Source organism: Aliiroseovarius subalbicans (genome assembly GCF_022678625.1).
Classification (GTDB): domain Bacteria; phylum Pseudomonadota; class Alphaproteobacteria; order Rhodobacterales; family Rhodobacteraceae; genus Aliiroseovarius_A; species Aliiroseovarius_A subalbicans.
Window position 1 is genome coordinate 960,773 of sequence record NZ_JALBYQ010000001.1, and the last position, 110,241, is coordinate 1,071,013.

The 110,241-nt window shown below is 62.9% G+C and carries 123 protein-coding genes and 5 tRNA genes (2 of these 128 only partly in view); 69 read left to right on the forward strand and 59 right to left on the reverse strand.

The genetic code is table 11. The annotated features are described in order from the left end of the window. On the reverse strand, positions 1-1,002 hold the 5' portion of the coding sequence (locus MN188_RS04730; RefSeq protein WP_242106441.1) for a LysM peptidoglycan-binding domain-containing protein. The gene continues 270 nt to the left of window position 1, outside the view; only the first 1,002 of its 1,272 coding nucleotides appear in the window; the start codon lies at positions 1,000-1,002; its stop codon lies beyond the left edge, outside the window. Positions 1,003-1,100: 98 nt separating this feature from the next. Between MN188_RS04730 and MN188_RS04735 the strand changes: the two genes are divergently transcribed. Continuing rightward, entirely contained in the window at positions 1,101-1,658 is a 558-nt protein-coding gene (locus tag MN188_RS04735) for an LOG family protein (protein ID WP_242106442.1), read from the forward strand. A 95-nt stretch (positions 1,659-1,753) separates the two neighbouring features. On the opposite strand, the gene MN188_RS04740 is transcribed toward MN188_RS04735, so the two are convergent. The 5 genes from MN188_RS04740 to MN188_RS04760 all read right to left on the reverse strand — a co-directional run bounded on the left by MN188_RS04740 (position 1,754) and on the right by MN188_RS04760 (position 7,642). Further along, positions 1,754-2,353: a superoxide dismutase gene (locus MN188_RS04740; RefSeq protein ID WP_242106443.1), complete on the reverse strand. Its 600-nt coding sequence runs from the start codon at positions 2,351-2,353 to the stop codon at positions 1,754-1,756. A gap of 139 nt (positions 2,354-2,492) precedes the next feature. Beyond that, positions 2,493-3,053: a sarcosine oxidase subunit gamma gene (locus tag MN188_RS04745; protein ID WP_242106444.1), complete on the reverse strand. Its 561-nt coding sequence runs from the start codon at positions 3,051-3,053 to the stop codon at positions 2,493-2,495. After that, positions 3,046-6,063 carry a sarcosine oxidase subunit alpha family protein gene (locus MN188_RS04750; RefSeq protein ID WP_242106445.1) on the reverse strand — a complete coding sequence of 1,006 codons (3,018 nt, stop codon included), beginning with the start codon at positions 6,061-6,063 and terminating at the stop codon, positions 3,046-3,048. The genes MN188_RS04745 and MN188_RS04750 overlap by 8 nt, the downstream gene beginning before the upstream one ends. Next, entirely contained in the window at positions 6,060-6,383 is a 324-nt protein-coding gene (locus MN188_RS04755; RefSeq protein WP_242106446.1) for a sarcosine oxidase subunit delta, read from the reverse strand. Before MN188_RS04755 ends, MN188_RS04750 begins: the two co-directional genes overlap by 4 nt. A gap of 11 nt (positions 6,384-6,394) precedes the next feature. Next, a complete protein-coding gene (locus MN188_RS04760) occupies positions 6,395-7,642 on the reverse strand; it encodes a sarcosine oxidase subunit beta family protein (RefSeq protein ID WP_242106447.1) in 1,248 nt (415 codons plus the stop codon). Positions 7,643-7,835: 193 nt separating this feature from the next. On the opposite strand from MN188_RS04760, the gene ccmI reads away from it, so the two are divergent. From ccmI to MN188_RS04780, 4 genes are read left to right on the forward strand one after another with little or no spacing between them, the layout of a single operon-like run. After that, positions 7,836-9,083, forward strand: coding sequence for a c-type cytochrome biogenesis protein CcmI (ccmI, locus tag MN188_RS04765; protein ID WP_242106448.1), 1,248 nt, complete (start codon positions 7,836-7,838; stop codon positions 9,081-9,083). Continuing rightward, positions 9,080-9,547: a Holliday junction resolvase RuvX gene (ruvX, locus tag MN188_RS04770; protein WP_242106449.1), complete on the forward strand. Its 468-nt coding sequence runs from the start codon at positions 9,080-9,082 to the stop codon at positions 9,545-9,547. Before ccmI ends, ruvX begins: the two co-directional genes overlap by 4 nt. Next, a complete protein-coding gene (locus tag MN188_RS04775; RefSeq protein ID WP_242106450.1) occupies positions 9,544-9,777 on the forward strand; it encodes a DUF1289 domain-containing protein in 234 nt (77 codons plus the stop codon). The genes ruvX and MN188_RS04775 overlap by 4 nt, the downstream gene beginning before the upstream one ends. Before the next feature lie 36 nt (positions 9,778-9,813). Then, positions 9,814-9,951 carry a hypothetical protein gene (locus MN188_RS04780; protein WP_242106451.1) on the forward strand — a complete coding sequence of 46 codons (138 nt, stop codon included), beginning with the start codon at positions 9,814-9,816 and terminating at the stop codon, positions 9,949-9,951. 115 nt (positions 9,952-10,066) lie between these two features. On the opposite strand, the gene ispG is transcribed toward MN188_RS04780, so the two are convergent. The 4 genes from ispG to MN188_RS04800 all read right to left on the reverse strand — a co-directional run bounded on the left by ispG (position 10,067) and on the right by MN188_RS04800 (position 14,620). Then, entirely contained in the window at positions 10,067-11,185 is a 1,119-nt protein-coding gene (ispG, locus tag MN188_RS04785; RefSeq protein ID WP_242106452.1) for a flavodoxin-dependent (E)-4-hydroxy-3-methylbut-2-enyl-diphosphate synthase, read from the reverse strand. A gap of 95 nt (positions 11,186-11,280) precedes the next feature. Further along, a complete protein-coding gene (locus tag MN188_RS04790; protein ID WP_242106453.1) occupies positions 11,281-12,477 on the reverse strand; it encodes a helix-turn-helix domain-containing protein in 1,197 nt (398 codons plus the stop codon). Between the two features lie 112 nt (positions 12,478-12,589). Further along, positions 12,590-13,813 carry a 5-aminolevulinate synthase gene (gene hemA / locus MN188_RS04795; RefSeq protein WP_242107405.1) on the reverse strand — a complete coding sequence of 408 codons (1,224 nt, stop codon included), beginning with the start codon at positions 13,811-13,813 and terminating at the stop codon, positions 12,590-12,592. Between the two features lie 177 nt (positions 13,814-13,990). Next, positions 13,991-14,620: a hypothetical protein gene (locus MN188_RS04800; RefSeq protein WP_242106454.1), complete on the reverse strand. Its 630-nt coding sequence runs from the start codon at positions 14,618-14,620 to the stop codon at positions 13,991-13,993. Between the two features lie 132 nt (positions 14,621-14,752). Between MN188_RS04800 and MN188_RS04805 the strand changes: the two genes are divergently transcribed. Together MN188_RS04805 and MN188_RS04810 are read left to right on the forward strand one after the other, a co-directional pair. After that, positions 14,753-16,126, forward strand: a complete 1,374-nt coding sequence (locus tag MN188_RS04805; RefSeq protein WP_242106455.1) for a M20/M25/M40 family metallo-hydrolase — start codon at positions 14,753-14,755, stop codon at positions 16,124-16,126. Further along, positions 16,123-16,989 (forward strand): alpha/beta fold hydrolase, encoded by an 867-nt coding sequence (locus MN188_RS04810; protein WP_420838963.1) that lies wholly within the window; start codon positions 16,123-16,125, stop codon positions 16,987-16,989. The genes MN188_RS04805 and MN188_RS04810 overlap by 4 nt, the downstream gene beginning before the upstream one ends. Here MN188_RS04810 and MN188_RS04815 read toward each other — a convergent pair. Next, positions 16,986-17,204 carry an RND transporter gene (locus tag MN188_RS04815; protein ID WP_242106456.1) on the reverse strand — a complete coding sequence of 73 codons (219 nt, stop codon included), beginning with the start codon at positions 17,202-17,204 and terminating at the stop codon, positions 16,986-16,988. The genes MN188_RS04810 and MN188_RS04815 overlap by 4 nt on opposite strands. Then, positions 17,204-18,079: a glycosyltransferase family 2 protein gene (locus MN188_RS04820; RefSeq protein ID WP_242106457.1), complete on the reverse strand. Its 876-nt coding sequence runs from the start codon at positions 18,077-18,079 to the stop codon at positions 17,204-17,206. The genes MN188_RS04815 and MN188_RS04820 overlap by 1 nt, the downstream gene beginning before the upstream one ends. Positions 18,080-18,160: 81 nt before the next feature. Between MN188_RS04820 and MN188_RS04825 the strand changes: the two genes are divergently transcribed. Continuing rightward, a complete protein-coding gene (locus tag MN188_RS04825) occupies positions 18,161-18,895 on the forward strand; it encodes a hypothetical protein (RefSeq protein ID WP_242106458.1) in 735 nt (244 codons plus the stop codon). A 25-nt stretch (positions 18,896-18,920) separates the two neighbouring features. On the opposite strand, the gene MN188_RS04830 is transcribed toward MN188_RS04825, so the two are convergent. From MN188_RS04830 to MN188_RS04840, 3 genes are all read right to left on the reverse strand, one after another. After that, entirely contained in the window at positions 18,921-19,145 is a 225-nt protein-coding gene (locus tag MN188_RS04830) for an RND transporter (RefSeq protein ID WP_242106459.1), read from the reverse strand. Positions 19,146-19,211: 66 nt separating this feature from the next. Further along, positions 19,212-19,288 (reverse strand) — tRNA-Asp (locus tag MN188_RS04835). A gap of 55 nt (positions 19,289-19,343) precedes the next feature. Then, positions 19,344-19,420 (reverse strand) — tRNA-Asp (locus MN188_RS04840). Between the two features lie 188 nt (positions 19,421-19,608). Between MN188_RS04840 and MN188_RS04845 the strand changes: the two genes are divergently transcribed. Continuing rightward, positions 19,609-20,616: a sterol desaturase family protein gene (locus MN188_RS04845; RefSeq protein ID WP_242106460.1), complete on the forward strand. Its 1,008-nt coding sequence runs from the start codon at positions 19,609-19,611 to the stop codon at positions 20,614-20,616. A 24-nt stretch (positions 20,617-20,640) separates the two neighbouring features. On the opposite strand, the gene MN188_RS04850 is transcribed toward MN188_RS04845, so the two are convergent. From MN188_RS04850 to MN188_RS04865, 4 genes are all read right to left on the reverse strand, one after another. Further along, positions 20,641-20,716: transfer RNA gene (locus tag MN188_RS04850), tRNA-Val, on the reverse strand. Between the two features lie 60 nt (positions 20,717-20,776). Beyond that, complete coding sequence (locus MN188_RS04855) at positions 20,777-21,355, reverse strand: histidine phosphatase family protein (protein ID WP_242106461.1); 579 nt, start codon at positions 21,353-21,355, stop codon at positions 20,777-20,779. A 67-nt stretch (positions 21,356-21,422) separates the two neighbouring features. Continuing rightward, positions 21,423-21,497: transfer RNA gene (locus MN188_RS04860), tRNA-Val, on the reverse strand. 21 nt (positions 21,498-21,518) lie between these two features. Then, a complete protein-coding gene (locus tag MN188_RS04865; RefSeq protein ID WP_242106462.1) occupies positions 21,519-22,058 on the reverse strand; it encodes an HU family DNA-binding protein in 540 nt (179 codons plus the stop codon). A gap of 197 nt (positions 22,059-22,255) precedes the next feature. Here MN188_RS04865 and MN188_RS17675 point away from each other — a divergent pair, with 197 nt between their 5' ends. Next, complete coding sequence (locus MN188_RS17675; RefSeq protein ID WP_338023234.1) at positions 22,256-22,684, forward strand: tail fiber domain-containing protein; 429 nt, start codon at positions 22,256-22,258, stop codon at positions 22,682-22,684. A 66-nt stretch (positions 22,685-22,750) separates the two neighbouring features. Here the strand turns inward: MN188_RS17675 and lon are convergent, their stop codons facing one another. The 5 genes from lon to phhA all read right to left on the reverse strand — a co-directional run bounded on the left by lon (position 22,751) and on the right by phhA (position 28,209). Continuing rightward, positions 22,751-25,159, reverse strand: a complete 2,409-nt coding sequence (gene lon, locus MN188_RS04875) for an endopeptidase La (RefSeq protein WP_242106463.1) — start codon at positions 25,157-25,159, stop codon at positions 22,751-22,753. A 222-nt stretch (positions 25,160-25,381) separates the two neighbouring features. Continuing rightward, positions 25,382-25,828, reverse strand: coding sequence for a hypothetical protein (locus MN188_RS04880; protein ID WP_242106464.1), 447 nt, complete (start codon positions 25,826-25,828; stop codon positions 25,382-25,384). 71 nt (positions 25,829-25,899) lie between these two features. Further along, complete coding sequence (gene tgt, locus MN188_RS04885) at positions 25,900-27,027, reverse strand: tRNA guanosine(34) transglycosylase Tgt (RefSeq protein ID WP_242106465.1); 1,128 nt, start codon at positions 27,025-27,027, stop codon at positions 25,900-25,902. A 39-nt stretch (positions 27,028-27,066) separates the two neighbouring features. After that, positions 27,067-27,354: a 4a-hydroxytetrahydrobiopterin dehydratase gene (locus MN188_RS04890; protein WP_242106466.1), complete on the reverse strand. Its 288-nt coding sequence runs from the start codon at positions 27,352-27,354 to the stop codon at positions 27,067-27,069. 3 nt (positions 27,355-27,357) lie between these two features. Continuing rightward, the gene (phhA, locus tag MN188_RS04895) at positions 27,358-28,209 is read right to left on the reverse strand and encodes a phenylalanine 4-monooxygenase (RefSeq protein WP_338023235.1); all 852 of its coding nucleotides are present in this window, start codon (positions 28,207-28,209) and stop codon (positions 27,358-27,360) included. 54 nt (positions 28,210-28,263) lie between these two features. On the opposite strand from phhA, the gene MN188_RS04900 reads away from it, so the two are divergent. The 6 genes from MN188_RS04900 to MN188_RS04925 all read left to right on the forward strand — a co-directional run bounded on the left by MN188_RS04900 (position 28,264) and on the right by MN188_RS04925 (position 31,296). Then, entirely contained in the window at positions 28,264-28,734 is a 471-nt protein-coding gene (locus MN188_RS04900; RefSeq protein WP_242106468.1) for an Lrp/AsnC family transcriptional regulator, read from the forward strand. 44 nt (positions 28,735-28,778) lie between these two features. Continuing rightward, the gene (locus MN188_RS04905) at positions 28,779-29,144 is read left to right on the forward strand and encodes an SUF system Fe-S cluster assembly protein (RefSeq protein ID WP_242106469.1); all 366 of its coding nucleotides are present in this window, start codon (positions 28,779-28,781) and stop codon (positions 29,142-29,144) included. 87 nt (positions 29,145-29,231) lie between these two features. Then, on the forward strand, positions 29,232-29,882 hold the full coding sequence (locus tag MN188_RS04910; protein ID WP_242106470.1) for a MarR family transcriptional regulator: 651 nt from the start codon (positions 29,232-29,234) through the stop codon (positions 29,880-29,882). Continuing rightward, a complete protein-coding gene (locus MN188_RS04915; RefSeq protein ID WP_242106471.1) occupies positions 29,875-30,582 on the forward strand; it encodes a DUF3307 domain-containing protein in 708 nt (235 codons plus the stop codon). Before MN188_RS04910 ends, MN188_RS04915 begins: the two co-directional genes overlap by 8 nt. Before the next feature lie 28 nt (positions 30,583-30,610). After that, a complete protein-coding gene (locus tag MN188_RS04920) occupies positions 30,611-30,973 on the forward strand; it encodes a HesB/IscA family protein (protein ID WP_242106472.1) in 363 nt (120 codons plus the stop codon). Continuing rightward, positions 30,970-31,296, forward strand: coding sequence for a TfoX/Sxy family protein (locus tag MN188_RS04925; protein WP_242106473.1), 327 nt, complete (start codon positions 30,970-30,972; stop codon positions 31,294-31,296). The genes MN188_RS04920 and MN188_RS04925 overlap by 4 nt, the downstream gene beginning before the upstream one ends. On the opposite strand, the gene MN188_RS04930 is transcribed toward MN188_RS04925, so the two are convergent. Continuing rightward, a complete protein-coding gene (locus tag MN188_RS04930) occupies positions 31,293-32,210 on the reverse strand; it encodes an isopenicillin N synthase family dioxygenase (protein ID WP_242106474.1) in 918 nt (305 codons plus the stop codon). The genes MN188_RS04925 and MN188_RS04930 overlap by 4 nt on opposite strands. 116 nt (positions 32,211-32,326) lie before the next feature. Here MN188_RS04930 and tpiA point away from each other — a divergent pair, with 116 nt between their 5' ends. From tpiA to MN188_RS04955, 5 genes are all read left to right on the forward strand, one after another. Continuing rightward, the gene (gene tpiA, locus MN188_RS04935; protein ID WP_242106475.1) at positions 32,327-33,073 is read left to right on the forward strand and encodes a triose-phosphate isomerase; all 747 of its coding nucleotides are present in this window, start codon (positions 32,327-32,329) and stop codon (positions 33,071-33,073) included. Between the two features lie 62 nt (positions 33,074-33,135). Continuing rightward, positions 33,136-34,533: a pyridoxal phosphate-dependent decarboxylase family protein gene (locus MN188_RS04940; RefSeq protein ID WP_242106476.1), complete on the forward strand. Its 1,398-nt coding sequence runs from the start codon at positions 33,136-33,138 to the stop codon at positions 34,531-34,533. Positions 34,534-34,631: 98 nt separating this feature from the next. Continuing rightward, complete coding sequence (locus MN188_RS04945; protein ID WP_242106477.1) at positions 34,632-35,465, forward strand: TPM domain-containing protein; 834 nt, start codon at positions 34,632-34,634, stop codon at positions 35,463-35,465. Between the two features lie 96 nt (positions 35,466-35,561). Continuing rightward, positions 35,562-36,206: a PAQR family membrane homeostasis protein TrhA gene (gene trhA / locus MN188_RS04950; RefSeq protein WP_242106478.1), complete on the forward strand. Its 645-nt coding sequence runs from the start codon at positions 35,562-35,564 to the stop codon at positions 36,204-36,206. 212 nt (positions 36,207-36,418) lie between these two features. After that, entirely contained in the window at positions 36,419-37,954 is a 1,536-nt protein-coding gene (locus MN188_RS04955) for a trimethylamine methyltransferase family protein (protein WP_242106479.1), read from the forward strand. A 155-nt stretch (positions 37,955-38,109) separates the two neighbouring features. Here MN188_RS04955 and MN188_RS04960 read toward each other — a convergent pair whose 3' ends face one another. Beyond that, the gene (locus MN188_RS04960) at positions 38,110-39,918 is read right to left on the reverse strand and encodes an ABC-F family ATP-binding cassette domain-containing protein (protein WP_242106480.1); all 1,809 of its coding nucleotides are present in this window, start codon (positions 39,916-39,918) and stop codon (positions 38,110-38,112) included. 102 nt (positions 39,919-40,020) lie between these two features. On the opposite strand from MN188_RS04960, the gene MN188_RS04965 reads away from it, so the two are divergent. Then, positions 40,021-40,824: a sulfotransferase family 2 domain-containing protein gene (locus MN188_RS04965; protein WP_242106481.1), complete on the forward strand. Its 804-nt coding sequence runs from the start codon at positions 40,021-40,023 to the stop codon at positions 40,822-40,824. Between the two features lie 3 nt (positions 40,825-40,827). Here MN188_RS04965 and MN188_RS04970 read toward each other — a convergent pair whose 3' ends face one another. Beyond that, positions 40,828-41,583, reverse strand: coding sequence for a GNAT family N-acetyltransferase (locus MN188_RS04970; protein WP_242106482.1), 756 nt, complete (start codon positions 41,581-41,583; stop codon positions 40,828-40,830). A 107-nt stretch (positions 41,584-41,690) separates the two neighbouring features. Here MN188_RS04970 and msrB point away from each other — a divergent pair, with 107 nt between their 5' ends. Beyond that, a complete protein-coding gene (gene msrB, locus MN188_RS04975) occupies positions 41,691-42,095 on the forward strand; it encodes a peptide-methionine (R)-S-oxide reductase MsrB (protein ID WP_242106483.1) in 405 nt (134 codons plus the stop codon). Here msrB and MN188_RS04980 read toward each other — a convergent pair. Then, on the reverse strand, positions 42,092-42,544 hold the full coding sequence (locus tag MN188_RS04980) for an outer membrane protein assembly factor BamE (protein WP_242106484.1): 453 nt from the start codon (positions 42,542-42,544) through the stop codon (positions 42,092-42,094). The genes msrB and MN188_RS04980 overlap by 4 nt on opposite strands. Before the next feature lie 80 nt (positions 42,545-42,624). On the opposite strand from MN188_RS04980, the gene MN188_RS04985 reads away from it, so the two are divergent. The 8 genes from MN188_RS04985 (at position 42,625) to MN188_RS05020 (ending at position 48,547) form a co-directional block, all read left to right on the forward strand. Beyond that, entirely contained in the window at positions 42,625-43,209 is a 585-nt protein-coding gene (locus MN188_RS04985; protein ID WP_242106485.1) for a YceD family protein, read from the forward strand. Between the two features lie 185 nt (positions 43,210-43,394). Continuing rightward, entirely contained in the window at positions 43,395-43,604 is a 210-nt protein-coding gene (gene rpmF / locus MN188_RS04990) for a 50S ribosomal protein L32 (RefSeq protein WP_242106486.1), read from the forward strand. 55 nt (positions 43,605-43,659) lie between these two features. Continuing rightward, positions 43,660-44,766 (forward strand): phosphate acyltransferase PlsX, encoded by a 1,107-nt coding sequence (gene plsX / locus MN188_RS04995; protein WP_242106487.1) that lies wholly within the window; start codon positions 43,660-43,662, stop codon positions 44,764-44,766. After that, positions 44,763-45,737, forward strand: coding sequence for a beta-ketoacyl-ACP synthase III (locus tag MN188_RS05000; RefSeq protein ID WP_242106488.1), 975 nt, complete (start codon positions 44,763-44,765; stop codon positions 45,735-45,737). The genes plsX and MN188_RS05000 overlap by 4 nt, the downstream gene beginning before the upstream one ends. Before the next feature lie 90 nt (positions 45,738-45,827). Then, a complete protein-coding gene (gene ihfA / locus MN188_RS05005; protein WP_242106489.1) occupies positions 45,828-46,130 on the forward strand; it encodes an integration host factor subunit alpha in 303 nt (100 codons plus the stop codon). Between the two features lie 29 nt (positions 46,131-46,159). Continuing rightward, on the forward strand, positions 46,160-47,266 hold the full coding sequence (locus MN188_RS17575) for a MerR family transcriptional regulator (RefSeq protein ID WP_275116081.1): 1,107 nt from the start codon (positions 46,160-46,162) through the stop codon (positions 47,264-47,266). A gap of 63 nt (positions 47,267-47,329) precedes the next feature. Continuing rightward, positions 47,330-47,406, forward strand: a tRNA-Pro gene (locus MN188_RS05015). A 61-nt stretch (positions 47,407-47,467) separates the two neighbouring features. Beyond that, positions 47,468-48,547, forward strand: a complete 1,080-nt coding sequence (locus MN188_RS05020) for a 2'-deoxycytidine 5'-triphosphate deaminase (protein WP_242106490.1) — start codon at positions 47,468-47,470, stop codon at positions 48,545-48,547. Between the two features lie 7 nt (positions 48,548-48,554). On the opposite strand, the gene MN188_RS05025 is transcribed toward MN188_RS05020, so the two are convergent. From MN188_RS05025 to argS, 7 genes are all read right to left on the reverse strand, one after another. Continuing rightward, positions 48,555-49,262 (reverse strand): hypothetical protein, encoded by a 708-nt coding sequence (locus MN188_RS05025; RefSeq protein ID WP_242106491.1) that lies wholly within the window; start codon positions 49,260-49,262, stop codon positions 48,555-48,557. Positions 49,263-49,332: 70 nt separating this feature from the next. Continuing rightward, positions 49,333-49,551: a hypothetical protein gene (locus MN188_RS05030; protein ID WP_242106492.1), complete on the reverse strand. Its 219-nt coding sequence runs from the start codon at positions 49,549-49,551 to the stop codon at positions 49,333-49,335. A gap of 157 nt (positions 49,552-49,708) precedes the next feature. Beyond that, positions 49,709-50,362 (reverse strand): SMC-Scp complex subunit ScpB, encoded by a 654-nt coding sequence (gene scpB / locus MN188_RS05035; protein WP_242106493.1) that lies wholly within the window; start codon positions 50,360-50,362, stop codon positions 49,709-49,711. Continuing rightward, a complete protein-coding gene (locus MN188_RS05040; protein ID WP_242106494.1) occupies positions 50,355-51,146 on the reverse strand; it encodes a segregation and condensation protein A in 792 nt (263 codons plus the stop codon). The genes scpB and MN188_RS05040 overlap by 8 nt, the downstream gene beginning before the upstream one ends. Next, complete coding sequence (locus tag MN188_RS05045) at positions 51,139-52,152, reverse strand: glycoside hydrolase family 3 N-terminal domain-containing protein (RefSeq protein WP_242106495.1); 1,014 nt, start codon at positions 52,150-52,152, stop codon at positions 51,139-51,141. Before MN188_RS05045 ends, MN188_RS05040 begins: the two co-directional genes overlap by 8 nt. Before the next feature lies 1 nt (position 52,153). Further along, positions 52,154-53,170, reverse strand: a complete 1,017-nt coding sequence (locus tag MN188_RS05050) for an SPOR domain-containing protein (protein ID WP_242106496.1) — start codon at positions 53,168-53,170, stop codon at positions 52,154-52,156. Between the two features lie 88 nt (positions 53,171-53,258). Then, entirely contained in the window at positions 53,259-54,980 is a 1,722-nt protein-coding gene (gene argS, locus MN188_RS05055; protein WP_242107417.1) for an arginine--tRNA ligase, read from the reverse strand. A gap of 97 nt (positions 54,981-55,077) precedes the next feature. Between argS and MN188_RS05060 the strand changes: the two genes are divergently transcribed. The 5 genes from MN188_RS05060 (at position 55,078) to MN188_RS05080 (ending at position 57,366) form a co-directional block, all read left to right on the forward strand. Then, positions 55,078-55,722: a prolyl hydroxylase family protein gene (locus MN188_RS05060; RefSeq protein ID WP_242106497.1), complete on the forward strand. Its 645-nt coding sequence runs from the start codon at positions 55,078-55,080 to the stop codon at positions 55,720-55,722. 70 nt (positions 55,723-55,792) lie between these two features. After that, positions 55,793-56,044 carry a hypothetical protein gene (locus tag MN188_RS05065; protein WP_242107476.1) on the forward strand — a complete coding sequence of 84 codons (252 nt, stop codon included), beginning with the start codon at positions 55,793-55,795 and terminating at the stop codon, positions 56,042-56,044. A gap of 236 nt (positions 56,045-56,280) precedes the next feature. After that, entirely contained in the window at positions 56,281-56,496 is a 216-nt protein-coding gene (locus tag MN188_RS05070; protein WP_242106498.1) for a hypothetical protein, read from the forward strand. Between the two features lie 225 nt (positions 56,497-56,721). Continuing rightward, a complete protein-coding gene (locus MN188_RS05075; RefSeq protein WP_242106499.1) occupies positions 56,722-56,934 on the forward strand; it encodes a hypothetical protein in 213 nt (70 codons plus the stop codon). Between the two features lie 225 nt (positions 56,935-57,159). After that, positions 57,160-57,366, forward strand: a complete 207-nt coding sequence (locus MN188_RS05080; protein WP_242106500.1) for a hypothetical protein — start codon at positions 57,160-57,162, stop codon at positions 57,364-57,366. Between the two features lie 79 nt (positions 57,367-57,445). Here the strand turns inward: MN188_RS05080 and MN188_RS05085 are convergent, their stop codons facing one another. After that, positions 57,446-58,582 (reverse strand): deoxyguanosinetriphosphate triphosphohydrolase, encoded by a 1,137-nt coding sequence (locus MN188_RS05085; RefSeq protein WP_242106501.1) that lies wholly within the window; start codon positions 58,580-58,582, stop codon positions 57,446-57,448. 71 nt (positions 58,583-58,653) lie between these two features. On the opposite strand from MN188_RS05085, the gene MN188_RS05090 reads away from it, so the two are divergent. From MN188_RS05090 to MN188_RS05120, 7 genes are read left to right on the forward strand one after another with little or no spacing between them, the layout of a single operon-like run. Beyond that, entirely contained in the window at positions 58,654-58,983 is a 330-nt protein-coding gene (locus MN188_RS05090) for a HesB/IscA family protein (protein ID WP_242106502.1), read from the forward strand. A 58-nt stretch (positions 58,984-59,041) separates the two neighbouring features. Beyond that, positions 59,042-59,569, forward strand: coding sequence for a cytochrome b (locus MN188_RS05095; protein ID WP_242106503.1), 528 nt, complete (start codon positions 59,042-59,044; stop codon positions 59,567-59,569). 36 nt (positions 59,570-59,605) lie between these two features. Then, positions 59,606-60,781 carry a BaiN/RdsA family NAD(P)/FAD-dependent oxidoreductase gene (locus MN188_RS05100; RefSeq protein WP_242106504.1) on the forward strand — a complete coding sequence of 392 codons (1,176 nt, stop codon included), beginning with the start codon at positions 59,606-59,608 and terminating at the stop codon, positions 60,779-60,781. 56 nt (positions 60,782-60,837) lie between these two features. Next, positions 60,838-61,617, forward strand: coding sequence for an exodeoxyribonuclease III (gene xth / locus MN188_RS05105; RefSeq protein WP_242106505.1), 780 nt, complete (start codon positions 60,838-60,840; stop codon positions 61,615-61,617). Positions 61,618-61,626: 9 nt separating this feature from the next. Beyond that, positions 61,627-62,562, forward strand: a complete 936-nt coding sequence (locus MN188_RS05110; protein ID WP_242106506.1) for a nucleoside hydrolase — start codon at positions 61,627-61,629, stop codon at positions 62,560-62,562. Next, positions 62,559-63,005: a GNAT family N-acetyltransferase gene (locus tag MN188_RS05115; RefSeq protein ID WP_242106507.1), complete on the forward strand. Its 447-nt coding sequence runs from the start codon at positions 62,559-62,561 to the stop codon at positions 63,003-63,005. Before MN188_RS05110 ends, MN188_RS05115 begins: the two co-directional genes overlap by 4 nt. A 3-nt stretch (positions 63,006-63,008) precedes the next feature. Then, positions 63,009-64,415: a protein adenylyltransferase SelO gene (locus tag MN188_RS05120; RefSeq protein WP_242106508.1), complete on the forward strand. Its 1,407-nt coding sequence runs from the start codon at positions 63,009-63,011 to the stop codon at positions 64,413-64,415. Between the two features lie 3 nt (positions 64,416-64,418). Here the strand turns inward: MN188_RS05120 and MN188_RS05125 are convergent, their stop codons facing one another. Then, complete coding sequence (locus tag MN188_RS05125; RefSeq protein WP_242106509.1) at positions 64,419-65,081, reverse strand: DUF2238 domain-containing protein; 663 nt, start codon at positions 65,079-65,081, stop codon at positions 64,419-64,421. Between the two features lie 47 nt (positions 65,082-65,128). Between MN188_RS05125 and MN188_RS05130 the strand changes: the two genes are divergently transcribed. Further along, on the forward strand, positions 65,129-65,809 hold the full coding sequence (locus MN188_RS05130; RefSeq protein ID WP_242106510.1) for an endonuclease/exonuclease/phosphatase family protein: 681 nt from the start codon (positions 65,129-65,131) through the stop codon (positions 65,807-65,809). Here the strand turns inward: MN188_RS05130 and MN188_RS05135 are convergent. Further along, positions 65,796-66,677: a DMT family transporter gene (locus MN188_RS05135; RefSeq protein ID WP_242106511.1), complete on the reverse strand. Its 882-nt coding sequence runs from the start codon at positions 66,675-66,677 to the stop codon at positions 65,796-65,798. The two genes, MN188_RS05130 and MN188_RS05135, sit on opposite strands and share 14 nt — an antisense overlap. Before the next feature lie 96 nt (positions 66,678-66,773). On the opposite strand from MN188_RS05135, the gene MN188_RS05140 reads away from it, so the two are divergent. The 3 genes from MN188_RS05140 to MN188_RS05150 all read left to right on the forward strand — a co-directional run bounded on the left by MN188_RS05140 (position 66,774) and on the right by MN188_RS05150 (position 69,035). Then, positions 66,774-68,027, forward strand: coding sequence for a cation:proton antiporter (locus MN188_RS05140; protein ID WP_242106512.1), 1,254 nt, complete (start codon positions 66,774-66,776; stop codon positions 68,025-68,027). Continuing rightward, complete coding sequence (locus tag MN188_RS05145; RefSeq protein WP_242106513.1) at positions 68,027-68,563, forward strand: DUF1697 domain-containing protein; 537 nt, start codon at positions 68,027-68,029, stop codon at positions 68,561-68,563. The genes MN188_RS05140 and MN188_RS05145 overlap by 1 nt, the downstream gene beginning before the upstream one ends. Before the next feature lie 64 nt (positions 68,564-68,627). Beyond that, positions 68,628-69,035 carry a Fur family transcriptional regulator gene (locus MN188_RS05150; protein ID WP_242106514.1) on the forward strand — a complete coding sequence of 136 codons (408 nt, stop codon included), beginning with the start codon at positions 68,628-68,630 and terminating at the stop codon, positions 69,033-69,035. 110 nt (positions 69,036-69,145) lie between these two features. On the opposite strand, the gene MN188_RS05155 is transcribed toward MN188_RS05150, so the two are convergent. Continuing rightward, positions 69,146-70,318: a glutaredoxin family protein gene (locus MN188_RS05155; protein WP_242106515.1), complete on the reverse strand. Its 1,173-nt coding sequence runs from the start codon at positions 70,316-70,318 to the stop codon at positions 69,146-69,148. A 153-nt stretch (positions 70,319-70,471) separates the two neighbouring features. Here MN188_RS05155 and MN188_RS05160 point away from each other — a divergent pair, with 153 nt between their 5' ends. From MN188_RS05160 to MN188_RS05175, 4 genes are all read left to right on the forward strand, one after another. After that, on the forward strand, positions 70,472-71,338 hold the full coding sequence (locus MN188_RS05160) for a DMT family transporter (RefSeq protein ID WP_242106516.1): 867 nt from the start codon (positions 70,472-70,474) through the stop codon (positions 71,336-71,338). 23 nt (positions 71,339-71,361) lie between these two features. Then, positions 71,362-72,237 carry a DMT family transporter gene (locus MN188_RS05165; protein ID WP_242106517.1) on the forward strand — a complete coding sequence of 292 codons (876 nt, stop codon included), beginning with the start codon at positions 71,362-71,364 and terminating at the stop codon, positions 72,235-72,237. Positions 72,238-72,361: 124 nt separating this feature from the next. Next, positions 72,362-73,636 carry a phosphopyruvate hydratase gene (gene eno / locus MN188_RS05170; protein ID WP_242106518.1) on the forward strand — a complete coding sequence of 425 codons (1,275 nt, stop codon included), beginning with the start codon at positions 72,362-72,364 and terminating at the stop codon, positions 73,634-73,636. A 97-nt stretch (positions 73,637-73,733) separates the two neighbouring features. Next, positions 73,734-74,354 (forward strand): DUF2238 domain-containing protein, encoded by a 621-nt coding sequence (locus MN188_RS05175; protein WP_242106519.1) that lies wholly within the window; start codon positions 73,734-73,736, stop codon positions 74,352-74,354. A 68-nt stretch (positions 74,355-74,422) separates the two neighbouring features. On the opposite strand, the gene MN188_RS17680 is transcribed toward MN188_RS05175, so the two are convergent. Further along, a complete protein-coding gene (locus tag MN188_RS17680) occupies positions 74,423-75,907 on the reverse strand; it encodes a divergent polysaccharide deacetylase family protein (protein WP_242106520.1) in 1,485 nt (494 codons plus the stop codon). 124 nt (positions 75,908-76,031) lie between these two features. Between MN188_RS17680 and MN188_RS05185 the strand changes: the two genes are divergently transcribed. The 6 genes from MN188_RS05185 to lexA all read left to right on the forward strand — a co-directional run bounded on the left by MN188_RS05185 (position 76,032) and on the right by lexA (position 80,971). Beyond that, a complete protein-coding gene (locus MN188_RS05185) occupies positions 76,032-76,613 on the forward strand; it encodes an anthranilate synthase component II (RefSeq protein ID WP_242106521.1) in 582 nt (193 codons plus the stop codon). After that, the gene (gene trpD, locus MN188_RS05190; RefSeq protein WP_242106522.1) at positions 76,610-77,626 is read left to right on the forward strand and encodes an anthranilate phosphoribosyltransferase; all 1,017 of its coding nucleotides are present in this window, start codon (positions 76,610-76,612) and stop codon (positions 77,624-77,626) included. Before MN188_RS05185 ends, trpD begins: the two co-directional genes overlap by 4 nt. Before the next feature lie 101 nt (positions 77,627-77,727). Further along, positions 77,728-78,528, forward strand: coding sequence for an indole-3-glycerol phosphate synthase TrpC (trpC, locus tag MN188_RS05195; RefSeq protein WP_242106523.1), 801 nt, complete (start codon positions 77,728-77,730; stop codon positions 78,526-78,528). Further along, a complete protein-coding gene (gene moaC / locus MN188_RS05200; RefSeq protein WP_242106524.1) occupies positions 78,525-79,007 on the forward strand; it encodes a cyclic pyranopterin monophosphate synthase MoaC in 483 nt (160 codons plus the stop codon). The genes trpC and moaC overlap by 4 nt, the downstream gene beginning before the upstream one ends. Next, positions 79,004-80,176, forward strand: a complete 1,173-nt coding sequence (locus MN188_RS05205; RefSeq protein WP_242107425.1) for a molybdopterin molybdotransferase MoeA — start codon at positions 79,004-79,006, stop codon at positions 80,174-80,176. Before moaC ends, MN188_RS05205 begins: the two co-directional genes overlap by 4 nt. A gap of 93 nt (positions 80,177-80,269) precedes the next feature. Next, entirely contained in the window at positions 80,270-80,971 is a 702-nt protein-coding gene (gene lexA / locus MN188_RS05210; RefSeq protein ID WP_242106525.1) for a transcriptional repressor LexA, read from the forward strand. On the opposite strand, the gene MN188_RS05215 is transcribed toward lexA, so the two are convergent. Then, complete coding sequence (locus MN188_RS05215) at positions 80,965-83,001, reverse strand: ComEC/Rec2 family competence protein (RefSeq protein WP_242106526.1); 2,037 nt, start codon at positions 82,999-83,001, stop codon at positions 80,965-80,967. The genes lexA and MN188_RS05215 overlap by 7 nt on opposite strands. A gap of 99 nt (positions 83,002-83,100) precedes the next feature. On the opposite strand from MN188_RS05215, the gene gltX reads away from it, so the two are divergent. The 4 genes from gltX to MN188_RS05235 all read left to right on the forward strand — a co-directional run bounded on the left by gltX (position 83,101) and on the right by MN188_RS05235 (position 88,034). Continuing rightward, on the forward strand, positions 83,101-84,507 hold the full coding sequence (gene gltX / locus MN188_RS05220; protein WP_242106527.1) for a glutamate--tRNA ligase: 1,407 nt from the start codon (positions 83,101-83,103) through the stop codon (positions 84,505-84,507). A gap of 48 nt (positions 84,508-84,555) precedes the next feature. After that, positions 84,556-85,851: a citrate synthase gene (gene gltA / locus MN188_RS05225; RefSeq protein WP_242106528.1), complete on the forward strand. Its 1,296-nt coding sequence runs from the start codon at positions 84,556-84,558 to the stop codon at positions 85,849-85,851. A gap of 132 nt (positions 85,852-85,983) precedes the next feature. After that, positions 85,984-87,129 carry an alkaline phosphatase family protein gene (locus tag MN188_RS05230; RefSeq protein WP_242106529.1) on the forward strand — a complete coding sequence of 382 codons (1,146 nt, stop codon included), beginning with the start codon at positions 85,984-85,986 and terminating at the stop codon, positions 87,127-87,129. Further along, positions 87,126-88,034, forward strand: a complete 909-nt coding sequence (locus MN188_RS05235) for a DUF4013 domain-containing protein (protein ID WP_242106530.1) — start codon at positions 87,126-87,128, stop codon at positions 88,032-88,034. Before MN188_RS05230 ends, MN188_RS05235 begins: the two co-directional genes overlap by 4 nt. On the opposite strand, the gene MN188_RS05240 is transcribed toward MN188_RS05235, so the two are convergent. From MN188_RS05240 to MN188_RS05250, 3 genes are all read right to left on the reverse strand, one after another. Next, the gene (locus MN188_RS05240; RefSeq protein WP_242106531.1) at positions 88,031-88,807 is read right to left on the reverse strand and encodes an enoyl-CoA hydratase-related protein; all 777 of its coding nucleotides are present in this window, start codon (positions 88,805-88,807) and stop codon (positions 88,031-88,033) included. The genes MN188_RS05235 and MN188_RS05240 overlap by 4 nt on opposite strands. A gap of 88 nt (positions 88,808-88,895) precedes the next feature. After that, positions 88,896-89,345, reverse strand: a complete 450-nt coding sequence (locus MN188_RS05245; RefSeq protein ID WP_242106532.1) for a cytochrome c-type biogenesis protein — start codon at positions 89,343-89,345, stop codon at positions 88,896-88,898. Then, positions 89,342-91,315, reverse strand: coding sequence for a heme lyase CcmF/NrfE family subunit (locus MN188_RS05250; RefSeq protein WP_242106533.1), 1,974 nt, complete (start codon positions 91,313-91,315; stop codon positions 89,342-89,344). The genes MN188_RS05245 and MN188_RS05250 overlap by 4 nt, the downstream gene beginning before the upstream one ends. 176 nt (positions 91,316-91,491) lie before the next feature. Here MN188_RS05250 and MN188_RS05255 point away from each other — a divergent pair, with 176 nt between their 5' ends. Then, positions 91,492-91,962: an outer membrane protein gene (locus MN188_RS05255; RefSeq protein WP_242106534.1), complete on the forward strand. Its 471-nt coding sequence runs from the start codon at positions 91,492-91,494 to the stop codon at positions 91,960-91,962. Positions 91,963-91,972: 10 nt separating this feature from the next. On the opposite strand, the gene MN188_RS05260 is transcribed toward MN188_RS05255, so the two are convergent. The 9 genes from MN188_RS05260 to MN188_RS05300 form a co-directional block, all read right to left on the reverse strand. After that, positions 91,973-92,395 carry a hypothetical protein gene (locus tag MN188_RS05260; protein ID WP_242106535.1) on the reverse strand — a complete coding sequence of 141 codons (423 nt, stop codon included), beginning with the start codon at positions 92,393-92,395 and terminating at the stop codon, positions 91,973-91,975. Then, complete coding sequence (locus MN188_RS05265) at positions 92,392-92,529, reverse strand: hypothetical protein (RefSeq protein ID WP_242106536.1); 138 nt, start codon at positions 92,527-92,529, stop codon at positions 92,392-92,394. Before MN188_RS05265 ends, MN188_RS05260 begins: the two co-directional genes overlap by 4 nt. Next, positions 92,526-92,714: a hypothetical protein gene (locus MN188_RS05270; RefSeq protein WP_242106537.1), complete on the reverse strand. Its 189-nt coding sequence runs from the start codon at positions 92,712-92,714 to the stop codon at positions 92,526-92,528. The genes MN188_RS05265 and MN188_RS05270 overlap by 4 nt, the downstream gene beginning before the upstream one ends. Further along, positions 92,704-93,231, reverse strand: coding sequence for a holin family protein (locus MN188_RS05275; protein WP_242106538.1), 528 nt, complete (start codon positions 93,229-93,231; stop codon positions 92,704-92,706). Before MN188_RS05275 ends, MN188_RS05270 begins: the two co-directional genes overlap by 11 nt. After that, positions 93,222-93,833, reverse strand: coding sequence for a holin-associated N-acetylmuramidase (locus MN188_RS05280; RefSeq protein WP_242106539.1), 612 nt, complete (start codon positions 93,831-93,833; stop codon positions 93,222-93,224). The genes MN188_RS05275 and MN188_RS05280 overlap by 10 nt, the downstream gene beginning before the upstream one ends. Before the next feature lie 66 nt (positions 93,834-93,899). Further along, positions 93,900-94,343 (reverse strand): cytochrome c maturation protein CcmE, encoded by a 444-nt coding sequence (gene ccmE, locus MN188_RS05285; RefSeq protein WP_242107427.1) that lies wholly within the window; start codon positions 94,341-94,343, stop codon positions 93,900-93,902. A gap of 22 nt (positions 94,344-94,365) precedes the next feature. Further along, on the reverse strand, positions 94,366-95,394 hold the full coding sequence (argC, locus tag MN188_RS05290; protein ID WP_242106540.1) for an N-acetyl-gamma-glutamyl-phosphate reductase: 1,029 nt from the start codon (positions 95,392-95,394) through the stop codon (positions 94,366-94,368). Between the two features lie 56 nt (positions 95,395-95,450). After that, a complete protein-coding gene (murI, locus tag MN188_RS05295; RefSeq protein WP_242106541.1) occupies positions 95,451-96,263 on the reverse strand; it encodes a glutamate racemase in 813 nt (270 codons plus the stop codon). 73 nt (positions 96,264-96,336) lie between these two features. Next, the gene (locus MN188_RS05300) at positions 96,337-99,735 is read right to left on the reverse strand and encodes an indolepyruvate ferredoxin oxidoreductase family protein (protein ID WP_242106542.1); all 3,399 of its coding nucleotides are present in this window, start codon (positions 99,733-99,735) and stop codon (positions 96,337-96,339) included. Positions 99,736-99,892: 157 nt separating this feature from the next. On the opposite strand from MN188_RS05300, the gene MN188_RS05305 reads away from it, so the two are divergent. Next, on the forward strand, positions 99,893-100,798 hold the full coding sequence (locus MN188_RS05305) for a LysR family transcriptional regulator (protein ID WP_242107436.1): 906 nt from the start codon (positions 99,893-99,895) through the stop codon (positions 100,796-100,798). A 103-nt stretch (positions 100,799-100,901) separates the two neighbouring features. Here MN188_RS05305 and MN188_RS05310 read toward each other — a convergent pair whose 3' ends face one another. Both MN188_RS05310 and MN188_RS05315 read right to left on the reverse strand, forming a co-directional pair. Next, entirely contained in the window at positions 100,902-102,173 is a 1,272-nt protein-coding gene (locus MN188_RS05310) for an RNA polymerase sigma factor (RefSeq protein WP_242106543.1), read from the reverse strand. A gap of 3 nt (positions 102,174-102,176) precedes the next feature. Continuing rightward, positions 102,177-102,533 carry a YciI family protein gene (locus MN188_RS05315; RefSeq protein ID WP_242106544.1) on the reverse strand — a complete coding sequence of 119 codons (357 nt, stop codon included), beginning with the start codon at positions 102,531-102,533 and terminating at the stop codon, positions 102,177-102,179. Between the two features lie 231 nt (positions 102,534-102,764). Between MN188_RS05315 and purL the strand changes: the two genes are divergently transcribed. The 5 genes from purL to grxD all read left to right on the forward strand — a co-directional run bounded on the left by purL (position 102,765) and on the right by grxD (position 106,373). Then, a complete protein-coding gene (gene purL, locus MN188_RS05320) occupies positions 102,765-104,924 on the forward strand; it encodes a phosphoribosylformylglycinamidine synthase subunit PurL (RefSeq protein WP_242106545.1) in 2,160 nt (719 codons plus the stop codon). Then, entirely contained in the window at positions 104,924-105,457 is a 534-nt protein-coding gene (locus tag MN188_RS05325; RefSeq protein WP_242106546.1) for a hypothetical protein, read from the forward strand. The genes purL and MN188_RS05325 overlap by 1 nt, the downstream gene beginning before the upstream one ends. A 63-nt stretch (positions 105,458-105,520) precedes the next feature. Continuing rightward, on the forward strand, positions 105,521-105,757 hold the full coding sequence (locus tag MN188_RS05330; protein WP_242106547.1) for a BolA family protein: 237 nt from the start codon (positions 105,521-105,523) through the stop codon (positions 105,755-105,757). Positions 105,758-105,760: 3 nt separating this feature from the next. Continuing rightward, on the forward strand, positions 105,761-106,000 hold the full coding sequence (locus tag MN188_RS05335; protein WP_242106548.1) for a hypothetical protein: 240 nt from the start codon (positions 105,761-105,763) through the stop codon (positions 105,998-106,000). A 10-nt stretch (positions 106,001-106,010) separates the two neighbouring features. Beyond that, on the forward strand, positions 106,011-106,373 hold the full coding sequence (grxD, locus tag MN188_RS05340) for a Grx4 family monothiol glutaredoxin (RefSeq protein ID WP_242106549.1): 363 nt from the start codon (positions 106,011-106,013) through the stop codon (positions 106,371-106,373). A gap of 139 nt (positions 106,374-106,512) precedes the next feature. Here the strand turns inward: grxD and MN188_RS05345 are convergent, their stop codons facing one another. Beyond that, positions 106,513-106,908 carry a cell division protein ZapA gene (locus MN188_RS05345; RefSeq protein WP_242106550.1) on the reverse strand — a complete coding sequence of 132 codons (396 nt, stop codon included), beginning with the start codon at positions 106,906-106,908 and terminating at the stop codon, positions 106,513-106,515. Further along, the gene (locus MN188_RS05350; RefSeq protein WP_242106551.1) at positions 106,901-107,401 is read right to left on the reverse strand and encodes a hypothetical protein; all 501 of its coding nucleotides are present in this window, start codon (positions 107,399-107,401) and stop codon (positions 106,901-106,903) included. The genes MN188_RS05345 and MN188_RS05350 overlap by 8 nt, the downstream gene beginning before the upstream one ends. Before the next feature lie 241 nt (positions 107,402-107,642). On the opposite strand from MN188_RS05350, the gene tkt reads away from it, so the two are divergent. Continuing rightward, positions 107,643-109,622 carry a transketolase gene (gene tkt / locus MN188_RS05355; RefSeq protein WP_275116133.1) on the forward strand — a complete coding sequence of 660 codons (1,980 nt, stop codon included), beginning with the start codon at positions 107,643-107,645 and terminating at the stop codon, positions 109,620-109,622. A gap of 81 nt (positions 109,623-109,703) precedes the next feature. Here the strand turns inward: tkt and MN188_RS05360 are convergent, their stop codons facing one another. Together MN188_RS05360 and MN188_RS05365 are read right to left on the reverse strand one after the other, a co-directional pair. Then, positions 109,704-110,117 (reverse strand): hypothetical protein, encoded by a 414-nt coding sequence (locus MN188_RS05360; RefSeq protein WP_242106553.1) that lies wholly within the window; start codon positions 110,115-110,117, stop codon positions 109,704-109,706. Position 110,118: 1 nt separating this feature from the next. Next, positions 110,119-110,241, reverse strand: partial view of a DUF808 domain-containing protein gene (locus MN188_RS05365; protein WP_242106554.1) — the 3' portion only. 840 nt of this gene lie beyond the right edge of the window; the window shows 123 of its 963 coding nt (coding positions 841-963); its start codon lies beyond the right edge, outside the window; its stop codon occupies positions 110,119-110,121.

Consider the following 110,241-nt stretch of genomic DNA (forward strand, 5'->3'; position numbering starts at 1 on the left):
GCCGTCAGCGGAAATCTCGTCTACCCGCAAGGTGTAAACACCGGTTTCGACGTCAGGCAACGGCACGCGCCAACCGCCATCCTCGGCGATGCGCGTGGTCTTGATCGGTACATTATCCAGATAGATCCGCACGTTGGCGGCCCCCTGCCCACGTCCCGTAAGCGCCACGCCGCCCTCTTCGTCATAGGCGATCGAGTCGATGGTAACATTTTCGATCGCCGCCGGGCCAGCGCTGCCATCCTGCAGCACGGTGATCCCTTCGTTGTCAGCCAGCAGAACCTGAGGCACAGCAGTGTCCGGTGCAGGGGATCCGGCTGGTGCAGGGTCGGGTACATTGGCCTCCGGTGTTGTCGTGGGATCGGCCTGAGTGGCATCGCCGGGGGCGGCTTCGGCGCTCTGTGTCGGCTCCGCGGTCTGTGTCGGGGTCGGGGTCGGGGTCGGTGTTGTTGGCGCAACAATCACGCTTTGCGAAGAGATTTCAACGGCTTCTCCCCCAGATGACAAGGTCATGACCCGTGGGACCTCATCCCCGTCCAAGGCGAACAGGGCGACGAAATTGCCGCTGGCATCCGGTTCGGCCACCGCGACCGAAATCCCGTCTACCAACACATGCACCGGCACGCCAGGCGTGCCCTGACCCGCGATCACCGCGTTACCGTCGCCGTCCACACGCACCACGTCGAAGAAAGGTGCGGCCACGGGCGGTGCTTCAGTTGTTGTTTCAGCCGTGGTGACAGGCGCCGCATCCGAGCTTTCGGTCATCTGCTCCGGCGCCGCAACGCCTTCGCCCCCTTCGGATGTCTCAGGCGGTGTTGGGATTTCTGGCGTCTCGGTGGGCGTTACAGGCTCAGCCACCTGAACCGCAGGCTCCTCGCCCGGCTTCCCCCGCCACTCTCCAGAGAAAAACACATAGGTCGCAGCGACCAAAACCAACGCCCCAATCCCACCGCCGGCCATCGCCAACCCGCTCGTCTTGCCCGTTCCAGGCGTCTCGGCAGCCATGTAGTCCCCCCTTGCACACGCTCTTCGTGGCCCGCGCTTGAGCGAGTTTAACAACAGGTCTATCACGGGTCAAAAGAGTTTCCTCGGAAAGGATCACCATGATTTCGCCCCATGCCTCTGTCTGCGTCTATTGCGGATCGCGCTTCGGCGCCAACCCGGCCTATGAGGCCGATGCCCGCGCCCTGGGCGCAAACCTGGCCCAGGAAGGCTGGCGCCTTGTCTATGGCGCGGGGGATGTGGGGCTGATGGGCGCGGTGGCGCAAGCCGCCCAGGACGCGGGCGGCACCACGTTCGGCGTGATCCCCGAACACCTTCTGAAATGGGAGGTTGGCAAACGCGACCTCACCCAATTCATCGTGACCGAGAACATGCACGAGCGCAAAAAGGTCATGTTCATGAACTCGGACGCCATCGTTGTGATGCCGGGCGGCGCAGGCTCGCTGGATGAGTTTTTCGAAGCCGTGACCTGGCGCCAGCTGGGGCTGCACGCGAAACCCGTGTTCCTGCTTAACACCGGGGGATATTGGAACCCGCTGGTGACGCTGATCGACCACGTGATCGAACAGGGCTTCGCCGAAGAAAGCCTGAAAAGCTACCTCACCCTTGTCGATGACGTGCCGGCGCTGACCTCAGCCTTGCGCGCCGCCCTGACCTGATCGCGCGTCCGGCGGCCCCGGGCGCCATTTAAAAAAACAAGCGGCCGCCCTTTCACAAGAAAGGGCGGCCACATTTTAACAACGTTCTTCAGTGCTTACAGGCGACCGGCCACGTTTTCCCAGTTCACCAGGTTGTCGAGGAAGTTCGACAGATAAACCGGGCGCTTGTTGCGGAAATCGATGTAGTAGGAATGCTCCCACACATCGCAGCCCAGCAGCGCGGTCTGGCCAAAGCACAGCGGGTTCACGCCGTTTTCGGTCTTGGTCACGGCCAGCGACCCGTCGGCGTTCTTGACCAGCCAGCACCAGCCTGAGCCGAACTGCCCCGCACCCGCGGCGGCAAACTGCGACTTGAACTCATCGACCGAGCCGAAGCTTTCGACGATGGCCTTTTCCAGTTCGCCGGGCATGGCGGATTTGCCGGGGCCCATCATTTCCCAGAACTGGTTGTGGTTCCACAACTGGCTGATGTTGTTGAAGATGCCGTTCTGCGCGACAGAAGACGCGTCATAGGTGCCGGTGATGATCTCTTCCAGCGACTTGTTTTCCCATTCGGTACCCGCAATGGCAGCGTTGCCATTGGTCACATACGCGTTGTGGTGCAGGTCGTGGTGGAATTCCATCGTTTCCGCCGACATGCCGGCATCGGCCAGCGCGTCGTGGGCATAGGGAAGATCGGGAAGTTCAAAAGCCATGGGTAAGCCCCCTGTTCATGCGTGTTTCATCTGGGTCGTAGATGGGCCGGACAGGCCCCGCGCGTCAAGGGTCAGTTCCGATTTCGGGGCATTTTCGCCTGCCCGCATGTGCTTTCAAACCCGACAAAAGAGCCTCAGGTCACAGCACGCCGACTTCGCTGCCCGGCTTGGCGGCATTTGCCAGAACGTCAAAGACATAGCCCGCGACCGAGCGAAAACAGACCACTTCGAACGTTCCCTCGTCCAGCATGTGGAACGCACCCGCAACCTGCGCCAGGCGGGTGCGCCGCATGATGCCCGGGGCCAGCGCACTGACGTCTGCCGGCGACAGTTTCGCCATCACCTCGCGCGCGGCCTGGCCGGTCACGTGGAACACCGCGCGGGCGTCCGACACGTTCACCGCCAGCGCATGTTCCTTCGCCAGCGCCTTTGAAAGCTTGGCCACAGCGGCATCTGCCCCCGCGTGATCAACCATCACAAGAAGCTCATCCGGCGACATCCAGGCAACTGTGCCGCCCTTGCCGGTGGTCACCGCGCCCTGCCCCGGCATCGCGACGCCGGTCACGGCTTTCACCGCTTTCGCCATCGCCGCCGCGCCCAGGTCGCCGCGCAGGGTGATCATGCCGACCAGCCCCATTTCCTGCACCTTGCAAAACCCTTGATACGTCGCGCCATCCAGCGCCGAAACTGCGTTAGACATTTCCCTTGGCCCCTTCCTTGTCATAGAAGACCTGATCCACGATCCGTGCCTTGATCACCGTGCCAGTGCCGTCGAGCGTGGGGAAATCCACCACCTCGCCCATCCGGTCCGGCCCGTGCTTGATCAGCCCCATCGCGATACCCTTGTTCAGGGTTGGCGAGAAATAGGTCGAGGTCACGCGCCCGATCACATTTTTCTGCCCGTTCGCGTTCACGCCCTCGCCCACCGCATAGGCCCCGTCAGGAATGACCGTGCCGTCCAGCGTCTCCAGCCCGACCAGTTTCCAGCGATCCGGGTCGACCATGTGGCTGCGCAATTGTGCGCGCTTGCCCAGGAAATCGTCCTTTTTCTTCGAAATCGCCCAATTCAGCCCCAGATCCTGAGGAATGATCGTGCCGTCGGTCTCATCCCCGATCATGATAAAGCCCTTCTCGGCGCGCATGATGTGCAGCGCCTCGGTGCCGTAAGGCATCACGCCGAACTCTTCCCCGGCCTCCAATAGCGCATCCCAAAAGGCGCGGCCCTGGCTGGCGGGCACCGCGATTTCATAGCTGAGCTCGCCCGAAAAACTGATCCGATACACCCGCGCGTCGAACCCGCCTATGGTGCCATCGGCCCATTGCATGAACGGCAGCGTTTCCTTGGACACATCCATGCCGCCCAGCTTTTCCAGCACCTTGCGCGCATTCGGGCCAACCACGGCGACCTGCGCCAGCTGCTCGGTCACGTTGGCAACGTGGACCTTCCAGTCCCACCATTCGCATTGCAGCCAATCCTCCATCCACGCATGGATGCGATCGGCCCCGCCCGAGGTCGTGTGGCACAGCCAGGTCGTCTCGTCGATCCGCGCCACCACGCCGTCGTCAGACAGAAACCCGTTTTCCGTGCACATCAACCCATAGCGGCATTTGCCTACCGGCAAGGTCGACATCAGGTTGGTATACATCATGTCCATGAAGCGCCCCGCATCGGGGCCGGACACGATCAGCTTGCCCAGGGTGGAGGCATCCAGCAGCCCCAGACGCTCACGCGTGTTCAGAACCTCGCGGTTCACCGCCTGCGCGTGAGTCTCATCGGGTTTCGGATAGGTATAGGGGCGGCGCCAGTGGCCGACCGGTTCGAAATAGGCGCCGGCCTCTTCGTGCCAGTCGTGCATTGGCGTTTTGCGGATCGGCTGGAACAGTTCGTCCTTAGCCTCACCCGCGATGGCGCCAAAGCTGATCGGCGTATACGGCGGGCGGAACGTGGTCGTGCCGGTCTGCGGGATCGGTTGATCCAGCGCATCGGAAAGAACCGCCAGGCCGTTGATATTGCTCAACTTGCCCTGATCCGTCGCCATGCCCAGCGTGGTATAGCGCTTGGTGTGCTCAACACTTTCGTACCCCTCGCGCGCGGCCAGCTGAACGTCCGAAACCTTCACGTCGTTCTGGTAATCCAGCCACATCTTCATGCGTTTCTGGATGCTGGCACCCTGCGGCATGATCCAGACCGGCTCCATCGCCTGATGGACCTCGGCCGCGGCCTTCGGCGCAGCTTTGCGCCCCGCCTTACCGCCAGCGGCCTTGCCCGCCGCCTTGCCCGCGGCATCGGCATCGGTCAGCACATCCGACAGCCCCAGCGCGCCCGAGGCGCTGCCTGCGGTCAGGACAAAGCCCTTGCCGTCATGGCTCAACGGCGGACGGGCAGGATCGGGCCGGAAGAAGGCCTGCACCTCGTCCCAGATCAGTTTGCCGCCGCAATGCGACCACAGGTGCACCACCGGGGACCAGCCGCCGGACATGGCAACCGCGTCGCATTTGATTTCCTCCAGCGACGATCCTTCGCCCGCCTGGGCACAGATCGACACGCCGGTGACGAACTTGCCGCCGTGGACCTTGGCGATCCCCTTGCCCTCGGCCACGCGGATACCCGCAGCCCGCGCCGCTTGGGCCAATGGCGACGTCACCGCAGCACGCGCATCGATGATGACCGGCACCTCCAACCCCGCCTCTTTCAACACCAAAGCAGTGCGATAGGCATCGTCGTTGTTGGTCACGACCACAGTCCGATCGCCCGCGCTCACGCCCCAATTCACGACATAGTCGCGCACAGCGCCCGCAAGCATGACCCCGGGAATGTCGTTGCCAGCAAAGGACAACGGGCGTTCGATTGCCCCGGTCGCGTTGACAATTTGCTGCGCGCGAATGCGCCACAGACGGTGACGCGGACGCCCGTCACCGGGCGTGTGATCGGCCACACGTTCGTATCCCAAGGCATATCCGTGGTCATAGATGCCCGATCCCTGCATGCGCAGACGCAGCGTGACATTGTCCATGTTTTCAAGTGCTTCGACCGTGGCTTCGATCCAGTCCGCAGCAGGGATTCCGTCGATCTCGCCACCATCCACCGGCGTGCGGCCACCCCAATGGGCGGTCTGTTCAACCACCATCACCTTGGCGCCCGAGGCCGCGGCGGCTTTCGCGGCTGCCAGCCCGGCAACCCCGCCGCCGACGATCAGAACATCGGTGTGGTGATAGAAATACTCATAGGTGTCGACATCGCGATCCTTGGGCACCTTGCCCAGCCCCGCCGACTGGCGCACGATCGGTTCGAACACGTGTTTCCACGCCGCCCTGGGCGCCATGAAGGTCTTGTAATAAAAGCCCGCCGGCAGGAAGCGCGCGACATAATTGTTCACCACGCCCACGTCGAATTCCAGGCTGGGCCAGTGGTTCTGCGAGGTGGCATAAAGCCCGTCGAACAGTTCCGTCGTGGTGGTACGCTGGTTCGGCTCGAACCGGCCGCCCTGCCCCATGTTCACCAGCGCGTTCGGCTCTTCGCCCCCCGACGCGATGATGCCGCGCGGGCGGTGATATTTGAACGAGCGGCCCACAAGGGTCTGCCCCGCGCCCAGCAGCGCCGAGGCCAGCGTATCGCCCTCATAGCCCTTCATGCGCTTGCCGTTGAACTCGAAATTCATCGGTTTCGAACGGTCGATCAGGCGACCGTGATCTGCCAGACGGGTGCTCATGCCCAGCCCTCCCATTCGGGGTGTTTCTTCTTAATCGCGTTGACCAGCGTCTTGGGCGGCGCCAGGGTTTGCGCCGAATAAGTGCCGTAGACCTCCAGCGTCATCGTGTTGCGCGCGGCGTGGAAATACTTGCCGCAGCCCGCCACGTGGCGCCAGCGCTCGAAATGCACGCCTTTCGGGTTCTTACGCTCGAACAGGTAATTCTCGAACTCTTCGTCCGAGGATCCGGGACCGAACCGCTTGATATGCGCTTCGCCCTCCGCATGGAGTTCCGTCTCATCGGCCATCACGCCGCAATTGGGGCAGTGTAGTGTCAGCATGTCCGGTCCTCCTAGTGCGCGACGCCAGCGGCGACGCTTTCGTCTATGAACCGGCCTTCGCGGAAGCGGTTCAGGCCGAAGTCGGCGGCCAATGGCCCCGGCTCGCCCTTGGCGACCAGTTCGGCCATGGCCCAGCCCGATCCGGGGATCGATTTGAACCCGCCGGTGCCCCAGCCGCAGTTGATGAAGGTGTTGCCCAGCGGCGTTTTCGAAATGATGGGCGAGCGGTCGCCGGTCACGTCCACGATCCCGCCCCATTGGCGCAGCATCTTCAACCGGCCGATGATCGGAAAGGTCTCGATCAGCGCGCGCACGGTTTCTTCCACGTGGTGGAACGATCCCCTCTGCGTGTAGTTGTTGAACCCGTCGGTGCCGCCGCCGATCACCATTTCACCCTTGTCCGACTGGGACATGTAGCCATGCACGGTGTTGGCCATCACGACCACGTCCATGCAAGGCTTGATCGGCTCGGATACAAGCGCCTGAAGCGCCACGCTGTCGAGCGGCAGGCGGAAGCCGGCCTGACCGGCCAGATCGCCGGCGTTGCCAGCGACGACCATCGCCAGCTTGTCACAGGCGATGTCCCCTTTGGTGGTCTGCACGCCGGTGACTTTGCCACCTTCCTGCATCACGCCGGTCACTTCGCATTTCTGGATAATGTCCATGCCCATGTCGCTGCACGCGCGGGCATAACCCCAGGCCACGGCATCGTGACGCGCGGTGCCACCGCGAGCCTGCCACAGCCCGCCCAGAACCGGATACCGCGGCCCATCCAGGTTAATGATCGGCACCAGTTCTTTCACCCGCGCGGGTTCGATCCACTCGGTCGTCACACCCTGAAGCGCGTTGGCATGGGCGGTGCGTTGATAGCCGCGGATCTCGGACTGCGTCTGCGCCAGCATGATCACGCCGCGCGGGCTGAACATCACGTTGTAATTCAGGTCCTGGCTCATCGTCTCATAGAGCGAGCGGGCCTTTTCATAGATCGCCGCCGAGGGATCCTGAAGGTAGTTTGAGCGGATGATCGTGGTGTTGCGGCCGGTGTTGCCGCCGCCCAGCCAGCCCTTTTCGATGATCGCCACATTGGTGATACCGAAATTTTTGCCCAGGTAGAAAGCGGTGGCCAGGCCGTGTCCGCCTGCGCCAACGATGATCACGTCGTATTTCTTCTTGGGCACGGGGCTGTTCCACGCCCGCTCCCATCCCTGATGATAGCGCGCGCCTTCACGCGCAATGGCAAATGCTGAATAGCGCCGCATGGCGATTCCCCTGTTCGGGTTCCTGATGTGCACATGTTTTACGCCCGCAGGCGAAAAATCCAAGGCGACCCAGCGCCGCTTGAGAGGAAAATCGCGACATCGTGTGGCGCGGCAATGTCGCAGGCGTGTCTTGGGGGTTTTGCAGACCGCCCCGGCACTATACATGGGGGGGAAGTTTACACGCGGAGGGATCATGGGGTTCTGGCTTATTGCAGGGCTGATAGCGCTGGTTATCGTGGGCGTTCTGATCGCCGTTCTCATGCGCAAGGGCGCAGACGGGGGCGATGCGGCGGCGGCCTATGACATGCAGGTCTATCGCGACCAATTGAAAGAGCTGGATCGCGACGTGGCGCGCGGCACGGTGACGGAAGGCGAAGCCGAGCGCACGCGCGTCGAGATCTCACGCCGGTTGCTTGAGGCAGATCGTAAAGCGCAAGCGGGCAGCGGCAGCGGCGAAGCCCCTTCGGGCCTGACCAAAGCGGTGGCTGCGGTCAGCGTGGCACTGGTGCTGGGCGGGGGCTATTGGCTGTATGACGACCTGGGTGCACCGGGCTATCCAGACATGGGATTAAAGGCGCGCAAAGCAGCCGCGCGTGAAACCCGCGAAACCCGTCCGTCGCAGGCCGCACTTGAGGCCAAGCAGCCCCCATGGGCCGGCCCGCCCCCTGAAGCACCAGCTGACTACGTTTCCCTCGTTGAGCGCTTGCGCGTGGCGGTAAAGGAAAACCCAGAAGACATGCAGGGGCTGACGCTACTGACCAGTCACGAGGCAGCTCTTGGCAACTACCGCGCCGCGGCCGTGTCGGCAGGACACCTGGCTGCGCTGAAGGGTGACACGGCCACGGCGGACGATCATACAAAGCACGCGGACCTTCTGGTGCTGGCCGCCGGCGGCCTTGTCTCGCCCGAAGCCGAAACCGCGTTGGAAGCAGCCCTCTCGATCAATCCGAAGGATGCGATCGCACGGTATTATTCCGGCCTGCTGTTTTCTCAGACCGGACGCCCTGATCTAGCTTTCCACCTTTGGAAACAATTACTTGAGGAAGGCCCGGGGACTGCCCCCTGGATCGGCCCGATTCGCGCGCAAATCGAGTTTCTCGCCGCTGCGGCCGGGGAGGACTACACCCCGCCCGCCGATACGGCACCGGCCATGCCCGGCCTCTCTGGCCCAACCGCTGAAGACATCGAAAACGCAGGCGACATGACGCCTGAGGAACGCCAGGAGATGATCCGCGGCATGGTCAGCCGTCTCATGGAACGCATGGCGGTTGAAGGTGGACCAGCCAGCGACTGGGCCCGCTTGGTGCGCGCCCTTGGCGTGCTCGGCGACACTGATCGTGCTGGCGCAGTGTACGAGGAAGCCTTGGGCGTGTTCGAAGGCCACCCGCAGGATCTGGCCCTGATCCGCGAGGCTGGCCAAGCCGCAGGGGTGGCAAATTGATCTTCGACGCGATCGAAGATTTCGCCGCCGCCCTACCGCCAATGACGGCGATCGCTGGGCTGGACCTAGGCGACAAGACGATCGGCGTCGCGGTGTCGGATGGGCTGCGCCAAATCTCGACTCCGTTGGAAACCATCCGCCGAAAGAAGTTCGGTCTGGACGCCGCACGACTGCTTGAAATCGTGGACGACCGCCGCTTGGGGGGGCTGGTGCTGGGATTGCCTCGCAACATGGACGGCAGCGAAGGGCCGCGCTGCCAATCCACCCGCGCCTTTGCCCGTAATCTGTCGCGGCTTACCGATCTTCCCATCGGGTTTTGGGATGAACGTCTGTCCACCGTCGCCGCTGAACGTGCGCTGCTTGAGGCGGATACGTCGCGAAAACGTCGCTCCGAGGTGATCGACCACGTGGCCGCGGGGTATATCCTGCAAGGTGTGTTGGACCGACTGAGGCATCTGGGATGAGCGACGATATCTGGAAACGGGATGAACCCGAAAGCCCTTGCGTCAACGTCTGCGTGGTGCATCCCGACGCGCGGCTGTGCACCGGTTGTCTGCGCTCGATCGACGAAATCACCAATTGGCGCACGATGACACCCGAAGCCCGGCGTGTCGTGATGGACGATCTGCCAACCCGCGCGCCTTTGATCGCCAAACGGCGCGGGGGCCGCAAAGCGCGCGTCTCGCAAACGTGACACGGTTGGGCGAGAAAGCCCCCCTGATCTAAGGCCATGCGCTTTCTGGCCCTTCCTGCGCAGATTGCCAGCCCGGCGCAGTCCAAGACCTGGGCCACGCGGGCCGATGTGGGGAATGACGAACGGATGGGGCTGATCACTGCGGACGGACAGTGCTTTCCCATACGACCCTGACCCCAGTTTTTCCTCTCAGAAACCACCTTCGCGCGCAGCGCGACCCGCTCTACGTTGAACTGTAAAAGGATTTTTTCACCTTCTGAGCGGAGGGCGATTTTCGAGGAAAGCCGGGTTAGCTTTCGGCCGCTTCCGCCTCGATTTCCGCCGCGCGCTGTTCGACCAGACCAACGATGTGATCCACCATCTTCTCGTTGTTCAGCTTGTGATCCTGCTTGCCCGAAACGTAAACCATTCCCGACCCGGCGCCGCCGCCGGTAAAGCCGACATCGGTCATCAGCGCCTCACCCGGCCCGTTCACCACACAGCCAATGATCGATAGTGACATTGGCGTGTGGATATGGGCCAGCCGGTCTTCCAATGTTGCCACAGTGGAAATCACGTCAAACCCCTGACGCGCGCAGCTGGGACAGGAAATGATGTTCACCCCGCGGTGGCGAAGCCCCAGACTTTTCAGGATTTCAAAGCCGACCTTCACCTCTTCGACCGGGTCCGCCGACAGGCTGACACGGATCGTGTCGCCGATCCCCGCCCACAGAAGACTGCCCAGGCCGATCGCCGATTTGATCGTGCCGGAAACGAAGCCGCCGGCCTCTGTGATGCCCAGGTGGATGGGCGCATCGGTCGCTTCAGCAATGCCGTGATAGGCGGCGGCGGACATGAAAACGTCGGACGCTTTCACGCTGATCTTGTAGTCGTGGAAGTCGTTGTCTTGCAGAATGCGGATGTGTTCCAGACCGGATTCCACCATCGCGTCGGGGCAAGGTTCGCCATATTTTTCAAGCAGATGCTTCTCTAAGCTGCCCGCATTCACGCCGATCCGGATCGAACAGCCGTGATCCTTCGCCGCAGCGATCACCTCGCGCACGCGACCTGCGTCGCCGATGTTGCCCGGATTGATCCGCAGACAGGCCGCGCCCGCCTCAGCGGCCTCGATGGCGCGTTTGTAATGGAAATGGATATCCGCGACGATCGGCACCGGGCTTTCGCGACAGATGTCCTTGAGCGCCTGCGTGGCCGCCTGATCCGGTGCCGAAATGCGCACGATATCCGCGCCGGCCTCGGCGGCGGCCAGAACCTGGTCCAGCGTCGCCTTCACGTCGCCGCTGTCGGTGTTCGTCATCGTCTGCACTGCAATGGGCGCATCACCGCCCACCGGCACGTTGCCTACCATGATCTGACGTGATTTGCGCCGCTCGATGTCGCGCCAGGGACGGATCGGATTATGGGTCATGCCGCGTGCCTTTCAGCCGGTTTCGCTTCCGCCTGATTACCGCGCCCGCGACGGGGCAACAAGCACCGCTTTGTGACTTGCAGGATCGAATGAGATTATTGCGCCAGCTGAAGCTCGGCCACATAAGTGGCCAGATCACGATCTTTGGCCAGGTCTGCGACCGAATAGGCCTCGGTCAATGCCTCCTGTGACAGTGCCACGTTCTTGACAACCGACGGACCATCGCCTGCCGGACCGTAAGCGGTGCCGTTCACAGCGAAATAGACCGATCCGGCATTACCCGAGCGCAGCAGCGGCGGGTTTTCGGTCTTGGGCAGAACATATTGTTCGCCCGATTCCAGGATCTTTTCGAAGATCACTGTGCCATCGGCGGCCTGCACCCGCACCCAGGATGGGCGCACGGCAAAGACCACGACATCGGGCGCATCGGCACCCAGAACCTGAACCGCGCTGGTCGTGCTGTCGGCCACAACGGCGTCAATGCTGGCTTGAAGGTTGCTGGGCGCGCCCAACCGGGGTGCGGTCGTGGCCACGGGGGCCGCCGCCAACACACCAACCTCGCGCGGGTCGAGTGTTGAGATCGGACCGTCGCGCGCCACCATTACCGGCACGTCCAGCGCCTGTGGGCGATACAGACGGTCCAGCGCATCTGCCGAGGGCGGCGTGTTAAGACCGGCGCCACCGGCATCCGCCACCGCGGTTGCATTGTCTTCGAATTCGGGCAGCGTGTCCAGCACGCCGGGGGTCTGTTCAACAGGGGCAAAATCGACGCGCTGCACTTCTTGCAACACGGAATAGCCACCAAATCCGATCACCCCGATCAGCGCCAGAAGGACCGCCACTGACCCGATCGCGCCGGGCTCGATCCCAGCAAAGACGCTTTCGCCCTGCGGCACGAAACTGGCATTCGGATTGGCCAACGGATCGCCGACATGCTCTTTGCGCGCCTGTTTGGCTGGCGACGCTTTGTCCGACAGGCCGTGGGCGGTGACAAAGCCCGCCTCGGTGCAGAACACGTCATAAGCCCATTCCGGGTCCAGCCCGAGGTAGCGCGCGTAGGAGCGGACATAGCCTGCGATGAAACCGGGTGTTTCGAACGCCGTGGGATCGGCGTTTTCGATCGCGGCGATATAGGTTGCCTTGATCTTCAGTTCACGTTGAACATCCAGAAGGGATTTGCCAAGCGTCGCACGCTCGCCGCGCATCACGTCGCCAAGGCGCAGGTCATAGCTGTCAAAGCCTGTTGGCTCTGCCTGCTCTTCGACCTTCGGTGAAATCCACCGCTTGATCATGCGCTGCCCCTGAACTGCTCAACTGTCCCCATTCGGCAACGATTCGTAAAAACCGTGCCCCATTGCGAAAAAGCTAGCACATCACAACGATTATTGCACCCGTCGAACCGGGTCAGGCAGACAGCTCGGCACGATTCAGCGCACAATGAGACCACAGGTTGTCCAGCGCATTCACCAGCTTGTCCATCTCGTCCGGCCCATGCACCGGCGACGGGGTAAACCGCAACCGTTCCGTGCCGCGCGGCACGGTCGGGAAATTGATCGGCTGCACGTAAATTCCGAACTGATCCAGCAGCATGTCAGACAGCGCCTTGGTGTGCACCGGGTCGCCCACGATCACCGGGACGATGTGACTGCCATGGTCGATGATCGGCAGGCCCAGCGCCTTCAGGCGGGTCTTGAGAATCTTCGCCTGGGTCTGCTGGCTGTCGCGCCGCGCCTGGTCGGTCTTCAAATGTTTCACCGAAGCCGCAGCGCCCGCCGCCACCGCCGGCGGCAGCGAGGTGGTGAAGATGAAGCCCGGCGCGTAAGAGCGGATGGCGTCACACATTTTCGCGCTGGCCGCGATATAGCCGCCCATCACGCCATAGGCCTTGGCCAGGGTGCCGTTGATGATGTCGATCCGGCCCATCAACCCGTCGCGCTCACACACGCCCGCCCCGCGCGGACCATACATGCCCACCGCATGCACTTCGTCGATATAGGTCAGCGCGCCAAACTCGTCGGCGAGGTCGCAGATCTCCTTGATCGGTCCGAAATCACCGTCCATCGAATAGATCGATTCGAAAGCGATCACCTTGGGCGCATGAGGGTCGTCGGCCTCCAGCTTGGCGCGCAGATCGGCGACGTCGTTATGCTTGAAAATCCGCTTTGCCCCACCATTGCGGCGCACGCCTTCGATCATGGAGGCATGGTTCAGCTCATCGGAATAGATGATGAGGCCGGGAAACAGCTTGGGCAGCGTCGAAAGCGTCGCATCATTGGCGATATAGGCAGAGGTGAACAGAAGGGCGGCTTCTTTCTGGTGCAGGTCGGCGATCTCGGCTTCCAACCGCTTGTGATACACGGTGGTGCCCGAAATGTTGCGCGTGCCACCCGAGCCCGCGCCGGTCGCCTCAAGTGCTTCGTGCATCGCGGTCAGCACCTCTTCCTGCTGACCCATGCCCAGATAGTCGTTGCCGCACCAGACCGTGACAGGCTGCTGCGAGCCATCAGGCTTGCGCCACATGGCGTGGGGAAAGTTGCCCTTCTCCCGCTCGATATCAATGAACGTCCGGTAACGTCCCTCATCATGCAAGCGCTGCAGCGCTGCATCCAGCTTCGCGTTGTAGTCCAAACCATCCCCTCCGAGGGCCGAGTCGATCCTGTTCGTCATGCCACAATACATATTTCAGAACGTGAACACATTCAAAAAACTGATACAGAATGCCGCAATCAACGCCCTTGACTTAGGTCAAGGCACGGTTTGTTTCCGATCGGCAAGAAAATCGCTACGTTAAGCCCCACGGGCGTGTCAGTCTTCGGCGATGGCCACCACGCAATCGGGCTGGCCTTTTTCGGAGGCCCGTGCGTTGCATCGCTCCAGCGCTGCCGCCGCGCTGCCTTCGCCTTTCGCCAACGCCGAGGCCAGCGTGCCGGTCGAAATTGCCAACACGCGCGGGCCATCTCCTTTGGTCCAGCTGTCACGGAACAATTGCGTCGTGGCTGCGTTCAGTGTCAGCGCACGGGGCTTGAACTTCTTGGGCAGCAGCAGAAGAATAGCCTTACACGCTTGGCTACCGGTCTGCGTGGCGCAGCTGTCTACGGCGGCGGTCTGCGCTGCCTCGGGGCTGTGCAACTGGGCGGCAAAAACCAAGCTTTCGATCGTCAACGCCTGATCCGTCGGCACCGCCAGCGCACCATAATAGCTGTATCCGGCCAACTCATACTGCTTCAAAACCTTGCGCTTGGATGCCTGGGCGACAATCGCCGCGATCTGGGCCTGCATCTGACCTGACAGGCCGGACACATCTAAGGCTTGAACTGACAAACCCTTGGGGCTGAACAGCACTTTCTTCGCCGCCGCGCCGTCCATCGGTTCGGCCATCGCCGCCCCGACCAGGCCACTTACTGCCACCACTACACTCAAGATCACATACCGCATGCCGCGCTCCTACACTCGTTCGGCTGCAGTCTACCCCGGTCGCCGCCGGGCTTCCAGACCCGCGCCGGAACCGCTGGACAGCCCGGCCCGGCCTGATACGCTCGCCGCAACCTGACAACATCGGAGCGCCCCATGACCCTTGACCCCGTCCTTGCCAAGATCGATGCAGACCTGCCGCAGGCCATCGACCGTCTGCTGGAGCTTCTGCGCATCCAGTCGGTGTCGACCGACCCGGCCTATGCCCCTGAGTGTGATCGCGCCGCCGATTGGCTGGTCGATGACCTGCAAAGCATTGGCATCGCAGCGGAAAAACACCCCACGACTGGCCACCCCATGGTTGTGGGCCATGCTGAGGGCTCCGGTCCGCATGTGCTGTTCTATGGCCATTATGATGTGCAACCGGTCGACCCGATCGAGCTGTGGGACAGCCCGCCGTTCGAACCCGCGCTGGAGGACACCGACGCCGGGCCGGTCATTCGCGGGCGTGGATCGTCCGACGACAAGGGGCAGCTGATGACCTTCGTCGAAGCCTGCCGCGCCTGGAAAGCGGTGCATGGCAGCCTGCCCGCGAAGATCTCGATCTTTTTCGAGGGGGAAGAGGAATCGGGGTCGCCGTCGCTGGTGCCCTTCATGAACGACAACGCGCCGGAGCTCACGGCGGATCTGGCGCTGATCTGTGACACCGGGCTGTTCAGTTCCAAGGTGCCCGCGATCGTCACTCAATTGCGTGGCATGGTCGGCGAGGATTTCACCATCACCGGCCCCGATCGTGACCTCCATTCGGGCATGTATGGTGGCATCGCGATGAACCCGATCCGCGTGCTGACCCGTATTCTGGCCGACCTGCACGACGACACCGGGCGCATCACTCTACCGGGATTTTATGACGGGGTCGAAGAGTTGTCGGACGATATCCGCAGCCAATGGCAGGGATTGAACTTCGATCACACCGAATTTCTGGGCGATGTCGGGCTGAAGGCCCCCGCCGGCGAAACGGACCGCACGCCGCTGGAGCAGATCTGGTCGCGCCCGACCTGTGACGTGAACGGCATCTGGGGTGGCTATACCGGGGACGGCTTCAAGACGGTGTTACCCAGCCAGGCCTCGGCCAAGGTCAGTTTCCGCCTGGTCGGCAAACAGGACCCCTTCGCGATCCAGAAGGCATTTCGGACGTATGTCGAAAGCCGCCTGCCCGATGGGTTCTCGATCGAGTATCGGTCCAAGGACGTGTCCGCCGCGTCGCAGATGGCCACCACCCACCCGGCGTTTGAGCAGGCGCGCAAGGCGTTGAGCGAGGAGTGGGGCATCCCCGCGGCCTATGTCGGCTGCGGTGGCTCGATCCCAATCGCCGGGCATTTCAAGGACATCCTGGGGATGGACGCGATGCTGGTGGGCTTTGGCAAGGATGACGACCAGATCCATTCCCCGAACGAGAAATACGATCTGGAAAGCTTTCACAAGGGCATCCGCAGCTGGGCGCGCATCCTGGCGGAATTGTCGGCGTGATCGCGGGCTTTCGCGACGCCGTTGCACAGGTGAACGGCGTCGACATCGCTTACACAATCGGCGGCGACGGCCCGCCGGTGATGCTCCTACATGGCTATCCGCAAACGCGCGCGCTTTGGGCCCATGTGGCCCCGGTTCTGGCGCGCGATTACACCGTGATCTGCCCCGACCTGCGTGGCTATGGCGCGTCCTCCAAGCCGCAAGAGGTCAAGGACTATGCCTTTCGTGAGATGGGGCGTGACCAGTTGGACCTGATGGCCCAGCTGGGCTTTGATCGCTTCGATCTGGCGGGCCACGACCGCGGCGGGCGCACCGCGCACCGCATGGCGCTGGACGCACCTGATCGGGTCCGGTCGCTCACGCTTATGGACATCGTGCCGACGCACCTGCTGCTGGACCAGCTCTCGACCCCGGTCGCGCGCGGCTATTACCACTGGTTCTTCCTGTCGCAACCTGCGCCCTTCCCCGAACGGCTGATTGGCGCCGATCCGGATTACTATTACGAAAGCTGCCTGCTGGGCTGGGGCGCGGCCCGGATCGAGGATTTCGATCCCAAACAACTGATCGCCTATCGCGCCGCCTGGGCAGACCCCGAGGTCACACGCGGCATGTGCAACGATTACCGCGCCGCGATCGACGTTGATTTCGCACTGGACGCCGCCGATCTCGGGCGCCGCGTCACCTGCCCCACGATGATCATGTGGGGCGCAGACGGCGCAATGGACGCGGCGTTTGACGTGCCCGGCACCTGGGCCGACCGCTGCACTGACATCACACCGCAGGCCATGCCGGGCGGGCATTTCTTTGTGGATACGGACCCGGCTGGCACCGCCCGCGCACTGCTAAATTTCCTGAAGCGCTAGGCCGTCAGAACCCAAACCAGTTTTGCTACCAGCACCGCAAACGGCGCTGCGTGCAGGCAAAAGTCGAAGATATCAATCGGTTTGCGCAGGGTTCCCGCGCGCATCATCTTCAGCTTTTCCCAGATATGCGGTTCAGGCGTGAACGGGGCCAGGCCCAGGGTGGCACAGGCCAGGATCACCAGCGCCCAGGGCACATCTGCAATGAACTGGACCATCAGAACGCCCCGAAAAAGCGTTCGGGCAGCTCATAGAGCGCGTCAATGTCCGGACGGTCGAACTGCCAGAACCCGGTGTCCCCGCGCGGTTCCCAAGTGTCGTGCATCGCTTTGCGATAAGGTGCCATGTCGAACCCTTCGACCTGCGTCATGTCGGCGAACGCATCGAACACGGCGCGGTCTTCACCGCGCGCTTCGGCGAACCAATGGCGCCCGATGCTGGCCTCCTTCGCCCCTACCCCGGTGGCGGCGGTGACCTCGTTGCGGCGGTCCATCACCCCAACGTAATTGCCGAAGTCGCAGAACTTCAGGTGAAAAAGGTACAGATTTTCCGGTGTGTAGAGGTCACTGGCCTGGGTGAAATGCCCGCCGCGCGCGATCTTCACCCCCTCGGACACCACGCCCGGCTTGGAGTAATGCGGCGCCAGACGCACGAAGCGGCGCGGGCCCAGGATCGGGCCGGTGATGTCGTCGCCCTCCACGTCGATCCGGTGCACAACCTCCAGCCCCAGCGGCGTCAGCACGCGGTTCTTCGGAGTTTGCTCCAGGAACCTGAGCAGGCTCTTGTTGGCGATCGGGTCCAGCACGACCAGCTCATCCACATCGCCCACGATCACGTGTTTGTAGTAAGAGCGCAGCCCATGCACGAGGTTGTTCAAAAGCCGCCAACGCTTCATGTCGAAATTTTTGTGCGCCTCACCGGGAATGCCGATGATGTTGCAGCCATCGGCGATGCGCGCGACCTCTGCCCCGCGCCCGTGGTTCACCACATAGCAGTTTTCGCGCCCGAACATTCCGCCGTAATACTCGACCCACTTTTTCAGGAAAAACGCATCATCCCGAACCATCGTGATCACGGCAACTGTTGACTGCATGGCACTGCTCATTCGTTGTTTTGGCGCAGCCTACACCATTGCCGCCCTTGCGAAAATCCCCATTCCGTGCATCCTGCGCGCATGGACCAGACGCTTTCCACCACCGGCCTCGAACTGCACAGCAACGGCACACGTCCGACCCGGGTGCAGGTGTTCGGCGAACGCTCTTCGGGCACCAATTTCGTGAAACGGCTGATCGGCAAGAATACGGTGCTGCGCCCGTGTGAAGACTATGGCTGGAAGCACGGTTTTCCCCAGATGACCGGGATCGGGGCCGACACGCTGATCGTCGCCTGTTTTCGCAACGTGCACGACTGGCTGCGTTCCATGCACGCCAAACCCTGGCATTGCCCGCCCGAGATGCAGGCGCTGGCGTTTTCCGATTTCATCCGCGCCGAATGGGCCACGGTGATTGACCGCCCGCGCTATTTCCCCGGGGCCGATCGCCTGAACATGGTCGGCCAACCACTTCAACAGGACCGCGACCCGGCGACGGGGCTGCCGTTTGACAACATCTTACAGCTGCGCCGCGCCAAGGCCGCTTCGCTCCTGACTTTTCGCAACCGCGGCTGTAATCTGGTGTTGGCCCGACTGGACGCAGTGCAGCCCGATCCCGCGGCCTTCCTGGCGCAGCTGACGCGCAGCTTCGACCTGCCCGCGGTGGATCCTGTGAAACCAGTGGTGAAACGCCTGGGAGCCAAGTTCAAATACGCCGTCGACGCGCATCCCGAGACGCCAAATACCCTGTCGAATGAAGACCTTGCCTTCATCCAGTCGCAGCTGGATCCGGATCTGGAAGCCACGCTCGGCTATTGAGCCTCACAGCCACAGGGTGAAATCGTCAGGCGTCGGGCTTGACCACCGCCATGCGCCCCAGCTTGGCAAACAAGGCCAGCCATGGCAGCCCGTGCATCAACAGGTCGAAAATGTCGATCGGCTCCACCAACGCACCGGAAAACAGCATTTGCAGCTTGGTCCAGACATGCGGCGGGGTGAACGGGGCCAGGCCCAGCGTCAGGCTGATGATCACCAGCGTCGCCAGCGGGATGTTGTCGAGGAATTTCATGCGCGCCTCATTAGGAAATCTTGTCGCTGTCTAGCGGACCTGGTGGGGGATGGGGCTGTGGTGAAGTGGCGCGGTTGACGGGACTCGAACCCGCGACCCCCGGCGTGACAGGCCGGTACTCTAACCAACTGAGCTACAACCGCGCATATGTGTTGGGACCTTGTCCCAGGTGCCCTCTTCCGGGCCGGATGGCAGCGATGGCGCGGTTGACGGGACTCGAACCCGCGACCCCCGGCGTGACAGGCCGGTACTCTAACCAACTGAGCTACAACCGCCCACTGCCGTTCCCATGCGGGAACCGTTCGCGGGTTCTAGAAGTGCTGCGCGGGGGCGTCAAGCGGTTTGCGCCCGCCGGAGAAAAATATTTGTCCGCTAGTCTGAAAAGCTGTTCATAGCATCACCCAAGAACCGATTGTTCCCGCGCCGAACCGTTCCTATACTGAGCGCACTTCTTGGGGGAAATATGGAAAAATCGGTTTGGACGCTCAGCCAAGTGCCTGAGCCTGAGCTATCGACTGCGGTGCACGACGTATGGCTGCAGGTGCTTTTGGGCGGGAGTGGCCGACTGTCACCCATGTTCATCGCGTCGATGCTTCTGATCTGCGTGGCGCTATACTACTCCCGCAAGCCCGGTCAGGGGTTTTGGGCCTGGGTGTTCCCGCGCGATGTCTATCGCACGACGTCTTTTTGGGTCGATGCGAAGCTGTGGCTTCTGGGTACGGTGCTGGCCGGTGTTGGCGTCTTTTCCATCGTCGGGTTCGGACCCGCGATTGCCCAGGCGATCCAAACCTCCCTGATGGGTGCCAATGCGCCGCAATCGACCTGGCCACCCTTTGTCGTCGGCTTCATCCTGATGGCCGCAGCGGATTTCTCTTCCTACTGGGTGCATCGAATCTCACACGAATGGCCGCGCCTTTGGCCGTTTCACGCGGTGCATCATTCTGCCGAAGTCCTGAACCCGATCACTGTGAACCGAAAGCATCCCGTCTATTCCTTGTTTTCCTCCCTGTGCGGCGGCGTCGTCATCGGGACCACCCAGGGGCTGCTTCTGGGCCTTCTGATCGGCGAGATCGAAATCGCCACGATCATGGGTGCAAACCTGTTTTACTATGCATTCCACCTGGCAGGCGCCAACCTGCGCCACACCCATATCTGGCTGTCGTTTGGACGCATGGCCGAGCATCTGGTGATCTCGCCTGCCCAGCACCAAGTGCACCATTCGCTGGATCCGCGCCATTTCAACAAGAACTATGGCGAGGTTCTGGCGATCTGGGATTGGATGTTTGGCTCACTCTATGTGCCCCAAGGTTACGAAGAGCTAAAATTCGGCCTGGCCGATGGCCGTGGTCGCCCTGTGAAGCAACCCCACCCCACCTTGCGCGCGGCCCTGTGGGAGCCCTTCGTGACCGCATTTCGTCGAAAACGCCCGCGCACGCAGATGCCAGAACAGCCGCGTGTTGACCAGGACTGACAGACAGAAGGTTCGGTGGGGGAATGGTGGGTCGTGAGAGGCTCGAACTCCCGACATCTTCGGTGTAAACGAAGCGCTCTACCAACTGAGCTAACGACCCGGCAACGCTGCGTTTAGACGCCCTGACAGCGTTTCGCAAGCCCTTTGGCAAGGAAATCTGTCAGCTTGGTTCCGGGACGATCTCAGCGTGCTGACGGTTGTGAACATGGTGGATCACGCCCTGCCCGCCGGGTAGGTCGGTCAGCCGGTCCAGACCCCACCCCATCGCAAGCGTGCGCAGGAAACGTGAAGTTATTCCGTGCGTTACGACAACCGCTGGCCCTTGCAGCCCTGTCAGAAAAGCCTCACATCGCGCGCCCAGTTGTTGAAAGGTTTCACCACCCGGTGCACCTGCGTAAAAGTCCAGAAAAGGTGCGCCTGCGTCCAGCCCGCTTGCGGCGCGGACATCCTCCAGCGTCATTCCCGTCCAATCGCCTACCGATATCTCTCTCAAACGGGCGTCTTCTATCGGCTGACCCTGTCCATCCAAAATCAACCGTGCCGTTTTTCGAGCCCGCCCAATGGGGCTGGTATAGAACTGATGGCTTGCGGCCGTGATCCCCATCCGCCGCAATCGCGTCCCGATGGACTTTGCTTGGGCAAAGCCTTCGGGGGTCAAAGGAGAGTCCAGATCCCCTTGCCAGCGTCCCGCCTTGTTCCAGGCAGTCTGGCCGTGTCGGATCACGAAAATCTCAGGCAAGTCCGACTGGGGCAACGGCTCAACTCCAATGAAAAAGGCGCACCGTCCCGGATGCGCCTTGGGGGAATGGTGGGTGATAAGAGATTTGAACTCCTGACATCTTCGATGTGAACGAAGCGCTCTACCACTGAGCTAATCACCCGCCGTGGAGGGGTATTTAGCGTTACTCGGCAGCTTCTGCAAGGGGGTCATTGTCGCCTTTCTGCGCCTTTTTGCGGCGCAGTTTGGCGACGACCACATTGGCCATAGGCATGTCCTTCTGGCGGGTGACCTTCATCACGCCTAGGGGCTGCAATTTCAGGGTTTCACCGCGCACGAGGGCAGCGCCGAGTTCTTCCAACATCGCCTCCATGATCGGACGCGCGGCGTTCTTGCGCACCCCGGCCCGGGCCGCGACGCGTTCCAGAAGGTCCTTTTTGATCAAGGCATTGGGCTGACGGGCAGCGGTCTGAGCGGGAGCGGTGACGCCCTCAAGCGGCTTGGGCGCGGCGACCTTCGCAACGGCCGTTTTCGCGGCGGTCCTCGGGGCTGATTTCACCGTGGCCTTGGTCGTCGTTCTGGTTGCCGGTTTGGCTGTCGTCTTTGCGACCGTCTTCGCAGGCGTCTTAGCGGTGCTCGTGCGGGCCGTTTTGGCCGTCGTCTTACGGGCAGTCGTCGCCTTGGTGGTGGTGCGTTTGGTCGTTGTTTTCGGTTTGCTAGCCATTGCTCTGCCTCGGGACTTATTGTTTCCGTTTGCGAAATTGTTAGCCAGAAAGGGTTAACAAATCCAGCCAAAACCACAGCCACACCACAACATGTTGCGGTAAAAACCCGGTTAACACACGAAACTGACGCAGCCGCACCGGGCTTGACCGAGGTCATGTTGAGGTGTCTCATGGGGCTGCAACTGGGAGAAACCTCATGAAACACACTTTGATCGCAACCGGCCTTGCCCTGACCCTGGCCAGCTCAACCGCGCTTGCCGGAACCCTGGATGCGCCGATCGTTGCGCCCGACGTCATCGTCGAAGAAGCCGCCTCCAGCTCAACCGGTGCGCTGATCCCGCTGCTGTTGCTGGGTATCGTGGTGGCCGCAATTGTCATCAAGGATGGCAGCACCCCTGCCCCCGCCAGCGATGCGCGGTTGAAAACTGACATCACTCCGGCCGGCACGGCCGCGAACGGTCTGCCGCTGTATCAGTTCCGCTATGTCGGGCTGCCCACGACCTATGAGGGCGTGATGGCGCAGGACGTTCTGGCCCATACACCCGCGGCGGTGACCCACCTGCCGCTGGGCGTGATGATGGTGAACTATGACATGCTGGGCATCACCCCGCGCGTGATCGACTAACACACCCCTGAAAACGCAAAAAGGCGCGCCAATACCGGCGCGCCTTTTCTGTTGTATCGCAAGGGCTTAGTGGGCCACCTGCCCCGCTTCGCCCCCGGTGGATTTCAGCGCGGCCTGCGCCGCAGCCTCTTCCGCCGCCTCGTCCCATTCGACGGGCTCGGGCGTGCCCACAAGGGCGTGTTTCAGAACGTCGGACACGTGGGTGACGGGGATGATGGTCAGCCCCTCCTTCACATTGTCCGGGATCTCGACCAGATCCTTTTCGTTCTCTTCAGGGATCAGCACCGTCTTGATGCCACCACGCAGAGCGGCCAGAAGTTTTTCCTTCAAACCGCCGATCGGCATCGCGTTACCCCGCAGGGACACCTCGCCGGTCATGGCGATATCCTTGCGCACCGGAATGCCCGTCAGGACCGACACGATCGAGGTCACCATCGCCAGACCGGCCGACGGGCCGTCCTTGGGCGTGGCGCCATCGGGCACGTGCACGTGGATGTCCCACTTTTCAAACTGCGGCGGCTTCACCCCGATTTCAGGCGCGATCGAGCGGACATAGGAGCTTGCCGCGTCGATGGATTCCTTCATCACATCGCCCAGCTTGCCGGTCGTCTTCATCCGACCCTTGCCCGGCAGGCGCAGCGCTTCGATCGACAGCAGGTCGCCGCCCACGCTGGTCCAGGCGAGCCCGGTGACAACACCAACCTGGTCTTCCTGCTCGGCCAGTCCGTAACGGAATTTCCGAACACCCAGGAAATCCTCAAGACTGTCCGGCGTCACCTCGACCTTGTCGTCGCGTTTGCGCACGATCCTGGTCACGGATTTCCGCGCCAGCTTTGCGATTTCGCGTTCCAGGTTCCGCACACCGGCTTCGCGGGTGTAATAGCGGATCATGTCGGTCAACGCCTCATCCGTCAGCTCGAATTCACCCTTCTTCAGCCCGTGGTTCTTCACCTGCTTGTCGATCAGGTGCTGCTTGGCGATCTCGGCCTTTTCATCCTCGGTGTAACCCGCCAGCGAAATGATCTCCATCCGGTCCAGAAGCGGCCCGGGCATGTTGTAGGAGTTCGCGGTGGTCAGGAACATCACATTCGACAGGTCATATTCGACCTCCATGTAGTGATCGACGAAGGTCGCGTTCTGCTCCGGGTCCAACACCTCCAGCATCGCCGAGGACGGGTCGCCGCGGAAATCCTGCCCCATCTTGTCGATTTCATCGAGCAAGATCAGCGGGTTGGTCGTTTTCGCCTTTTTCAGCGCCTGGATGATCTTACCGGGCATCGAGCCGATATAGGTCCGGCGGTGACCGCGAATTTCGCTTTCGTCCCGCACGCCGCCCAGGGAAATGCGAATGAACTCGCGCCCTGTCGCCTTGGCCACGGATTTGCCCAGCGAGGTTTTGCCCACGCCCGGCGGGCCGACAAGGCACAGGATCGGGCCTTTCAGCTTTTTCGAGCGCTGCTGCACCGCCAGGTATTCGACAATGCGTTCCTTGACCTTCTCTAGACCATAGTGATCGTCATCCAGCACCTTCTCGGCCCGGCTCAGATCCTTTTTCACGCGGGATTTCTTGCCCCACGGAATCGACAGCATCCAGTCGAGGTAGTTGCGCACGACAGTGGCCTCGGCGGACATCGGCGACATGTTCTTGAGCTTCTTCAGCTCGCCCTCGGCCTTCTCGCGCGCTTCCTTTGACAGCTTGGTCTCGGCGATCTTCGCCTCCAGCTCGGCCACTTCGTTCTGGCCTTCGTCCGCGTCGCCCAGCTCCTTCTGAATGGCCTTCATCTGCTCATTCAGGTAATACTCGCGCTGGGTGCGCTCCATCTGGCTTTTGACGCGGGTCTTGATCTTTTTCTCGACCTGCAGCACCGACATTTCGCCCTGCATCAGGCCGTAAACCTTCTCCAGCCGCTCGGCGACCGACAGTGTTTCCAAAAGCTCCTGTTTCTGGTCGACTTCCACGCCCAGGTGACCGGCCACAAGGTCGGCCAGCTTGTCGGGCTCATGGGTTTCGCTCACCGCGGCCAGGGCTTCCTCGGGGATGTTCTTCTTGACCTTGGCATAGCGCTCGAACTCCTCACCGACCGAACGCAGCAGGGCTTCGACCGCCTGCGGATCGCCTTGGGTTTCCTCCAGAAACTCGGCACGCGCTTCGAAAAACACATCGTTTTCAAGGTATTCGGTGATCAGCACCCGGGCCTGACCTTCGACAAGCACCTTCACGGTGCCGTCGGGCAGTTTCAGAAGCTGCAGCACATTGGCCAGCACGCCGGTCTGGTAGATACCGTCGGTATCAGGTTCGTCCACCGCGGGGTCGATCTGGCTGGACAAGAGGATCTGCTTGTCATCCGCCATCACCTCTTCCAACGCCTTCACGCTTTTCTCGCGACCGACGAAAAGCGGCACGATCATGTGGGGGAACACCACAATGTCGCGCAGGGGCAGGACGGGATATGAGGAACTGAGTTGCTCGGTCATGCGTTTTCCTTTTTTGGCTGACGATACGGCCCCGATTATCGGCAGCGCGCACCATCTCCTGTTCACGGTTTGTTAACATGGGGACCATGTTTCCGGGTTTCAACCGCAAAGCCTGTGCATATTGGCAGGTATTGTGCCCGTCGCCCGCAGGACGCACAAGGGCGGCGGCTTCAAAATCTGAGCAGAATTCGGCGATATTCGCCGATAATTTTTTGCAATCCTTTAACGTGACAGCGTGAAAACCCGTGTTTCCGTCCGCCCTGTGCCCATCTGGTGAGTCCGGGCCACGCCGTTGATCGTGTTTTCAGCCTCGGTCACTTGCAGGATCGCGGCAAATGTTAACGTTCGCGCCGGATCGCTGAGGTGCGTGGCCCCCATCAGGGTGGCAACCACCCCCGGCGGGCACATCTGGTCGGATCCCTCCAGATACAGGCCCAGTGGGTGGCTCTGAAGCGCCTCATCGCCCACCATGCGCACCAACTCACCTGCCCCGAACATCGACCCACTCAGTTTTAGGGCCCGCCCTTCGCCGACAACGACAACCTCGGCGGTGATACCCTCAACCGGTTGTGCGGGCATTTCCTCGTCAAAGCCCGCTGCAGTGATGGTGCCCTGCCGCGTCGTCATCTGCCAGTCGCCCTGCAGCCCCAGCGCCCGCAATCCTTTCATGCCGCATGCTCCTTCTGCCCCTGTCGCTGCCAGGAGCATGGCACATATTGCAACAAATTTCAGCTTTTGCGTTACAGCGGGTCGATATCGCCTTGCGCCCGGCCAGCGTGGAAAGCGGCCTCCCAAGTGGCAAAACTGCCCGCCGCGATCGCGTCGCGCATGCCCGCCATGATATCCTGAAAGTACTGCAGATTGTGCCAGGTCAGGAGCATGCCACTGATCATCTCGTTCGAGCGGAACACGTGATGCAGGTAAGCGCGCGAATAGTTCTGGCAGGCCGGGCAGCTGCAGGTTTCGTCCAGAGGGCGCGGATCGTCCGCGTGGCGGGCGTTCTTGATGTTCACGACCCCGTGGCGGGTGAACACCTGGCCGGTGCGGCCCGACCGCGACGGCAACACGCAATCCATCATATCGATGCCGCGTTTCACCGCGCCGACGATGTCGTCGGGCTTGCCCACCCCCATCAGGTACCGCGGGCGGTCCTGAGGCAGGAAGTCCGGTGCGAAATCAAGGCAGTCGAACATCGCCGCCTGCCCCTCGCCCACGGCCAGACCACCAACGGCATAGCCATCGAAACCGATCTGTTTCAGCGCCTCCGCGCTTTCCTCGCGCAGGTCAGGTTCCAACCCGCCTTGCATGATGCCGAACAACGCATGGCCCGGCCGATCCCCGAACGCGTCCTTCGACCGTGCCGCCCAGCGCATGGAAAGCCGCATGCTTTCAGCAATCCGCGCCTTGTCGGCGGGCAATGCAGGGCATTCGTCGAAACACATGACGATGTCGCTGCCCAGAAGCTTCTGGATCTCCATCGAGCGCTCCGGCGTCAACTCGTGCTTCGAGCCATCAATGTGGCTTTTGAAGGTCACGCCCTGCTCGGTCAGCTTGCGCAGACCGGCGAGCGACATCACCTGGAACCCGCCACTGTCGGTCAGAATGGGCTTGTCCCAGTTCATGAACTTGTGCAACCCGCCCAGCTGGTCGATCCGCTCGGCGGTTGGGCGCAGCATCAGGTGATAGGTGTTGCCCAGCAGGATATCGGCCCCGGTGGCGGCGACGCTTTCGGGCATCATCGCCTTGACGGTGGCCGCCGTGCCAACGGGCATGAAGGCGGGCGTGCGAATGTCGCCGCGCGGGGTGTGGATCACACCGGTGCGGGCCTTGCCATCGGTGGCGTTCAGGTCGAAGCTTATCTTTGTCATGGGCGCCTGATAGAACAGCCCACCCCGATTGCAAAGGGGTCAGGCGATGCCACACATCGCGTCAAACTTATTGGCACAATCGAAATCCTGCACCGTCAGCCCGCCTGCGTCATGGGTGGTGAATGTAACCTGACAATAACCCCAGCCGAAGGCGATATCGGGGTGATGCCCGACCTGATCGCCCAGATAGGCGGCCAGGTTAGCATGATAAGTTGCCTTGGCGAACCCCTTGAACTGTAACCGTTTCACCAGCTTCCCATCGTCCAGATGCCAGCCGTCCAGCGTGGCCAGACGCACCTGCACATTTTTGTCGCTCAACCGTTCCATGCCCTATCCCGCTTTCTGTTCATAGCTGGGTGCAAACAGCCCCTTGGCTTGCGCCACCTTCACGTCCGCCAGCAGATCACGATCCGCGGCGGCAAACAATTCATCCAACTCCTCCAACACGAAATAAAGCGGCTGGTGGATGTCGATGCGATACGGCGTGCGCAGGATGTCGATCACGTCGAACGGACGGTGGAGCGGCGCGTCCGACACACTCCACGGCAGTTCGGTGGGTGAGGACGCCAGTCCCGAGCCCAGCGCCTTGATCTGACCGGCCTCAAGGGTCAGCCCGAATTCGATGGTGAACCAATACAGCCGGATCAACCAGGCATAGTCTTGCCGCCCGGCGCGCAGCCCCGCCTGCCCAATCGCCTGGCTGAACCCGGCAAAGCGCGGGTCGGTCAAAAGCGGCGTGTGGCCAAAGATCTCGTGAAAGATGTCCGGTTCCTTGATGTAGTCGAAATCCGCCCGGCTGCGGATGAAACTGGCGGCGGGAAACACCCGTCGCGCCAGCATGTCAAAGAACCGCTCAAACCCGATCAGCGCCGGCACCGGCGCCACGCGCCACCCGGTCAGCGGGCTCAGCACATCGGACAGCTCATCGGTCTGCGGCACCCGGTCGGTGGGCAGGGCCAGCCGCTCCAGCCCGTCCAGGTATGGCCGCGCCATATGCGTTTGCACCGCCTGCGCCTGCCCGGCCATCAGATCGCGCCAAACCGCGTTTTCCGCGCTGGTATAGGAAATGACCCCGTCTGCATTCGGTGTCTTGGCCTGGTATCTGGTTTGCTTGCTCATGATCTTCCCCCTTGTGGAAGAATACCGCGCGCACGGCGGCATTTTTTGCCCCATACTTGACATATCTCGCAGTTATCGGGCTATATTCACCCTCTTTCAGCAAAAAGACGGAATATTATGCCCGACTTGACCGCACAGGATGCCCGCCTGCTTTCGCTTTTGCAGCAGGACGCGAAACGATCCACCCAGGATCTGGCCGACGCCGCTGGCATGTCCGCCTCGCCCGCCTGGCGCCGGGTGCGCAAGCTGGAAAGCGACGGCGTGATCGACCGCACCGTGGCGCTTCTGAACCCGCGCAAGCTGGGCCTGAACACGCTGGCCTATGTGCATGTGTCGCTGATGGACCACAGCGAGGCGTCGATCCGCGCCTTCGACAGCTTCGTGGCGCGCGAAGATCAGATCGTGGAATGCTGTTCGATCACCGGGGCCGACGATTACCTGCTCAAGGTCGTGGCCCCCGACCCCGAAGCGCTGGAGACCTTTCTGATGCGCCGGATCCTGGCCCTTGGCATCGTGCGCAGCTCGACCACGCATTTCGTGCTTCGGCAAAAGAAACATGTGACCGCTCTGCCTCTGGACCTCGGCTGAGCCAATCCTTATATGTTCGCTCAGGATTACATGGGACACGCGCGATGAACACCGAAACGCCCGACCGCCTGGAAGGCGAGCCACTGATCAAACCCTCCACCACCGACCACCCGCTCTATGACGCGGTGGTTGAGGCCTGTCGGTCCGTCTATGACCCCGAAATTCCGGTCAACATCTATGATCTGGGTCTGATTTATACCATTGAAATCAATGACCAGAACGAAGTCGACGTGATGATGACCCTGACCGCCCCCGGTTGCCCTGTGGCCGGCGACATGCCCGGCTGGCTGGCCGAAGCGATCGAACCGATGGCAGGTGTCAAACAGGTCAACGTCGCCCTGACGTGGGAGCCGCCCTGGGGCATGGAAATGATGTCAGACGAGGCACGGCTGGAACTGGGCTTCATGTAGAAAACCGCAACCCTTTTGGGGTGCAAAACGCGGAACGCAACCCAAAAAGGTTGCATAATGGTAAACGCATCCTATATTGGTTGCGTCATGACCACAGAACAAACCCATATCGCCGTCCTGACTGGGGACATCATCGGCTCCACGAAGATGGAACCGGGCGACCTGACCCGTGCCTTCGACGCCCTGTCCGCCGCGGCCGAGGTTCAGGCCGACTGGCATGGAGAAGACCTGCACTTCACCCGACAACGCGGCGACGGCTGGCAGGTTCGGCTGGCCCGTCCGGAACTGGCGCTGCGGTCTGCCCTGGCGTTTCGCGCAGCGCTCAGATGTGAGGGGAAAGAGTTTTCGACGTTCATTGCGGTAGCAGAAGGCGCAGGAAACCCGATTGCACCTAACACTGACCTGAACAAAGCAACCGGGGCAACGTTCATCAACAGCGGTCGGACGCTTGACCGGTTGAAGGAAAGCCCGGTGCCGGTTCAAATGGGACATCAAAGCGCAGACGCAACCACCGCTGCGTTTATTCTTGCCGATTACATCTCGCAGACTTGGACCCCTGCACAAGCCGCCGCAATTCTTCCCATGCTGTCCCCGGGCAAGTTGCGCAGCCACACAGACGTTGCCCTTGCACTTGGCAAGTCCCGCCAAGCGGTTACCAAAGCACTGGACGGCGCCGGGTTCGACGCGATCTGGCTGGCACTCAAGAACATCGAAGCCGAGGAGACACAGGATGATTGAAACCTTCACCGCCCTGCTCTTCGCCCATGTGCTGGCGGACTTCGTGTTCCAGACCAACTGGATCAACGCCAACAAGCGCAAGCCCTCGGTGCTTCTGCTGCATGCGCTCATCGTGCTGGTCACCGCACAGGCCGCGCTGGGCCGCTATGACGCGCCCGAGCTTCTGGTGCTGGCCGCGGCGCATCTGGTGATCGACGCGGTGAAAGCCCGGGGCGGGTTTGGCTCGCTCACCGCCTTCGGGCTGGATCAGGCCGCGCATCTGTTCACACTCGGGGCGCTGGCGGTTCATGCGCCGGGCCTCTGGGGCACCTGGCCCGCCCCCGCTCTGCCCCTGATGGCGCTGGCCACCGGGCTGATCATCGCCACACGCGCCGGGGGCTTCGCCATTGGTCTGCTCATGCGCCCGCATTCGATGCGCATCCGCAACAACGGGCTCAGGGGCGGCGGCTGGACCATTGGCGTGCTGGAGCGCGGGTTGGTTTTTCTGCTGATCCTTGGCGGCCTGCCGCTTGGCGTCGGCTTTCTGGTCGCGGCGAAATCGATCCTGCGCTTCGGCACCGCCAGCCGCGATCAGCGCACGGCGGAATATGTGATCATCGGCACGCTGGCCAGTATCGGCTGGGCCATTGTGACCGCTTTCGCCACCCAAGCGCTGCTTACCCTGCTGCCCCCGCTTGAGATTGCCGCGCTCAGCCCCTAGATTGAGGCCAAGCGAAAAGGATCACCCCATGTTCTCCATCCCCGGCAAGCAAGCCATTTCCATGACCGACAAGGCCGCAAGCCAGATTGCCAAGCTGATGGCCAAGGACGGCCACCAGGGCCTGCGTATCGGCGTCAAGAAAGGCGGCTGTGCGGGCATGGAATACACGATGGAATACGTGGACGCCGTCGACCCGCTGGACGAGGTGGTGGAACAGGACGGCGCGCGGGTGATGATTGCACCGATGGCGCAGATGTTCCTGTTCGGCACCCAGATCGATTACGAAGTGTCGCTTCTGGAAGCCGGGTTCAAGTTCAAGAACCCCAACGTGACCGAGGCCTGTGGCTGCGGCGAATCGATCAAGTTCGACGAAAGCCTGGCGCCGGAATGAGCGTCTCGGACGCCGATATTGCCTTTGCGCTGGAGCTGTTCGAGGGCATCGGCCCCCTGACCACACGCAAAATGATGGGCGGGCTGTGCTTGTATAGCGAGGGCACGATCTTCGCCATGCTGCATTCCGATGGCGCGATCCTGCTCAAGGGTCAGGGTGATTTCAAAACGGTGCTGGGCGACGCCGGTTGGCAACCCTGGACCTATACGCGCAAGGATGGCGCGGCGTCCTCAATGCCCTATTGGTTCGTGCCTGATGACGTTCTGGACGACGCCGATCTGGCTTGCGATTGGGCGCGGCGCGCGCTTGCGGTCCTGCGCTAAGCCTTCCCCTGCCCCATCAGGTGCAGATAGGTTTCATCGAACCGCTTCTTCAGGTGATCCCCGGCCAGGATCGGGGCTTTCGCCCCCTCGGGCGCCACGTTGGTGTCGTGGGTTGGGTTGAAGAACAGCGGCACAGAAATCCGCTCGGCCTTGGTGCCGACCACACGGTGCAGCGTTGCCTTTACCCGGCCCCCGGACCACATTTCCAGCATTTCACCGAAATTGATCACGAACTCACCCACCGGCGCGTTGACCGGCAACCAGCTGCCGTCGGTCGCCTGCACCTCAAGCCCGGCCACCCCGTCGCTGGCCAGCAGGGTCAGGCAGCCATAATCGGTATGTGCTGCGATGCCGAAATCCTTCTCGCTGGCCCAATCCGGGCGCGGCGGGTAATAATTTCCGCGCAAAAGCGCCATCGGGCGGCTGAACGCCTTGTCAAAATAGCTTTCGTCGCGCCCCAGCACCGCGGCAATCGCGCTCAGAAGCGTCATGGCGACCTTCATTGCGTCGCTGAAATAGGCCTCGACCTCACCCCGAAATCCCGGCAGGTCCGGCCACAGGTTTTCGCCATAGACCGACAAGTTCTGGTCCCGCACCGGATCGCCCTGTCTCAGTTGAAAACCGCAGTCGAACACCTGTTTGTAATCCGGGTTCGCATCCGGATCGACCTGTTCCGACCCCGGCCCGCCCCAGCCCCGGTTCGACCCGGTCCGCGCCATGTTCACCGCCTGTTTTTCCGCCTCGGGCAGGTGGAAAAACGCTTGATAAGCCGCAAACACACGGGTCATGCGTTCTTGCGTCAGTCCGGTGTTGTAAACGGTCAGAAACCCGGTCTCGGTCACACCTTCGGCCAGGCGCGCCATCGTGTCGGGGTCGCGCGCGGCAATTAGGGCGGTATCAAGTCTGGGGATCATGGCGGGCTCCTCTTTTCCGAAGCGCTTGTGCCAAGGGACGGTGCGCGACGCAAGGCGGGGTTGACGACGGGCCGCGCGCGGCGGACAACGAAGGCAGATCAATCGGAGGGCAAATCATGCGGCGCAAACTGGCAGCGGGAAATTGGAAGATGAACGGCCTGGGCGCGGGTCTGAGCGAGGTCGCGGCGCTGAAGGCCGCCCACCCGGCCCCCGGCGTCGATGTCCTGCTATGCCCGCCCGCGACCTTGCTTGCGCGGATGTCGGAAGTTGCCGGCGACACAATTGCCACCGGCGGGCAGGATTGCCATGACGCCAAAAACGGCGCCCATACCGGCGACATCTCGGCCGCGATGCTGGCTGACGCGGGCGCAAGCCACGTCATCCTGGGACATTCCGAACGGCGCCAGGACCATGACGAGACCGACAATGACGTGCGTCAGAAGGCCAAGGCGGTGATGGCTGCGGGCCTGATCGCGGTGATCTGCGTGGGCGAAAGCCTGGATGAACGCGAACATGCCAACACGCTGCAGATCATTGGCGGGCAGCTTGCGGGCTCGATCCCTGATGCGGCCACCGCCGCCAACCTGGTCGTGGCCTATGAGCCCATTTGGGCCATTGGCACCGGCAAGATCCCCACCCTGGACCAGATCGGCGAAGTGCACGACTTCATCCGCGACACGCTGGAACGTCGCTTTGGCCCCGGCGTCGGCCGCTCGACCCGCATCCTCTATGGCGGGTCGGTGAAGCCGTCCAATGCCACCGAGATCTTTGCGGTATCGAACGTGGACGGGGCGCTTGTGGGCGGTGCCAGCCTGAAAGCGGCCGATTTCTCGCCCATCATCACGGCGCTGGAGCAGGCCTGAGCGTGCTTGACAGGCCTCTGTTAATTTAACACGTTAACGAAGCGCTGTGCAGGGAGCCCGCCATGAACCATGACGACCTGAACCTCTGGTCCAAACGCGCCGCCGATTGGGCGCGCGATTATCACGCGGGTCTGCGCGACAAACCTGTACGCCCGAACCTGAAACCGGGGGATTTTTTGGCGAAAATTCAGGGGTCTGCACCGGAAACGCCCGATGAGATCGAGGCGATCTTTGATGATTTCACCACCCTGGTGCCCGAGGCCATGACCCATTGGCAGCACCCACGCTTCTTTGCCTATTTCCCCGCCAATGCAGCCCCTGCCTCGATGCTGGCCGAACAGCTTGCCAACGCGATGGCGGCGCAGGCGATGCTGTGGCAAACGGCGCCAGCGGCGAACGAAATGGAGGCGCTGACCATCACCTGGCTGCGCGATGCGCTTGGCCTGCCCGGTGACCTGACCGGCACGATCCATGATTCAGCCACCACCGCCACCTTTTCGGCGATCCTGACCATGCGCGAGGTCGCGTTGGGCCACAGAGGCCTGAGCGAAGGCCTTTCGGGCCAGCCCCGCCTGCGGATCTATGCCAGCGCGCAAACGCATTCTTCGGTCGACAAGGGCGTGCGCCTGTCAGGCATCGGCCAGGACAACCTGGTCAAGGTGCCCACGGTGCCGGGTCATGCGACCTGGTCGATGGACCCCGCCGCGCTGGACGCGTTGATCCGTGCCGATATTGCCGCCGGGATGACGCCTGCGGGCGTGGTGCTGTGCACCGGTGGCACCTCGATTGGGGCCTGTGACGACCTGGCGGCCTGTATCGACGTGGCGCATGGCCACGGCCTGCCGGTGCATGTGGACGCCGCCTGGGCAGGCTCTGCGATGATCTGTGAGGAGTTCCGCAGCCTCTGGGCCGGGGTCGAGAAAGCCGACAGCATCGTCTTCAACCCGCACAAGTGGCTGGGGGCGCAGTTCGACTGCGCGGTGCAATTCCTGCGCGACCCGGCACCCCAGATCGCGACGATGGGCCTGCGCCCCGACTACCTCAAGACACAAGGCGCGGATGAGGTGGTGAATTACAACGAATGGACCCTGCCGCTGGGCCGGCGGTTCCGGGCGCTGAAACTGTGGTTCCTGATCCGGGCCGAGGGGCTGGAGGGGCTGCGCACCCGCATCCGCAACCACGTCGCCTGGTCGCGCGACGTGGCGCAAGCTATCGCCGCCCTGCCCGGTTTTGAGATCACCACACCGCCGATCCTGTCGCTGTTTTCCTTCCGCTTCCAGGATGATGCGCGCACCGCGACGCTTTTGGAACGGGTGAATAACGATGGGCGCATCTATCTGACCCAGACCAGCCATGACGGTCAATTTGTCATTCGCGTGCAGGTCGGTCAGTTCGATTGCACCCGCGACGACGTGATGATGATCGCCGAGGTTTTGGCCGAGCTCAGCCGCGACCTTTGACCCGGTGGGGCGACATTCTGCCCCGCCGAAACCTTTGGACCCGCCCCCCGAACGTGCCATGATGCCCCTGACATTCTTTTCAAGGTTAGGAGGTTTCCATGATCCGTATCCTCGCCCTTTTGGCGCTGCTTCTGCCCGGACTGGCCCAGGCGCAATCCTGGCCGATCTATGAAAACACCTATGTGAACGATTATGCCAATCTGTTGGAGGAAGACGCGGAAACCCGCGTTCGGCGTCAGCTGGAAGTGCTGCGCGAAGAGACCGGGATCGAAGCGACGGTTCTGACGCTGTTCACCCGCAAGGGGTTTGAGGAAGCCGGCAGCATGGAGACCTTCGCCACCGGGTTGTTCAATCACTGGGGCATCGGCGATGCGACCCGCAATGATGGCATCCTGATCATGGTCCTGTCCGAGGACCGCGAGATGCGGATCGAGCTGGGGTCGGGCTATGGCGCCGGCTTCGATCGCGAGGCACAGGACGTGATCGACCGGGTCTTTCTGCCCGCGTTCCAAGCGGACGACATGCAGTACGGCGTCGAGGCTGGAACGGATGCAACCCTGACCCGCATCGCGCGGGTGTTTCATGCCGGAGAGGAACCGCCAAACCGCGCCAACGGCCCCAGCGGCGGATCGCTGTTTGCCTTGTTCGGCGCACTCTTTGCCGCCTTCATCGGCTGGAAAGTATTCGGACGCAGCATCCGCGACCGGTTCACCCGCTGCCCGCATTGCGGCCATCGTGGCATTCACACGGATGAGGAAGTGCTTGAGGCCGCCACCACCAGCGCCAAGGGCCGCGGCACCCGCACCACGCGCTGCACAAGCTGCGGCTATCACAACTCGACCAGCTATGTGATTCCCACCCGGTCGCGGTCGTCTTCCAGCAGTTTCGGCGGCGGATCCTCGTCGGGCGGAGGCGCCTCGGGGCGGTGGTAAGCGCATCGGCAAAGCCCTGCCAGCCGGACAGGTGTCCGTAACGTCAACCTGTTCTTAAGCACCCTTGTGCTTACAATTGGGGTCGGAGGGAAAGGGATGCAGAAATACGGGCTTGATCACAGTTTCCGCGAACACCTGGCGGACGGCATCGTGCACGCCCTTGGCGTTGCGGCAGCACTGATCGGGGCGACCGCGCTGGTTGTCTGGGCCGTGATGTCGGTGCCTCTGGACCATGTGCCACCGCTGATCATCTATGCGATCGGGCTAATCGCCACCTTTTCCTTCTCGGCCGCCTATAACATGACGCTGCATGAAAAGACCCGCGCGGTGCTGCGCCGGTTCGACCATGCAGCAATTTTCATCATGATTGCCGGAACTTATACGCCGATGGCGCTGATCGGCATCGGCGGCACAAAGGGCATTCTGCTGGCGTCGTCGGTCTGGGTGATTGCCGCAGCGGGCGTCGGGTTGAAGCTGTTCTTCTTCCACCGGTTCTACCGGACAACTTTCGCGCTTTACCTGATCCAGGGATGGCTGGCGGTGCTGGCGATCGGGCCGATGATCCAGGCGCTACCGACGGCGGCTTTGGTGCTGATCGTGATCGGCGGGCTGACCTATACGGCGGGCACGCTGTTTCACCACCGCGACAATTGGCCGTTCAATCGTGCGATCTGGCACGCGATGGTTCTGACCGCCGCCGCGATCCACTATGTCGCCGTGTTCCAGGTCGCTGCCGCCTGACAAAAAATCAGCTGTGACGCAAACAGGCCAGACCTGTCGTTTTTCCGCCGCTTAACTGAGGCAAGGAGGAGCGCGCATGGATCGGCTGGATTGGCTTGTCACACTTGTTGTACGCACGATCGGCGCAGAGCGTGGTCGTGCAGCACGCGGGGGACCGTGCAGCGGGTGATCGCGTTCCCCCCTTCCTTCCCCCATTACCGGATTACGACCAGATGACAGCCAAACCTTCCCGCCGCTCCGGTGGCCGCGCCGCCCGCGCCGCCCTGCGCGCCGCCCCTCTTGCCCACGACCAGCGCCCGGTGCGCTCGGGCATGTCCGGCGGGCAATATCGCCCGCTCTCGGACGCTGGCGTCGCCCGCATTCACGCCGCCGCCCTGGACGCGCTGGAACAAATCGGCCTGGCCGACGCGCCGCCCTCCGGTGTCGAGATCATGACCGCCGCCGGTGCCGAATACCGCGATGGGCGGCTCTATTTTCCGCGCGCTCTGGTCGAGGACATGCTGGCCAAGGCCGCCAAGGACATCACCCTGTGCGGACGCGACCCGATGCACGACCTGTCACTTTCAGACCACCGGGTGCATTACGGCACCGCAGGCGCGGCGGTGCACATGGTGGACGTGCATGGCAAAGAATACCGCGACAGCACAATCCAGGACCTGCATGACGCCGCCCGGATCGTCGATCAGCTGGACAATCTCCATTTCCTGCAACGCCCGATGGTCGCGCGTGACATTTCCGACAATCACGAAATGGATTTGAACACAATCTATGCCTGTACCTCGGGCACCCGGAAACACGTGGGCACCTCGTTTACCGAACCCGACTTCGTGCCCGACGCGATCGAATTGTTGCACATGATCGCGGGCGGGGAAGACGCCTGGCGCGCCCGGCCTTTCGTGTCAAACTCGAACTGCTTCGTCGTGCCGCCGATGAAATTTGCCACCGAAAGCTGCGAGGTGATGGAGAAATGCATCGCCGCAGGCATGCCGGTGCTGCTGTTGTCAGCAGGCATGGCCGGGGCCACCGCGCCGCCCACCATCGCAGGCGCCATCGTACAGGCGGTGGCGGAATGCCTGGCCGGGGTCGTCTATGTGAACGCCATCGCCCCGGGCCACCCGGCGATTTTCGGCACCTGGCCTTTCGTCGTCGACCTGCGCACAGGCGCGATGTCCGGCGGATCCGGGGAACAAGCACTGCTCTCGGCGGGTTGTTCGCAGATGCACAAGTTCTACGGCCTACCCGGCGGCGCGGTCGGAGGGATCGCCGATTCGAAACTGCCCGACATGCAGGCGGGATACGAACAGATGTGTTCAAACGTGTTGGCGGGCTTGTCGGGGCTGAACATGGTCTATGAAGCGGCTGGCATGCATGCATCCCTGCTGGGCTTCTGTCACGAAAGCCTGATCCTGGGCAACGACATCATCGGCCAGGCCCTGCGCTGCGTGCGTGGGATCGAGGTGACCGAGGACAGCGTGAATGTCGAGCTGATGAAATCGGTTTGCCTGGACGGTCCCGGCCACTACCTGGGCGCGGATGAAACGCTGAGCCTGATGCAGACCGAATACGTCTACCCGGCGCTTGGCGACCGGACATCCCCCAAGGAATGGGACGAGCGAGACAAGCCCGACCTGATCGAAAACGCCACCGCGCGCAAAGAGGCGATCCTGGCGGAGCGCTCGCAGGCCACCTTCGACCCGATCACGGACGCGGCAATCCGCGCACGGTTCAACATCCACCTGCCCGGGTAAGGGGGGCAAGGCCTGATCCAAAGGGGTGCCTGCGGCACGCTCGATCCTGAATTGGCGCGCGCCTTGCACGGTGCGTGCCCTTTCCTCTTTCCGGAAATGTCCCCATCGGAGGCAAAAAACCGCCGCGCTGCGGGCCTGACATGCAGGCGAAACCGTTACTCTTCGGCTTTTTCAGCCAGCATCAGCCACTCTTCCTCGGCGGCGGCAAGGGCGGCCTGGCGCTCCACCAGCCCCTCTGTGGCCTTCTGGAACTTCACCGGTGCATCGGTGAACAAGGTGGGATCCATCAGAAACTCTTCCAGCTTGGCAATCTCGGCCTCCAGGCGTGCGATCTCGGCGGGCAGCGCGTCTAACCGGTGCTGTTCGGTATAGGACAGCCCGGCCTGCGCCGGTTTCGGCTTGTCGCGCGGGGTCACTTTCACCTTGGTCTGCTTTTCCGGCTTTTCCGAGGCATCCTCACCCCGTTGCGCGCGGTAGTCACTCCAGCCGCCCGCAAAAATCACCGCCCGCCCGTCACCTTCCATTGCGACCGTTGTCGCCGCAACGCGGTCCAGGAAATCACGGTCGTGGCTGACCAGAATCACCGTGCCGTCATAGTCGCCCAAAAGCTCCTGCAAAAGATCCAGCGTTTCCACGTCCAGGTCGTTGGTCGGTTCGTCCAGCACCAGGAGGTTCGACGACCGCGCCATGATCTTGGCCAGGATCAACCGCGCCTTTTCCCCGCCCGACAGGCTGTGAACCGGCGCGCGCGCCTGAGCGTCCGAGAACAGGAATTCCTTGAGGTATCCGACCACATGTTTCGGATTGCCGCGCACCATGACCTGATCGGCTTTGCCGCTCACCCGCATCTCGGGGTCGCCGGTCAGGTTTTCCCACAGGCTGGCGTCCTCCATCAACCCGGCGCGGTTCTGGTCGAACATGGCCATTTCCAACCCGGTGCCGTGGGACACGCTGCCGGTATCCGGCGCTTCCTTGCCCACCAACATGTTCAACAGCGTGGTCTTGCCCGCCCCGTTGGGACCAACCAGTGCCACGCGGTCGCCACGCATCACGCGAAGATCAAAGTCGCGCAAGATCAGCTTGTCGCCGTAACGCTTTGAAATTCCTTTCGCTTCAATCACCTTGCGGCCGGATTTCGGACCTGCCTCCAGCGCCATTTCGGCGCTGCCCTGGCGGGTGATCTGCGCGGCGCGATCCGCTTTCATCGCGTGTAGCGCGCGCAGGCGGCCCTGGTTGCGCTTTCGCCGGGCGCTGATGCCTTCGACCGCCCAGCGCGCCTCGGCCTTGATCTTGCGATTGAGCTTGTGGCGCTGCTGGTCTTCCTCATCCCAGACCTTGTCGCGCCAGGCCTCAAAAGCCTCGAACCCCTTTTCCTGGCGCCGCACCGCGCCGCGATCCACCCACAGCGTCGCGCGGGTCAGCGCACGCAGGAAGGCACGGTCGTGACTGATCAGGACAAAGCCCGCACGGGTGGTGGACAATTCCCGCTCAAGCCAGGTGATCGCCTCGATGTCCAGGTGGTTGGTGGGTTCGTCCAGCAGCATCAGCTCAGGGGCCTCGGCCAACAATTTGGCCAGCGCCGCGCGCCGCCGTTCCCCGCCAGACGCGGTGCCGACCGGCGTTTCGGGGTTGAATTTCAGCCCCTCGGCCACCCGCGCGACCCTGTAATCCTCGCCCGGCTCCAGCCCGCTGGCGGCAAACTCCCCCAACGTGGAAAAACCCGTCAGGTCCGGGTGCTGCTCCATGTATCCCACGGACACGCCCGGCGACAAAACGCGGCTGCCCTGGTCCGGTTCGACAAGCCCGGCCATGACCTTCATCAAGGTCGATTTGCCCGAGCCGTTGCGCCCGACCAGCGCGACGCGGTCACCGGGTTGAACCACAAGGTCCAGCCCGTCGAAAACCGGGTCCCCGCCGAAGGTCAGGGAAATGCCGGTCAGTTGCAATAGAGGTGTTCGTGCCATAAGAGCCGCCTACCGCCCCCGGCGTGGCGCGTCAACGCGCAAGCCACCGATTCGCCCCCGAGGGCCGCGGCACGGGGCCACGCAGACCAGAGGCCAAGCGTCATGATCATCAGCCACAAACACAAATTCATCTTCGTGCGCACCCGGAAGGTTGCCAGTTCGTCGATGGAAATCATGCTTGCCGACATCCTGGACAAATCGGATTTTGCCACCCGCCAATCGGACCGGGAGAAACAGACGGGCGAGATGTTCCCTGACTTCGACAGTCGCGTGTTCGCAGGGTTCGACAAGCGTCTGCGCCCGATCCTGCCGTTCGGTCACGCCCCCGTTTCGATGGCCTATCGCTTATTTGGGCATCAGGTCGCAGATTACACCGTGTTCTCGATCGACCGAAATCCTTGGGACCGCGCGATTTCGACCTTCTATTGGTCAGCGCGGGGCACAGACATTCGGACCCGCCCGATCGAAGCGCAACAGCAGGCATTTCGTGACTACCTGCGGCAGGCCGCCGCGCCGGGAATTTTGCGCCGCTGGTTCAGTATCAACGCCCATCGGGATATCTCTCAACGATGGCTGTATTGCATCGACGACACGCCGATGGTGGATGTGATGCTGCGATACGAGAATCTGGAGCAGGATCTGGAGCAGCTATCTGACTATTTGGGGCTGCCACAGAAGCTTTCGATTGCAGATATTCACGCGAAACGCGACCACCGCGCCACGTCTTCCCGCGATCTCGACGCCTTTTACGATGAAGAGACCCGCGCCCTCGTGTCCCGGGTCGCAGATTGGGAGGTCACGCGGCTGGGATACAGCTATGACGGCGGCGTGCCGCCCGCATTCCAGCCCGACCCAGCCCGCAACACGGTCAAGGAACGATACCTGGCCCGCGTGTCGCGCGGCTGACCTTCAAAGGCGCCCCGCCACCGCGCGCAGCAGCCTGGCCCGGGTCGGCGGCACGGCCGCGATTTCTAAACCGGTAAAGACGTGCATCGTGTTCAGTTCGTCATCGATGACAGCATGATCTGACACCCACCCCCCCATCAGCAGATAGGTGCGCAAAAGGGGCGGCAGGCATTGTATTGCCCGTTTTGGATTGTCAGGGCCAGAAGGCTTGTCCGCGAAACGAACCACTTTGGGCGCCTTTGTGGTCGGACGCCAGCGCGTTGGCGCAAGGTGGCGCGCGCCGAGCAGGGCAAAGGCATCCCGATGCGTCTGCGCCTGCGTGCCTGCAAAGGACGAACAGCCAAACAACATTTCGATCCCTTCGCCATCGACAAAGCGTGTCAGGGCGCCCCACGCGACACGCGGTATGTCCGGGTCGCGGGTCTCTGGCGCGATACAAAACCGGCCCATTTCGGCCATCGGTCCGGAAAAACCCGCCAACGCGCTCAAATCGTAATGCTGGGCTGAGTAGCTCTCGGCGATATCGCGCCCGCTGGAAAGGGGCAACAGCCGGAAACAGCACACCAGTCGGCCACTTGCCCTATCCTCAACCAACATGTGAAGACACAGGGGGTCGAAGTCATCCACGTCCAGCCCTGGGGCGTCCCCGGCCCCGTTCGGCGCGACGAAACAGCGATGCCGCAACGCCTGTGCAGCCTCCACATCCGCCTGCCCAACCGCCAGACGAGCGCTGTATCGCCCTTTCGTGAATGCGGGCATCAGACCTCCAACCCTTGGCGCACGACGCTTACGTGCCTAAATATGCGTTCAAGCCGTGCAACAGACAAGCCACGGCACCACCTGACGAAACACCGGGAGCGCGCGACATGTCCACACTGAAAGTGACCAAGACCGATGCCGAATGGCTGGAGCAACTGGGCGACTTGGCGTTCCAGGTCACCCGCAAGTCGGCGACCGAGCGTGCCCACTCCCACCCCGGCTTCCCCGAGGGTCCGGGCAGCTTTACCTGCGCCTGTTGCGGTGCGGCCCTGTTCACCAAGGGCGAGAAATTCGAATCAGGGTGCGGCTGGCCGTCCTTCTCTGCCCCGGCAAACGGCGCCGGGATCGCCGAGCATCTGGATCTGTCCCACGGCATGCGCCGCACTGAAGTGACCTGCGACAGCTGCGACGCCCATCTGGGGCATGTATTCGAAGACGGTCCTGCGCCCACCGGGCTGAGATATTGCATCAACGGCGTGGCGCTTGTCTTCACGCCTGACGAGGCCGGTTAAAGCGCGTCGGCCAGGTTCACCCGACCCAGGTTTCCGAACAGCTGTCGCACGAACGAAATGCCTTTGATGTTGCTGTCCGTGACCCGGCGCGACAGGGTGACAATCTGGCCGTCCTCAAGTCCGAAACGCTCAACGTTGCTAACAACGCCATCCTCGGCGAAGGAAATCGCGACCACCTGGCGTTCGATTTCTTCGGGCTTGTTGTAGGCGAAGTGGCGAAACCGGCTTTGAACATAATACCAGCCCGACGAGTTCAAAAGCCCCGCCGTACCCGGCGTGCCCACGCTGGTAGCCACGGTTTCACGGGTGTCGACGCCCACAAGAACCTCGGCCAATTGAAGATCAGTCGGGGCATAGCCATGGTTGCGGAACGTGGCGGTGCAGGCCGTTAAAGCCACAAAGGTGGCCAGAACCGCGAAAACCCGAACGATCCGTGTCGAAATGGACATGCCAACCCCTTGCTAAGCCAATTCCCTGTCCTTATCCGCTTACAGAAGGATTGCGTCACGTTCAAGAAACGAAACATCACATGAGCCCATCTGACAGCCAAAACCCCTATTCCCACGTTATCCGTCCGGCGGACCTGCCGGGCGAAGGCCCGCATGACATCACCCTGGTGCCCGACGCGGCCGCGCTGTCGGCGATTGCCGCTGACCTTGGTCTGGACGGACTGCGCAAGATGCGGTTCCAGTGCCAGATGCAAACGCTGGGCAAACGCGATTGGCGTCTGACCGGTCGGATCGGCGCCACCGTGGTCCAGCCCTGCGTCGTCACCCTGGCCCCAGTCACGACCCGGGTCGAGGAAGACGTGGAACGGATCTGGCGCGCGGGTCTGGGCCGCGACGACGAAGAGACACCCCATGAGATGGAAATGCCCGACGCAGTCACCGAAGAGCCGCTGACGGTCGAGATCGACCTGGGCGTGGTCGCGGTCGAAGCACTGGCACTGGCGCTGCCGCTGTATCCGCACGCTGAAGGTGCGGTGATGGCCCAGGCCATGTTCACCGAGCCCGGCAAGCAGGCGATGACCGACGAAGAGGCGCGCCCCTTTGCCAGCCTGGCGGCGTTGCGCGACAAGCTTGGCGCGGAAGAAGAACCGGAAAGCGACGAATAAGGCACGATCAGGGGAATTCCCCCCTTGCATCGCAGCAAAATCGCGGTATTTTCCCGGCCTTCCTCACAAGATGGGTTGGACAGCGCGCGCGAAGCAGCGTATGAGGCGCCGAGACTCAAGAAACACCGGGCGGAATCGCCCCTGAATAGACCGGGCCATGTGCCCCCGAATAGATAGGTTGAGACATGGCCGTCCAACAGAACAAAGTATCCAAATCGCGCCGCAACAATCGCCGCGCCCATGACGCTCTGGTTGCTGCGAACCCGAACGAATGTTCGAACTGTGGTGAACTCAAGCGCCCCCACCACGTGTGCCCGTCCTGCGGCCACTATGACGAAAAAGAAGTCGTCGCGATGGTGGACGAAGCGGAATTCGACGACGAAGACGCGGCGTAAGCCACTTGTCGTCGCTGCGGTGACATGTCAGAAAAACACCCAGACAGGGATGTAAATGACAGAGACCGCACACAACCGCACAATCATTTCGGTCGACGCCATGGGCGGCGATCGCGGACCGGTGGCAGTTGTCGCCGGTCTTCAGGATTCTGCGGACAGGAACCACGATATCGGGTTCATCCTGCACGGCGACAAGCCGACGCTGGAGCGCCTGGTTGCCAAGCACAAGGGCCTGGCCGAGGTCTGTGAGATCCGTCACGCCGACGAAGTCGTGACAATGGACGCCAAGCCCAGCCATGTGATGCGCAATGGCCAGCGAACCTCGATGTGGTCCGCGATTGATGCTGTGAAGAACGGCGAGGCCGACGTGGTCGTGTCCTGCGGCAACACCGGCGCGCTGATGCTTTTGTCGATGGTGCGGCTGCGCAAGCTGTCGGGCGTGAACCGCCCCGCCATCGCCTGCATGTGGCCTTCCAATAACCCCGGCGGGTTCAACGTGATGCTGGACGTGGGCGCGGATATTCGCGCCGACGAAATGGACCTGCTGCAATATGCGCTGATGGGCGCCTCTTACGCCCGCAACGGCCTTGGCCTGCGCCGCCCGCGCATTGGCCTGCTGAATGTGGGTACCGAAGAACACAAGGGCCGGGCGGAAATGAAGGCCGCGCATGAGCTGATCTCGGACGCCGCCGAAGTGGCCGATTTCGAATTTGCGGGCTTCGTTGAAGGCGGTGATATCCCCGGCACGCGGGTGGATGTGATCGTCACCGACGGCTTCACTGGCAACATCGCGTTGAAAACCGGCGAAGGTACCGCGAATTTCGTGAACACTTCGCTTCGTGAGGCGTTCAAGGCCACGATCCTGTCACGTCTGGCGGCGATTCTGGCCCTGCCCGCGCTGAAGCGGCTGGCCAGTCGGATCGACCCTCGTCGGGTGAACGGCGGCGTGTTTCTGGGCCTGAACGGCACCGTGGTAAAAAGCCACGGCTCAGCGGATGCCACCGGCGTCTCTTCCGCCGTGAAACTGGCCTATACGCTGGCGCAAACAGGATTTACCCAGAAGCTCGCCGCGCGGGTTGCATCCGCCCCGATCTCGCGTCAGGATGGCCTGACGATGGGGCAACTGGACCCTGAGGTCCAAGAGGGTAAGCAGGCGGAATGACAACACGCGCAGTCGTGACGGGCGTCGGGCACTACCTGCCCGACAGAGTGGTTCCCAATTCCTTTTTCGAAAAACTGGTCGAGACCTCGGACGAATGGATTCGCTCCCGGTCCGGCATCGAACGGCGCCATTTCGCGGCCGAGGGTCAGACGACCTCGCAGATGGCCGCTTTGGCCGCGCGCGCAGCGCTGGACAATGCCGGATTAGCGCCTGATGACATCGACGCGATCATCGTTGCCACCTCGACCCCGGATCTGACCTTCCCGTCCGTCGCCACAATGGTGCAGAACGAATTGGGCATGACGCGCGGCTTCGGCTTTGACGTTCAGGCGGTTTGTGCGGGCTTCGTCTTCGCGCTCAGCACCGCCAACGCGCTGGTCACCTCGGGCCAGGCCAAACGCGCCCTGGTGATCGGGGCCGAAACCTTTTCGCGCATCCTGGACATGACCGACCGCGCCACCTGCGTTCTGTTCGGGGACGGCGCCGGCGCCATCGTGATCGAAGCGCAGGATGGCAGTGGCGACAACAGCGACCGCGGCATCCTGTCGGCGGACCTGAACTCGGACGGGCGCCACCGCGACATGCTTTATGTCGACGGCGGGGTGTCCTCGACCCAGACCTCGGGGCATTTGCGGATGCAGGGAAATCCCCTGTTCCGTCAGGCGGTTGGCAAACTGACCGAAACCGCCGAAACGGCGCTGGCGAAGGCCGGGTTGACCGATGATGACGTGGATTGGATCGTGCCGCACCAGGCCAATATCCGCATCATCCAGGGCACCGCCAAGAAGATGGGCGTACCGATGGATCGGGTCATCGTCACCGTGCAGGATCATGGCAACACCTCGGCTGCATCGATTCCCCTTGCCCTGTCCGTCGGTCGTGCCGAAGGCAAGATCAAACAGGGTGATTTGCTGGTTACCGAGGCGATCGGCGGCGGTCTGGCCTGGGGAGCGGTGGTAATCCGCTGGTAAATGCGGCTTTAGGCCCGTTTCCCAAGCCATTGATATTGACTCGTAAAATCAAACCTCCCTATTCTTCCTGAAAGCATTCAGGGGGATGGTATGAGCGATAAGACACTGACACGCATGGACCTGAGCGAAGCTGTGTTTCGCGAGGTTGGCCTGTCGCGCAACGAAAGCGCGCAATTGGTCGAAAGCGTTCTGGGCCATATGTCCGACGCGTTGGCCTCGGGCGAAAGCGTCAAAATCTCGTCTTTCGGCACCTTTTCGGTGCGCGACAAGGCCGCCCGCGTGGGCCGCAACCCGAAGACCGGGCAGGAAGTTCCGATCCTGCCGCGTCGGGTTCTGACCTTCCGCCCGTCGCACCTGATGAAAGACCGCGTCGCGGACGGCAACAAACGATAAAGCAGCACAAGCAGCAAGCAGGCACAGACATGGACAACAAGTCACCCGACGCCTTCCGCACCATCAGCGAGGTGGCCGAATGGCTTGGTGTGCCGACCCATGTGCTGCGGTTCTGGGAAAGTCGCTTCAGCCAGGTAAAGCCGGTGAAACGCGCCGGTGGGCGGCGGTATTATCGCCCCGCCGACATGGAGCTTTTGGGCGGCATCCGCAAATTGCTGCATGACGACGGCATGACCATTCGGGGTGTGCAAAAACTGCTGCGCGAAGAGGGCGTGAAACATGTCGCGGCCCTGTCTCCGGGGCTTGATGCACCTGGGACGACGACGGATGTGACGCCCACGAACGTGGTTGAACTGCGCAGCAGTGAAACCGAGGCGACGCCTACGCCAGAGCCGACTCCAGAACCGGACATCGCACCGTCCTCTGCCCCCGAGCCCGAACCCACCACCGCGCCGGTGGTTGAGACGCCAGCGGCGCATGCCGATCCCGAGGACAGACCTGAACCGGTTGCTCCAGTCGAAACGCCCATCGCCGCCGAAGCCTCAGAGGCTCCAGCCGACCCGGTTGACCTGACCAACGACGACGACACGGAAACCCCCGACGAAGTCACGTTCCACGCCCATGCCTCCCCTTTCGCGGCCGATCCCGTGCTGGCTGACACGCCGCCCGCACCAACACTGGACACAGAGACACCGGCCACGTCGTTGGACGACACGCTGGAAAGCCCTCAGGACATCGCCTTTCACGCCCATGGCACCGACTTTGCGGACGAAGACAACACCGCACCGATGGCGCCCAGCGACGAGGAACCCGCTGAATTGCCGCCACTTTCGGCAGCCGATGCAGCGGCAGGGTCTGAAGTTGAGCCCATACCAGAGCCTGAACCCGCGCAAGAAGCCATTCCAGAGCCGAGCCCGCGGCCAGCAAAGGTCGACATTTCACACATTCCCGCGGATCCGGACGAAGACGGCCTGCCATCCACCGGACCTTCGCTGCCCGCCCGTCTGCGCAAGGCGCGCAACCTGGCTGATCAAGCGCCGAGCACCAGCCCTGCAGCGCTTCAGGCGCTGTCCGACCGGCTTCAGGCTCTGTCCGATCGGATGGCGCGCGACAATCCCGGCCGCGCCCCGCGCTAAGGCGAAAATGATGCGTTTTGCCGCTTGCCCCCGCCCGGAAAAACGCTATGTAGACATCCAAGTCGGGCTATGGCGCAGCCTGGTAGCGCGTCCGTCTGGGGGACGGAAGGTCGCAGGTTCGAGTCCTGCTAGCCCGACCAACATCAAAACCGCCCGCCCGGTATACGGGCGGGTGTTTTTGGTTTCAGGGGGAAGAGGCGCATGAAAACCGGCGTTCTGGCAGACCGACAGATTTCTGACATGATCGCAGCGGGCGGCATTTCTGCCTCGTCGCCGATCCTGAACGAACAAATCCAGCCTGCATCGCTTGACCTGCGCCTTGGCGACCGCGCCTACCGCGTGCGGGCCTCGTTCCTGCCCGGCAAGGGCCGCACGGTGCAACAGCGGTTGGCGGAACTGACGATGCACGAAATCACTCTGACCGGCGGTGCGGTGCTGGAAAAGGGCTGCGTCTATGTCGTACCGCTGATGGAGCGGGTGGCCCTGCCCCAAGGCATGACAGCGGCGGCCAGCGCGAAATCCTCAATCGGGCGGCTGGATCTGATGACCCGTGTCATCACCGACCAGGGCACCGAGTTCGACCGCGTGCCCGAAGGCTATGACGGCCCGCTTTACGCGGAAATCTGCCCGCAGAGCTTTTCCGTCGTGGCCCAGCCCGGCCAGCTTTTGAACCAGATCATCTTTCGCCAGGGCAAGACCCTGATCGACGACGCCGAACTACGCGATATCCACGCCCGCAGCCCGATCGTGTCGGGCGACCCGGTGATCTCGGATGGCTTGGGCTTTTCCGTCGATCTGAAGCCCAGCAAGGGCGATCTGGTCGGCTTTCGCGCCAAGCGTCATTCGGGGGTGGTCGATCTGTCCAAGCTCGATCACTACGACCCGGCGGACTACTGGGAAGAGGTGCGCACCTCGGAAGGCCGCATCATCCTGGACCCCGGCGCATTCTATATCCTGGTGTCGCGCGAAGCGATCGCGATCCCGCCCGATTGCGCGGCGGAAATGGCGCCGTATCTGGCGATGGTGGGCGAGTTTCGGGTGCACTATGCGGGCTTCTTCGATCCCGGGTTCGGGTATGACGCTGCGGGCGGCGCGGGGTCACGCGGGGTGCTTGAAGTGCGCTGCCACGAAGCGCCCTTCGTTTTGGAGCACGGGCAGGTGGTCGGGCGGCTGGTCTATGAACGCATGTCCGAAACGCCGCAGCAGCTTTACGGCACTGACATCGCGTCGAATTACCAAGGCCAAGGCCTGAAACTGTCGAAACATTTCAAGGCTGTATGAGACAGAACTAGCGGCTGAGCCCGCCTTTTTCGAACCGTGCTTCGGACTTGATCCAATCCAGATCAAGCGTGTGAAACAGGTGGTCCTGAAGCCGGTCACAATAGGTCAGGTACGGGGCCGGATCAGACGGCACGAACCAGGTTTCCCCCTTGCAGACCGCCGCGATTTCGCTGTCATGGGTGATCAACTGCGCCACCGGGCGGGTGCCCTTTTGCGGCAAGGTTACGAAAACCTGCGCCCGGATGGCTTCCAGCGCGCGCAGATCCGAAATCCGCATGTCATCGGGCATGAAATCGGCCAAGGTCACATCGGGCCAGACATAATCGGTCCAGTCGCTCCAGTTTTCCCCGTCTTTACCAAAGAACCGCACCCGCGTGGTGTCGGGCCAAGGCGGGGTATAGGCGGTTTCACCGATGCCGACCAAGGGGGTGCCGTCGCCCGCGCGCCACAACACGATCTGGGTCCGGTAAGACCCACCACCGGTGCCTTCATCCATGATTTCAACAAAGCCCGCAGGGCCATTCACCGTGATCGGCAGTGCCGTGCCCCAATCGGGCGAGGTGGTGACCCAACCATTCCCCTGCTGGCGCAGATCATAGGTCAAATCCGGTGTGACCCTGCGAATGTCGCGATAGGCGTCCACCACTGACGGATCGGCCACCGCGCCGCCTGCCAAGGCAATAAGCCCCAGCGCAATCAATGATTTACGTAGCATCTTGCCCCTCCACATGACACGACTAGCCTATCATGGCAAAGGCCGCCGCCCCATGATGTGGGTCAAGCGTTCAGCGCAGGCGGCGGGCCAGCTTTGCAGCCTGCCGGGCCTTGCGCGCAGTTTTCTTGCCTGCCTGGGCGCGCTTGCGTTCCTCTTGCGTCATCTCGTCGGCTGGTTGTCCGCCGCCGCCCCGACGCGACGCCATGCCGATGCCGGCATCCACGCCCTTGTTGATCACACGCCGGGTGATTTGCCGGAGTATCATGTTGATGATCTGGTTGACGTTCATTGCGTCCTCCTGTCGCTGCTCGCGAGTTCACTATAGCATGACATAGGCAATTTCACGGCAAACCGCAAAAAATGCAGATTTTCGCGCGACTGGCTCAAGCCGTGCCACGGGTCGGCGGGACATTTTGCGGGCCGACGGCACACCTTCTGCCAGCGCCTCAATCCTCGAACAACTCGGACTGGCCCTCGGTGCTTTCCTCTTCCTCGTCGCTGTCGGGCCCCGGCATCAAACCCGGCGGCGGGCGGCTTTCCAACAGGCCGGCCGAGCGCAACTCTTTCAGCCCCGGCAGGTCACGCGCGCTTTCCAGGCCGAAATGATCCAGGAAACCCTGTGTCACCACGAAGGTCACGGGGCGGCCCGGCGTCATGCGGCGGCGGCCAAAGCGGATCCACTCCATTTCGATCAGCTGATCGACCGTGCCGCGCGACACGGACACGCCGCGGATCTCTTCGATCTCGGCGCGGGTCACCGGTTGGTGATAAGAGATGATCGCCAGCGTTTCGATCGCCGCACGCGACAGTTTGCGCGTCTCGACGGTCTCTTTCTGCATCAGGTAGCCCAGATCGGGTGCGGTGCGGATCGCCCAGGCGTCGCCCACCTTCACCACCGACACGCCGCGCCCTTCATAGCGCTTGCGCAAATACACCAGCGCCTCGGCGGCGTCCGAACCATGCGGCATGCGCGACTGCAATTCCGAGACGGTTACAGGTTCGGCGCTGGCAAACAGCACCGCTTCGACCATGCGTTCCTGTTCGCCCATCGGGGGCGCTTCGAACAGGCTTTCCTCTTGGTCTTGCTCTACGTCATTCATCCGGTTTCCTGCGTATCTGAATGGGCGCGAAGGTGTCGCCCTGTCGTATCTCGATCGCGCCCGCCTTGGCCAGTTCCAGCGAGGCCGCGAAATGGGCCGCGGTGGCGCTGCGTCGCTTGGCGGGGTCGGTTTCCCAGCCTTCGGGCACATAGCTTGTCAGCTCGGTCCAGTCACCGGCAAAGCCGATCAGCCCGCGCATGCGGTCCAGCGCCTGTTCCATCGTGTAAAGGCTTTCGCGATCCATCACGAAGGGGCGGAATTCGTCCTTGGTGCGGATGCGGGCATAGCCCTGCATCAGGTCCAGCAGCGTCGCGGTATAGGTCACGCGGCGCACGCGGGTCACGTCCTCGGGGATGCCGCGGGCAAAGAAATCGCGCCCTAACTGGTCGCGCGCCATCAGCTTGGCGGCCCCGTCGCGCATCGCCTGCAACCGCTCCAGCTGGAACGCAAGATGTGCGGCCAGCTCTTCGCCAGAGGGCCCCTCTTCGCCGGGCTCGGGTGGCAGCAACAGGCGGGATTTCAGGAAGGCAAGCCAGGCGGCCATCACCAGGTAATCGGCGGCCAGTTCGATGCGCAGATGGCGCGCCTTTTCGATGAAGCCCAAGTATTGCTCGGCCAGCTCCAGAACGGAAATCGTACGCAGGTCGACCTTCTGCGTGCGGCTGAGCGTCAGCAGCAGGTCCAACGGGCCTTCGAAGCCGTCGACATCGACGATCAGCGCCTCGGCGGCCATCCGCTCGGAAACGCTTACCACATCCGCTTGAAAATCCTGTTCTTCAGCCATCCGCCGCCCGACCCGTCATCAGGGTCTGAAATTCGGCTTCTGCGGCGGCAATGTCAATGGGCGTGGGATCACGGCGCCAGGTCAGGGCGGCATCTGCGCGCGCTTGGGCAGCCTCGGACAGCGGGCCGCAGGCATCGGCGACCTCCTGCATTTCCTCCAGCACACCGTTGCAATGCAGAACGATGTCACAGCCCGCCCTCAGCGACGCGCGGGCACGCAAAGACAGCGGACCATCCAGCGCCTGCATCGACAGATCATCCGTCATCAAAAGCCCGTCAAATTCGATCTTGTCGCGGATCATGTCGATCACGATGGGCGATTGCGTTGCCGGGCGCTCGGCATCCAGCGCCTCATAGACCACATGCGCCGTCATCGCGAGCGGCAGGCCCGCAAGCGGTTGAAACGCCATGAAATCGGCCCAACGCAGGGCGCGTTCTTTGGCTTTCACGCGCGGCAATTCCTTGTGACTGTCCGATGTGGCGCGGCCGTGGCCGGGAATGTGTTTCATCACCGGCAACACGCCGCCATCGATCAGCCCCTGCGCCACGGCGCCGGCGATCTCGGCCACCTTGACCACGTCGTCGCCATAACAGCGGTTACGCAAGATCGGGTGGGTGTCCGGGGTGGCAATGTCGGCCAGCGGCGCGCAATTTCCGTCGATCCCGACCGCGCGCAGCTCATCCGCGATGATGCGATAGCGCAGATACATCGCGCGCACCGCCTGGCGTTTGTTCTGGGCGACCTGCTCCAGCGGCGGCAGCCAGTCGCGCCAATGCGGCCCGGTCATGCGGGCCACGCGGCCACCTTCCTGATCGATGAAGATTGGCGCGTCGCGCCCGACGGCGCCGCGCAATTCGGCGGTCAGGGATTTCAGCTGTTCGGGCGTGTCCACATTGCGGGCAAACAGGATAAAGCCCCAAGGCTGCACCCGTTCGAAAAACGAGCGTTCCTCGGGCAGGAGGTTCAGCCCCTCGCACCCGAATATGAACGCGCCCTGCCGTGCCATGTTATCGGGTCACAACCGGAATACAGGCGGACTTGCCCGCCATCAGGACCGAGCAGAAACGGCGTGCGTCGCTGAGGTCTTCAAAGCCTAGCGCGCGCAGACGATAGAAGGTCTTGCCGCCCGATTGCGCCATTTCGATCACACGGCTTTTGCCGCCCATATAGTCCTCGAACCGACCAGACAGCTTGGTCCATTCGGCGCGGGCAACATCCTGGCTGTCAAAGGCCCCCAACTGCACCAGACGCGTGCCAACCGGCAGGCTGGCGGGGTCTACATCCTGCACCGCAGATGCTGCGGCGACGGGTGCAGAGGCGGGGGTGGAAGCGGCGCGTGCCACGACCTGGGTGTTCAGGTTGGCCGGGCGACGCTGGGGAATGGGCGACGTTTTCACACCGGGCACCGAGGCGGGAATGACGGCAGTTGCAACCCTCACCGGCGCGACCTGTTCAATCGCCTGGACCGCTGCGGCCACGGCTTCGTTCACGTCATTGCTCAGCGGGGCAACGCCGTCGCTGATCGCATCGGCCAGCGCAAGGGCTGCCGCGACCGGGTCAGAGGTGTCAGACAACGCTCGGGCCACGACCTCTTCGGTCGCGGCCGCAACGTCCTCGGCAACAACCAGCGGCGCGGCTTCGACACGGGAATTGGCGCTGGGATCAACCGGGGTGTCTTCGGCGGTAAGCTCGACTGGGCGCGGCGCCAGTGTCAGCGTATCGGCGGGCGCGGCGGCAGTGCCTTCGGCCTGAACCGCATTTACCGACAGCCCCTGATGCTCGGCAGATGTGCCACCCGGATTTTCCGGTTGCACCCGCATCGGGCCCTCCAGCGCACGCACGACCGGAACCCCGGAAACGTCACGCACGGCCAACTGGTAACCCCAGACACCAAGCCCGACGATCAGGCCCAGCGACATGATCGCACCTGCCCAGGACACGATCGAACCGGATGTCGCCGGTGACGTGCCTTGCGTGTTTATATTGTTCGGCGCCTGAACAGCGCCCCAATCTGCTTGTGCCATGCCTGCCTCACACATCCCGCGCGGACGCCGTGCGCCCTGCGGGTAAACTGCCTTGCCTCAACACCCAGAGACCGAACAGCACTTGTGATCAGCGCATTTCCTCGGCCGGGGTTACCCCAAGAATACCAAGACCGGCGGAAATAACAACGGCGACGGCGCGCGGCAGAGCGATTTTCGCCGCTGTTGCCCCCAAGTCACCCTCATTCAGGAAGCGAAGCCCGGGATTGTCGTTGCCCTTGTTCCACAATGCGTGGAAATCTGATGCAAGTTCATAGAGATAGAAGGCAACGCGGTGCGGCTCATGGGTGCGCGCGGCGATCTCGACCAGGCGCGGCCATTCTGCCAGTTTCTTGGCCAAAGTGATCTCGGCCACGTCGCTCAGGGCCGGCGTGTCGACGTGGGTCACGCCAAGATCCGCAGCCTTGCGCATCACGGACCGCACGCGGGCATGGGCGTATTGCACATAGAACACCGGGTTCTCGCGACTTTGCTCAAGCACCTTGTCGAAATCGAAATCCAGTGTCGCGTCGTTCTTGCGGGTCAGCATCACGAAGCGGGTCACATCAGGGCCGACCTGATCGACCACATCGCGCAGGGTCACAAAATTACCCGCGCGTTTCGACATCTTGAACGGCTCTCCGTTCTTATAGAGCTTGACCATCTGCGTCAGCTTGATGTCCAGCGGCACCTGCCCGTCGGACAGGGCCGACACCGCGGCCTTCATCCGCTTGACGTATCCGCCATGGTCGGCGCCGAAAATGTCGATCAACGCGTCATACCCGCGTTCGACCTTGTCGAAGTGATAGGCGATGTCGGGCGCGAAATAGGTCCAAGAGCCGTCGGATTTCTTCACCGGGCGATCCACGTCGTCGCCGTGTTCGGTCGATTTGAACAGGGTCTGTTCGCGCGGTTCCCAATCCTCGGGCATCTTGCCCTTGGGCGGCTCCAGCACGCCTTCATAAATCAGACCCTTGTCTTCCAGCGCTTTCAGCGCGGCTTCGATCCGGCCGGTACCATAGAGGCTTTTTTCGCTAAAAAAGATGTCCATCTGAACGCCCAGCGCCGCCAGGTCGTCGCGGATCAGCTGGAGCATTTTTTCGGTGGCATAGCCGCGGATCGGTTCCAGCCAGACGGCTTCGGGCTGGTCCAGCCACGTGTCACCGACCTCGGCCGCCAGCGCCTCGCCCACCGGAACCAAGTAGTCACCGGGATACAGGCCTTCGACGATCTCGGGCGCGTGGCCCAGTGCCTCGCGGTAACGTTCGTAGGTCGAGCGCGCCAGCACATCCACCTGTGCGCCGCCATCGTTGATGTAATATTCCCGCGTCACATCGTGGCCCGCATAATCCAGAAGCCGCGCCAACGCGTCGCCAAACACCGCGCCACGGGTGTGACCGACATGCAGCGGGCCGGTTGGGTTGGCCGAGACAAACTCCACGTTGACCTTCTGGCCCGCGCCCATCGTCGACCGGCCATAGGCGGCATCTGTCAGAACCTTGGTGACCAGCCCGGCCCAAACCGTATCGTCCAGCCGCAAGTTCAAAAACCCCGGCCCGGCGACCTCGGCGCTTGTGATGCGCGCATCGGCGGACAGCTTGGCGGCCAGCGCCTCGGCGATATCGCGCGGCTTCATCCCGGCGGGTTTGGCCAGGACCATCGCCGCATTGGTGGCCATGTCGCCGTGGGCGGCATCGCGCGGTGGTTCAACCGCCACATTGTCCATGGCCAGGCCGGCAGGCAAGCTGCCCTCGGCCGCCATCGCCTCAAGGTTTTCCACCACAAGGGCGCGGATATCGCTGAACAGGTTCATTTCGGGTTCCTCTTTCGTCGCTGCACGCTTTAGCATGAGGGGCCAGAAGGTCAACGCCCGGCTTGACGCCCCTGCCCCGTGCGTTACCGTGAAAGGCATGACAAACATCCAAATTCACTGCCTGAATCCGCTGGTCGCCACCGCCGACGATGTTTTTGATGCTGACTTTGCCAAACACGCCATCGAAACCGGGCAAAAGGCCGGTCTTGGCCGGGCCAAGATCGCCGCTGGTGACAGCGGTATCGAAAGCCGGGCACGCACCAACAGCCACGCGGGCATCGACCCATGGAGCGACCCGGTTTTTACCGCTTTCGTCGAACAAATCTCGGATCTGGTGCGCCTTCCACCGGAGAATTGTGAGCCGGCCACCCTGCTGCATTACCAGGGCGAGGAGGAGTTCAAACCGCATCAGGATGGGTTCGATCCCGGCGGCTTCTCCTCCCCGCATTTGCTCAATGGTGGGCAACGGGTGTTCACCTGCCTGTGTTACCTGAACGACCCGCCGTCCGGAGGGCACACGACCTTCCCGCAACTGCAACTGACGGTGCGACCCAAATTGGGCCGCGTCTTGATCTTTGCCAATACTCTGCCCGCCTCGGACGCAATACATCCCCACGCGCAACATGCAGGTGAACCAGTCAAAGAGGGCGAGAAATGGGCCTTGACCCTGTGGTGGCGCGAGGCGGCCTACCACGTGCCGCGCAGCTATCCGCCGCAAGAAGGCCCCATGCGCGAGGTCTGAGCCGAATTGACAGATCAAGTCCCCCCTGTGTAGGGTAAACTACGTCATTTCAACTCACTCGGAGTAGACTATGAAATTTGTCAAACCAACCGCCGCACTGGCAATGTCCGCAACGATGGCTGCAACTGCTGCCAACGCTGGCGCTTTGGTCGATCCGATCGTCGAAGCAGACGTCATCGTTGAAGAAGCGTCGACCAGCTCTTCGGCAGGCCTCTTGATCCCGCTGCTCCTCCTCCTCATCATCGGCGTTGCACTGACGCGCGGTGGTGGTGGTAGTGAAAGCCCGATCGGGCCGATCGGGCCGCTCACACCGGGATTCTGACCACCGCATCCCTGAAATACTACGGGTCGAACGGATTGCCCCGTTCGACGCGTAATTCTTGTGGAAATCTATCTTTTTTTTCGGATTTGGCAGCCACCCTGCGGCGCCACTTGCTTTTTGTGCCAGCACGCTTGTGGCAGCAATGGTCACACAACCTTTGACAGGTCCACCCTGCGCCTCTACCGTTGCTGAGACGGCTCTCAACGGGTCGCGACCACAAAAAAACGAGGGTACACATGAAATTTGCAAAGCCGACGGCCGCCTTGGCCATATCTGCCACAATGGCAGCCACTGCCGCCAACGCTGGAGCTTTGGTCGACCCGATCGTCGAAGCAGACGTTATTGTCGAAGAAGCATCGTCCAGCTCCTCGGCCGGCATCCTGATCCCGCTGCTGTTGCTCATCATCATCGGCGTGGCGCTGACGCGTGGTGGCGAAGCGACACCTGGCTGACCACCAGGACATTGAAATGATGACGAATCGAACGGGTCTCCCCGTTCGGTTTTCGACTCGTTTCGAGAAGATTCGTTCAATTTTGGGCTGAAAAGCCACACCGCGATACCATTGAGTGTTTGTGACCGGAAAAAGTCGCTTGAAATTTGACAGTCCGCACCGCGTGGTTCTACCGTCGCGGCGACGGTCCGCGAGCGACCGCAACTACATACAACGAGGGTACACATGAACATCAAATCCATCGCCGCCGCGACACTCATCGCTGCCACTGCCTCCACTGCCGCAAACGCTGGCGCCTTGGTCGATCCGATCGTCGAAGCGGATGTCATCGTCGAAGAAGCATCTTCCAGCTCCTCGGCCGGCATTCTGATCCCGCTGCTGTTGCTCATCATCATCGGCGTGGCGCTGACCCGTGGTGGCGAAGCGGCGACTACCTGACCACCAGGACATTGAAATGATGACGAATCGAACGGGTCTCCCCGTTCGGTTTTCGTCGCGTTTCGCGAAAATTCGTTCAGTTTTGGGGTGAAAAGCCACACCGCGATGCCATTGTGCGTTTGTGACCGGAAAAAGTCGCTTGAAATTTGACAGTCTGCACCGCGTGGTTCTACCGTCGCGGCGACGGTCCGAGAGCGACCGCAACTACATACAACGAGGGTACACATGAACATCAAAACCATCGCCGCCGCGACACTTATCGCTGCCACCGCGTCCACCGCTGCCAACGCTGGCGCCCTGGTCGATCCGATCGTCGAAGCGGACGTCATCGTCGAAGAAGCATCGTCCAGCTCCTCGGCCGGCATTCTGATCCCGGTTCTGCTGCTGATCATCATCGGCGCAGCTTTGCTGCGGAATGATGGCGGTAGCTAAGTTCAGCCTACCGTTCCTTTAGGGGCGTGCGCAGGTTGCGCGCGCCCTTTTTCATGTCCGACATCCTTCCCGCCGCCGTTCAGGTTGTAAGGCGTTTGTGCTCCTGAAGCGCAAAACGGTCGGTCATCCCGGCGATGTAGTCTGCAACGACTCGGGCCAAAGCGGTCTTGTCCCCCGCCTGCGCCACGTCTGCCTGCCATTCCTCCGGCAAAAGCGCCGGGTCAGCCAGAAACAACGGAAACAGCTCTTCGACCACCTGCGTCACCTCGGCCCGCATCACCACAACGCTGGGCGCGCGATACATGCGTTTGAACAGAAACGAGCGGATCGCCTTCAGGTCTTGCCACAGCGCGTCAGAGAACCGGATCACCGGACGCCCCAGGGCGCGGATGTCTTCGACCGAGCCCGGGTTGGCCTCTTGCAATAGCCGCTTTGAGGTCACCAGAACGTCGGAGACCATCACCCCAAAGACCCGGCGCAACGCCTCGTGCTGGCGGCGTTTCAGGTCCAGACCGGGGTGGACGCGGTCGACCTCGGCGAAGGCCTCACCGATGATCGGCAGAGTGCAAATTTCATCCACAGTGAACAGCCCTGCCCGCAACCCGTCATCCAGATCGTGGTTGTTATAGGCGATGTCATCGGACAGCGCGGCGACCTGTGCTTCACCGCCCGCGTGGGTGTCCAGCTCCAGCGGATGGCGCGCGTCGTATTCCGCCAGCGCGTAAGGCAGATCACCTGTCACCGGACCGTTGTGCTTGGCAATGCCTTCCAGTGTCTCCCAGGTCAGGTTCAGCCCGTCCCAGCCCGCATAATGGCGCTCAAGCGAGGTGACGATGCGCAGCGCTTGGGCGTTGTGGTCAAACCCGCCATAGGGCGCCATCAGCGCGTCCAGCGCGTCCTCTCCGGTGTGCCCGAACGGAGTGTGGCCCAGATCGTGGGCCAGCGCCACGGCCTCGGTCAGGTGACTGTTCAGCCCCAGGGCGACCGCGATCGTACGCGCCACCTGCGCCACCTCGATCGAGTGGGTCAGCCGGGTGCGAAAATAATCGCCTTCGTGCTCTACGAAAACCTGGGTCTTGTGTTTCAGGCGCCGAAACGCGCTGGAATGGATGATCCGGTCGCGATCCCGTTGAAAAGGTTCACGAAAGGCGCTTTCTTCTTCGGGATAAAGCCGCCCGCGGCTGCGTGCGGGGTCGCTTGCAAATGTCGCCAGCATGTCTGCCTCGTCTTGCCGGTCTCGGTCCTCCCCCCTATATTCCATTCGGCGAACAGAGGAAACGCGAAACGATGGAATTAACCCTGCCCCCCAAAGTCTCGGACCGCGCCTTTGCGCGGCTGGCGGAAATCGGTGCCAATGCCGACGGCAAAGCCCTGCGCGTGGCCGTCGAAGGCGGCGGATGTTCGGGCTTTCAGTACGAAATCACCCTGGACGCCCCGGCGGACGGCGACCTTGTGCTGGAAGGCGCGGGCGAAAAAGTCGTGGTGGACGACGTGTCCCTGCCCTTCCTGGCCAACGCGGTGATCGATTTCACCGAAGAACTGATCGGCGCGCGCTTCGTGATCGACAACCCGAACGCCACGGCCTCCTGTGGCTGCGGCACCTCGTTCTCGATGTAACAGCGTGGCGTTGCGCCGCGTTTCGCCATCCGACACACACGTTATGCAGGAGCCACTCATGACCAGCCGCTACACACTTGGGTTTCGTTGGGTCCATTGGATCATGGCGCTTGTCATCCTCACGATGCTGGCGTTCGGACAGAAGTTCGCAGGCGAGATGACCGTGGCCGACCGCACCTTTTCGTTGGGGGCGCATGCCTCGCTCGGCGTCCTGGTGGTCATGTTTCTTCTGACCCGGATTGTCTTGCGCCTGACAGGACGTTCCGGCCGCCCGAACCACGCCATCGCCCCCTGGCAAAGCCTGGCCTCGAAAACCGTGCAGGCGGGGATTTACCTGTGCCTGATCTTCGTGCCGGTGACCGGCATCCTGACCGCCCGCGCGCATGAGCTTCCGGTGCAGCCCTTCGGCATGGCGTCGATTTCGACATCTGACCCGGCGTTCTATGACATGATCCGCCCGCTGCATGACTATGGCACCAAGGCGCTGATGCTGCTGCTTGCCTTGCATATCGGCGCGGCGCTGATGCACCGCTTCGTCCTTCGCGATGGGGTCATGGCCTCCATGAGCCTTCTGCGGCAAAAGTGACTTCCCAATTGCCGCGCAAGCCGCTACCCCGCCCCCATGCGGTATGACACGATCATCATTGGCGCCGGTGCGGCGGGGCTGTTTTGCGGCGCCGAAGCGGCGCGCAGCGGCAAGTCCACCCTTGTGCTGGACCACGCGAAAAAGCCGGGCGAGAAGATCCGAATTTCCGGTGGCGGGCGCTGTAACTTCACCAACATGTTTGCCGGGCCTGAAAATTTCCTGTCGCAAAACAAGCACTTCGCCAAATCCGCGTTGAAACGTTTTACCCAGTGGGATTTCATCGACCGGGTCGATCGCGCGGGCATCGCCTGGCATGAAAAGACGCTGGGGCAGCTGTTTTGCGACGACAAGGCGACCCAGATCATCGACATGCTGCTGGATGATTTGAAGTCCACGGGGGGGGAACTGCGGCTGGACACGTCGGTGCAGTCCATCGCGCAGGATGACGACGGGTTCACCCTGACCCTGCCCACAGGTCGGGTGCGTTGCGCAAACCTTGTCATCGCCACTGGTGGAAAATCGATCCCCAAAATGGGCGCGACCGGGCTTGCCTATGACATCGCACGTCAGTTTGGCCATGCGTTGACCGAAACGCGCCCCGGCCTTGTGCCGCTGACCTTTCCCGAGGGACGCTTTGCCGCCCTGTCCGGCCTGTCGCTGCCCGTGCGCATCTCGAACGCCCGCGCGACGTTTGACGAGGCGATGCTGTTCACCCATCGCGGCCTGTCCGGCCCCGCGATCCTGCAAATCAGCTCTTACTGGCGCGAAGGTGAACCGATCGAGGTGAACCTGATCCCCGACCTGCCGCTGTTCGATCTTCTCGCAGCACAGCGGCAACTGGAAGGGCGGCGCAACCTGACAACCGAGCTTGCCCGCCACCTGCCCGCCCGGCTGGTTGATCACCTGTCCAACCCGCTGGGGCTGACCGGCAACCTGGCCGATCAGAGCGACACCCGCCTGCGGAGCCTTGAACATGCGTTGTCGCACTGGCAGCTCATCCCGAACGGCTCGGAGGGCTACCGCACCGCCGAGGTCACCTTGGGCGGGATCGACACCGACGGGCTGGACAGCCGCACGATGATGTCAAAAACCACGCCGGGTCTGTATTTCATCGGTGAATGCGTGGATGTCACGGGCTGGCTGGGCGGCTACAATTTCCAATGGGCCTGGGCCTCGGCCCACGCCGCCGGGAACCATATCGCCGCGTCCTGACTTGTGCCCATGGCGCAATGCCCGTTACATGGGGCCAGTGTCGCGCGGAGGTCCCCATGAAAATCGCCAGTTTCAACATCAACGGCATCAAGGCCCGGCTGCCCGCCCTGACCGATTGGCTGGAGGAGGCCAAGCCGGACGTGGCGATCTTGCAAGAGATCAAGTCGGTCGATGAGGGCTTTCCCCGCGAGCACTTTGAGAACCTCGGCTACAGCGTTGAAACACATGGACAAAAATCCTTCAACGGCGTCGCGCTTTTGTCGAAATACCCGTTGGAAGACGTGGTGCGCGGCCTGCCGGGGGATGAGACCGACGAACAGGCGCGCTATATCGAAGCGACCGTGGTGGGCGACACGGCTGTGCGCATCTGTGGGCTGTATCTGCCCAACGGAAACCCGGTGCCAGGACCGAAATATGACTATAAACTGGCCTGGATGGAGCGTTTAAGATCCCGTGCCAAAGAATTGTTATTGCAAGAAGAACCGTTCTTCATGGCCGGGGATTTCAACATCATTCCGCAAGCCGAAGACGCGGCCCGCCCCGAAGACTGGACCGAGGACGCGCTGTATCGCTTGGACAGCCGCGACGCCTATCGCCGGATCGTGAACCTGGGGCTGACCGACGCTTTCCGCGCCCGCAACCCAGCACCCGAGCAATACACGTTTTGGGATTTCCAGCGCGGGTCCTGGCAGCGCAATGATGGCATTCGGATCGACCATTTCCTGTTGTCGCCGCAATGCGCCGACCTTCTGGTCGACTGCCAAATCGACAAAGAAGTGCGCGGGCGCGAAAAACCGTCAGATCACGTGCCGATCTGGGTTGAGCTTGCTGCATAAGGACATGACATGACACGTAAAATCATCATCGACACGGATCCGGGGCAAGACGACGCCGTGGCCATCCTTCTGGCGCTCGCCAGCCCTGAGCTTGACGTTCTGGGCATCACCGCCGTGGCGGGCAACGTGCCGCTGCCGCTGACCCAGAAGAACGCGCGCATCGTGTGTGAACTGGCGGGGCGCACGGATGTGAAGGTCTTCGCCGGTTGCGACGCACCACTGGAACGCCCGCTTGTCACTGCCGAATACGTGCATGGCAAGACCGGGCTGGACGGACCCGAGCTGCCTGATCCGACGATGCCGCTCCAGGACGCCCACGCGGTGGATTTCATCATCGATACCCTGCGGGATGAGCCTTCGGGCAGCGTCACCCTGTGCCCGCTGGGGCCGCTCACCAACATCGCCACCGCGTTTTCCCGCGCGCCGGATATTGTCGACCGGGTGCAGCAGATCGTTCTGATGGGCGGGGCCTATTTCGAGGTGGGCAACGTCACCCCGGCGGCTGAATTCAACATCTATGTTGACCCACAAGCTGCTGATATTGTGTTTAAATCCGGTGTCGATATCGTGGTGATGCCGCTGGACGTCACTCACAAGGCGCTGGTCACCAAAGCGCGCAACGATGCCTTTCGCGCACTGGAGACCAAAGTCGGCATCGCCGTGGCCCAGATGACCGATTTCTTCGAACGGTTCGACCGCGAGAAATACGGCTCGGATGGTGCGCCGCTGCATGACCCTTGCGTCACCGCCTTTCTGATCGCGCCCGATCTGTTCACCGGGCGGCGGGTTAACGTCGCTGTCGAAACCCGGTCGGACCTGACACTGGGCATGACGGTTGCAGATTGGTGGGGCGTGACCGATCGCGCGCCGAATGCGCTGTTCATCGGTGACGTGGATTCGGACGGGCTCTTTGCCCTGCTGACCGCGCGGCTGGGCCGGTTGTGAGCGCGCTCAGGCTGGCCTCAACCGACGATCTGGACCGGCTGGTCACGCTTGTCGAACGCGCTCATGCGCTTGAGGGGATCACCCAGGATGACGCGGCCCGTCGCGACGCGCTTTACCCGCTGCTGGAGGGCACGCCGTATGGTGCGATCTGGCTGATCGGCCCGCGTTCGGCCCCAGTGGGGTTCATCGCGGCAAGCTTCGGCTGGTCGATCGCACGCGGTGGGCTGGAAGCGAGGATCGACGCCTTTTTCATCCGCGAAAAAGTCCGCGGGCGCGGCATGGGGTCCGAGGCGCTGGCAAGCCTGGCGCGCGCCCTGTCCGAACAGGGGATAACCGCGCTGCACCTTGAGGTTGCCGCGGACAACGATGCGGCGCGGCGTCTGGGTCAGCGTCTTGGTTTCGCGCATCGTGACCAGACGGTTCTGATGACGCGCGCGGTATAAGCAATGTCATGGCCCTTCGATAATTCCTATGCCCGCCTGCCTGACAGGCTGTTTACCCCGCAGGCGCCAACCCCGGTGCGCAATCCGCAGATCATCGCGGTGAATGCCGGTTTGGCGCGGGAGCTGGGATTGGACCCCGCTGCGCTGAGCCCGGACATTCTGGCCGGAAACACACTTCCCGATGGGGCCGCCCCGCTGGCGCAGCTTTATGCCGGGCATCAGTTCGGCAATTGGGTGCCGCAGCTGGGCGACGGACGCGCGGTGCTGCTGGGCGAGGTCATCGGGCAAAATGGCCGACGTGACATTCAGCTCAAGGGCGCCGGACGCACGCCCTATTCGCGCAACGGCGACGGGCGCGCCTGGCTGGGGCCGATCTTGCGCGAATATGTGGTCAGCGAGGCGATGCATGCGCTTGGCGTACCGACCACCCGCGCTTTGGCCGCCGTGACGACGGGCGAGAAAGTCCAGCGCGAACAAGCCTTTCCGGGCGCGATCCTGACGCGGGTGGCTGCCAGCCATATCCGCGTGGGCACCTTCCAGGCGCTGGCGGCGCGCGGGGATACCGAGGCGCTTGAGGCGCTGACGGCTCATGTGATCGCACGCCATTATCCCGACGTGGATACACCGCTGGAGCTGCTCCGTGCCATCGTTTCCGCGCAGGCCGGGCTGATTGCCAAGTGGATGAGCATCGGCTTCATCCACGGCGTGATGAACACCGACAACATGGCGGTCTCGGGCGAAACGATCGACTATGGCCCCTGTGCCTTCATGGATGCCTATCACCCCGCCACGCTGTTCAGCTCGATCGACCAGTTCGGGCGCTATGCCTATCAGCAGCAGCCCGATATCGCGGTCTGGAACCTGGCCCAGCTGGCGACCAGCCTGTTGCCCCTGATGGGGGAGCGCGAGGCGGCGGTCGAGGCCGCCACCGAGGCGGTCAACGGCTTTTCCCAGCTCTATCAGGCCGACTGGATGCGGCTGTTTCGCGCCAAGCTGGGGCTGAAGACGCAGGAAGAGGGCGATCTGGCGCTGATCACCGGGCTTTTGCAGCGCATGGCGACAAGCCAGGCGGATTTTACCAATACGTTCCGGGCGCTGGCGGATGGCGCAGCCGCCGCGCATATCACGGATGAGGGCGCTTGGGACAGCTGGGCACCGGATTGGCAGGCGCGGCTGGCACGCGAACCCGGGGACCCGCAGGCGACAATGCGCAATACCAACCCCGCCTTCATCCCGCGCAACCACCGGATCGAGCAGGCGATTCAGGCCGGGCTCACGGGTGATTTCGCGCTGTTCCATCGCCTGAATACGGTGCTGGCGCATCCCTTTGAGAACCAGCCCGACCAGGGCGATCTGGCCCTGCCGCCGGAAAATCACGAACGGGTGTTACAAACGTTCTGCGGCACCTAGGACCTAGTCGGACGGGCCGGATTTGCGAAACATCGCCCGGTTACGGCGCACGAACTCGGCGATCATGCCCGGCAGCCCCCAGCGTTCGCGTCCCTTGAGATAGCCAAAGCCCGCCATTGCGCCAAAAAACGCGCCGATGGCATCGATGATCAGGTCGCTCATCGTGTCGTTCAGACCGCTTTTCTGCATGTTCAGGCCAAACGCCTGATCCATCGCAAACTCGAACACCTCCCACAGCGTGCCGATGGCCAGGGCGAAGGTAAAAGCAATCACGGAAATCGCCCAGGCGGGGGCCGCGTATTTGTCGCCCTCGAACAAGGTCAGGGCAAAGATGACGCCCATCAGGCCGAACCCCATCGCCGAGGCGCCATGCATCACGATATCCCACCAGGCGAAGCGTTCATAAAAGTCGAAAGCCTCGCCCAGAAACAGTGTGCCAAACAGAAACAGCACGATCCCGGCGTAAAAGCTGACCGGCACGCGGATGTGCAGCCGGTCGGCCAGAAACGCAGGCACGATCGAGGCGAACAGGGTGCCGGTGGCGATGAACACCATCTCCCAGTTCTGTTCATAAAGCGCGAAGCTGGCCGTCCCCAGAAGGAACAGCCAGACCGCATAGACGACATAGCTTTGACCATAGACCACCATGCCACTGGTGTAGTGCACCCGACGCCCGGCTTCAATTGTTGCGGATCGTGCCTATATCTGTGGCGATGAAACTTGTGACTTACAACATGCGCAAGGCCATTGGTCTGGATCGCCGCCGTGACCCGCACCGGGTGATGGACGTGATCAATCAGACCGGGGCGGACGTGGTCGTGCTGCAAGAGGCCGACCGTCGGCTGGGTCCCCGCCCCGCCGCGCTGGCGCGCCGGTTGATCGAGGATGAGAGCGATTTTGTGCCGGTGGATCTGGCGGCCAATGGCGTGTCGCTGGGCAGCCACGGCAACGCCATTCTGGTGCGCAAAGGCCTGTCCATCGCAGCCCCGACCCGGATCGAGCTGCCCGGTTTTGAGCCACGTGGCGCGGTCTCGGTCGAGGTGGCCGGGCGCCTGCGCGTCGTGGGCGTGCATCTGGGCCTGATGCGCCGCCACCGGATGCGCCAACTTGCGACCTTGTCCGAGACCTTGGACGGCCACCCGATGCCCACCGCCATTCTGGGCGATTTCAACGAATGGTCCGCCAGCCAGGGGTTTGAGGCGCTGCATGACGACTACACCCTCCACAGTCCCGGCCATTCCTATCACGCCGCACGCCCAATGGCTGCACTGGACCGGGTGGCGCTGTCACACGGGCTTACCCTGCGCGATGCCGGGGTGGTTGAGACGAAACGTGCCAAGATTGCATCCGACCACCTGCCTGTCTGGGCCGACGTGGCCCTTACCGGCGGTTGATCAACACGATCCCGACCGCGACCAGCACCAGCGCGCCGATCAGGGATGGCGTCACGGTTTCCCCCAGCCAGGCCCAGCCCATCGCCACGCCGAAAATCGGCGACAGGAAGGCGAATGAGGCGACCGAAGACGCCTTGTAGCGTTTCAGGAGCCAAAACCACGCCATGAAGGCGCCGGTGGCGACAAAAACGATCTGGAAAGCAAGGCCCGCGATGTGGGCCGGCTGAAAGTCCCGCACGAAGGGGCCGAAGAACAGCGCGGCGATCAGCATCACCGGGGCAGACACGGCGACCTGCCACCACATCTGCATCTCAGGCCCCAGCTCGCGCAACCGGGTGACACGGGCAGACAGGGACACGCCCATCCAGCCGAGCGCGGCGGCCAGCGCGGCCAGATCGCCGGCCAGCGATGCCTCACCCCCAAGGCCCGAACGGTCAACGATGGCCCAGGTGACACCGGCGAAGGCCAGCGCCAGCCCCACGGATTTCACCGGGGTCAGGCGTTCACCCGGCAGCACGAAATGCGCCGTCAGCGCCATCCAGACCGGCATGGAATAGAAGATCACGCTGACCCGGGTCACCGTGGTCAGGTCCAGCGCGACGAACAGGCAGATGAACTCCGCCGCGAAGATCAGCCCGGCCAGAACGCCCGCACCGATCGTGCCGGGGGTGAAATCCAACCGCACGCCGCGAAAGCGCATCCACAGTCCGATCACCATCACAGCCCCTAGCGACCGCAACGCGGCACCGAACACCGGTTGCAGCCCGTCATTCGTGACTTTGATCACCACCTGGTTCACCGCCAGGATCAGAAAGATCGCGATCAGGGCACCGGCTCCGCGGGCTTCCATATTCAGTTTTGCATCCATCCGGCGACAGGACCCGGCGTCGCAGGGCAAGTCAAGCCATTCCACCGGCGAAATCTCCGTGCTATTCAGGCGAAAATCAAATTTGACGGGGCAAACATGACCTTTCTGCAGATCGCATCGCTTCTTATCGTTCTGGCCGGCGTTTTCGGCGCCATCAACTACTTGTTTCTGAAACTGCCCAGCGCCATCGGCATCCTGGTGGTCTCGCTTCTGGCGTCTTTGGGTGTGATGGGCGTGGATCTAATCGCGCCGGGGCTTGGCATTGCCGACAATGTGCGCAGCGTGGTCACCGCGATCGACTTTTCCGACGCGCTGCTTGAGGGCATGCTGGGGCTGTTGCTGTTTGCCGGTGCGCTTCATGTGAAGATCTCGGATCTGAGGGCGCAATGGCGGCTTGTCTTCCTGATGGCGACAATGGGCGTGGCCCTGTCCACGGTGATCGTGGGTGTGGGCTTCAGCTGGATCACCGGCATGCCACTTCTGATCGCGCTGGTGTTCGGGGCGGTGGTAACGCCGACGGACCCGGTCGCGGTGCTGGGTGTGCTGCGCGAGGCGAACCTGCAGAAATCGCTTGAGACCAAGATCGCCGGGGAAAGCCTGTTCAACGACGGCGTCGGATACGTGGTGTTCCTGGTGCTTGTGGGAATCGCCTTTCCGCATGGACACGACGCGCACGGTGGCGGCGGGCTGGCGGATGCGGCGAAATTGTTCGTGCAAGAGGCCGTCGGCGGCGCGCTTCTGGGCGTGGTGCTGGGCTGGCTGACCTTCCGGGTGATGCGTCGCATTGACGATTATTCACTTGAGGTTCTGTTGACCCTTGGCCTCGCCTTCGGCGGCTACGAACTTGCCGTGGCGCTGCATGTCTCGGCCCCGATCATGGCGGTCTGCGCCGGGCTTTTGATCGGCGACGTCGGCACGAAACACGGCATGACCGTGATCACCCGCGAATATGTCGACGCCTTCTGGAAACTGATTGACGAGATCCTGAACGCAGTGCTGTTCCTGATGATCGGCTTTGAGGTCTTCGCGGTCGCCTTCACCGGCGACGCGGTTATGGCCGGGATCATGGCGATCGCCCTGGCGCTGGTGGCGCGGCTGGCTGCTGTCGCCGTGCCGGTTCTGGTGCTCAAGCCCTTCCGAACCTTCTCCAAGGGTGTGATCCCGATCATGACCTGGGGCGGGCTAAAGGGCGGCATTTCCGTCGCGCTGGCGCTGTCGCTGCCTGAGGGCGAATGGAAACCGCTGATTCTGACCGCGACCTATATCATCGTGATCTTCTCGATCATCGTGCAGGGGCTGACGGTGGCCCCATTGGCCAACAAAGTCGGGCGCGAACCGGATCTGGTGTGATGCAAACCTGGTGCCTTCTGCTGCGCGGAGTGAACGTGGGCGGGCACGGCAGGCTGCCGATGGCCGACTTGCGGACGCTTCTGGCAGGGTTGGGCGCCAAGGACGTGGCGACCTATATCCAGTCTGGCAACGCGGTGTTTCGGGGCGCGGTCGATCCGGTGGCGTTCACGGCGGCGGTCCGCGACGGGATCGAGGCCGCGCAAGGTTTTCGCCCGGCCGCTTTTCTGCTGCCCGGCGACAGGGTCCGTGCGATCCGGGATGCTTTCCCGTTTCCTGAGGCCTTCGCCGCGCCCAAGACCGGCCATGTCTGGTTTCTGACCGGCGCGGTAAAGTCCGACCTCGCAGCGCTAGAAGCTCTGGCCACGGCGGATGAGCAGTTTGCCCTGATCGACGGGGCTTTCTGCCTGCACGCCCCTGACGGCATTGGCCGCTCAAAACTGGCGGCCCGGGTCGAAGCGCTTTTGGGCGTGCCGGCCACCGCACGCAACCTGAACACGCTTGGCAAGCTGTGTGACCTTCTTGAGGGTCTGAAATAATCCCGCCCCCCGGTTTCCCCCCGCGTACAGCTGCGCTAAAACCAAACCACAGACGGGGAAGAGAATGACCGACACGATCCTTCACAAATGCGAGGCAAAAGGTCTTCGCATGACCGAACAGCGCAAAATCATCGCAGGCGTGCTGGAAGGCGCGCATGACCATCCGGACGTGGAAGAGCTCTATGCCCGCGTGAGCGCGGTGGACGCGGGGATTTCCATCGCCACGGTCTATCGCACCGTGAAGCTGTTCGAAGAGGCCGGCATTCTGGTCAAGAACGAGTTTGGCGACGGCCGCGCGCGCTATGAGCCGGCGGATCGCGACCACCACGACCACCTGATTGACCTGACCACCGGAGAAGTGATCGAGTTTGTCGACCCTGAAATCGAAGCACTTCAGGTTCGGATCGCCGAGAAGCTGGGCTATGACCTGCGCGACCACCGGCTGGAACTCTACGGCGTCAAGAAAAGCTGAGCCGTCCGTGGGTCAGGCCGAAGGCCTGCCACCGCCCCACGGGGCAGATTATTTGAAATAATCTGGCTGTCGGTGGCCTCGCTTCGCTCGGATTGCACCCGGACGAACGCTCAGCCTAACAGATCAGGCCGCAGCACCATGATTGCGCCCAGCACCAGAAGGACCACGCCGCCCACCAAGTGCGACAGGCGCGAATAGCGCCCGGTCGTGACAGCCGCGCGCAGCGTCACCATGGCGATGATGAACAGCGCCGCATCGTCCAGCAGGAACACCGCCAGGTACAGCGCAAGGTAGCCATAATAGCCCCCGGCCGGCAGGTCGTGCATCGCAAGCGTTTGCGTATAGATCGCAGGCAGCCCAGCCGAGCAGGCGAGTTCCACCAGGTTCACGGCGATGGCCAGCGCGCCAACGCCCAGCGCCGCGACCGCCAGGTTCGGGGTCTCCACCATCGTCCGGAACGCGTCCGAGATGCGTTTCTTGCGCCCACCCGGCGTGACCTTGCACACGCCTTCGGGGTTGGTCCAATATTCGCGCAAGTAATAGACCCCGGCGCCAATCGCCAGTGCGCCGATCGCCAGGCGGATCCAACCCACCGCGCCGATCCACAAGACGACGTTCAGCCAAGCGGCCATGACGGCGAAATACATCACCCCGGTCGCCAGCAGGAACACCGCGCCCAGCGTCCACATCCGCCGCGTGTCCTGCACGCCCAAAAGCAGGCCGATCAACAGCGCCAGCACCCACATGGCGCAGGGGTTGAAGCCGTCCACCGCCGCCAGCACCACGGTTAGAACCGGCAGGGACAGCGTGCCCAGATCAACCGGCCCGAGCAGGGGCAGGGTCACCTGCCCTTCGGGGCCGGTGGGCGGAACTTGCGTCGCGGGAGCCACTGCTAAACCGGCCCGCAAGTCGCTGACCGGGTCGGGGCAAGGCACCTCCTGACAGCGGGCAATCATCCGCTCCCAGTCGCCGGTGCTACGCCCGCCGCCTGCGAACCCCAGGGCGTAGTCGCCGCCGATCACAACAAGTGGCACCGCCGCACGATCCATTGCGAAATGATCGATGACGGCGCCAAACAGCGCATCATCCGCCTCCTCCACGCCCAGTTCGATAAAATCCGCGACCACGCCGCCCTGCGCGACCCGTTCGGCCAGCGCCCCTTTCGCGTTGGAGCAATGTGGGCAGCCCTGTTGCCAGAACAGGTGCACCGTCACATCCCCGGCCCCGGCCACCATTGGCAAGAGCAGCAAGAAGGCGGTCAAAAGGCTGCGAATCCAACTCATGGCAATCCTCATATCGTCAGACAGAACGCCCCGACATGATGGCCTGCGCACAGGGGCCGCGCCATGATCGGGGTCAAATGCGCGCCCAATCGGCTCTGGCGCCGGGGGCCATTCACAGGCATGAAGGACCTCCCGACCCCAAGGAGCCCGGTAATGGACAATCTGCGCGGCATCGGCCTGATGGTCACTGCCATGGCGTTCTTTGCGCTTGGCGACATGACGATCAAATGGGCCACCCAGATAATGCCGGTGGCACAGGTGCTGGCGCTGCTGGGCTTGGGCGGAGGTCTGGTCTTCGCCAGCCTGTGTAAGGCCAAGGGCCACAAGGTTCTGACCCGCGATTTCCTGCGCGGACCGATCATCCTGCGAAACTCATCCGAGGTCGTCGGCACCATGTGCATGTTCCTGGCGCTCGCACGCGTCGACCTGTCGTTGGTGGCCGCGATCTTGCAGGCGACACCGGTTGCGGTGACCTTCGGGGCGGCGGTGCTGCTGGGTGAACATGTCGGTTGGCGCCGCTGGGCGGCCACGCTTGTGGGATTTGTCGGCGTGCTGATCATCATGCGGCCGGGCATGACCGGGTTTCAACCCGACAGCCTGTGGGCGCTGGTGGCGATGGTCGCGTTGGCGCTGCGCGATCTGTCCACGCGCATGGTGCCGCACAGCGTGCCGACGCTGCGCATTGCCACCTATGGCATGTCGATGCTGGCGCCCGCGGGCCTGGTCCTGATGCTGGCCGCACAGCCGCCGGTGGCGATGAATGCCGCCAGCTGGGGCCTGATGGCGCTGATGGTGACGGTGGGCGTGCTGGGCTATCACGCGATCACCTCGGCGATGCGGGTGGGCGAGGTTTCGGCGGTATCACCGTTCCGCTATTCGCGCATGGTGTTTGCCCTGGCCATCGGCGTGCTGGTGTTTGGCGAACGGCCCGATCTGTGGACGCTTGTCGGCACCGCGCTGACGATTGCCGCCGGGCTGTATACCTTCCTGCGGGAACGCCGCCCCCGGCGTGCGTCCTGACGCCCGGCCCCGGACCAAAGCCGATGAACAACACCCGCGCCATCCTCCTCATGATCGCCGCCATGGTCGGCTTTTCGCTTGAGGACGTCTTCATCAAGGCGATGACCAAGGGGTTGCCCGTGGCGCAGGTGCTGGTCTTCATCGGGCTGGGCGGCAGCCTGGTCTTTGCAGCCCTGACCCTGGCGCAACGTGGCACGCTGGCCCCTCTGGTGCACCGCGACATGGCCAGCCGGGCAATGCTGGCGCGCAACCTGGCCGAGGGCGCCTCGACCATCTTCTTTGTCACCGCCCTGTCGCTGGTCCCGCTGGGCACCGTCGCGGCGGTGTTCCAGGCCACGCCGCTGGCCATCACCGCGGGGGCCGCCCTTATCCTGGGCGAGGCCGTCGGCTGGCGCCGTTGGAGCGCCATCGGCGTCGGGTTCATCGGCGTTCTGATGATCATCCGCCCGGGCGCCGCCGACTTCGACGCCAATGCGCTCCTGCCGCTGGTCGCGGTCATCGGCATCGCCGCACGAGACCTGATCACCCGGCGGCTGGACCCGTCGATCCCGACGACCTCGGTGGCCTTTTATGGCTTTGCGTCCGTGTTCCTGGCCGGGTTACTGCTGCTGCCTTTCTCGCCGCCGCCGATCTGGCCCAACACAGCCGGCTGGGCCTATGTCGCGGGCGCGGTCCTGTTCGGGGTGGGTGGGTATTATGCCATCGTGCTGGCCATGCGCCTGGGCGAGGCCGGCGCGGTGATGCCCTTTCGCTATACCCGCCTGGTGTTTTCCCTGCTCCTGGGCGTCGTGGTCTTCAACGAACGCCCGGATGGCTGGACGCTTCTGGGCGCGTCCATCGTGATTGCCACCGGGCTTTACACCTTTGTGCGCGAGGCGCGGCTGCAGCGCGTGCGCTAACATCCCCGCGCCCCCTTCCCTCTTTCCTCCCCCTTGGCTATAGGCTCACGGCAAGAGTTTCCCCTGCTCGTGCAGGCGCATCGGCGCAGGGTCAGCGTTAACCGCGATCAGAAAGGCCTTTGCCATGAGCATCATCATCGACATCTTCGCCCGTGAAATCCTGGACAGCCGGGGCAATCCCACCGTCGAGGTCGACGTGTTGTTGGAAGACGGCACGATGGGCCGCGCAGCGGTGCCGTCCGGCGCTTCGACAGGGGCACACGAAGCCGTCGAGAAACGCGATGGCGACAAAAGCCGCTATGGCGGTAAGGGCGTGCTTGAGGCCGTCGCTGCGGTGAACGGCGAAATCGCCGAGGCACTGGTGGGCTTCGACGCCACCGAACAGGAAGCCATTGATGCGGCGATGATCGAGCTGGACGGCACCCACAACAAGGGTCGCCTGGGCGCCAACGCCATCCTGGGCGTGTCGCTGGCCGTGGCCAAGGCCGCCGCCGATTTCTCGTCGCTGCCGCTTTATCGTTACGTCGGCGGTGCTGCCGCGCGCGTCCTGCCGGTGCCGATGATGAACATCATCAACGGCGGCGAACATGCCGACAACCCGATCGACATCCAGGAATTCATGATCATGCCCGTGGCCGCCGCGAACATCCGCGAAGCGGTGCGCATGGGCGCCGAGGTGTTCCATACGTTGAAGAAAGAGCTGACCGCGGCCGGCCTGTCCACCGGCATCGGCGACGAAGGCGGCTTTGCCCCGAACATCGCCTCGACCCGCGAAGCACTGGATTTCGTGCTGAAATCGATCGAAAAAGCCGGTTACAAACCGGGCGAAGACATCTACCTGGCGCTCGATTGCGCCGCGACCGAGTATTACAAGAACGGCAAATATGAGCTGTCGGGCGAAGGCAAATCGCTCACTTCGGCAGAAAATGTCGACTACCTCACCGCGCTGGTCGCCGACTACCCGATCATCTCGATCGAAGACGGCATGGCCGAAGACGACTGGGACGGCTGGGCCGCCCTGACCGCCGCCCTGGGCGACAAGATCCAGCTGGTGGGCGACGACCTGTTCGTCACCAACCCTGAACGCCTGGCCGACGGGATCGCGAAGAAGTCTGCGAACTCGATGCTTGTGAAAGTGAACCAGATCGGCTCGCTCTCGGAAACGCTGAAAGCCGTCGACATGGCCCACCGCGCGGGCTTCACCAACGTGATGTCGCACCGTTCGGGCGAAACCGAGGACGCCACCATCGCCGACCTGGCCGTGGCCACCAATTGCGGCCAGATCAAAACCGGCTCGCTCGCGCGGTCGGACCGGTTGGCGAAATACAACCAGCTGATCCGCATCGAGGAAACGCTGGGCGAGACCGCCGAATACGCCGGGCGCTCGATCCTGAAGTAACCTGTCCGCCCGGTCGGCCCAGCGCTGACCGGGCACACGCCCCCTTTTCTCTCCCGGTTCGGATCCCTACCTTGTTCACAGAACCAAGGAGGCGCCCATGACCCCGTCCCAGACTCCCCGCATCACACGAGGTGAACGCCGCGTCGCGCTGTTCGTGATCGCCTATGTTCTCGGGTTCACGATCTGGTTCTTCTCGATCGGCAATACCGAATTCATCGTCTACATCGTTACCATGCTGGTGCTGATCACCCTGGTGGGTCTCAGCCTGCGCGCGGCGGAGTATCCACTGCGCATGCTCTGGGCGCTGGCGATCTGGGGGCTCTTGCATTGCGCCGGTGGCGGGGTGCCGGTGGGGGACGGTGTGCTCTATGGCGCGCAGCTGATCCCGATCACCTCGAACGGCGAAATGACCTTGCTGAAATACGACCAACTGGTGCATGGACTGGGCTTTGCCGTCACCGCCTGGGTGCTCTGGCACCTCATGACGCACCATTATCCCCAAACCCGTCACAGCTGGACCGCCTACCTGTTCCCGGCCCTGGCCTCGATGGGTCTGGGCGCGACCAACGAAATCATCGAGTTTTCGGCGGTGGTGATGGTGCAGGATACCGGCGTGGGCGGCTATACCAACACCCTGCTTGACCTGTGCTTCAACGCAACCGGCGCCATCCTGGCCGTGGTCTGGATCGCCTGGCGCGAGCGACGCACGCGGGCCTGAGCGCACCAGGGGCGGCCGGGCGCCAATCAGCATCAAGCGTGCGCGCAGCGCACTCCGCCTGGAAACGCCTACTTGTCCTGCAGAACCGCGGACACAGGGGCCAATGCGACCGATTTCGCGCGGTTGCCCAGGCTCCATTCGATCAGCGCCTGCACCGTCTCGACCCGCGCATGGCCCAACATGATCACGCCCGGCTCCTGGCGCGCCTTGAAGGCGGCATTGTCCATAAACCGGCGGATCACCGCAGCACTTTGGCCGTCATTGTCCAGTTCGCGAAACACCAGACCGGCTTCCACACCTTCTTTCACCGCGCTCTTGTGACCGGTGTTCAGCCCCTGCGGGATCGAGATCAACCCGTGCCCGCCATCCTGCATCACCGCGGCCACCTGACGCGCGGTGGCGCCTGCGGTCTGGAAGCTTGCGGAAAACAGCGTTGCAACCGCGTCGGCAAACAGTGCCTCCTGCGCTTGCAGGACCACCTCGGCATCAGTCGGGGTGGCGCCATCGGGCAGGCTCAGCGCGACGACCACTTCGGCCCCGGCGGCGCGGTAGAACGCGATTGCCTGCGCGGCATCGGCAGCCCCGGCGTCGACCACAAAGCTGATCGGGAACGGCAGGTTTTTCAGATCCCCAAGGGCGGCTCGGGCGGCGGGCGCGTCGCGCAGGATCACCGCCATCATCGGCCGCGCTTCGGGGTTCTCGAAGGGCGCCGCGTTGCGCGCGATCGCGGGGGCATCGCTGTCGACTTGGGGCGTCTCGACGCTGACGTCCGCGACCTCCACATCGGTTTCTACACCAATTCGGGGCAACCGGTTCGTTGTTACATTGGGGGCCAGGTCGCCGATCTGCGTGACCGGCGCGCTTTTGATTGGCGCAGGCGGTTCGTCGTTGGGAGCTTCCTCTGCTGGCGTTGGGGCCGGGGCCGCACCGACCGCAGGCGCGTCATCTTCCGACGCCGGAGGCTGCGTGGGCGCGGGCACCGTGGTCGGTGGCACGGTATCGTCGGTCTGCACCAACGCGTGCTGGTCACCATCCGTCGGCTCGGCCTGTTGCGGGTTCAGGTCTGCCGCGACATCTGGCAGCACCAGGTCCGCCAGAGCACGCGGCGCATCCTCGCTGGCTGGCACCGCTGGCGCGTCGCCTGTGCTTGCGGGAACCGGGGGCTGTGACGCGCTGGCAATGGGGGCCATGCCCTCGCCCGATGGCACGATCACGTCATCGGCGCCGACAATTTCGGTTTCCGGTGCGGCGGGGGGGCTGGTGTCAGTGCCGCCCTGCACCGGGGTTTCTTCGTCCACCACGGCCGGTTGCGGCGCGGGGGGTGTCTCTGTCGTAGCTTCACCACCGGTTGCGGGCTTGTCCGGCGTCGCCTCGGACTCCGGTGCCACCGGCGGCGCGGCATTGTCGGCCATTTCGGCCGTAACATCCGAACCCGCAGGTTGCGTTACCTTATCAGGGCTGCCCCCCGGACCAGTCGTTAAAGACAGCACGCTCAACCCGAGAACGGCCACCACGCCGCCGCCAAGCACACCCGAGATAAAACCACGTGCCACGATGCCTCTCCGTTCGTTGCGTCACCACAATCCGGCCCACCGCTCTTGACCCTCGGCGGTGGCTCTGAACATGTATAGCCCGACTGCATCCTCAGGGAACCCCCTATAGGCGAAAGGCCGCACCATGATCCTGCTGATCGACAATTATGACAGCTTTACCTACAACCTCGTGCATTACCTGGGCGAGTTGGGAGCAAAGGTTCAGGTTCACCGCAACGATGCGCTGGACGTGGCCGAGGCGATGGCGCTGAAGCCCGATGGCATCCTGCTGTCGCCCGGTCCCTGCGACCCGGACCAGGCCGGGATTTGTCTTGATCTGACCCGCGCGGCAGCCAAGGCTGGCACGCCGTTGTTTGGCGTCTGCCTGGGGCACCAGACCATCGGTCAGGCCTTTGGCGGCAAGGTCGTGCGCGCGCCCGACATCGTGCACGGCAAGATGGGCACGATCCACCACGAAGGCGGTGGCGTGTTCAAAGGCCTGCCCAGCCCGCTGCAAGGCACCCGCTATCATTCCCTGATCGTCGAGCGTGACAGCCTGCCCGACGACCTTGAGGTCACCGCCTGGCTGGAAGATGGCACGATCATGGGCCTCAGCCACAAGAGCCTTCCGATCCACGGCGTCCAGTTTCACCCCGAAAGCATCCGCTCGGAACATGGCCACGCGATGATCCGCAATTTCCTTGAGACCGTGAAGGTGCCCGCATGAGTGACCGCCTGAAACCCATGATCGGCGCCGCCGCCGACCGCCCGCTTACCCGTGCCGAGGCCGAAGAAGCCTTCGACATCCTGTTCGAAGGCGAAGCCACGCCCAGCCAGATCGGCGGGCTTTTGATGGCCCTGCGCACCCGCGGCGAAACGGTCGAGGAGTACGCCGCCGCCGCCGCCGTGATGCGCGCGAAATGCAAACCCGTGACCGCGCCCGAGGGCGCAATGGACATCGTCGGCACCGGGGGTGACGGCAAAGGCACGCTGAACATCTCGACCGCCACCGCGTTTGTGACCGCAGGCGCGGGCGTGACCGTGGCGAAACACGGCAATCGCAACCTAAGCTCGAAATCCGGCGCGGCGGACGCGTTGGGGGAAATGGGCGTGAACGTGATGGTCGGCCCGGATGTGGTCGAACGGGCGCTGGCCGAGGCCGGGATCGCCTTCATGATGGCCCCGATGCACCACCCGGCGATTGCCCACGTGATGCCCACGCGCGCCGAACTGGGCACCCGCACGATCTTCAACATCCTTGGCCCGCTCACCAACCCCGCCGGCGTAAAACGCCAGCTGACCGGCGCCTTTTCACGCGATCTGATCCGCCCGATGGCCGAAACACTTCAGGTGCTCGGATCCGACAAGGCCTGGCTGGTCCACGGCGGCGATGGCACGGATGAGCTTTCGATCGCAGGCATTTCCTGGGTCTCGGCGCTGGAAAATGGCCAGGTGATCGACCGCGAACTGCACCCCGAAGACGCGGGTCTGCCGGTCCATCCGTTCGAGGCGATCATGGGCGGCACCCCGTCCGAGAACGCCCAGGCCTTCCGCGCGCTTTTGAACGGGGAGCCCGGCGCCTATCGTGACGCGGTGGTGCTCAACACCGCAGCCGCCCTGGTCGTGGCCGACAAAGCCGCCACCCTGCCCGAAGGCGCGGAAATGGCGCGCGACAGTATCGACAGTGGTGCTGCCAAGACCAAGATCGAAGCCCTGGCGCGGATCACCTCGGCGGGCTGAGCCGCACCGCTCGCCGCGGGCTCCAGAATAAAGCGTGCCGCAGGCACTCAATTTGGTCACACCCCGTTGCCCAGCCCCCCGCCTGCGGGTAAACCGGGCGCATGAGCAACGTTCTGGACAAGATCAAGGCCTACAAGCTTGAGGATGTCGCGGCCCGCAAGGTCGCCCGCCCCCTCAGCGAAGTTGAGGCCGCCGCCCGCGCCGCATCCCCCACCCGGGGGTTCGCCGATGCCCTGCAACGCGCCTCGCGCACAGGTTACGGCCTGATCGCGGAGGTGAAGAAGGCCAGCCCCTCCAAGGGTCTGATCCGCGCCGATTTCAACCCGCCTCTGCTTGCCAAGGCCTATGAGGAAGGCGGGGCGACCTGCCTGTCGGTGCTGACCGACACGCCCAGTTTCCAGGGCGCAGATGACTTTCTGGTCGCCGCCCGCGCCGCGACGTCCCTGCCCGCCCTGCGCAAGGATTTCATGTATGACACCTACCAGGTCGCCGAAGCGCGCGCCCTGGGGGCCGATTGCATCCTGATCATCATGGCCAGCGTGACGGACGTCCAGGCGCAAGAGCTTGAAGACGCTGCCTTTTCATGGGGCATGGATGTGCTGATCGAGGTCCATGACGAAGCCGAGCTGGAGCGCGGCGTGAAGTTGAAATCCCCGCTTCTGGGGGTGAATAACCGCAACCTGAAGACGTTTGAGACCTCTCTCGACACCACCCGCCGCCTGTCGAAACTGGCCCCGGCCGACCGGGTTCTGGTCTGCGAAAGCGGCCTGTCGGGCCCCGCCGAACTGGCCGATATGGCCGCCCACAACGCGCGCTGCTTTCTGATCGGGGAAAGCCTGATGCGTCAGGACGACGTGGCCGCCGCAACCCGCAACCTTCTTGCCAATCCGGTGCCCGCATGACGAACCCCCTCACCCATTTCGACGCCGACGGACAGGCCCATATGGTCGATGTCTCGGCCAAGGATTTCACCTCACGTATCGCCGTGGCCCAGGGCCGCGTGCGCATGAGCGCCGAGACGCTGGCGCTGGTCATGGACGGCACCGCGAAAAAGGGCGACGTGCTGGGGGTTGCGCGACTGGCCGGCATCATGGGGGCCAAGAAAACCTCGGATCTGATCCCGCTGTGCCACCCGCTGCCGATCACCAAGGTCGCGTTGGAGCTGGTCCCGGACGCGGACCTGCCCGGCGTGACGATCACCGCCACGGTGAAGACCACCGGCCAGACCGGGGTTGAGATGGAAGCGCTGACCGCCGTGTCCACCGCCGCGCTGACGGTCTATGACATGCTGAAAGCCGCCGAAAAGGGTATGGAAATCATCGACATTCGCCTTCTGTCCAAGGAAGGCGGCAAATCCGGCACTTGGAAGGCCACGACGTGATCCCCGTCGCGCAAGCGCTCGCCCATGTTTTCGACCTGGTCGCCCCATTGGGGACCGAAGTCGTCCCGCTGGCGCAGGCGGCGGGCCGCACACTCGCCCGCCCCGCCACCGCCAGCCGCAACCAACCGCCCTTCCCCGCCTCGGCCATGGACGGCTATGCCCTGAATGGGGTTGAGGCCGACCCGGAAGCGCAATTCAAGGTAGTCGGCGAAAGTGCTGCGGGTCACGGCTTTGATGGCCGTGTCGGCCCCGGCCAATGCGTGCGTATCTTCACCGGCGCCCCGGTGCCCGAAGGCGCCACGCGCGTGATCATTCAAGAAGACGTGGACCGTCAGGGCGACCTGATCACCCTGGGCCGCGACCTGTCCCCCGGCCCCCACGTGCGGCCCGCGGGCGACGATTTCGCCGACGGCGCGCTGTTTCCTGCGCCCAAGGTGCTAACCGCGACCGACTTGGCCCTGTTGGCCGCGATGAACGTGCCCGAGGTCACCGTGACGCGCAAACCGGTGGTCGCGCTGATCGCCACCGGCGATGAGTTGGTCATGCCCGGCGAAGTTCCTGGCCCGGACCAGATCATCGCGTCGAACTCCTTTGGCCTGAAGGCAATGATCGACGCGGCTGGCGGCCAAGCCCGCATTCTGCCAATCGCGCGCGACACAAGCGACAGCCTGCGCGCAGCGTTTGAACTTGCGCTGGACGCCGACCTGATCGTCACCATCGGCGGCGCCTCGGTGGGCGACCATGATCTGGTCGGCCCGGTGGCGGCCGAAATGGGCATGGAGCAAAGTTTCTATAAGGTCGCGATGCGCCCTGGTAAGCCGCTGATGGCGGGGAAATTGTCCGGTGTACCGATGATTGGCCTGCCGGGAAACCCTGTTTCCTCAATGGTTTGCGGCGAGGTGTTCCTGGTCCCAGCGCTGCGCGTCATGCTGGGCCACCCGGCCGAACCCGCCCCGCGCCGCCGCGCCACCCTGACCGCGCCGCTGGCCCCGAACGGCCCGCGCGAACATTACATGCGCGCGGTGCGCGACGGGGACGGCATTGCCGCGCTTGAGCGTCAGGACAGTGCGTTGTTGTCGGTTCTGTCGACCGCGAACGCGCTGATCGTGCGCCCGGTTTCGGACGGGCCGCGCAGCGTTGGCGAAGTTGTAGACTACTTGATGCTGTAGTGTCGGGCTGTTGACACAAAACAGGAACACGCGTAGAACATCCCCTGAACGCCCGTGCAAAATGGGCCCCTGTCAGGTTGGAGGACCGAGCGCATGTTGACCCGCAAGCAGTTGGATTTGCTGGAATTCATCCATAAACGCATTCAACGCGACGGGGTGCCGCCCTCGTTCGACGAAATGAAAGAGGCTTTGGACCTGCGGTCCAAGTCCGGCATTCACCGCCTGATCACTGCTCTGGAAGAACGTGGCTTTATCCGCCGTCTGGCGCATCGGGCGCGCGCGATCGAGATCGTGAAGTTGCCCGAAACCATGTCCACCGGCGGGCGCAGCGGGTTTGAACCGCGCGTGATCGACGGAGACCGCCCTTCGGCCCCGGCCCCGTCGGGCGCCCTGCCGCTGGACGCGCTTGGTGTGAACGACCTGCCGCTTCTGGGCCGCATCGCCGCCGGATCTCCGATCGAGGCGATCACCGACGGCGCCAGCCACGTGTCCGTGCCGGGTGGCATGGTCAGCGGGGCCGGCAAGCATTATGCCCTTGAAGTCAAAGGGGATTCCATGATCGAAGCCGGGATCAACTCGGGCGACGTCGTGGTGATCCGCGAAACTTCGCATGCCGACAATGGTGACATCGTGGTGGCACAGGTCGACGGTTATGAGGCGACGTTGAAGCGGTTTCGCAAGAACGGCGACATGATCGCGCTTGAGGCCGCCAACCCCGCCTATGAAACCCGCCTTCTGCGCGAAGGACAGGTGAAGGTGCAGGGCAAGCTGGTCGGGCTGATCCGCACCTACTGAGCCTCGGCCCCCCGGTTCCACAACCTGTCCCCGGACTGGGTGCGGGTTTCGACCACGCGCCAACCGTGCGGCTCGGCATAGACCGCCAGCGGCCCGGTTTGCGACAGGGCTTTACGGTCCCAGATGTTGCAGCCCTCTGGCAGATCCTCGACCTCGGCTGACAAGATGACCCAGGCGCCGGTGGCACAGGCTGCCTGCACCCGCTCGCTGGCCCCGCGCCCGGTCAGATGGGCCACTGTCGTGGGCCCAAGATCAAAGCGCAGGTCGCCCTTGTCGCCGCGGAACGCGCCACGCGCGAAAGCATCCGCCTGTGGCACTGGATCGCCGTCATTTTCCAGCCAGCTGCGCACTGCAAAGCCTTCCCCGCGTGGCTTGTTCACCGCGCGCCCCGCGTCGGTCATGACCCCGATCAAGCCGCCTGAGGAGGACACCAGTAGGTCCGGCCGCGTCACCTGTGACCACAGGACCAACGCCAGCGCGACAGGAGCCAACCCCAGCGCCCTGCCCCAGCCCCGCCATAGGATCACGACCAACCCCCCAAGGGCGATCATTGGCAGAACCGTGACCGGGGGCGTCGCGACATGGCCCAAGGCGCCGTCCATCGAGGACACATGGGCTGCGACGCCCAGGATCCAGGAAATCGCCGGACCCATCGCCCACAGCGCCAGACCGGCAAGGCCCAAGGGGGCCAGCACGGCGGCCAGAACCGCCAGCGGCATCACCAGCGCGCCCATCAACGGGACCGACAACAAGTTCGCCACCAGACCGTAGTAACTGACCTGATTGAAATGAGCCGCCGCGAAGGGCGCCGTCGCCGCGCCCGCCACCGCCGAGGACACCACCACCGCCAGGATCGGCCGGGTCCACCGGGGCGCCTGCCAGCCGGTCCAGTCGCGCATCACGCCGAACACCGCGACCAGGGCGGTGGTGGCAGAAAACGACATCTGAAACCCCGGTTCGGGAAAGGCTTGCGGGTGCAACACCAGCACGATCAACGCCGCCAGCGCAACCGAGCGCAACGTCAGGGCGCGCCGGTCGAACAGGAGGGCCACGAACATCGTCGCCACCATGATGAAGGCGCGTTCCGTCGCGACGTTGCCGCCCGACAGCGCCAGGTAGAACGCACCGGCCGCCAGCGCCACAACAGCTGCAACCTTCTTGACCGGAAAGCGCAACGCCACACTAGGGATCAACGCCAGAAGGGCGCGGATCGCGGCGAACACGAAGCCTGTCAAAAGCCCCATGTGCAGCCCGGAAATTGCCAGCAGGTGCGCCAGGTTTGAGCCGCGCAGCGCGGTCAGGGTCTGCTGGCTCATCCCCGACCGGTCGCCGGTCATGATCGCGGCGGCGAAGGCGCCCGGCTCGCCCTCCATATGTGATTGAACCCAATTGGAAATTCGCATGCGCAGCCGGTGTACCACCAGCCCGGCGCGGCCCTGATGCGCGGGCGCCAGTGCAAGCGCAGGCACGCGCGTATACCCCACCGCGCCGATCTGGCGAAACCAGGCCATGCGCTGGAAATCAAAGCCGCCTGGCTCAACCGGCCCTTGCGGCGCGGACAGATGCGCCGTCATTGCCACCCGCAGCCCCGGTTCGGGCGTGAAATAGCCCTGTTGCCCATGCAGCGACACCCGCACCCGCGCCGGCGTTTCATGCGGGGCCACGTTGTCCAACCGCACCTGGTCAAGCGTCAGGCGCACCGCGTCCGATTGCGAGCGATCAATGATCACGATGCGCCCCTCAACCGGGCCATGATAGCGAAACGAGAGCACCGGGGCGCTTAGCGTTCCAGCCTTGGCGCCCGCCAAAAGCACGCCGCCAGTGACCAGCGCCAGCGCCACGAACACCGGGCCCAGCGTGCGCCAGAACCGCCAGGCCAGCAGCAGGGCCAGCACAGTGATCAGGCCAAGTGTGACATAAGCGTTGAAGCCCGGCTCGACCGGCAACAGAAAATACACCCCGATCCCTGTCGCCAGGAAAACGGGGGTCCAGGGAAACAGCCGGCCACGGCTTGCCGCGACCCGGTTCAAGACCCACTCCTGCGGGCGCACCCTTGTTCTCTCCTCTGCCATAAAATAGACCCTGCGAAACGCTAGCCGCCACATGGTTTCCAAAAGGTTAACACGCCCATGACAACGCCCGATCAGATCGTTACCCGTTTCGCCCCCTCGCCCACCGGATATCTGCATATCGGCGGCGCGCGCACGGCGCTGTTCAACTGGCTTTTCGCCCGTGCGCGCGGCGGTAAGTTCCTGCTGCGTATCGAGGATACCGACCGCGCGCGATCGACCCCAGAGGCGACGGCGGCGATCCTGAAAGGCATGGACTGGCTTGGGTTGGACCATGACGGCGAGGTGATTTCACAATTCGAACGCGCCGGGCGCCATGCCGAGGTTGCGCATGAGATGCTGGCGGCGGGCCATGCCTATAAGTGTTTCGCCACGCAGGACGAGATCCAGGCGTTTCGCGAGGAGGCCCGCGCCGCGGGCCGCTCGACCCTGTATCGAAGCCCCTGGCGCGACGCCGACCCGGCCAGCCACCCCGACGCGCCTTTCGTGATCCGCCTGAAAGCCCCGCGAGAGGGCAATACCGTGATCCGCGATCAGGTTCAGGGCGATGTCACGATCCGCAACGACCAGCTGGACGACATGATTTGTTTACGTTCGGACGGGTCGCCGACCTATATGCTTGCGGTTGTTGTCGATGATCACGACATGGGGGTGACCCATGTGATCCGGGGGGATGACCACCTGAACAATGCCGCGCGCCAGATCATGGTCTACTCCGCGATGGGCTGGGATGAACCGGTCTGGGCGCATATCCCGCTGATCCACGGGCCTGATGGTAAGAAATTGTCGAAACGCCACGGCGCGCTGGGGGTCGAGGAGTATCAGGCGATGGGATACCCCGCGGCCGCGATGCGCAACTATCTTGCGCGTTTGGGCTGGAGCCATGGTGACGATGAGGTGTTCACCGACGCCCAGGCGCTGGAGTGGTTCGACCTGCCTGGCATCGGCAAAAGCCCGGCGCGGTTCGACTTCAAGAAGCTCGACAACATCTCGGGTCAGCATATCGGCATGATGGATTCTCCCGCGCTTCTGGCTGAGGTCGAGGGATTTTTGGCCGCAACCGGCGCCGCGCCTTTGCAGGTGCAGAAAAAAGACGTGCTGCTGGCAGCGCTTCCCTGCCTGAAAGGGGGCGCAAAGACATTGCCGCAACTCATTGAAAAAGCACGGTTTGCCCTGCATGACAGACCGATTGAGCCGGACGAGAAAGCATCAAATGCCCTGGATGATGTATCCCGTGGTATACTGAAAGAATTGACGCCGCATTTGCAAAATGCTAGCTGGGACCGCGACACGCTTGAGGGGGTTCTGAACGCCCTCGCCGCGGCGCATGACACCAAGTTCGGCAAGCTGGCCGCGCCGTTGCGCGCAGCCCTTGCAGGGCGGGCCGTCTCGCCCAGCGTTTTTGACATGATGCTGGTTCTGGGCCGTGATGAAACCATCGCGCGACTGGACGAAGCAAGCGCATAAGACATTCCCCGCCCATCCGGGACGGGGTCACATACGAAGGAACAAAACATGGCGAAACAGACCGGAACCGCAAAGCTGACAATCGGCGACAAGGAGCTGGACCTGCCCATGTATTCCCCGTCCGTCGGACCGGACGTGATCGACATCCGCGCGCTCTATGCCCAGGGCGGTGTGTTCACCTATGACCCGGGCTTCACCTCGACCGCGTCCTGCGATTCGACGATCACCTTCATCGACGGTGGCAAGGGTGAGCTTTTGCACCGCGGCTACCCGATCGACCAGCTGGCCGAGAAATCGCACTATCTCGAAGTCTGCTATCTGCTGCTTTACGGTGAACTGCCCTCGGCGACCGAGCTGGAAGAGTTCGAAGGCACGATCACCAATCACACGATGATCCACGAACAGATGCACATGTTCTTCCGGGGGTTCCGCCGGGATGCGCACCCGATGGCCACGATGGTGGGTGTGGTCGGTGCGATGTCCGCCTTCTATCATGACTCGACCGATATTTCCGATCCGCGCCAACGTGAAATCGCCTCGCACCGTCTGATCGCCAAGATGCCGACGATCGCCGCGATGGCCTATAAGTACTCGATCGGCCAGCCCTTCATTTACCCGAAGAACTCGCTCGATTTTGCGGCGAACTTCCTGCACATGTGCTTTGCCGTGCCGGCCGAGAACTACGAAGTGGACCCGATCCTGGCCCGCGCCATGGACCGGATTTTCACCCTGCACGCCGACCACGAACAGAACGCATCGACCTCGACCGTGCGCCTGGCCTCATCCTCGGGTGCCAACCCGTTTGCCTGTATCGCCGCTGGCATCGCCTGTCTCTGGGGCCCCGCCCACGGCGGCGCCAACCAGGCGTGTCTGGAAATGCTGAAAGAAATCGGCACGCCCGATCGCATCCCGGAATTCATCGCCCGCGCCAAGGACAAGGATGATCCGTTCCGCCTGATGGGCTTCGGTCACCGGGTTTACAAGAACACCGACCCGCGCGCGACGGTTTTGAAACAATCGGCGGACGAGGTGCTGGAGCTGTTGGGCGTTGAAAACAACCCGCTGCTGCAGGTTGCCAAGGAACTGGAGCAAACCGCGCTGTCCGATCCCTATTTCGCCGAGAAAAAGCTGTTCCCGAACGTGGATTTCTACTCGGGAATCATTCTTGAAGCGATGGGGTTCCCGACCTCGATGTTCACCCCGATCTTCGCGCTCAGCCGCACCGTCGGCTGGATTTCGCAGTGGAAAGAACAGCTGTCCGACCCGGCCCACAAGATCGGTCGCCCGCGCCAGCTCTATATGGGTGCCGAGATGCGCGATTACGTGGACGTCGAAAACCGCTGATCCACGCAAGCGTCAACAAAGACACGAAGGGCCGCTCGTTTGAGCGGCCTTTTTCGTTTCGGCAGAACTCCGCGCAGGAATTTGCGCGCCCCCCCTGGTTTCCCCATAGTCGAAGGTATCGGGAGGACAGAGATGATTTCACGACGTGAGTTCAACCTGGGCCTGGGCGCCGCCCTTGCCAGCACCGGAACCCGCGCGACAGCCGCCCCCTATCGCGGCCCGAATGTCATCGTGATCCGATACGGCGGCGGCGTTCGGCGGCGCGAAACCATCGACCCCGCGCATTCCTATTCGCCCTACATGCTGCATGACCTTGCCCCGCGCGGCGTGTTGATCCCCGACATGGTCATCGACCAGCTGGAAGGTGGCAACACCAGCCATGCCGAGGGCACGCTGAACATTCTGACCGGCCGCTACAAGGCCTATCGCGATGCCGGGTCCAGGTTCCTGACCGATCGGTTGGAGCCGGTCGAGCCCACCCTGTTCGAATACCTACGCGACGCCTATGACATCCCGTCGCATCAGGCCCTTTTGATCAATGGCGAGGATCGGCCGCAGGAGGAGTTTTTCACCTACGGCGTCCACAACCATTATGGCATCGATTTCCGGTCCGAGATGTTGTCCTTGCACCGGTTCAAACTTTACAAGGTCGCCCGCCAGTTGGAGGAACTTGGGACCGACGATCCGGCCCATGTGGACATCGAGAAGCAATATCAAAACCTTCTGGCCGCCGACCCGCGCGACATTGCACCAAAGCAATCCCCCGACGTCACCGCGTTTTGGCGGCGTTGGCGGCTCCACTATGGCGACGACGGGTTGCGCAACCCGCGCGGCGACCGCTTGCTGACCGAACTCACGATCCGCGCGATGGAGCAGCTGCGCCCGCGCCTGATCATGGTAAATTACCAGGACCCCGACTATGTGCACTGGGGCAATGCCAGCCACTACACCCGCGCGATCCAGGTGATCGACGAAGGCCTGCAACGCATCGTGCGGCTGGCGGACGCGGACGACTTCTATGCTGGCAACACGATCTTCGCGATTGTTCCTGACTGTGGCCGGGATGCGAACGACTTGGTGTCCCTGCCCTTCCAGCACCATTTCAACACCCGCGCGGCACATGAGATTTTCGGGCTGTTCTTCGGACCTGGGATCACCAAGGGGCGCGTTTTGGACAAGCAGGTAGATCAGACTGCTGTTGCGCCGACCCTGGCCGCGTTGATGGGGGTTCAGTCCCCCCGCACCGAAGGCGATATTCTGTCAGAGCTGGGCGCATGAGGGCGCTTGTCACGCTGGTGCTGGGCACGCTTCTGAACCTTACCGCCGTGACCTCCGTGATCGTTCTGGGCTGGCTCATGCGTCTGATGCGCGCGCGCGCGCTTGCGGTGGCCGGGCAGGCGTTTGATCACCCCAGCTGGCTGCGCGGAGACGGCGTTCTGGGCGGGCTCAGGGCAAATGTCCGTGAAGGGATCGCCGCTGCCGCCGCGCTGTTTGTTGCAACCTTCCCGTTCACCATTCTCTGGCTCACCTCCTGGTGGGCCGGCTGGGAAAACTCGTTCAACAAGGGCTATGAGCAAGCCTTCGTCGGTCCGATTGTTGGCCTGACCGGGGTCGCGGTTTTCGCCCTTGTGATGCTGCATCTGCCGATGGCGCTGGCCCATCAGGCCACCGAGGCGCGCGCTTGGTCCCTGTTCGAATTGCGTCGGGTGCGCAGCGTGGTGCGCCATACCGGTTACGGTTATGTGATCTGGGTTCTGGCCAGTGGCATCGCCGCTTTGCCAATCTTCGCCAGCCGAGGGGTGCCGGTCTTTGCCGAGGGCATTCATCCCGGCCTTGCCGACATGGGCCCCGATCAGATCGCGCTGGTGCGATTTGGGATCGACATCGCCACCGCAGCCTATTCCCTGATCGCGCTGATCATCCTGAAACGCTGGTCGGCGGGCATCTACGCGCGCGCGGCCGGACGGGCCGCGGCGGGGTCAGACGCAGCGCTGTGGCACGGCGCCGTGATTGGCGCCAGTGACGCGAAACGTCCGTTTCAAGTGACCCGTCTTTTGCGCAATGTCATCACGCTTGCGCTCTGGGTCGCCTTTGCTTTCGTGATCTATCTGGGCCAGTTCCTGAACCATGATTGGTGGGCCTGGATGACCCACCCGTTCGTATTCCTGCCCTGGTCGCCCTAGCGGCCTTCGAAATTCGGGGCGCGTTTTTCCAGGAACGACATGACCCCTTCCGAGAAGTCGCGCGACTTGCCGCATTCGCCTTGGCTACGCGCCTCAAGCGCCAGTTGGTCCTCAAGCGAGCTGTCCAGCGAGGCGCGGATCGCTTCGCGGATCTTGCGGAAAGCGAGCGTAGGACCGTTGGCCAGATAGGTGGCCCGCTTGCGCCAGGCGGCGTCAAAGTCGTCGTCCGCCACGCATTCCCAGATCAGACCCCAATCGTCGGCCTGACGAGCCGTGATTTTCTCGGCAAACAGCGCCGCGCCCATCGCCTTGGCAAAGCCCATCGTGCGCGGCATCCAATAGGTGCCGCCCGCATCCGGGATCAGGCCGATTTTGGCGAAGGCTTGCATGAAATAGGCGCTTTCCTTGGCGATCACCACGTCGGCCGCCAGCGCGATATTCGCCCCGGCGCCAGCAGCGGCCCCGTTCACGGCCGAGATGATCGGGATCGGGCTTTCATACATTGCGCGCAGGATCGGCTGGTATTCGTCACGCAGGGTACGCTCCAGATCCACTTCGGCGGCATTGGCCCGGTCGCCCAGGTCCTGGCCTGAACAGAAGGCCCGCCCGTCACCGGTGATGACCAGCGCGCGTGCCGCCTGCCCCGACGCTTTCACCGCATGGGCGATTTCGGCGCGCATCTGCGTGTTCAGCGCGTTCATCTTGTCGGGCCGATTGAAGGTCAGCACCGCAAGTCCGTCGGTGATCTCAAGGCGAATCGTTTCGTATTCCATCTGGGTCCTCCCGCGTTTGCATCCCGTCTAACCCGACCGCATGGACGGGAAAAGGGGAACGCCCCGTCATTTGCCGGTCTGCACCGGCTTACTTGTTCAGAAGCTCATCGAGCCGCGCCTGTTCGTCGTCGGAAAGCCCGCCCGCCCCTTCGCCGGCCTGTGACCGTCTGCGCAGGTACAGCCCGCCCATGATCAACGCGAACAGCAACAGCGCCGGGCCGGTGGCCCACAGGATCTTGTTGGCCCCGCCGGTGGTCGGTGTCATCAGCACGTATTCGCCATAGCGCTCGACCACGAAATCCAGCACCTCTTCGTTGCTGTCGCCTTCGACAAGACGTTCACGCACCAAAAGGCGCAGGTCGCGGGCAATGTCGGCGTTGCTTTCATCGATGTTTTCACCCCGGCACACGACGCAGCGCAGTTCCTGCGACAAATCACGCGCGCGCGCCTCCAGTGCGGGGTCGTCCAGCACCTCGTCGGGCTGGACGGCAAAGACCGGCGTGGCGATCAGGGCGAAGATCAGGAACAGGCGTTTCATTCTGCGGGCACTCCTTGCGCCGTGGATTTGGCCGCACCCGCGGCAACGCGGTAGCGACGATCCGACAGGCTGACCAACCCACCCAGAGCCATGATCAGGCAACCGGCCCAGATCCAGTTGGCAAAGGGTTTGATGAAAGTGCGCACCGCCCATCCGCCGTCGGCCTGCGGATCACCGATCACCAGGTAGATGTCGCGCCAGAAGCCGTTGGCAATCGCCGCTTCGGTGGTCGGCATCGCTTGCACAGGATAGACCCGCTTTTCAGGGTGCAGGCGCGTGACCTGTTTCCCGTCGCGCATGACCAACATGTCGGCCATCGTGGTCACATAGTTCGGCCCACGATCCTGCCGCACATCCTCCAGCGTGATCTGGTAGCCGGCAACTTCATAGGTGTCGCCCACCTGGGCCACGCGGATGTCCTCGACGCTCCAGGCCATCAGGCCGGAAATGCCCATGAAGGTGATGCCCAGCCCGCCATGCGCCAGCAGCTTGCCCCAATCTGCGCGCGGCAGACGGGTCAGGCGTGCCAGACGGGCACCAATTGCGCCGCGCCCGGTGCGGTTGAACAGATCGACCAGCGCGCCCGCCACCATCCAGGTGCCCAGGAACATGCCGATCGGGCCCAGCGCGCTTTTACCGGTCTGCATCGCCCAGACCAGCGCACCCACGGCTATGGCCAGGGCAAGGGCCGGGGCCAGCTGTTTCATCGGCCGCGCCAATTTCGCCCGTTTCCAGGGCAGCATTGCCCCCAGCGGCATGACCAGCGCCAACACCACCATGAAGGGGGTGAAGGCCGCCTCGAAGAACGGCGCCCCGACCGAGAGCTTTCGGTCAAAGAAGGCCTCGGCCACCAGCGGCCAGATCGTGCCGACGAAGACCACGATCGAAGACACCGCCAGCAGGATGTTGTTCAGGACCAGCGCGCTTTCGCGGCTGACCATGCCAAAGACGCCCTTGGCCTCCAACGAATTGGCGCGGGCGGCAAAAAGGGTCAGCGCACCGCCAGTGAACACCGCGAGGATCAGAAGGATGAACACCCCGCGCTCGGGGTCCGAAGCGAAGGCGTGGACCGACGTGATGACGCCCGAACGCACAATAAACGTGCCGATCAGGGAAAACCCGAAGGCCATGATTGCCAGCAGGATGGTCCAGCTTTTCAACGATTCCCGCTTCTCGACCACGATTGCCGAATGCAGCAGGGCGGCGGCGAACAGCCACGGCATGAACGAGGCGTTCTCGACAGGGTCCCAGAACCAGAAACCGCCCCAGCCAAGCTCGTAATAGGCCCACCACGAGCCCAGGCCGATGCCGATGGTCAGGAAAACCCAAGCGGCCAGGGTCCAGGGTCGCACCCAACGGCCCCAGGCGGCGTCTACGCGCCCCTCGATCAACGCGGCAACCGCGAAGCTGAACGCCATCGAAAGGCCTACGTAGCCGAGGTAGAGGAACGGTGGGTGAAACGCGAGACCGGGGTCTTGCAGCAGGGGGTTCAGGTCCTGCCCGTCAAACGGCGGCCGCGCCAGGCGCAGGAACGGGTTCGAGGTGAACAGGATGAAAGCCAGGAACGCCACACCAATCGCGCTTTGCACCGCCAGCACGCGGGCCTTCAGCCGGGGCGGAAGACCGCCACCAAACCAGGCCGCCATCGCGCCAAACAGCGTCACGATCAAAACCCACAAAAGGATCGACCCTTCGTGGTTGCCCCAGACGCCGGACACTTTGTACAGCATCGGTTTCAGACTGTGGGAGTTCAACGTCACCAGTCGCAGTGAGAAATCCGAGGTCACAAAGGCATAAGTCAGCGCACCGAAGGCCGCCGCGACCAGCAGGAATTGCAACGTGGCTGCAGGCACCGCCACCGCCATCCAGTTGACCCAACCCTTCTGTGCGCCCACCAGCGGCACGATCGTTTGAAAGATCGCCACCAACAATGCAAGTATCAGGGCAAAGTGTCCAAGTTCGGTTACCATGTTCGCGCCTCATTTTTCAGGTTTGCAAACCATACGGCACACCTGCAGCCGCGCCAATGGGGCGCGCGCCGATGTCGCGGTTTTTCTGCATCACCGGCGCAGGCATGACTGGTCCGAACCTAGCGTTTTGGCGCTGCCTGTGCTAAGTCATAGCCAACCGGAAAAGGAGCTCAACCATGTCGATGAAAGAGATCGGGAAATCCGTCGCGGTCGCCGCACTACTGGCTGCCAGTGCAACCTCTGCTCAGGCCGCTGATTGGTCCGGCGCTTATGGCGGCGCCTATCTGGGCGGCGCTTACGACGCGAGCGAAGCCGCTGTCGGGGTGCAGTTGGGTTACGTTTTCCACACTGGGAACTTCGTCTATGGCGGTGAGCTTGACGCGATGTATACCAGCAGCGGGGACACCGAGGTATTCGCAAAGGCCCGTCTGGGTTTTGCTCTGGCCGAACGGGCCTTGGTCCACGTGACCGGCGGTTACGGCACCTATAACGGCAACACAAGCCTCTATGAGGTTGGGTTTGGCGGCGAATACAAGCTGAATGGTCCCGTGTCACTGCGTGCCGACGTCGAATGGCACAACACGACCGGATCAAATGTGTTTACCGGCCCCTACTTCGTCAAGGTCGGCGGCATCTGGAGCTTCTGACACCGGTCAGTTACCGGATCAAAAGGACGAGTGTCGAGATCAGAACTGCGCCGACGATCGGCAGCAGAAAGGCGCTGCCGTGCAGGCCAAGGGACCGATGAATCACGCTGAAATGCAGCACCGCGCCGACGATATAGAGCGCAAGGAAGTTGAACAAAAGTGGGCTGTCGCTCAGCCAGTCGGGATGCCCCAACACCGCATAGATCCACCACCAGCCCATTACCATGCCCGCGCCCGACCAGCTATAGGCCATGCCCAGCGCCAGCGGGGTGGCACGCTGCAGATAAAGCCACAGAAAGGTGAGCGAAATCATCAGCGACATCAGCGTGATCGCGCCATAGCCGATCTGATAGACCACGCTGTAGCCCGCCAGCTGATACCCCGCCTGCAACGCCACGACCATCATCACGGTCAGGATGAATGCCTGTTTCATTTGTGCAAAACCTCGCGTACGGCGGCGTCCAGGTCGGCGACCGCTTCTTTGTTGCGTTCCATCGCGCGTTGCAGTTTCTGCCCGCGCGCCTTGTGCCGGAACCATTTGGCAAACCTGGTAAAAATGCGTTTCATTGCAGGCCACCACGGGGCAGGCGTTCACGGATGATCGTGGTGATTTCGACCAGAACGGTCGAATTCTTGTCCAGAACCGCCCGCGTCGCCTGATCCTTTTGCAGGTCGCGGTAGAGCAGGTAGAACACCAACAAAACCCAAGGTCCGTGCTCGGCGACAAGACGCAGGACAAGATCACTCGCCATCCGATTTCCTCCAGGCCGCCAACGCCGGGTTATCGTCGGGCTCGGCCCCCGCCTGCAACACCTCAAGCGCGCGCAGGTTCGACGTCACCTGCCCCGCGCGGGCCAGGGTTTCGGCCAGCCCGCGCTGGAACTCCTGCCCCTTGGTCTGGTGACGCGCGCCGAAGTAGAAGCTGACGATCGCGCCCAGAAGCCACCACAGCGGGTCGGGCACCAGTGCGATGCCCTGCATGCGGGCCGCGAACCAGATCGGGTCGATCATCGCCGAGGTAAACAGGCCCAGCGTGCCCAGCGCCAGCATCGGGCGCGGCACGCGGTTGAGCGCGTTCATAAAGCGATCGAACGACCCCATGCGCGGCTGGCCGAATTCGGCCGCGAATTGCGCCAGGGCGGCGGCGCGATAGCTCGCCTCGCGCTCCCCCGCGTTTTCGGCGTTTTCGCGAAACACTTCTGCGGTGTCGCGGATCACATTGCGCCCACTGCCAAACAGCAGGCTGACCAGCCCATCGATCACCCCCATTCCGCCACCCGTGCGCGGTGCTCTGCGTCGCTTAGGTGGTATTGCGGCGATATGAACGCCTCGGCTCGACGGATCCACCCCCCCTTGCCACCGTCGCGGCGGCGGGCGTATTTCCGGCTGGCGGGACGCCGGTCGGCCAGATGGTAATAGTAGTTGCGCCGCTCGATCCCATAGGCATCGGCCAGGTGATCGGGTCCAACCCGGAACGCCGCCTGCGCCGCCTGAATCGTCTGCGGCCCCAGCGCCCCATCCACCGTGACCGGCTGCCCCATCTTGCCCAAAAGCCGTTGCAATATGCGCACCGCGTTGCCGCCCGCGTTCACATACATGTCGAACACCGACGGTTGCAGCGGGCCGGGCAAGTCTGCGATGCGCGGACGGATGAAGTAATGCTCGATGAAAATGTCGCGCGCCTGGTCGCGGCTGAGCCGCTGCACGTCACGCAGTGTAACCCGCCCGTCGCCGGTCAGGTCCAGCCCCAACCGGCGCATCGTGTGGATCGTGACGCCAAAATTGGTCGCCCCGCCCGGATCGTCGGGGTCGTTCACATAACCGCCTTCGCGGTCGATGATCTCATCTGCGATGTCTTGTACGGATTTCATTCGAGCCCTTCCCCGCGTGGTCAAACACGGGAAAAGACTCGTTAAAGGGCGTTAATTATTTGGAAATCAAGAGCCCGGTTCCTGATAGACGCCCTGTTCCTTCAACGCATCCACGACCTCTTTCGGCATATAGCTTTCGTCGTGCTTGGCCAGGATTTCCGAGGCGTTGAACACGCCATCGACGTATTTCCCAGTGCCGATCATGCCTTGGTTTTCCTCAAACAGATCCGGCAGTACACCGGTAAAGCTGACGGGAACCGAGGCGCCACCATCGGTCACGCTGAAAGTCACGGTTTCGCCGACACCGCGCACCAGAGTGCCTTCCTCGACCAACCCGCCGATGCGGAAGGTTTCGTTCGCCGCGGGCGGTTCCGCCATCACCTGGGAAGGCGAACGGAAATAATTGATACCGTCGCGAAAGGCATAGCCGATCAAGCCGACCGACAGAACCATTGCGACGACCGCCAACAGGATCACCTGCACGCGTCGTTGTTTCTTCAGACCCTTCATGCCTGCCATTGCAGCGCCCTCCTTACGGGAACACCGGGGCCAGCATCAGCCCCGTGGTTTCATCTTCGCCCAGCATCAGGTTCGCGTTCTGAACCGCCTGCCCGCTGGAGCCTTTGGCCAGATTGTCGAGCGTCGACACGACCAGCGCGCGGCCCGGAACCCGGTCCCCGACAACACCGATGCGACACAGGTTCGACCCGGTCACCTGCCCCATGCCAGGGGCCTGTCCAAAAGGCAGCACCTCGACAAAGGGTTCGCTCGCGTAACGCGCGGCCAGCGCCTGATGGATCGCATGCGCGTCGCCCTTCAGATAACAGCTGGCCAAAATGCCCCGGTTCACCGGCACCAGATGCGGCGTGAACATTATCCGCACGTCACGACCGGCCAAGGCACTGAATTCCTGTTCGAATTCGCCCTGGTGGCGGTGGGTCCCGCCCAGCGCATAGCCCAAGACATCGGTGGAGCGTTCCGCGAACAACATGTTTTCTTTGAGCGACCGACCTGCCCCGGACACGCCGTTTTTCAGATCGCAGATGATGTCATCCAGATCGATCAGCCCCGCCGTGATCAGCGGTCGCAGCGCGTATTGCACCGTGGCGGCATTGCAGCCGGTGCCCGCAACCAGCCGCGCGTCGCGGATGTCGTCACGGTAGAACTCGGTCAGGCCATAGACGGCGGATTTCTGCAATTCGACCGCCACATGCGGCGCGCCGTACCACTTTTCATATTCCGCCGGGTCGCGCAGCCGGAAATCAGCACCCAGATCGACGACCTTCACGGTCTCGGGCAGGTCGCGCACAAGCGCCTGGCTCAACCCGTGGGGAAGTGCTGCAAAGCACAGGTCGACGTCCGAAAAATCGATCTGATCGATCTTGACCAGCTTGGGCAGATCCAGATGCGCCAGATGCGGGAACACATCCGCCATCGCCTGCCCGGCCTTGCGTTCGGCAGACAGCGCGACGATTTCCATCGTCGGATGGGTGGCGATGATGCGGACAAGCTCGGCCCCGGTATAGCCGGACGCGCCCAGAATGGCGATTTTGTGGGTCATGGCAGACCTCTTTCATGAACTCTCAGTGATGTAATGGGTCGTGGCGAAAACCGCAATCACGCGGCGTCGAAAGTGATCTTTCGTCGCAGGAATTGCGTTGCGCGATCTGACACGCGGGCCGGGTCACCGGTGGTCAGGAACTTCGAAAGCTCGCCGGGGCCCTTCATATGCGGGTGCCGCGCAAGGTAATCGGCCAGGCTTTCGGCCACCAGATTGGCCTGGCTGTAGACTGTGACCTCTTCGCCCAGCGCATCCTGGAACACCTGCTCCATCAGCGGGTAATGGGTGCACCCCAGAATGGCCGCCTGCGGCTCCGGCATCTTGCGCTTCAGCGCGTCGACATGGCTGCGCACCAGCGCCTCGGCCAGGATCAGATCGCCGTCTTCGATCGCATCGACAACGCCGCCACAGGCTTGTGCCTCGACGTCGACGCCAATGGCACGGAAGGCCAGTTCGCGTTGAAAGGCGCGACTGGCGACGGTGGCGGGGGTGGCGAACAGCGCCACATGTTTCACCGCCACTTCGCGCGGCGGCGTGTTGTCGCCCCATTGCCGTTCGGTCAGCGCCTCGATCAACGGCACGAAAACGCCCAGCACTCGTTTGTCGTGGGGGATCCAGCTTTCCTGCATCCGGCGCAGCGCCGCCGCCGAGGCGGTGTTGCACGCCAGGATGACAAGATCGCAGCCTTCCGCCCACAGCCGTTCCACTGCACGGGTCGTCAGGTCATAAACGTCGTCCGCGTTCCGCACGCCATACGGCGCGTGTTCGTTGTCACCGAAATAGACGAAATCCACATCAGGCAGGCGCTTGGACACGGCGTCCAGAACGGTCAGGCCACCCAGACCAGAATCGAAAATCCCAACTGCCATGTCGCACCTCTTGATCCCGTTTCGCCCTTCCTACCCGCTTTGCCCGAGCAAGGCCAGTGGACAGGGCGCCGCGCTACTCGGCCGCCTGGGGCGTCTGTTCGCCCCCGGCCCTGTATGCCGTAAGCAAGGCCTCGCGCCGTTTCCCGGTCTCGGTCGCATTCGCAGCCTTCACCGGACCGAAGCCCTTGATCTGCAACGGAAGCACGGCCAGCTCAAGGGCGATTTCCGCAGGCCCGTCGCCACGCAGAATCTCATCCATGTCGCGTTCATACTGGGTGATCAACCCGCGCTCCATGCGCCGTTCAGCGCTGCGTCCGAACGGGTCAAGTGCCGTGCCACGCAGGCGTTTCATTCGCGCAAGCCAGGGCATCAGACGCATGAACTTTTCACCGTATGCGCGTTTCATCGGCCGCCCGTTCGCACCGTCCTTGGCAAAGATCGGCGGCGCCATGTGAAAGGTCAGTTCCAGATCGCCGTCAAACTCGGCTTCAGCCTTGGCGCGGGTGTCGCGCAGCAGCCGCGCGACCTCGTATTCATCCTTATAGGCCAACACCTTATGGTAACCCTTGGCGATGGCTTCCTTCAGCGCCGGGTCCTTGGCCCGCTGCACCAGCTTGCGATAGCGTTTCGCCAGTCGGCGCGATTGATAGGCGGTCAGATGCGCCGCGCGGAAATCGATCTTTTCGTCCAAAGACTTGGGCTTTTCCACGACCTCGGCCGCGACGTATTTCGCGGCGTCCTCAGGATGCAGCACCGCCCAGCGCCCCAGCTCAAACGCCCGCGCGTTGCGCATCGGGGCCTGACCGTTCAGCGAAATCGCCTGCATCAGCGCCCCATGGGTCAGCGGCACCAGCCCGTTTTGCCAGGCCGCGCCCAACACCATCATGTTGGAATAAATACTGTCGCCCAGAAGAACGCGCGACAATTCGGTGGCGTCGAGCAGGCTCACCCGTTCGCGCAACCGCGCCTCAAGCGCAAGGGTCAGGCGATCGCCTGGAATGCGGAACTCCGTGTCGCGGGTGAAATCACCCGTCACCGTTTCATGGCTGTCCACCACCGCGCCAGTGCGCCCGGTGCGGGTCAGGCCCAGCGTCTTGGCCCCAGCCGACACGACCAGTTCGCCGCCGATCAGCGCGTCACATTCGCCCGTCGCGACTCGGATCGCCGAGATGTCCGCAGGCCGGTTCGCCAGGCGCAGATGCACCAGCACCGCGCCGCCCTTCTGCGCCAGCCCGGCCATCTCCATCATGCCCGCGCCCTTGCCGTCGATATGTGCGGCTTGGGCCATGATGGCGCCGATGGTGACCACCCCGGTGCCGCCGACCCCAGTGATGACCACGTTATGGGTGCCGTCGATCTGCGGCAGCACGGGGTCCGGTAGGTCCGGCAGGTCGATCTCGGCGGTGGCGGCTTTCTTCAGCTCGGCCCCCGCGACCGTGACGAAAGACGGACAGAAGCCGTTCACACAGCTGAAATCCTTGTTGCAGGACGACTGGTCAATGGCGCGTTTGCGGCCCAGTTCGGTTTCAACAGGCACGATCGACACGCAGTTCGACTGCACGCCGCAATCGCCGCAGCCTTCGCAGATGTCGGTGTTGATGAACACCCGCTTGTCCGGATCCGGAAAGGTGCCGCGTTTGCGCCGGCGTCGTTTTTCGGCCGCACAGGTCTGCACATAAAGTATGACCGATACGCCTCTGATATCGCGAAGTTTTTCCTCTACGGCCAGAAGCTCTTCTCGCGGGTGGGCCTCGATACCCTTGGGAAAGGCGGACAGGTCCACGTCTTCCTTGTCGTCATAGACCAGCGCGATGTGGTCGACCCCGGCCGCCTGCACTTCGCGCGCGATACGCATTGCGTCCAGCCCGCCTTCGTTGGTCTGCCCACCGGTCATCGCGACCGCGTCATTGTACAGGATCTTATAGGTGATCGTGGTGCCCGCCGCGATCGCCGCGCGGATCGCCATCAGGCCCGAGTGGTTGTAGGTGCCATCGCCCAGGTTCTGGAACACGTGCTTGGTTGTGGAGAACGGCGCCTCGCCGATCCAGTTCGCGCCCTCGCCCCCCATCTGGGTTGACCCCAGCGTGTCGCGGTCCATCCACTGCACCATATAATGACAACCGATCCCGGCATAAGCCCTTGAGCCTTCGGGCAATTTCGTGGACGTGTTGTGTGGACATCCAGAACAGAAATACGGCAAACGCGCCGCGATTTCCTCGGCATTGTCGGCCTTGCGGGCCTCGGCCAGCTCGGTCAAACCGGCCTTCACCGCCTCGGTCCCGCGCCCTTCCTCGATCAGGATATTGCCGATCTTGTCCGCGATCATGATCGGGTCCAGCGCAAAGCGGGTTGGGAACAATTCCTCGCCCCGGTCGTTGCGCCAGCCATAGACGCGGCGCCCGCGGCGGTCGTCGAAAATGGCTTCCTTGATCTGCACCTCAATCAGCTTGCGCTTTTCCTCAACCACAACGATCAAGTCCAGCCCCTCGGCCCAGTCCTGAACGCCCTTCATGTCCAGGGGCCAGGTCTGGCCGATCTTGTAGGTGGTGATGCCCAGCCGCTCGGCCTCGCCCTCATCAATGCCCAGAAGCGACAGCGCGTGCACAAGATCCAACCAGTTCTTGCCGGCAGCGGCAAAGCCGATCTTGGCACCGGGTTTTCCCCAAACCCTCTTGTCGATTTTGTTCACGTTTGCAAAGGCTTCCGCCGCGACCCTCTTGTAGTCGATCATCCGCGCTTCTTGCGGGATCCGGTCATCAACCAGGCGGATGTTCAGCCCGCCCTCGGGCATGTCGAACGCAGGTGTGACAAACTGCATCCGGTCGGGACTGCCATCGACAACCGAGGTGGCTTCGACCGTATCTTTCATCACCTTCAGCCCGACCCAGACCCCGGCAAAGCGCGACAGCGCCCAGCCATAAAGGCCATAGTCCATGATCTCCTGCACCCCCGCCGGGCTGACGATCGGCATGTAGGCATCGACCATCGCCCAGTCGGATTGGTGCAAAGTGGTGGAACTTTCGCCGGTGTGATCATCGCCCATCGCCATCAGCACGCCACCATAGGCGGATGACCCCGCCATGTTGGCGTGGCGCATCACGTCGCCGGTCCGGTCCACGCCCGGCCCCTTGCCATACCACAGGCCGAACACACCATCATGGGTGCCTTCGCCGCGCAGTTCCGCCTGCTGCGTGCCCCACATCGCGGTGGCGGCCAGGTCTTCGTTCAGGCCTGGCTGAAACAGCACATCCGAGGCCGCAAGCGTCTTTTGCGCGCGCGACATCCACAGGTCCACCGCGCCCAAAGGCGAGCCGCGATAACCGGTGACATAGCCCGCGGTGTTCAGCCCCGCCGCGGTGTCGCGCGCCTTCTGCATCAGCATCAGTCGCACCAGCGCCTGGGTGCCGTTCAGCAGAACCTGACCTTTCTCAAGGTCGAACCGATCGTTCAGGGTGATCTCGGCTTTGCTCATGACGCTCCTCCACTCGCATATGGGCATGTAGGGATGTTAGGTCAAAATGCCTGACCTAACAAATCATTTCTTTGTGTCAGTCCGTTGGCAATTCGGGTAAGACTGACGATAACAGATCGTGACAGATTACGCGCAAAAAGGGTTCAGTTGTTTCGCTATGGATTGGGACAAGCTCAGAATATTTCATGCTGTGGCCGATGCGGGGTCCCTGACCCATGCAGGCGATGCGCTGCACTTGTCGCAATCGGCGGTGTCGCGGCAGATCCGCGCCCTTGAGGAAAGCCTGAATGCCACCCTGTTCCACCGCCATGCGCGCGGACTGATTCTGACCGAACAGGGTGAGCTTTTGTTTGACGCCACCAGCGCGATGACCCAGCGGCTGGATGCCGCCGTCGCCCGTATTCGCGACAGCAAGGAAGAGGTGTTCGGCGAATTGCGCGTGACCACCACGACCGGGTTCGGGTCGCTGTGGCTGGCCCCGCGCCTGCCCAAGCTCTATGAGAAATACCCGGATCTGAAGATCGACCTGATGTTGGAAGAACGCGTGCTGGACCTGCCGATGCGCGAGGCCGACGTGGCCATCCGCATGAAGGAACCCAGTCAGGCCGACCTGATCCGCAAGCGCCTGATGGAAGTGCACATGCGCCTCTATGCTGCCCCCGGCTATCTGGAAAGTGCGGGCGTACCAGGGAACATGGAGGATCTGTCCGATCACCGGTTGATCTGCCAGAATACCAGTTCAGCCCAGGTCAGTGCGGGATCAAGCTTTGTGCAGGAGCTGCTGACCCACAATGTGCAGTCGCTATTGACCGTGAACAACTACTTCGGCGTGCTGCAGGCGGTTCTGTCCGGTCTGGGCGTCGGTGTGCTGCCCGATTATGTGACCCAGGACTTCCCCGACCTCGTGCGCGTCCTGCCTGAGGTGGAAAGCCGCGTCATTCCGGTGTTCCTGGCCTACCCGGAAGAATTGCGCGCCTCGAAACGCATCGGCGCCTTCCGTGACTTCGTGACCGAAGAAATCTTCGAACAACGCAAACGCGACCGCGCCGAAGCTGTTGCTTGAATGCCGCTATGCACGATGCGCATAGCCGCATTGCAGCATTTTTGCTTGATCCAATGCCGCACTGCCCATATTTCAGGATCAAAGCTGATCAATTGATCAGTTTTTACCTCCCTGTTGGACTTCGGCCGAGCCTTGAGCTCGGCCTTTTTTTTTGCACCAACGCCAGCTGCCCCCGCAGAAAGGCTTGTTCCGACCGGACCTGCGTCAGGGATATGGCCCGTGCATAGGCCAACTCGGCCTCACCCAAATGATCCAACCGCGCCAACAGCTCGGCACGCGCCGCGTGAAACGGCTGATAGGCTGACAGCGCATCCTCCAAATGGTCAACATCGGCCAGAGCTTGCCCTGCCCCGTCAACCTCGGCGCGGGCCAGCGCAAGGTTCAGGCGCACCACAGGTTCCGGGCTCATCCGTGCCAACAGGCGATACAATGCGACGATCTGGCGCCAATCGGTTGCCGCAGCGCTGGCTGCCTCGCCGTGCAACGCCGCAATCGCCGCCTGCAATTGAAACCGCCCGACGCGCCCCTGCGCCAAAGCCCATTCCACCAGACCCCGCCCTTCCTCGATCGCAGCCCGATCCCATATGCCACGGTCCTGTGCCTTCAGCGGAACATACCCGCCCGTATCGTCCATCCGCGCCGCCCGGCGCGCATGAGTCAGCAGGATCAGCGCCAGCAGACCCGCCACTTCGGCGTCATCGGGGCACAATTGCCACATCAGCCGGGCCAGAAACAGCGCCTCTTCACACAGGTCCACCCTAAGCTGCGCGTCACCTTCGGTTGCGGCATAGCCCTCGTTGAAAATCAAGTAGATTACGGTCAGGACGGACGAGACGCGCTCAGGCAGATTGGCATCATCCGGGATGGTGAACGGGATCGCGGCCGTTTGGATTTTCTTCCGGGCGCGGCTCAGACGTTGCGCCATGGTGGCAGGTTTGTCCAAGAAGGCCCGCGCGATTTCGTCGGTCGTCAAACCACCCAATGTGCGCAGGGTCAGAGCCACACGTGTTTTGCGCTCCAGCGCCGGGTGGCAGCAAGTGAAGATAAGCCGCAACCGGTGGTCAGGAATGTCGTGCGGCACCGCCATCGCGTCATCCTCGCGTTCCAGCGCGGCAAGTTCGGCGGCATAAGCCCGGGACCGGGCGTCCCGGCGAAATCTGTCGATCGCCTTGCGTTGTGCAACCCGCAACAGCCAGGCCTGCGGATTGTCCGGCACACCGGAACGGCCCCAGTGGATCAGGGCGGCTTCGACCGCGTCCTGCAAACAATCCTCGGCCAGTTGAAAGTCCCCCAACCGCGCAATCAGCGCGGCCATCAGACGCCCCCGATCCATCCGCAGGGTTGCTGCGACCAGATTGTTGTCGGGGGCGCCCATGTCTCAGCCCAAATCCATGACCGGGCGCACTTCGATCGTCCCTGTCTCGGCCACCGGGATCATCGCCGCATAGTGCAGTGCCTCGTCCAAGTCCTTGCAATCAAGGATATAGAAGCCCCCCAACTGCTCCTTGGTTTCGGCAAAGGGGCCGTCCATGGTCTCAGTCTTGCCGCCACGCACGCGCACCGAGGTTGCGGTCTCGACCGGCATCAGCGCTTCACCGCCGCCCATGATCCCGGCGTCGATATAGATTTGGGTCAGCTTCTCCCACGGCTCCATCATCGCCGCAAATTCCGGGGTGCCGGGGGTGGGGTCAGGCCGGGATACCGGCGCATCGTAGATCAAAGCCATGTATTTCATGTCAGTCTCCTTTTCAGATCAGTCTAAGGCGCGTCTTCAAGCTCAGACAAGGGCCGCGCCGATGGGTTTGATTGGGTCTCAGTGCCCCAAGGACGATTGGCGAACACGAAAATCGACATCCCCCCGGCAAAATCGCTAAAAAATATCCACTGCGCGCGGCTTGTCACCTTTCCCCCAAGGCCCCGTTCCCCTAAAAGGCCCGCAATGGTTGCCAGAGGGGGATGCAAGATCATGGACGAGCCGAAGATCACTGAGGACCTGATTGCTGCACACGGTCTGAGCCCGGATGAATACGCGCTGATCCTTGAGATCATCGGACGCGAGCCGACGTTCACAGAACTCGGCATCTTCTCGGCAATGTGGAACGAGCATTGTTCCTATAAGTCTTCGAAGAAATGGCTGCGCACCCTGCCCACCGAAGGCCCCCAGGTCATCTGTGGCCCCGGCGAAAACGCGGGCATCGTCGACATTGGCGACGGGCAATGCGTGGTGTTCAAGATGGAAAGCCACAACCACCCGTCTTATATCGAGCCCTATCAGGGTGCGGCGACCGGCGTTGGTGGCATCTTGCGTGACGTATTTACAATGGGCGCGCGGCCGATTGCGGCGATGAACTCACTATCGTTTGGTGAAATCGACCACCCCAAGACGCGCACGCTGGTCAACGGTGTGGTGGAAGGCATCGGCGGCTATGGCAATTGTTTCGGCGTGCCGAACGTGGGAGGCGAAGTGCGCTTCCACCCGGCCTACAACGGCAACTGCCTGGTCAACGCCTTCGCGGCAGGCCTCGCGGATACCGACAAGATCTTCTACTCCGCCGCCTCGGGCATCGGCATGCCGGTCGTCTATCTCGGTGCCAAGACAGGCCGCGACGGGGTTGGCGGGGCCACGATGGCGTCAGCTGAGTTCGACGACACGATCGAAGAAAAACGCCCCACGGTGCAGGTCGGTGACCCGTTCACCGAAAAGCGCCTGATGGAAGCGACGCTGGAGCTGATGAAGACCGGCGCGGTGATCTCGATCCAGGACATGGGGGCCGCGGGCCTGACCTGTTCGGCCGTCGAAATGGGCGACAAGGGCGGGCTGGGCGTGAAGCTCAATCTTGATGCCGTGCCGCAGCGCGAAGAGCACATGACGGCCTATGAGATGATGCTGTCGGAAAGCCAGGAGCGCATGCTCATGGTGCTGAACCCCGAACTTGAGGCCGAGGCCCGCGCGGTGTTCGAGAAATGGGACCTGGATTTCGCCATCGTCGGCGAAACCATCGCCGAGGACCGGTTCCTGATCCTGCATGGCAACGAGGTGAAAGCCGACCTGCCGCTGGCCACCCTGTCGGGCTCGGCCCCGGAATATGACCGCCCCTGGGTGGAAACGCCCGCCGCCGAGCCGCTGGCCGACGTGCCGCAGATCGACCCGATCGACGGGCTGCGGGCGCTGGTCACCTCACCCAACTATGCCGCCAAGCAGTGGGTCTATGAACAATACGACCACATGGTCATGGCCGACACCGTGCGCGCGCCCGGTCTGGGCGCCGGCGTCGTGCGGGTGCATGGCACCGACAAGGCGCTGGCCTTCACCTCGGACGTGACGCCGCGCTATGTCAAAGCCAACCCGGTTGAAGGCGGCAAACAGGCGGTGGCCGAAGCCTACCGCAACCTGACCTCGGTCGGGGCGAAACCGCTGGCCACCACCGACAACCTGAATTTCGGCAACCCCGAAAAGCCCGAGATCATGGGCCAGTTCGTCGGCGCCATCAAAGGCATCGGCGAAGCGGTCGCGGCGCTGGACGTGCCGATCGTGTCGGGCAACGTTTCGCTGTACAACGAAACCGACGGCACCGGCATCCTGCCCACCCCGACAATCGGCGCGGTGGGGCTTCTGGACAGCCTCGACGATCTGATCGGCGGCATCGCCCGCGACGGCCACGTCGCGATGGTGATTGGCGAGACCGAAGGCCACCTGGGCCAATCCGCCCTGCTGGCCGAAGTGTTCAACCGCGAAGAAGGCGACGCGCCGCACGTGGATCTGGACGCCGAGAAGAAGCACGGCGATTTCGTGCGAGACAACCGCACGCTGATCAAGGCCTGTTCGGACCTGTCCGATGGCGGTCTGGCGCTGGCGGCCTTCGAGATGGCCGAAGCCTCAGACGTCGGCGTCACGCTGGACGCAGACGACACGCCGACGCTGTTTGGCGAAGATCAGGCGCGTTATCTGGTCGCCTGCAACTTTGACGAAGCCGAGGCGCTGATGGTCGCCGCTGGTCAGGCCGGCGTGCCCATCACCACCGTGGGTCGCTTCACCGGTGATATGGTGCGCATGGGCAGCTCCGAGGCGCCGCTGAGCGAGTTGGCACATGCCTTCCGCACCGGTTTTGACGCCGCCCACCGCTGATGGCGCGCCTGCCCGCCCCCGCTGGGCTTGAGGATCTCAAGCCCGATTGCGGCGCCTGTGCGGCGCTGTGCTGTGTCGCGCCTGCGTTTGACAAAGGCGAGGATTTCGCCCTGAACAAACCCGCGCTGACGCCGTGCCGCCACCTGTCGGATGGCAACCTGTGCAAAATCCATGAAAACCTGGTCGACCTCGGATTTCCGGCCTGCGAAAGCTTCGATTGCCTGGGGGCCGGGCAATACGTGACGCAAAACCTCTATGGCCGCGACACCTGGCGCACAACGCCCGAACTTTTGCCCGAAATGGCCGAGGCCTTTCGCACCCTGCGGCGCATTCACGAAGCCCTGCAACAGATGTTCATGGCACAAGCCCTGCCCCTGTCCCCCACGCAAGAAGCCGCGCGACAGGCCACTATCGCCGCCCTTACGCCGACATCCGGCTGGACCGCAAACACCCTGGCCCAGGCCGAAACCGACGGTATCTTTGCCAACGTGCGCGAAACGCTGGCAGGCTTTCGCAGCGCGGTCAGCCGCTAGCCCCTTGCGGGCAACAAACCCCGGACCTAGATTGAACACCGAACAGGACAAGGACGACACCGCATGGCCATGCAAGCCCAAAGCATCGAAGACCTGATCCGCGCGGGCTTTCCCGACGCAAAGATCACCATCACCGACCTTGCTGGTGACGGCAACCATTGGGCCGCCGAGGTGATCGACGAAAGCTTCCGCGGCATGAACCGTGTGCAACAACAACGCGCCGTGAATGCCACCGTTAAACCCCAGATCGACAGCGGCGAATTGCACGCGCTGGCCTTGACCACCAAGGCGCCTGAGTAAGCGATGGGCTGGGGCTTGGTTTTCACGCTGGCATCTCTGCCGATCATCGTCGCGATGATCATCTATGCTTTGTGGAACAGGCCGCAGAAGAACGGCCCGAAACAGACACGCGGCACAACCCCGTCCCAAAATGGCGTGATCGCTGGGGGCGGAATAGATGGAGGTCGAGGTGGCCATAACCACTATGTCGTCATCCCACGTGACCCACAGGAATACACCCGGGTAATGACCCCGAAGAAATGAGGAAACCCAAATGACCGACGCAAAAACCCAGATCGACGAAACCGTCAAAGCCAACGATGTCGTGCTTTACATGAAAGGCACCAAGGACGCGCCGCAATGCGGGTTCTCGTCCCGCGTGGCCGGTGTGCTGAACTTCATGGGCGTTGAGTTCGCCGATGTGAACGTGCTGGCCGATGAAGCCATCCGCAATGGCATCAAGGAATATTCCGACTGGCCGACCATCCCGCAGCTATACGTGAAGGGTGAATTCGTCGGCGGCTGCGACATCATCACCGAGATGACCCTGTCGGGCGAACTGGACACGCTGTTTGAGGAAAACAACGTGACCTATTCCAAGGATGCCGCCGAAAAGATCCGCGAAGCGAACGCCTAACTCCTTCGTATAGAATAAAAAACCCCGCCAGGCGCGATCCTGGCGGGGTTTTTCACGTCTTGTCACAGGCACCAATCCCGAGCGGGGCCACGCCCCGTGAGAAAACAAGCGTCGCGTCAGCGACCCAATTTGACAGCCCTCACCTGGCGGCCTTTTCCTCGACCTGGGCGGCCACGGCCTCGGCGCGGGCGGCAAGCTCGGCAAGTGTGTCGGTCACCACGTCGGGGATCACCGGCACTTCGACCTTTTCAGGCTCAGGCGCAGGGGCGGCCTTCAATGCCTCGATCTCGGCCGTCAGATCGGCCAGCTGCTTTTCGGCCACCTTCAGCTTGTCGTCCAGCCCGGCGGTCTTGTCAGCCAGCATCAGCCCGGACATCAACAACATGCGCGGCTCGGTCAAATGGGCGATCTGACTGGTCAGCACCGAGGCTTCCGCGTCCAACATCGCGGCGGCGGATTTCAGGAAATGCTCTTCGCCTTCCTGGCAGGCGACCTCGAAATCGCGGCCCCCGATGGTGATTTTCACGTCAGGCATCGGCGGCCTCCTTCTCCATCGCGTCGACCAGCGGCCCAAGCTCGCCCAGCACCGCATCCAGTTCCGCCCGATCAGCGGCCTGGGCCGCGCGCAGGGCTTCCAACTCGGCCATCATCGACTTGTTCACCAGGTGCGGTTCAGCCACACCCGCGCTGATCGCGTTGCGCAGCGCGTCGTTGTTGGACCGCAGATCGGCGTTGACCTTGCGCAGCTTCGCGGTGCCGGCTTCTTCTTCTTCCAACATCTCGCGCAGGCGCTCGACCTCTTCGGCCAGCGTGTCGACCGTGTTGTCCTGACGATCTTTGATCGCTTTCACGCGCTCTTCCAGTTGGGCGTTCGCAGTGCGCTCTTCTTCCAGCTCTGCGGTCAGACGCGCCACCTCCGAGCCGTCGCTTTCCGTTGCGGCGGCCGGTTTGCCCAGCGCCTCCAGACCGGTTCCAATCCGGTCCAATGCGGCCGTGATCCGGCCTTCAAGTTCGGCAATCTCGCTCATGTCCTGCCCTGTTTTCTCGCCTAAGTCACTTGCCCCGCGCGCACGAATCGCACCCATTCGGGGTCATGAGACAAGTTTAACCCCTTGTTGCGGGAAATGCGCCCCCTTTGCTTCCAAGCACTTGGCGCTTGTGCTTGATCTTCGCGGCGCGACTGCTAAGACGCTTTGAACCCCCGTTTCCAGCCAAAGGATCAGCACCGTGGACATCGCAACCCTTCGCAAAGACCACCCCGACCACTGGATGCGCGCCGCTGCCATCCGCGCGCTGACGCTGGATGCCGTCGCCGCCGCCAATTCCGGTCACTCCGGCATGCCAATGGGCATGGCCGATGTCGCGACCGTTTTGTTCGAAAAGCACCTGAAGTTCGACCCCAAGGCGCCGCGTTGGGCGGACCGTGACCGGTTCATCCTGTCGGCGGGCCACGGCTCGATGCTGATCTATTCGCTGCTGTATCTCACCGGCTACGAAGACGTGACGCTGGACCAGATCAAGAACTTCCGCCAGTGGGGCGCGATCACCGCCGGGCACCCGGAATACGGCCATGTCTCGGGCGTAGAGACCACCACCGGGCCGCTGGGACAGGGCATCGCCAACGCCGTGGGCTTCGCCATGGCCGAGGAAATCCAGCGCGCGCGCTATGGCAAGAAGATCGTCGACCACCACACCTATGTGATCGCCGGTGACGGCTGCCTGATGGAAGGCATCAGCCAGGAAGCGATCGGCCTTGCCGGGCGCCATGAGCTGTCGAAGCTGATCGTCTTCTGGGACAACAACGATATCACCATCGACGGCAAGGTATCGCTGTCGGATCGCACAAACCAGGTGAAGCGCTTCCAGGCTTCGGGCTGGCATGTGCAGGAAATCGACGGCCACGATCCCGTTGCCATCGATGCCGCCATCACCAAGGCGAAATCGACCGGCAAACCGTCGATGATCGCCTGCAAGACGCATATCGCCCTGGGCCACGCGGCGCAGGACACTTCGAAAGGCCACGGCGCGCTGACCGATGCGGATCAGATGAAAGCGGCGAAAGAAGGCTATGGCTGGACCACCGGCCCGTTCACGGTGCCTGCGGACGTGAAAGCCCAGTGGGAGGCCATGGGCGGTCGCGGCGCCAAGGCGCGCGGCGAATGGAACACGCGCTTTGCTTCGATTTCCGAGCGCAAACAGGCCGAGTTCAACCGTGCCTATGCCGGTGACGCGCCCAAGCGCCTGTCTGCCGTCGTGCGCGCGCTGAAAAAGCAGATCAGCGAGGAGCAGCCCAAGGTGGCAACGCGTAAGTCGTCCGAAATGGCGCTTGAGGTCATCAACCCGATCATGGGGGAAACCGTCGGCGGCTCGGCCGACCTGACCGGATCGAACAACACCAAGACCGGCGACATGGGTGTGTTTGACACCGACAACCGCAAGGGCCGCTATATCTATTGGGGCATTCGTGAACACGGCATGGCTGCGGCGATGAACGGCATGGCGCTGCATGGCGGCATTCGCCCCTATGGCGGCACGTTCTTTGTCTTCACCGACTATGCCCGCCCTTCGATGCGTCTGGCGGCTCTGATGGGCATCCCGACGGTGTTCGTCATGACCCATGACAGCATTGGCGTGGGCGAAGACGGCCCGACGCACCAGCCGGTCGAGCATCTGGCAATCTGCCGCGCGACGCCGAATTCCTATACCTTCCGCCCCGCCGACACGGTGGAAACGGCGGAAGCCTGGGAAATCGCGCTGACCTCGAAGGACAAGCCGTCGGTTCTGGCGCTGACCCGCCAGGGCCTGCCCACGGTGCGGACCGAGCACAAGAACAAGAACCTTGTCGCCCAGGGCGGTTACGTGCTGGCCGAGGCCGAGGGCAAGCGTCAGGCGATCCTGATCGCCACCGGCTCCGAGGTCGAGCTGGCGCTGAAGGCGCGTGACATCCTGCAGGACGCCGGGATCGGCACCCGCGTCGTGTCGATGCCCTGCATGGAGCTGTTTGCCGAGCAGGACGAGACCTATCGCCGCCGGGTTCTGCCCGCCGGTCCAGTCCGTGTCGGCATCGAAGCCGCGGTGCGCAATGGCGGTTGGGACAAGCTGCTGTTGGGCGAACGTGGGCGCGAAGCGAAACAGGCGTTTGTCGGCATGGACAGCTTCGGCGCCTCGGCCCCGGCTGGCACTTTGTTCGAAAAATTCGGCATCACCGCCGAAAACGTCACCGCCAAGGTGCGCGAACTTCTGGGCTGACGCGCCCCACCTTAAGCAAAATCAAACCCCGCCAGGCAGCTGTCTGGCGGGGTTTTTCATGCGTGGGCACCTGCCGCGTGGTCAGATCGCCGACAGCAGCGCCGCCCAGTTCGTCAAAAGTAACAGCGCCAGCGGGACAAGCGCCAGAAGGGTAAAGAGAATGCGGACGAACACCCGTTCGGCCCGCGTGTCCACAACCGGGAAGGTCGCGGTGCGCCCCAGACGCTTGTTGGCCAGACCACGCCAGATCAGGCTGACCCAGTTGGCGACATACGCGACGAGGGCAAGCTGAATTCCAAACCGGCCACCCATCCATTCACGCCCCCATTGCTGCACACCGATCACCCAGATCACCAGCATGATCAGGATTGCGCTGGCCAACAAAGCAAGAGCCGTGGGGCGATGACGACGGGACTGGACAGCCGCCAGCCCCAGTAGGACAAACGGCCCGCCGATGGCCCACAGACCAAATACGATCAGGGCCGGAAGGAACATGTCAGGCCTTGCCCTTGAACACCGCCGCCCAAAGGGGGCCGATCACCCAAGTGGCCAGTGGGATCAGCAGGACCCCCAGCGCCAGGCCAAAGATGCCGTCCATCGCCGCCTTGGTCATCCATTC

Coding starts and splice junctions, on each gene's coding strand:
- MN188_RS04910 (WP_242106470.1), top strand. CDS start 29,232: ATGACCACAGAACAAACCCATATCGCCGTCCTGACTGGGGACATCATC.
- MN188_RS05020 (WP_242106490.1), top strand. CDS start 47,468: ATGAAAACCGGCGTTCTGGCAGACCGACAGATTTCTGACATGATCGCA.
- MN188_RS04815 (WP_242106456.1), bottom strand. CDS start 17,204: ATGGTCCAGTTCATTGCAGATGTGCCCTGGGCGCTGGTGATCCTGGCC.
- MN188_RS05345 (WP_242106550.1), bottom strand. CDS start 106,908: ATGCCTGACGTGAAAATCACCATCGGGGGCCGCGATTTCGAGGTCGCC.
- MN188_RS04775 (WP_242106450.1), top strand. CDS start 9,544: ATGAGCGACGATATCTGGAAACGGGATGAACCCGAAAGCCCTTGCGTC.
- ispG (WP_242106452.1), bottom strand. CDS start 11,185: ATGACCCATAATCCGATCCGTCCCTGGCGCGACATCGAGCGGCGCAAA.
- MN188_RS05310 (WP_242106543.1), bottom strand. CDS start 102,173: ATGGGCGCCCCCGACAACAATCTGGTCGCAGCAACCCTGCGGATGGAT.
- MN188_RS05335 (WP_242106548.1), top strand. CDS start 105,761: ATGGGCTGGGGCTTGGTTTTCACGCTGGCATCTCTGCCGATCATCGTC.
- MN188_RS05120 (WP_242106508.1), top strand. CDS start 63,009: ATGTCATGGCCCTTCGATAATTCCTATGCCCGCCTGCCTGACAGGCTG.
- MN188_RS05280 (WP_242106539.1), bottom strand. CDS start 93,833: ATGAAATCCGTACAAGACATCGCAGATGAGATCATCGACCGCGAAGGC.
- MN188_RS05145 (WP_242106513.1), top strand. CDS start 68,027: ATGCAAACCTGGTGCCTTCTGCTGCGCGGAGTGAACGTGGGCGGGCAC.
- MN188_RS05265 (WP_242106536.1), bottom strand. CDS start 92,529: ATGAAACGCATTTTTACCAGGTTTGCCAAATGGTTCCGGCACAAGGCG.
- MN188_RS05330 (WP_242106547.1), top strand. CDS start 105,521: ATGGCCATGCAAGCCCAAAGCATCGAAGACCTGATCCGCGCGGGCTTT.
- MN188_RS04760 (WP_242106447.1), bottom strand. CDS start 7,642: ATGCGGCGCTATTCAGCATTTGCCATTGCGCGTGAAGGCGCGCGCTAT.
- MN188_RS17675 (WP_338023234.1), top strand. CDS start 22,256: ATGAAACACACTTTGATCGCAACCGGCCTTGCCCTGACCCTGGCCAGC.
- tgt (WP_242106465.1), bottom strand. CDS start 27,027: ATGACAAAGATAAGCTTCGACCTGAACGCCACCGATGGCAAGGCCCGC.
- MN188_RS05140 (WP_242106512.1), top strand. CDS start 66,774: ATGACCTTTCTGCAGATCGCATCGCTTCTTATCGTTCTGGCCGGCGTT.
- MN188_RS05000 (WP_242106488.1), top strand. CDS start 44,763: ATGACAACACGCGCAGTCGTGACGGGCGTCGGGCACTACCTGCCCGAC.
- MN188_RS05250 (WP_242106533.1), bottom strand. CDS start 91,315: ATGGTAACCGAACTTGGACACTTTGCCCTGATACTTGCATTGTTGGTG.
- ccmE (WP_242107427.1), bottom strand. CDS start 94,343: ATGAAGGGTCTGAAGAAACAACGACGCGTGCAGGTGATCCTGTTGGCG.
- MN188_RS05350 (WP_242106551.1), bottom strand. CDS start 107,401: ATGAGCGAGATTGCCGAACTTGAAGGCCGGATCACGGCCGCATTGGAC.
- MN188_RS04820 (WP_242106457.1), bottom strand. CDS start 18,079: ATGCAGTCAACAGTTGCCGTGATCACGATGGTTCGGGATGATGCGTTT.
- MN188_RS04865 (WP_242106462.1), bottom strand. CDS start 22,058: ATGGCTAGCAAACCGAAAACAACGACCAAACGCACCACCACCAAGGCG.
- MN188_RS04970 (WP_242106482.1), bottom strand. CDS start 41,583: ATGCCCGCATTCACGAAAGGGCGATACAGCGCTCGTCTGGCGGTTGGG.
- MN188_RS04980 (WP_242106484.1), bottom strand. CDS start 42,544: ATGTCCATTTCGACACGGATCGTTCGGGTTTTCGCGGTTCTGGCCACC.
- rpmF (WP_242106486.1), top strand. CDS start 43,395: ATGGCCGTCCAACAGAACAAAGTATCCAAATCGCGCCGCAACAATCGC.
- MN188_RS04880 (WP_242106464.1), bottom strand. CDS start 25,828: ATGAAAGGATTGCGGGCGCTGGGGCTGCAGGGCGACTGGCAGATGACG.
- MN188_RS05045 (WP_242106495.1), bottom strand. CDS start 52,152: ATGGCACGGCAGGGCGCGTTCATATTCGGGTGCGAGGGGCTGAACCTC.
- MN188_RS05175 (WP_242106519.1), top strand. CDS start 73,734: ATGACCCCGTCCCAGACTCCCCGCATCACACGAGGTGAACGCCGCGTC.
- argC (WP_242106540.1), bottom strand. CDS start 95,394: ATGACCCACAAAATCGCCATTCTGGGCGCGTCCGGCTATACCGGGGCC.
- phhA (WP_338023235.1), bottom strand. CDS start 28,209: ATGTCAAGTATGGGGCAAAAAATGCCGCCGTGCGCGCGGTATTCTTCC.
- MN188_RS05060 (WP_242106497.1), top strand. CDS start 55,078: ATGACAAACATCCAAATTCACTGCCTGAATCCGCTGGTCGCCACCGCC.
- ccmI (WP_242106448.1), top strand. CDS start 7,836: ATGGGGTTCTGGCTTATTGCAGGGCTGATAGCGCTGGTTATCGTGGGC.
- MN188_RS05160 (WP_242106516.1), top strand. CDS start 70,472: ATGGACAATCTGCGCGGCATCGGCCTGATGGTCACTGCCATGGCGTTC.
- MN188_RS05155 (WP_242106515.1), bottom strand. CDS start 70,318: ATGAGTTGGATTCGCAGCCTTTTGACCGCCTTCTTGCTGCTCTTGCCA.
- MN188_RS04890 (WP_242106466.1), bottom strand. CDS start 27,354: ATGGAACGGTTGAGCGACAAAAATGTGCAGGTGCGTCTGGCCACGCTG.
- moaC (WP_242106524.1), top strand. CDS start 78,525: ATGACGAACCCCCTCACCCATTTCGACGCCGACGGACAGGCCCATATG.
- scpB (WP_242106493.1), bottom strand. CDS start 50,362: ATGAATGACGTAGAGCAAGACCAAGAGGAAAGCCTGTTCGAAGCGCCC.
- MN188_RS04755 (WP_242106446.1), bottom strand. CDS start 6,383: ATGCTGACACTACACTGCCCCAATTGCGGCGTGATGGCCGATGAGACG.
- eno (WP_242106518.1), top strand. CDS start 72,362: ATGAGCATCATCATCGACATCTTCGCCCGTGAAATCCTGGACAGCCGG.
- MN188_RS05275 (WP_242106538.1), bottom strand. CDS start 93,231: ATGGGGGTGATCGATGGGCTGGTCAGCCTGCTGTTTGGCAGTGGGCGC.
- trhA (WP_242106478.1), top strand. CDS start 35,562: ATGCAGAAATACGGGCTTGATCACAGTTTCCGCGAACACCTGGCGGAC.
- MN188_RS04960 (WP_242106480.1), bottom strand. CDS start 39,918: ATGGCACGAACACCTCTATTGCAACTGACCGGCATTTCCCTGACCTTC.
- ihfA (WP_242106489.1), top strand. CDS start 45,828: ATGAGCGATAAGACACTGACACGCATGGACCTGAGCGAAGCTGTGTTT.
- MN188_RS05305 (WP_242107436.1), top strand. CDS start 99,893: ATGGATTGGGACAAGCTCAGAATATTTCATGCTGTGGCCGATGCGGGG.
- msrB (WP_242106483.1), top strand. CDS start 41,691: ATGTCCACACTGAAAGTGACCAAGACCGATGCCGAATGGCTGGAGCAA.
- MN188_RS04915 (WP_242106471.1), top strand. CDS start 29,875: ATGATTGAAACCTTCACCGCCCTGCTCTTCGCCCATGTGCTGGCGGAC.
- MN188_RS04925 (WP_242106473.1), top strand. CDS start 30,970: ATGAGCGTCTCGGACGCCGATATTGCCTTTGCGCTGGAGCTGTTCGAG.
- MN188_RS05185 (WP_242106521.1), top strand. CDS start 76,032: ATGATCCTGCTGATCGACAATTATGACAGCTTTACCTACAACCTCGTG.
- tkt (WP_275116133.1), top strand. CDS start 107,643: ATGCGCGCCGCTGCCATCCGCGCGCTGACGCTGGATGCCGTCGCCGCC.
- grxD (WP_242106549.1), top strand. CDS start 106,011: ATGACCGACGCAAAAACCCAGATCGACGAAACCGTCAAAGCCAACGAT.
- trpC (WP_242106523.1), top strand. CDS start 77,728: ATGAGCAACGTTCTGGACAAGATCAAGGCCTACAAGCTTGAGGATGTC.
- MN188_RS17575 (WP_275116081.1), top strand. CDS start 46,160: ATGGACAACAAGTCACCCGACGCCTTCCGCACCATCAGCGAGGTGGCC.
- MN188_RS05315 (WP_242106544.1), bottom strand. CDS start 102,533: ATGAAATACATGGCTTTGATCTACGATGCGCCGGTATCCCGGCCTGAC.
- argS (WP_242107417.1), bottom strand. CDS start 54,980: ATGAACCTGTTCAGCGATATCCGCGCCCTTGTGGTGGAAAACCTTGAG.
- MN188_RS05030 (WP_242106492.1), bottom strand. CDS start 49,551: ATGAACGTCAACCAGATCATCAACATGATACTCCGGCAAATCACCCGG.
- MN188_RS04745 (WP_242106444.1), bottom strand. CDS start 3,053: ATGTCTAACGCAGTTTCGGCGCTGGATGGCGCGACGTATCAAGGGTTT.
- MN188_RS05110 (WP_242106506.1), top strand. CDS start 61,627: ATGACACGTAAAATCATCATCGACACGGATCCGGGGCAAGACGACGCC.
- MN188_RS04740 (WP_242106443.1), bottom strand. CDS start 2,353: ATGGCTTTTGAACTTCCCGATCTTCCCTATGCCCACGACGCGCTGGCC.
- MN188_RS05130 (WP_242106510.1), top strand. CDS start 65,129: ATGAAACTTGTGACTTACAACATGCGCAAGGCCATTGGTCTGGATCGC.
- lexA (WP_242106525.1), top strand. CDS start 80,270: ATGTTGACCCGCAAGCAGTTGGATTTGCTGGAATTCATCCATAAACGC.
- MN188_RS04750 (WP_242106445.1), bottom strand. CDS start 6,063: ATGAGCACCCGTCTGGCAGATCACGGTCGCCTGATCGACCGTTCGAAA.
- MN188_RS05260 (WP_242106535.1), bottom strand. CDS start 92,395: ATGAAACAGGCATTCATCCTGACCGTGATGATGGTCGTGGCGTTGCAG.
- MN188_RS04965 (WP_242106481.1), top strand. CDS start 40,021: ATGATCATCAGCCACAAACACAAATTCATCTTCGTGCGCACCCGGAAG.
- MN188_RS04805 (WP_242106455.1), top strand. CDS start 14,753: ATGACCCTTGACCCCGTCCTTGCCAAGATCGATGCAGACCTGCCGCAG.
- MN188_RS05040 (WP_242106494.1), bottom strand. CDS start 51,146: ATGGCTGAAGAACAGGATTTTCAAGCGGATGTGGTAAGCGTTTCCGAG.
- MN188_RS04930 (WP_242106474.1), bottom strand. CDS start 32,210: ATGATCCCCAGACTTGATACCGCCCTAATTGCCGCGCGCGACCCCGAC.
- MN188_RS05235 (WP_242106530.1), top strand. CDS start 87,126: ATGAGGGCGCTTGTCACGCTGGTGCTGGGCACGCTTCTGAACCTTACC.
- MN188_RS05075 (WP_242106499.1), top strand. CDS start 56,722: ATGAACATCAAATCCATCGCCGCCGCGACACTCATCGCTGCCACTGCC.
- xth (WP_242106505.1), top strand. CDS start 60,838: ATGAAAATCGCCAGTTTCAACATCAACGGCATCAAGGCCCGGCTGCCC.
- MN188_RS05360 (WP_242106553.1), bottom strand. CDS start 110,117: ATGTTCCTTCCGGCCCTGATCGTATTTGGTCTGTGGGCCATCGGCGGG.
- MN188_RS05150 (WP_242106514.1), top strand. CDS start 68,628: ATGACCGACACGATCCTTCACAAATGCGAGGCAAAAGGTCTTCGCATG.
- MN188_RS05070 (WP_242106498.1), top strand. CDS start 56,281: ATGAAATTTGCAAAGCCGACGGCCGCCTTGGCCATATCTGCCACAATG.
- gltX (WP_242106527.1), top strand. CDS start 83,101: ATGACAACGCCCGATCAGATCGTTACCCGTTTCGCCCCCTCGCCCACC.
- MN188_RS05025 (WP_242106491.1), bottom strand. CDS start 49,262: ATGCTACGTAAATCATTGATTGCGCTGGGGCTTATTGCCTTGGCAGGC.
- MN188_RS05230 (WP_242106529.1), top strand. CDS start 85,984: ATGATTTCACGACGTGAGTTCAACCTGGGCCTGGGCGCCGCCCTTGCC.
- MN188_RS04945 (WP_242106477.1), top strand. CDS start 34,632: ATGATCCGTATCCTCGCCCTTTTGGCGCTGCTTCTGCCCGGACTGGCC.
- MN188_RS04900 (WP_242106468.1), top strand. CDS start 28,264: ATGCCCGACTTGACCGCACAGGATGCCCGCCTGCTTTCGCTTTTGCAG.
- MN188_RS05065 (WP_242107476.1), top strand. CDS start 55,793: ATGAAATTTGTCAAACCAACCGCCGCACTGGCAATGTCCGCAACGATG.
- MN188_RS04825 (WP_242106458.1), top strand. CDS start 18,161: ATGGACCAGACGCTTTCCACCACCGGCCTCGAACTGCACAGCAACGGC.
- MN188_RS05270 (WP_242106537.1), bottom strand. CDS start 92,714: ATGGCGAGTGATCTTGTCCTGCGTCTTGTCGCCGAGCACGGACCTTGG.
- MN188_RS05085 (WP_242106501.1), bottom strand. CDS start 58,582: ATGCTGGCGACATTTGCAAGCGACCCCGCACGCAGCCGCGGGCGGCTT.
- MN188_RS05100 (WP_242106504.1), top strand. CDS start 59,606: ATGCGGTATGACACGATCATCATTGGCGCCGGTGCGGCGGGGCTGTTT.
- MN188_RS04780 (WP_242106451.1), top strand. CDS start 9,814: ATGCGCTTTCTGGCCCTTCCTGCGCAGATTGCCAGCCCGGCGCAGTCC.
- murI (WP_242106541.1), bottom strand. CDS start 96,263: ATGGCAGTTGGGATTTTCGATTCTGGTCTGGGTGGCCTGACCGTTCTG.
- trpD (WP_242106522.1), top strand. CDS start 76,610: ATGAGTGACCGCCTGAAACCCATGATCGGCGCCGCCGCCGACCGCCCG.
- MN188_RS04735 (WP_242106442.1), top strand. CDS start 1,101: ATGATTTCGCCCCATGCCTCTGTCTGCGTCTATTGCGGATCGCGCTTC.
- MN188_RS04830 (WP_242106459.1), bottom strand. CDS start 19,145: ATGAAATTCCTCGACAACATCCCGCTGGCGACGCTGGTGATCATCAGC.
- MN188_RS05135 (WP_242106511.1), bottom strand. CDS start 66,677: ATGGATGCAAAACTGAATATGGAAGCCCGCGGAGCCGGTGCCCTGATC.
- MN188_RS05165 (WP_242106517.1), top strand. CDS start 71,362: ATGAACAACACCCGCGCCATCCTCCTCATGATCGCCGCCATGGTCGGC.
- tpiA (WP_242106475.1), top strand. CDS start 32,327: ATGCGGCGCAAACTGGCAGCGGGAAATTGGAAGATGAACGGCCTGGGC.
- MN188_RS05050 (WP_242106496.1), bottom strand. CDS start 53,170: ATGGCACAAGCAGATTGGGGCGCTGTTCAGGCGCCGAACAATATAAAC.
- MN188_RS05300 (WP_242106542.1), bottom strand. CDS start 99,735: ATGAGCAAAGCCGAGATCACCCTGAACGATCGGTTCGACCTTGAGAAA.
- MN188_RS05245 (WP_242106532.1), bottom strand. CDS start 89,345: ATGAAACGCCTGTTCCTGATCTTCGCCCTGATCGCCACGCCGGTCTTT.
- gltA (WP_242106528.1), top strand. CDS start 84,556: ATGGCGAAACAGACCGGAACCGCAAAGCTGACAATCGGCGACAAGGAG.
- MN188_RS04940 (WP_242106476.1), top strand. CDS start 33,136: ATGAACCATGACGACCTGAACCTCTGGTCCAAACGCGCCGCCGATTGG.
- MN188_RS05255 (WP_242106534.1), top strand. CDS start 91,492: ATGTCGATGAAAGAGATCGGGAAATCCGTCGCGGTCGCCGCACTACTG.
- MN188_RS05240 (WP_242106531.1), bottom strand. CDS start 88,807: ATGGAATACGAAACGATTCGCCTTGAGATCACCGACGGACTTGCGGTG.
- MN188_RS04800 (WP_242106454.1), bottom strand. CDS start 14,620: ATGCGGTATGTGATCTTGAGTGTAGTGGTGGCAGTAAGTGGCCTGGTC.
- MN188_RS05325 (WP_242106546.1), top strand. CDS start 104,924: ATGGCGCGCCTGCCCGCCCCCGCTGGGCTTGAGGATCTCAAGCCCGAT.
- purL (WP_242106545.1), top strand. CDS start 102,765: ATGGACGAGCCGAAGATCACTGAGGACCTGATTGCTGCACACGGTCTG.
- MN188_RS05080 (WP_242106500.1), top strand. CDS start 57,160: ATGAACATCAAAACCATCGCCGCCGCGACACTTATCGCTGCCACCGCG.
- MN188_RS05095 (WP_242106503.1), top strand. CDS start 59,042: ATGACCAGCCGCTACACACTTGGGTTTCGTTGGGTCCATTGGATCATG.
- plsX (WP_242106487.1), top strand. CDS start 43,660: ATGACAGAGACCGCACACAACCGCACAATCATTTCGGTCGACGCCATG.
- MN188_RS04920 (WP_242106472.1), top strand. CDS start 30,611: ATGTTCTCCATCCCCGGCAAGCAAGCCATTTCCATGACCGACAAGGCC.
- MN188_RS04955 (WP_242106479.1), top strand. CDS start 36,419: ATGACAGCCAAACCTTCCCGCCGCTCCGGTGGCCGCGCCGCCCGCGCC.
- MN188_RS04790 (WP_242106453.1), bottom strand. CDS start 12,477: ATGATCAAGCGGTGGATTTCACCGAAGGTCGAAGAGCAGGCAGAGCCA.
- MN188_RS04905 (WP_242106469.1), top strand. CDS start 28,779: ATGAACACCGAAACGCCCGACCGCCTGGAAGGCGAGCCACTGATCAAA.
- MN188_RS04845 (WP_242106460.1), top strand. CDS start 19,609: ATGGAAAAATCGGTTTGGACGCTCAGCCAAGTGCCTGAGCCTGAGCTA.
- lon (WP_242106463.1), bottom strand. CDS start 25,159: ATGACCGAGCAACTCAGTTCCTCATATCCCGTCCTGCCCCTGCGCGAC.
- MN188_RS05090 (WP_242106502.1), top strand. CDS start 58,654: ATGGAATTAACCCTGCCCCCCAAAGTCTCGGACCGCGCCTTTGCGCGG.
- MN188_RS04985 (WP_242106485.1), top strand. CDS start 42,625: ATGAGCCCATCTGACAGCCAAAACCCCTATTCCCACGTTATCCGTCCG.